At 40.2% G+C, this 115,343-nt stretch carries 83 protein-coding genes, 1 tRNA gene and 1 pseudogene; 41 read left to right on the top strand and 44 right to left on the bottom strand.

Features of this window, described 5'->3' with window-relative positions; all coding sequences use genetic code 11:
• Positions 1-144: 144 nt before the first annotated feature.
• On the bottom strand, positions 145-249 hold the full coding sequence (gene petM, locus CV014_RS04605) for a cytochrome b6-f complex subunit PetM (RefSeq protein WP_103136471.1): 105 nt from the start codon (positions 247-249) through the stop codon (positions 145-147).
• 318 nt (positions 250-567) lie between these two features.
• Between petM and pdxA the strand changes: the two genes are divergently transcribed.
• Positions 568-1,650: a 4-hydroxythreonine-4-phosphate dehydrogenase PdxA gene (pdxA, locus tag CV014_RS04600; RefSeq protein WP_236140937.1), complete on the top strand. Its 1,083-nt coding sequence runs from the start codon at positions 568-570 to the stop codon at positions 1,648-1,650.
• Between the two features lie 125 nt (positions 1,651-1,775).
• Here pdxA and CV014_RS04595 read toward each other — a convergent pair whose 3' ends face one another.
• The 4 genes from CV014_RS04595 to CV014_RS04580 all read right to left on the bottom strand — a co-directional run bounded on the left by CV014_RS04595 (position 1,776) and on the right by CV014_RS04580 (position 7,086).
• On the bottom strand, positions 1,776-3,470 hold the full coding sequence (locus CV014_RS04595) for a serine/threonine protein kinase (RefSeq protein WP_236140936.1): 1,695 nt from the start codon (positions 3,468-3,470) through the stop codon (positions 1,776-1,778).
• Between the two features lie 91 nt (positions 3,471-3,561).
• The gene (locus CV014_RS04590) at positions 3,562-4,398 is read right to left on the bottom strand and encodes an alpha/beta fold hydrolase (protein ID WP_236140945.1); all 837 of its coding nucleotides are present in this window, start codon (positions 4,396-4,398) and stop codon (positions 3,562-3,564) included.
• Between the two features lie 377 nt (positions 4,399-4,775).
• Positions 4,776-5,522, bottom strand: coding sequence for a M15 family metallopeptidase (locus CV014_RS04585; RefSeq protein WP_236140935.1), 747 nt, complete (start codon positions 5,520-5,522; stop codon positions 4,776-4,778).
• A gap of 139 nt (positions 5,523-5,661) precedes the next feature.
• A complete protein-coding gene (locus CV014_RS04580; protein ID WP_236140934.1) occupies positions 5,662-7,086 on the bottom strand; it encodes a serine/threonine protein kinase in 1,425 nt (474 codons plus the stop codon).
• A gap of 118 nt (positions 7,087-7,204) precedes the next feature.
• On the opposite strand from CV014_RS04580, the gene CV014_RS04575 reads away from it, so the two are divergent.
• Positions 7,205-9,025, top strand: a complete 1,821-nt coding sequence (locus tag CV014_RS04575; RefSeq protein WP_236140933.1) for an ABC transporter ATP-binding protein — start codon at positions 7,205-7,207, stop codon at positions 9,023-9,025.
• Positions 9,026-9,275: 250 nt separating this feature from the next.
• Here CV014_RS04575 and CV014_RS04570 read toward each other — a convergent pair whose 3' ends face one another.
• Together CV014_RS04570 and CV014_RS04565 are read right to left on the bottom strand one after the other, a co-directional pair.
• Positions 9,276-10,640, bottom strand: a complete 1,365-nt coding sequence (locus CV014_RS04570) for a protein kinase domain-containing protein (protein ID WP_236140932.1) — start codon at positions 10,638-10,640, stop codon at positions 9,276-9,278.
• A gap of 134 nt (positions 10,641-10,774) precedes the next feature.
• Positions 10,775-11,755 (bottom strand): DUF4351 domain-containing protein, encoded by a 981-nt coding sequence (locus CV014_RS04565; RefSeq protein ID WP_236140931.1) that lies wholly within the window; start codon positions 11,753-11,755, stop codon positions 10,775-10,777.
• Positions 11,756-11,906: 151 nt separating this feature from the next.
• Here CV014_RS04565 and CV014_RS04560 point away from each other — a divergent pair, with 151 nt between their 5' ends.
• The gene (locus tag CV014_RS04560) at positions 11,907-12,689 is read left to right on the top strand and encodes a transposase (protein ID WP_236140930.1); all 783 of its coding nucleotides are present in this window, start codon (positions 11,907-11,909) and stop codon (positions 12,687-12,689) included.
• A 232-nt stretch (positions 12,690-12,921) separates the two neighbouring features.
• Here CV014_RS04560 and CV014_RS04555 read toward each other — a convergent pair whose 3' ends face one another.
• Positions 12,922-14,154 (bottom strand): serine/threonine-protein kinase, encoded by a 1,233-nt coding sequence (locus tag CV014_RS04555; RefSeq protein ID WP_236140929.1) that lies wholly within the window; start codon positions 14,152-14,154, stop codon positions 12,922-12,924.
• An 844-nt stretch (positions 14,155-14,998) separates the two neighbouring features.
• Here CV014_RS04555 and CV014_RS04550 point away from each other — a divergent pair.
• The 3 genes from CV014_RS04550 (at position 14,999) to CV014_RS04540 (ending at position 20,325) form a co-directional block, all read left to right on the top strand.
• Positions 14,999-17,806 carry a hybrid sensor histidine kinase/response regulator gene (locus CV014_RS04550; RefSeq protein ID WP_236140928.1) on the top strand — a complete coding sequence of 936 codons (2,808 nt, stop codon included), beginning with the start codon at positions 14,999-15,001 and terminating at the stop codon, positions 17,804-17,806.
• A gap of 215 nt (positions 17,807-18,021) precedes the next feature.
• Complete coding sequence (locus tag CV014_RS04545) at positions 18,022-18,609, top strand: TetR/AcrR family transcriptional regulator (RefSeq protein WP_236140927.1); 588 nt, start codon at positions 18,022-18,024, stop codon at positions 18,607-18,609.
• 162 nt (positions 18,610-18,771) lie between these two features.
• Positions 18,772-20,325, top strand: a complete 1,554-nt coding sequence (locus tag CV014_RS04540) for an efflux RND transporter periplasmic adaptor subunit (RefSeq protein ID WP_236140926.1) — start codon at positions 18,772-18,774, stop codon at positions 20,323-20,325.
• Here the strand turns inward: CV014_RS04540 and CV014_RS04535 are convergent.
• On the bottom strand, positions 20,312-20,503 hold the full coding sequence (locus CV014_RS04535) for a hypothetical protein (RefSeq protein ID WP_236140925.1): 192 nt from the start codon (positions 20,501-20,503) through the stop codon (positions 20,312-20,314). The two genes, CV014_RS04540 and CV014_RS04535, sit on opposite strands and share 14 nt — an antisense overlap.
• A 9-nt stretch (positions 20,504-20,512) precedes the next feature.
• Here CV014_RS04535 and CV014_RS04530 point away from each other — a divergent pair, with 9 nt between their 5' ends.
• Positions 20,513-23,704, top strand: a complete 3,192-nt coding sequence (locus tag CV014_RS04530; protein ID WP_236140924.1) for an efflux RND transporter permease subunit — start codon at positions 20,513-20,515, stop codon at positions 23,702-23,704.
• Positions 23,705-23,950: 246 nt separating this feature from the next.
• Positions 23,951-24,769 (top strand): SirB1 family protein, encoded by an 819-nt coding sequence (locus CV014_RS04525; RefSeq protein ID WP_236140923.1) that lies wholly within the window; start codon positions 23,951-23,953, stop codon positions 24,767-24,769.
• Between the two features lie 18 nt (positions 24,770-24,787).
• Here CV014_RS04525 and CV014_RS04520 read toward each other — a convergent pair whose 3' ends face one another.
• On the bottom strand, positions 24,788-27,226 hold the full coding sequence (locus tag CV014_RS04520) for a TonB-dependent receptor domain-containing protein (RefSeq protein WP_442946882.1): 2,439 nt from the start codon (positions 27,224-27,226) through the stop codon (positions 24,788-24,790).
• Positions 27,227-28,181: 955 nt separating this feature from the next.
• On the opposite strand from CV014_RS04520, the gene CV014_RS04515 reads away from it, so the two are divergent.
• From CV014_RS04515 to CV014_RS04505, 3 genes are all read left to right on the top strand, one after another.
• Positions 28,182-29,714 carry a SagB/ThcOx family dehydrogenase gene (locus CV014_RS04515; RefSeq protein ID WP_236140921.1) on the top strand — a complete coding sequence of 511 codons (1,533 nt, stop codon included), beginning with the start codon at positions 28,182-28,184 and terminating at the stop codon, positions 29,712-29,714.
• 463 nt (positions 29,715-30,177) lie between these two features.
• The gene (locus CV014_RS04510) at positions 30,178-32,625 is read left to right on the top strand and encodes a GAF domain-containing protein (RefSeq protein ID WP_236140920.1); all 2,448 of its coding nucleotides are present in this window, start codon (positions 30,178-30,180) and stop codon (positions 32,623-32,625) included.
• 33 nt (positions 32,626-32,658) lie between these two features.
• On the top strand, positions 32,659-34,161 hold the full coding sequence (locus CV014_RS04505) for a hybrid sensor histidine kinase/response regulator (protein ID WP_236140919.1): 1,503 nt from the start codon (positions 32,659-32,661) through the stop codon (positions 34,159-34,161).
• 125 nt (positions 34,162-34,286) lie between these two features.
• On the opposite strand, the gene CV014_RS04500 is transcribed toward CV014_RS04505, so the two are convergent.
• The 6 genes from CV014_RS04500 to CV014_RS04475 all read right to left on the bottom strand — a co-directional run bounded on the left by CV014_RS04500 (position 34,287) and on the right by CV014_RS04475 (position 41,472).
• Positions 34,287-36,821 (bottom strand): DUF3769 domain-containing protein, encoded by a 2,535-nt coding sequence (locus CV014_RS04500; RefSeq protein WP_236140918.1) that lies wholly within the window; start codon positions 36,819-36,821, stop codon positions 34,287-34,289.
• 186 nt (positions 36,822-37,007) lie between these two features.
• Positions 37,008-37,124 (bottom strand): photosystem II reaction center protein I, encoded by a 117-nt coding sequence (locus CV014_RS04495; protein WP_015141200.1) that lies wholly within the window; start codon positions 37,122-37,124, stop codon positions 37,008-37,010.
• Between the two features lie 269 nt (positions 37,125-37,393).
• A complete protein-coding gene (locus CV014_RS04490) occupies positions 37,394-38,110 on the bottom strand; it encodes an acyltransferase (protein ID WP_236140917.1) in 717 nt (238 codons plus the stop codon).
• Between the two features lie 703 nt (positions 38,111-38,813).
• On the bottom strand, positions 38,814-39,011 hold the full coding sequence (locus CV014_RS04485; RefSeq protein ID WP_236140946.1) for a hypothetical protein: 198 nt from the start codon (positions 39,009-39,011) through the stop codon (positions 38,814-38,816).
• A 675-nt stretch (positions 39,012-39,686) separates the two neighbouring features.
• Positions 39,687-40,358, bottom strand: a complete 672-nt coding sequence (locus tag CV014_RS04480; RefSeq protein WP_236140916.1) for a response regulator transcription factor — start codon at positions 40,356-40,358, stop codon at positions 39,687-39,689.
• A 1-nt stretch (position 40,359) separates the two neighbouring features.
• Positions 40,360-41,472, bottom strand: a complete 1,113-nt coding sequence (locus CV014_RS04475) for a sensor histidine kinase (RefSeq protein ID WP_236140915.1) — start codon at positions 41,470-41,472, stop codon at positions 40,360-40,362.
• A 122-nt stretch (positions 41,473-41,594) separates the two neighbouring features.
• Between CV014_RS04475 and CV014_RS04470 the strand changes: the two genes are divergently transcribed.
• From CV014_RS04470 to CV014_RS04435, 8 genes are all read left to right on the top strand, one after another.
• Positions 41,595-43,676 (top strand): DUF1565 domain-containing protein, encoded by a 2,082-nt coding sequence (locus CV014_RS04470; RefSeq protein WP_236140914.1) that lies wholly within the window; start codon positions 41,595-41,597, stop codon positions 43,674-43,676.
• 131 nt (positions 43,677-43,807) lie between these two features.
• Positions 43,808-44,479, top strand: coding sequence for a hypothetical protein (locus CV014_RS04465; protein WP_236140913.1), 672 nt, complete (start codon positions 43,808-43,810; stop codon positions 44,477-44,479).
• Between the two features lie 298 nt (positions 44,480-44,777).
• Positions 44,778-45,524: a red chlorophyll catabolite reductase gene (locus CV014_RS04460; protein WP_236140912.1), complete on the top strand. Its 747-nt coding sequence runs from the start codon at positions 44,778-44,780 to the stop codon at positions 45,522-45,524.
• A 29-nt stretch (positions 45,525-45,553) separates the two neighbouring features.
• Positions 45,554-46,597, top strand: a complete 1,044-nt coding sequence (locus CV014_RS04455; protein ID WP_236140911.1) for a nitrilase-related carbon-nitrogen hydrolase — start codon at positions 45,554-45,556, stop codon at positions 46,595-46,597.
• Positions 46,598-46,739: 142 nt separating this feature from the next.
• Positions 46,740-48,176 (top strand): aldehyde dehydrogenase family protein, encoded by a 1,437-nt coding sequence (locus CV014_RS04450; RefSeq protein WP_236140910.1) that lies wholly within the window; start codon positions 46,740-46,742, stop codon positions 48,174-48,176.
• 199 nt (positions 48,177-48,375) lie between these two features.
• Positions 48,376-48,822, top strand: coding sequence for a DUF3598 family protein (locus tag CV014_RS04445; RefSeq protein WP_103137416.1), 447 nt, complete (start codon positions 48,376-48,378; stop codon positions 48,820-48,822).
• Positions 48,823-48,962: 140 nt separating this feature from the next.
• Positions 48,963-50,351, top strand: coding sequence for a histidine--tRNA ligase (gene hisS / locus CV014_RS04440; RefSeq protein ID WP_236140909.1), 1,389 nt, complete (start codon positions 48,963-48,965; stop codon positions 50,349-50,351).
• 81 nt (positions 50,352-50,432) lie between these two features.
• The gene (locus tag CV014_RS04435) at positions 50,433-50,888 is read left to right on the top strand and encodes a RidA family protein (RefSeq protein WP_236140908.1); all 456 of its coding nucleotides are present in this window, start codon (positions 50,433-50,435) and stop codon (positions 50,886-50,888) included.
• Between the two features lie 9 nt (positions 50,889-50,897).
• Here the strand turns inward: CV014_RS04435 and CV014_RS04430 are convergent, their stop codons facing one another.
• The 3 genes from CV014_RS04430 to CV014_RS04420 form a co-directional block, all read right to left on the bottom strand.
• On the bottom strand, positions 50,898-51,719 hold the full coding sequence (locus CV014_RS04430; RefSeq protein WP_236140907.1) for an alpha/beta fold hydrolase: 822 nt from the start codon (positions 51,717-51,719) through the stop codon (positions 50,898-50,900).
• Between the two features lie 194 nt (positions 51,720-51,913).
• Positions 51,914-52,840: a 3-keto-5-aminohexanoate cleavage protein gene (locus CV014_RS04425; protein WP_236140906.1), complete on the bottom strand. Its 927-nt coding sequence runs from the start codon at positions 52,838-52,840 to the stop codon at positions 51,914-51,916.
• Positions 52,841-52,938: 98 nt separating this feature from the next.
• A complete protein-coding gene (locus CV014_RS04420; RefSeq protein WP_236140905.1) occupies positions 52,939-54,408 on the bottom strand; it encodes an amidohydrolase family protein in 1,470 nt (489 codons plus the stop codon).
• Between the two features lie 226 nt (positions 54,409-54,634).
• Here CV014_RS04420 and CV014_RS04415 point away from each other — a divergent pair, with 226 nt between their 5' ends.
• From CV014_RS04415 to CV014_RS04405, 3 genes are all read left to right on the top strand, one after another.
• On the top strand, positions 54,635-55,429 hold the full coding sequence (locus CV014_RS04415; RefSeq protein WP_236140904.1) for an aspartyl/asparaginyl beta-hydroxylase domain-containing protein: 795 nt from the start codon (positions 54,635-54,637) through the stop codon (positions 55,427-55,429).
• Positions 55,430-55,718: 289 nt separating this feature from the next.
• Complete coding sequence (locus CV014_RS04410) at positions 55,719-56,720, top strand: zinc-binding dehydrogenase (protein WP_236140903.1); 1,002 nt, start codon at positions 55,719-55,721, stop codon at positions 56,718-56,720.
• Between the two features lie 14 nt (positions 56,721-56,734).
• Positions 56,735-57,148 carry a nuclear transport factor 2 family protein gene (locus CV014_RS04405; protein WP_236140902.1) on the top strand — a complete coding sequence of 138 codons (414 nt, stop codon included), beginning with the start codon at positions 56,735-56,737 and terminating at the stop codon, positions 57,146-57,148.
• A gap of 24 nt (positions 57,149-57,172) precedes the next feature.
• Here CV014_RS04405 and CV014_RS04400 read toward each other — a convergent pair whose 3' ends face one another.
• Positions 57,173-57,637 carry a hypothetical protein gene (locus CV014_RS04400; RefSeq protein WP_236140901.1) on the bottom strand — a complete coding sequence of 155 codons (465 nt, stop codon included), beginning with the start codon at positions 57,635-57,637 and terminating at the stop codon, positions 57,173-57,175.
• 1,080 nt (positions 57,638-58,717) lie between these two features.
• On the opposite strand from CV014_RS04400, the gene CV014_RS04395 reads away from it, so the two are divergent.
• Complete coding sequence (locus CV014_RS04395; protein ID WP_236140900.1) at positions 58,718-59,431, top strand: hypothetical protein; 714 nt, start codon at positions 58,718-58,720, stop codon at positions 59,429-59,431.
• A 124-nt stretch (positions 59,432-59,555) separates the two neighbouring features.
• Here CV014_RS04395 and CV014_RS30330 read toward each other — a convergent pair whose 3' ends face one another.
• Complete coding sequence (locus CV014_RS30330; RefSeq protein WP_329608329.1) at positions 59,556-63,161, bottom strand: trifunctional serine/threonine-protein kinase/ATP-binding protein/sensor histidine kinase; 3,606 nt, start codon at positions 63,159-63,161, stop codon at positions 59,556-59,558.
• Between the two features lie 101 nt (positions 63,162-63,262).
• Positions 63,263-65,194, bottom strand: a complete 1,932-nt coding sequence (locus CV014_RS30325; protein ID WP_329608328.1) for an AAA family ATPase — start codon at positions 65,192-65,194, stop codon at positions 63,263-63,265.
• 216 nt (positions 65,195-65,410) lie between these two features.
• Between CV014_RS30325 and CV014_RS04385 the strand changes: the two genes are divergently transcribed.
• The 4 genes from CV014_RS04385 to era all read left to right on the top strand — a co-directional run bounded on the left by CV014_RS04385 (position 65,411) and on the right by era (position 69,651).
• Entirely contained in the window at positions 65,411-66,526 is a 1,116-nt protein-coding gene (locus CV014_RS04385) for a phosphotransferase enzyme family protein (protein ID WP_236140899.1), read from the top strand.
• 139 nt (positions 66,527-66,665) lie between these two features.
• The gene (locus tag CV014_RS04380) at positions 66,666-67,205 is read left to right on the top strand and encodes a DOMON-like domain-containing protein (RefSeq protein ID WP_236140898.1); all 540 of its coding nucleotides are present in this window, start codon (positions 66,666-66,668) and stop codon (positions 67,203-67,205) included.
• Positions 67,206-67,244: 39 nt separating this feature from the next.
• Positions 67,245-68,363, top strand: coding sequence for a succinylglutamate desuccinylase/aspartoacylase family protein (locus CV014_RS04375; protein ID WP_236140897.1), 1,119 nt, complete (start codon positions 67,245-67,247; stop codon positions 68,361-68,363).
• Between the two features lie 331 nt (positions 68,364-68,694).
• The gene (gene era / locus CV014_RS04370) at positions 68,695-69,651 is read left to right on the top strand and encodes a GTPase Era (RefSeq protein WP_427159260.1); all 957 of its coding nucleotides are present in this window, start codon (positions 68,695-68,697) and stop codon (positions 69,649-69,651) included.
• Positions 69,652-69,668: 17 nt separating this feature from the next.
• Here era and CV014_RS04365 read toward each other — a convergent pair whose 3' ends face one another.
• A complete protein-coding gene (locus tag CV014_RS04365) occupies positions 69,669-69,824 on the bottom strand; it encodes a hypothetical protein (RefSeq protein WP_236140896.1) in 156 nt (51 codons plus the stop codon).
• Positions 69,825-69,839: 15 nt separating this feature from the next.
• Here CV014_RS04365 and CV014_RS04360 point away from each other — a divergent pair, with 15 nt between their 5' ends.
• Positions 69,840-70,517 carry a response regulator gene (locus tag CV014_RS04360; RefSeq protein ID WP_236140895.1) on the top strand — a complete coding sequence of 226 codons (678 nt, stop codon included), beginning with the start codon at positions 69,840-69,842 and terminating at the stop codon, positions 70,515-70,517.
• Positions 70,518-70,760: 243 nt separating this feature from the next.
• The gene (locus CV014_RS04355; RefSeq protein WP_329608326.1) at positions 70,761-71,663 is read left to right on the top strand and encodes a tetratricopeptide repeat protein; all 903 of its coding nucleotides are present in this window, start codon (positions 70,761-70,763) and stop codon (positions 71,661-71,663) included.
• A gap of 195 nt (positions 71,664-71,858) precedes the next feature.
• Here the strand turns inward: CV014_RS04355 and CV014_RS04350 are convergent, their stop codons facing one another.
• Positions 71,859-72,767: a DUF4349 domain-containing protein gene (locus CV014_RS04350; protein ID WP_236140893.1), complete on the bottom strand. Its 909-nt coding sequence runs from the start codon at positions 72,765-72,767 to the stop codon at positions 71,859-71,861.
• A 229-nt stretch (positions 72,768-72,996) separates the two neighbouring features.
• On the opposite strand from CV014_RS04350, the gene CV014_RS04345 reads away from it, so the two are divergent.
• The 3 genes from CV014_RS04345 to CV014_RS04335 all read left to right on the top strand — a co-directional run bounded on the left by CV014_RS04345 (position 72,997) and on the right by CV014_RS04335 (position 76,027).
• Positions 72,997-73,866 carry an aldo/keto reductase gene (locus CV014_RS04345; protein WP_236140892.1) on the top strand — a complete coding sequence of 290 codons (870 nt, stop codon included), beginning with the start codon at positions 72,997-72,999 and terminating at the stop codon, positions 73,864-73,866.
• 233 nt (positions 73,867-74,099) lie between these two features.
• Complete coding sequence (gene ilvC / locus CV014_RS04340; protein WP_236140891.1) at positions 74,100-75,095, top strand: ketol-acid reductoisomerase; 996 nt, start codon at positions 74,100-74,102, stop codon at positions 75,093-75,095.
• A 113-nt stretch (positions 75,096-75,208) separates the two neighbouring features.
• Positions 75,209-76,027 carry an EndoU domain-containing protein gene (locus CV014_RS04335; protein WP_236140890.1) on the top strand — a complete coding sequence of 273 codons (819 nt, stop codon included), beginning with the start codon at positions 75,209-75,211 and terminating at the stop codon, positions 76,025-76,027.
• A gap of 148 nt (positions 76,028-76,175) precedes the next feature.
• Here the strand turns inward: CV014_RS04335 and CV014_RS04330 are convergent, their stop codons facing one another.
• Positions 76,176-77,573, bottom strand: a complete 1,398-nt coding sequence (locus CV014_RS04330; protein ID WP_236140889.1) for an amidase — start codon at positions 77,571-77,573, stop codon at positions 76,176-76,178.
• 328 nt (positions 77,574-77,901) lie between these two features.
• Here CV014_RS04330 and CV014_RS04325 point away from each other — a divergent pair, with 328 nt between their 5' ends.
• Positions 77,902-79,389 carry a hypothetical protein gene (locus CV014_RS04325; protein WP_236140888.1) on the top strand — a complete coding sequence of 496 codons (1,488 nt, stop codon included), beginning with the start codon at positions 77,902-77,904 and terminating at the stop codon, positions 79,387-79,389.
• Here the strand turns inward: CV014_RS04325 and CV014_RS04320 are convergent.
• From CV014_RS04320 to CV014_RS04305, 4 genes are all read right to left on the bottom strand, one after another.
• On the bottom strand, positions 79,358-79,522 hold the full coding sequence (locus CV014_RS04320; RefSeq protein WP_236140887.1) for a hypothetical protein: 165 nt from the start codon (positions 79,520-79,522) through the stop codon (positions 79,358-79,360). The genes CV014_RS04325 and CV014_RS04320 overlap by 32 nt on opposite strands.
• A gap of 1 nt (position 79,523) precedes the next feature.
• Entirely contained in the window at positions 79,524-80,756 is a 1,233-nt protein-coding gene (locus CV014_RS04315; RefSeq protein ID WP_236140886.1) for a DUF445 domain-containing protein, read from the bottom strand.
• A gap of 127 nt (positions 80,757-80,883) precedes the next feature.
• Entirely contained in the window at positions 80,884-81,573 is a 690-nt protein-coding gene (gene ubiE, locus CV014_RS04310) for a bifunctional demethylmenaquinone methyltransferase/2-methoxy-6-polyprenyl-1,4-benzoquinol methylase UbiE (RefSeq protein ID WP_236140885.1), read from the bottom strand.
• Between the two features lie 261 nt (positions 81,574-81,834).
• The gene (locus CV014_RS04305) at positions 81,835-82,773 is read right to left on the bottom strand and encodes a response regulator (RefSeq protein ID WP_236140884.1); all 939 of its coding nucleotides are present in this window, start codon (positions 82,771-82,773) and stop codon (positions 81,835-81,837) included.
• A gap of 237 nt (positions 82,774-83,010) precedes the next feature.
• Between CV014_RS04305 and CV014_RS04300 the strand changes: the two are divergent.
• Both CV014_RS04300 and CV014_RS04295 read left to right on the top strand, forming a co-directional pair.
• A pseudogene (locus CV014_RS04300) lies at positions 83,011-84,092 on the top strand (RuBisCO accumulation factor 1).
• A gap of 200 nt (positions 84,093-84,292) precedes the next feature.
• Complete coding sequence (locus CV014_RS04295; RefSeq protein WP_236140883.1) at positions 84,293-84,802, top strand: NUDIX hydrolase; 510 nt, start codon at positions 84,293-84,295, stop codon at positions 84,800-84,802.
• 146 nt (positions 84,803-84,948) lie between these two features.
• Here CV014_RS04295 and CV014_RS04290 read toward each other — a convergent pair whose 3' ends face one another.
• Positions 84,949-87,717, bottom strand: coding sequence for a M16 family metallopeptidase (locus CV014_RS04290; RefSeq protein WP_236140943.1), 2,769 nt, complete (start codon positions 87,715-87,717; stop codon positions 84,949-84,951).
• 155 nt (positions 87,718-87,872) lie between these two features.
• Between CV014_RS04290 and CV014_RS04285 the strand changes: the two genes are divergently transcribed.
• Positions 87,873-88,493: a Uma2 family endonuclease gene (locus CV014_RS04285; protein WP_236140882.1), complete on the top strand. Its 621-nt coding sequence runs from the start codon at positions 87,873-87,875 to the stop codon at positions 88,491-88,493.
• A 28-nt stretch (positions 88,494-88,521) separates the two neighbouring features.
• On the opposite strand, the gene CV014_RS04280 is transcribed toward CV014_RS04285, so the two are convergent.
• Positions 88,522-90,570, bottom strand: coding sequence for a prolyl oligopeptidase family serine peptidase (locus CV014_RS04280; RefSeq protein ID WP_236140942.1), 2,049 nt, complete (start codon positions 90,568-90,570; stop codon positions 88,522-88,524).
• Positions 90,571-90,686: 116 nt separating this feature from the next.
• On the opposite strand from CV014_RS04280, the gene CV014_RS04275 reads away from it, so the two are divergent.
• Both CV014_RS04275 and CV014_RS04270 read left to right on the top strand, forming a co-directional pair.
• Entirely contained in the window at positions 90,687-91,121 is a 435-nt protein-coding gene (locus CV014_RS04275; protein WP_236140881.1) for a type II toxin-antitoxin system VapC family toxin, read from the top strand.
• Positions 91,118-91,669 (top strand): type II toxin-antitoxin system VapC family toxin, encoded by a 552-nt coding sequence (locus tag CV014_RS04270; protein ID WP_236140880.1) that lies wholly within the window; start codon positions 91,118-91,120, stop codon positions 91,667-91,669. Before CV014_RS04275 ends, CV014_RS04270 begins: the two co-directional genes overlap by 4 nt.
• A 50-nt stretch (positions 91,670-91,719) precedes the next feature.
• Here the strand turns inward: CV014_RS04270 and CV014_RS04265 are convergent, their stop codons facing one another.
• The 5 genes from CV014_RS04265 to CV014_RS04245 all read right to left on the bottom strand — a co-directional run bounded on the left by CV014_RS04265 (position 91,720) and on the right by CV014_RS04245 (position 103,549).
• A complete protein-coding gene (locus CV014_RS04265) occupies positions 91,720-98,250 on the bottom strand; it encodes a response regulator (protein ID WP_236140879.1) in 6,531 nt (2,176 codons plus the stop codon).
• Between the two features lie 148 nt (positions 98,251-98,398).
• Positions 98,399-101,269: a methyl-accepting chemotaxis protein gene (locus CV014_RS04260; protein WP_236140941.1), complete on the bottom strand. Its 2,871-nt coding sequence runs from the start codon at positions 101,267-101,269 to the stop codon at positions 98,399-98,401.
• Positions 101,270-101,285: 16 nt separating this feature from the next.
• Positions 101,286-101,816, bottom strand: a complete 531-nt coding sequence (locus CV014_RS04255; protein ID WP_103137595.1) for a chemotaxis protein CheW — start codon at positions 101,814-101,816, stop codon at positions 101,286-101,288.
• A gap of 13 nt (positions 101,817-101,829) precedes the next feature.
• A complete protein-coding gene (locus CV014_RS04250) occupies positions 101,830-102,195 on the bottom strand; it encodes a response regulator transcription factor (protein ID WP_103137596.1) in 366 nt (121 codons plus the stop codon).
• A gap of 214 nt (positions 102,196-102,409) precedes the next feature.
• A complete protein-coding gene (locus tag CV014_RS04245) occupies positions 102,410-103,549 on the bottom strand; it encodes a response regulator (protein ID WP_236140878.1) in 1,140 nt (379 codons plus the stop codon).
• Between the two features lie 451 nt (positions 103,550-104,000).
• On the opposite strand from CV014_RS04245, the gene hmpF reads away from it, so the two are divergent.
• A complete protein-coding gene (gene hmpF, locus CV014_RS04240) occupies positions 104,001-105,752 on the top strand; it encodes a pilus motility taxis protein HmpF (RefSeq protein WP_236140877.1) in 1,752 nt (583 codons plus the stop codon).
• Positions 105,753-105,796: 44 nt separating this feature from the next.
• Here the strand turns inward: hmpF and tilS are convergent, their stop codons facing one another.
• The 6 genes from tilS to CV014_RS04210 all read right to left on the bottom strand — a co-directional run bounded on the left by tilS (position 105,797) and on the right by CV014_RS04210 (position 112,195).
• Entirely contained in the window at positions 105,797-106,822 is a 1,026-nt protein-coding gene (gene tilS / locus CV014_RS04235; protein WP_236140876.1) for a tRNA lysidine(34) synthetase TilS, read from the bottom strand.
• A gap of 32 nt (positions 106,823-106,854) precedes the next feature.
• Positions 106,855-107,184 carry a KGK domain-containing protein gene (locus CV014_RS04230; RefSeq protein ID WP_236140875.1) on the bottom strand — a complete coding sequence of 110 codons (330 nt, stop codon included), beginning with the start codon at positions 107,182-107,184 and terminating at the stop codon, positions 106,855-106,857.
• A gap of 274 nt (positions 107,185-107,458) precedes the next feature.
• Positions 107,459-108,514: a c-type cytochrome biogenesis protein CcsB gene (gene ccsB / locus CV014_RS04225; RefSeq protein ID WP_236140874.1), complete on the bottom strand. Its 1,056-nt coding sequence runs from the start codon at positions 108,512-108,514 to the stop codon at positions 107,459-107,461.
• A 223-nt stretch (positions 108,515-108,737) separates the two neighbouring features.
• Positions 108,738-110,435, bottom strand: coding sequence for a DUF3352 domain-containing protein (locus CV014_RS04220; protein ID WP_236140873.1), 1,698 nt, complete (start codon positions 110,433-110,435; stop codon positions 108,738-108,740).
• Positions 110,436-111,111: 676 nt separating this feature from the next.
• Entirely contained in the window at positions 111,112-111,732 is a 621-nt protein-coding gene (locus tag CV014_RS04215; RefSeq protein WP_236140872.1) for a chorismate lyase, read from the bottom strand.
• Between the two features lie 382 nt (positions 111,733-112,114).
• Positions 112,115-112,195, bottom strand: a tRNA-Leu gene (locus CV014_RS04210).
• A gap of 422 nt (positions 112,196-112,617) precedes the next feature.
• Here CV014_RS04210 and accC point away from each other — a divergent pair.
• Positions 112,618-113,961, top strand: a complete 1,344-nt coding sequence (gene accC, locus CV014_RS04205; RefSeq protein WP_236140871.1) for an acetyl-CoA carboxylase biotin carboxylase subunit — start codon at positions 112,618-112,620, stop codon at positions 113,959-113,961.
• A gap of 211 nt (positions 113,962-114,172) precedes the next feature.
• On the opposite strand, the gene CV014_RS04200 is transcribed toward accC, so the two are convergent.
• Positions 114,173-114,322 (bottom strand): type II toxin-antitoxin system HicA family toxin, encoded by a 150-nt coding sequence (locus CV014_RS04200; RefSeq protein WP_236140870.1) that lies wholly within the window; start codon positions 114,320-114,322, stop codon positions 114,173-114,175.
• On the bottom strand, positions 114,319-114,522 hold the full coding sequence (locus tag CV014_RS04195; protein ID WP_236140869.1) for a type II toxin-antitoxin system HicB family antitoxin: 204 nt from the start codon (positions 114,520-114,522) through the stop codon (positions 114,319-114,321). Before CV014_RS04195 ends, CV014_RS04200 begins: the two co-directional genes overlap by 4 nt.
• Positions 114,523-114,698: 176 nt before the next feature.
• Here CV014_RS04195 and CV014_RS04190 point away from each other — a divergent pair.
• A partial coding sequence (locus CV014_RS04190; RefSeq protein WP_236140868.1) for a DUF1877 family protein occupies positions 114,699-115,343 on the top strand: 645 nt, incomplete at its 3' end.

The following is a 115,343-nucleotide window of genomic DNA, read 5'->3' as shown; positions in this document are numbered from 1 at the left end:
GTAAACAAAAGTTTACTTCTTTTTAAGGAAATCGTCATGAATACCGAGAGACTATTTAAAACAGCGTTGTCCGGTTGGCGGACAAGCTATTTTTCGTGTAGAGAGTAAAAGTTGTAGTCTCTCGTCAACGGTTCTCAGGTAAAATTATTCTCCTGCACCTTGGATCTTCAACAACAAAGCACCTAAAGCCCAGCCTACGAAGATCAGGCTAAAGGGTAGGATAGCTGCTGTTAACATTTCGCTGCTCATTGGTGTATTCTCCTTTGTAAATAGTGGATCTGTAAGGGCAGAAGACCAAACCACATGATGATTCTCATGCTTGGTGAGGCTACTGATTAGGATTAGACCTGTGTAAATAATTCTAAACCAGTTTGATGGTCAATCTCTAATATTGGTCAATAGTCAATAGTCATTAGTCAATAGTCATTAGTCAATAGTCATTAGAGAACAGGGAACAGGGAACAGTTTTTCTCATCTCCTACCTTGTCTACCTTGTCTACCTTGTCTACCTTCTCCCCAGTCCCCAGTCCCCAGTCCCCAGTCCCCAATCCCCAACCCCCAAGACTTATGTATCCAATTAATCAAGATTTGGCAGTAAGTTTACAACAGCGTCCACGTTTGGCGATTACTATGGGAGATCCGGCGGGAATTGGCCCGGAGGTGATTTTAAAGGCTTTGGCAAATCCTGAAATTGATCAAAACTGTGAGTTAACTGTCATCGGTAATCGGAATTTGCTGGTACGAATCTATGAAGAACTGATGACTGAGAATTTAACGCCTTTGGTGAATCCCTCTGAGTTAAATGTCCTGGATGTACCATTAAATACAGATATTCATGACGAAATTATTACAGGTGTGGGAAATGCAGCTAGTGGTGCGGCTAGTTTTGCTTATATGGAATATGCGATCGCACAAACTTTAGCTGGTGCATTTGATGGAATTGTTACATCACCAATTGCTAAATCTGCGTGGAAAGCCGCAGGTCATCACTATCCAGGACAAACGGAACTGTTAGCTGAAAAGGCTGGTGTGACAAGGTTTGGGATGTTATTTGTGGCGCGATCGCCTTATACTGGTTGGACACTCCGTACTTTATTAGCTACTACCCACATTCCCCTATCGCAAGTTGCAGATACTCTCACACCAGAGTTATTAAGCAAAAAATTAGATTTGTTGGTGGAGTGTTTAGAGCAAGATTTTGGCATTACTCATGGGAGAATTGCGATCGCCGGTTTAAATCCCCACAGTGGCGAACAAGGACAATTGGGGACTGAGGAACAAGATTGGTTGATTCCTTGGCTAAAGTCAGAACAGCAAAAACGCCCTAATTTTCAGCTAGAAGGACTAATTCCTCCTGATACAATGTGGGTTAAGCCTGGTCAAGCTTGGTATGGTATTTCTCAAGCCAAAAATCCCGCCGATGCTTATTTGGCACTTTATCACGACCAAGGTTTAATTCCCGTGAAGTTAATGGCTTTTGACCGTGCGGTAAATACTTCTATTGGTTTACCTTTTGTTCGCACTTCCCCTGATCACGGAACAGCATTTGACATTGCTGGTAAGGGAATCGCTGATGCTACTAGTATGAAAGCAGCTATAGAGTTAGCGGTTGCGATGGTTAATCAAAGGAAGTTAGTCAATAGTCAATAGTCATTAGTTATTAGTTATTAGTTATTAGTTATTAGTAGGAAAGGGGGAAATTTTAAAGCCTCTCTCCTCGTAGGGGAGAGGTTTGGAGAGGGGTTTTCCAGATCCCGTGAAAAGTCAACAGCTTATCAAGGTTTATTAGGGATGATTTTAAATTTATCTGGTGAACCTAACGAATAATGTTCTAATTTAAAATCAGCAAAAGGTTTATTTCTCAATCTGTCTCTTAAGGCTTCATTGACGATAATATCTTTGGTTGGATTTCTCATCCCCATAATAATTACACTATTTTGATATCTAGTTAATTCCTGGTTATTTTTACAACTTTCTTTTTGAAATCTTCCTAAATTTAATAAACTATAACTTTTGACATTAGCAGTTTTAAATATTTTTTTGGCTAAATTCTGGACATTTTGAGAGCGTTCTAAGGCTCGACTATGGGCAGTTGCCAGTTTTAAGTTACAATTTGCTGTTCCTACAGAAATTATCTCTGTGGGTTTTTCCATAATTTCTTGAATGTCCTCTTGCTCTAACATTAACTTTAAAACATCAAGACTAATGGTTTGATTGGTATTTGTGATCTGAAAGTTACTATCAGCTAACCATTTATAATCTACGGATAAAACAGCTATATTAAATTCTGCTTCTCTGCCTTGGTTATCTCTACCTACCTCATAAGGAAAATAATCAATTTTGCCTTTTCTGTGTGGTGATTGCGTAACTGTTGGGAGTAGTGTGACAAACTGCTGATTATAAGTTAAAAATGCAACTACGCTGAGTAATCCCAAGGAAACTAATAGTGCAGTCAGTAAAGCGGTGAGAGATATTTGTCGGATGTGCTTACTTGACGATGATAAGAGAGGCTCGATTTGTGGTTGTTTAAACTCTATATTTGGAGATTCTGCAATAATTTTATGATCTTCAGATTTAGGGTGATTTTTTGTGGTTGTAAGCTCTTCTAGACGTAACAAAATTGCTTGGGCATTGGTTGGACGATAATTTATTTCTGGTGTCATCAACCAATCAACTAAATTTAAAAACGAGGATGAATATTGATGAGCGTATCTACGCCAATGTAATAAATTATGGCGCGCATCATACATATCTAAGGGATGTTTCCTGGCTAACAAAAAAGTGAAAGTGCGTCCTAGTGCAAAGAAATCTGAGCGCAGTGTCATTTTCCCTTGCATTTGTTCTGGTGCGCTATAACCAGAGGACATTGTAGGAGTGTTACTGCGATTTTGGTAATTTTGAGTTAATTGTTTTGCTGTGCTGAAGTCAATTAAAACTAGTTGTCCATTAGGACGAATAAGAATATTGGAGGGTTTAATATTTAAATGCAGATAACCTTGATTGTGGACTATGTCTAAGATTTCTGCTGTTTGTTTTAACCAAGCGATCGCCTGTTTTTCGGAAATAATCTGCTGTTGTTTTTCTAACCACTCTTCTAAATTAATGCCCTCAATTTTTTCTAATACCAAACAGTATAAAATCACGTCATTTCTAGTATGGTGTTGGAAATAGGCATCTACTCTAGGAATACCAGGATGATTGAGTTTTCCCAGAAACACAGCTTCTTGATGAAACAATTCTACAGCTTTGTTATCAGTGGCTGAATTTGCTGATAATACCTTGATAATTTTAGCTGTACCTTGTTCCTCAGCCAGATAAACCTTGCCAAATCCAGTCGTGTCACTCAATAAATACTTGACTCGATAACGTCCGACTAATTCCAACTGAGAACCACAACTTTGACAAAAGCGGTTTTTTCCATTGAGGGGATGATTTGGTTTAGGGCAAACTGGATTTATGCAAAGGCTCATGATGTGAAGTCATTAGTCATTAGTCAACAGTCAATAGTCAATAGTCAATAGTTTTTTAAACTCCAATGCCCTATGCCCCATGCCCTATGCCCTATGCCCTTTCTTTGAGAAATGATGCAACTGTTTGATTAAATGCGGCTGGTGCAGTTAAGAAAGGCCAGTGATTACCAGGAACTTGGCAGATGCGGAGATTTTTTAAGTGGGTTTTATAGGGTTTGATTTGCCAGTCAAAACGGTTTAATCCTTGTTCTGGCTGGATGAATAGGGAGGGAGTGTCTATAGGGGCGATGAACCCAGGGACGCGCATCACGTCTTCAAAAATGCCGTCACGGGCGTTGATAGTGAACTTACTACCCCAACTGCCATCGGGTTTTTGTTCTAGTCCGGTTTGAAAAACTTGCTGTTGTAATGTACTCCAACCCTGATACTGATTTAACTGCTTGGCTTGGGTTTCGGCTGCTTCGTAGCTGGTAAATGGCCCCATCCCCTTCAGAAAAGATAGATAACGGTACAACAGGGGGAAAGTTAGCCGGAACAGGCTGGGCATTTGCCAAATGAAAATGGGATCAACTAGCACCATACTCCGTAGACGTTGGGGGCTAACTCTAGCCCAGATAGCAGCTAGTTTACCTGTCCAGGAATGAGTCACAATATCAGCAGATGACCACCCCAGATGATCCATGAGTAATTCTAGATCAGCGATCGCACTAGCAAAAGTATAGTCTGTTTCTGGCTTACTACTTTCACCATGACCCCGCATATCAGGCGCAACTATATGATACTCCGCCGCCAAATCATCTCCCAAGCTCGACCACACCAAAGCATGATCTGCTAACCCATGCAGCAGCAGCAAAGGCTTTTTACCTTGATTCCACTCCAGGTAAGACAATTTAATCTCAGATGTTACTAAAGTTTGGCGTACAGGCATTGTCTGGAAAAATTCAAAATTCAAAATTCAAAATTCAAAATACTCTACGAGTAGGCTTACGCCTACAAAATTCAAAATGAGGAAAGTCTGAGTTGGCATCCTGGTTGGTGGAATAGTGTAAATTCCAAGCACGTTGACTAATTACATCCATCCTGAGAGATATAATTGCGCGTTTATTATGGTACTGCGAAAGCCTGGACTTACCAAGGGTAGGTTAGATGTTCTCTTTGCAATAGGGACTGGGGACTGGGGGTTGGGGAGGCAGGGGGAGCAGGGGAAGCAGGGGAAGCAGGGGAAGCAGGGGAAGAAAAACTTCACTCATTACTTATTACTTATTACTTATTACTCATTACTCATTACTCAGCACTCAGCACTCATTACTCAGCACTCCTATGTATCTGACTAAACGGCACATCCATCACCGGAAAATTTTCCCATCCAGGCGCGTCAAAGTGCCACCATTCTGTTGATAAACCGGTAAATCCCTGTTTTTTCATCGCATCTTCTAGCAATTGGCGATTTTTGCGCGATTCTGTGCTACCACCGTTATAGTCTCTGTGGGATGCTGGGGTAAAAGTATCAAATGCACTGGGCATTTCTAGTTCTTGTCTGTTGCGGTTAACTAGCGTCAAATCAACGGCTGCACCTCGATTATGTCGAGAACCATAGGCTGGGTTAGCTACATATCTATTATCTGGTAGTGTCTGCCACATGAGTTTCTGCACAGATAATGGCCTGTAGCAATCATAAACTTTTAGCCCTAATTGGTTTTTCTCTAAATCTGCTTGGACTTTGGCTAGCTTCTGGGCGACTCCATACCGCAGTACACACCTAGCTTCGGGGTAGAGTTGCTTTTTGAGAAAGTTATTTTTTGTGGCGTAGCGAATATCAATGGCGATGTTTTGATTAATTGATTGAATATCTACTAACTGACTCTCGTCTGTAACAGGAATTTTCTGTTGTTGATTTAATGTGGGAGTAGGGTTAGCAGAGATAACTATATTATTGGGGGTTGATGTCTGGATAACAGATTGAGCATTAATCGATTCGCTATGACGACAACTAACGATTAATAATAATGTGGTGATGGTTAAAATTATAAATCTTAAAGATTGATAAAACATATAGGATTCCTATTTAATTTTTGAAAAAAATTAGTACATTTTGATTTTTTCTTTCCTGTTCCCTGTTCCCCGTTACCTGTTCCCTCCCTACGCAAATAATTTCAGGAATCAAAGCGGATTCCTATAGATTTTTCAGATATTAATTACAAATTCTACGGGTGCGATTAGCCGCTAACCATCCTTTTAGGGGTTGATCAATTAAATACCAGCCATTTTGTGTTTGCACAACAGATATGGGTGTGCCATTTTCTAATTGTCCGATAAGTGTATCGTCCACACTAGGGCCAGAACGCACATTTAAAGTGGGGTCGTCGGGATCAGCCACTTCTATAACGCAAGTGATGGGAGTTGGTGAAATTACAGATGTGGGTGTTGATGTGGGTTGATTGTTGGTAGGGTTATTAGTAGTAATAATAGTTGTTGGTGTAGGTGTTGGGTTGGTACTGTTGGGCGATATCATAATATTTTTGGAGATATTCACATCAACATTCACTGGTGATTTTGATGGGGTAAGATTTTGATAAGCATAATATGCGCCTATTCCTCCTAATAGCATGATACTAACGCCAGCTAGTAATTTAATTGGTGGTTTTGATGGTGGTGGTTGTGGTGTATTTGTTAAGTGAACTGTAACAGGAACTTGTGGTGATCGCGTGGATTTTGTGGGTTCTACAAAAGCTTGTTCAATAGTTTGCAAACGCTGTAAAATTTCTGTGGCATTTTGAGGTCTATTACCAGGAAATGGCTGCATCATCCCATCAATTAAATCTGCTAAACCAGGGGAAATCTGATGAGCCTGTTCACGCCATTTTAATTGACCTGTGTGGTACTCTTCATTAAATTCTGTGGGATTTTTTCCCGTTAGTAAATAAACAAATGTTCTTCCCAACGCGAAAAAATCTGATTGAGGTACGGCTTTACCATTCATTTGTTCGCTAGGAGTGTAACCTGCGGAAATAATTCCTGTGACTTGCTGTCCTTCTAGCTTGTGCATGAAGGTTTGGGTGACTTCTCTGGCTGTACCAAAATCAATTAATGCTAATTGTCCATTTGGTCTGAGGATAATATTGGGGGGTTTAATATCGCGGTGGAAATATTGTTTTTGGTGAACTACTTGCAAAATTTCTATGAGTTGTTTTAACCAGCGTATAGCTGCACGTTCAATAATTGGTTCATGATTACGCGCTTGCATCCAGGTTTCTAAGTTCATTCCCTCTATTTTTTCCATGATTAAACAGTGTAGAGGGGGACTATTTTTAGGATGAAAAATAAAATATCCGTCAGCTTCTACTCTGGGAATACCTGGATGATGCAACTGTTGTAATACAGCCGCTTCTTGTTGAAAAAGTTCTATGGCTTTGGGTTGAGTATTATGGAGAACCTTTAAAATCTTTTGTGTACCGTTGTCCTCAATTTCAAAGGTTTTACCAAAACCACCAATACCCAATGGTCTAATCACTCTGTAGCATCCTTGCAACAGCAAATCAGAACCACAGGCTACACAAAACATCGAGATATCCGTATTCTGAGGCTGGGGACAGTGAGGATTGATGCAATAACTCATAAGTAGTTGCAATAAGATTACATTTGTAGTATAGAAATTGGTAAATACAAATACAAACTTTGTGAACTAAATTCAGAATTTCCCACAGGGATGTTACTCTCACGCTATAAGAATAATAATGAAGAGTAAAAAGCAACGTCATCTCCTGCGTCAATCACTGGCCGTTTTTCGTTACAGTGGACGGGCGATAAATTTAGTGTGGACGACTAGCCGCACTTTGACCATTATTTTGGCTGGTTTCACTTTATTAGCTGGTTTATTGCCTGCGGCGATCGCTTACTTTGGTAAATTAATTGTGGATGCTGTAGTATTGGCATCCCAAGGAAACACCGAGGGGAATATTTACTTACCTTTATTGTATGTTGGCTTAGAAGCGATCGCTGTAGTTCTACTGGCAGGTTCTCAACGAGGATTAATCATCTGTCAATCTCTATTGCGCGTCCTCTTAGCCCAAAGAGTCAACGTTTTAATTTTAGAAAAAGCCCTGACTTTAGATTTACCCCACTTTGAAAACTCAGAATTCTATGACAAATTAACCAACGCCAGACGAGAAGCATCCACACGTCCCCTTTCATTAGTTAACCGCACCTTTGGCTTAGTTCAAAATGCCCTTTCCCTCATCACCTACGGCGTTTTATTATTCAACTTCTCCATTTGGGCAGTCATTGTTTTAATTATGGCAGCCATGCCAGCTTTTATTGCCGAAACTCGCTTTGCTGGCGAAGCCTTTCGTTTATTTAGTTGGCGCGCACCAGAAACCCGCAGACAGCAATATATAGAACATCTCTTAGCTAGAGAAGATTTTGCGACGGAAATTAAACTCTATCAACTAGGAGAAATGCTGTTAGGACGTTACCGCGACGTATTTCACCAACTCTATCACGAAGACCGTGATTTAACTATCCGCCGGGGAATGTGGGGATACTTATTAAGCTTAGTCAGTACAATCGCCTTTTACATCGCCTACGCTTGGATTGTCTTTGAAACCGTAGTCGGGAGAATTTCTTTAGGCGATATGACTATGTATCTCACAGTTTTTCGCCAAGGACAATCTACCTTTAGTAACGCCCTCACCTCCATTGGTGGGATGTATGAAGATAACCTCTATCTTTCCAACCTCTACGAATTCCTTGAAGAAAAAGTCACTCAACCTCTAGGTAGAATCACCAAAGGAGTTGACCCCCAAGACGGTATCCGCTTTGAAAACGTCTCATTTACCTATCCTGGAAACTCTAAACCGGCTTTAAAAAACATTTCCCTACATTTGAAACCAGGCGAAAAATTAGCCATTGTCGGTGAAAACGGTTCTGGGAAAACCACCTTAATTAAACTCCTGACTCGACTATATACCCCAGACTCCGGCAGAATTTTATTAGATGGCGTAGATTTACAATCATGGAATGTAGATAAACTCCGCCAACGCATTGGCGTAATTTTTCAAAACTTTGTCCGCTATCAATTCACCGTCGGGGAAAATATCGGTATAGGTGATGTAGATAGCCTCAATGATATAACCCGTTGGCAAACCGCCGCCCAAAAAGGCAAAGCCCACTACTTTATTGAACGCTTACCCCAACAGTTTCAAACTCAACTCGGCAAATGGTTTAAAAATGGACAAGAATTATCTGGTGGACAATGGCAAAAAATCGCCCTCGCCCGTGCCTTCATGCGGACTAAAGCCGATATTTTAGTTTTAGATGAACCCACATCAGCCATAGATGCTCAAGCTGAATATGAGATTTTCAATCATTTTCGCGCCCTTACCGAACATCAAATGGTATTTTTAATTTCTCACCGATTTTCAACAGTCAGAATGGCAGACAAAATCCTGGTAATTGATAATGGGGAAGTGGTAGAACAGGGAACTCATGAAGAATTGCTAGCGCATGAGGGACTATATGCCAGATTATTTTTATTACAGGCGGCGGGTTATCATTGAAACCCTATCAAAAGGCAGGATTAATCCCATAACGTGAAAAGTTAGATGCTAATTTGTTAGGTGCGTCAGTATGAAGATTCTCGTTGTGTAATTCGGTTTTTCCCGACTGACGCACCCTACATACTTGAAAAAACCAAACTATGTAAAGTAATGTAAAAAAAACCTGAATTTAGTTCGTAGTAAGGACTTTAGTCCTTAAGAGAGGACTAAAGTCCTCACTACAAACCTTTAATTATTTACACCGTTCTACTTAAATACTATTTAAAAGAGAATTTTTAAAATCTACCGCACTCTTGAAATAAATTTCCGGCTTTTCTATTAGTCCCAAATCAATTACTTCCGCTAACTTCTTGGGGATACTTGCATTGCGTTGCAGAATTGGTACAGGATCATTTTGCAACACAGCTAAAAACGGATCACCTGTAAAATTGCGCGGCAACTCTCCTGTTAACATATTATAGAGAGATGCAGCAGTTGCCCAAACATCAACTTCTGGTTGTACATATTTAAAATTAAGTAGCTGTTGACGAGGGATAAAAGCAGGTGTTCCAGCTTTAGAACCTGTGAGTGTTTGTCCGCTTAATCCTGCTAAATCAAAAGCTTTAGCTAAACCATAATCACCTATTTTGGCGGTAATCTTACCGTCAATGTAATTAAGTAAAATATTACCTGGTTTCAAATCACGGTGGACTAAACCCCTGCCTTTACCAAAACCACCATCGCTTAATTTCACATAAGGAATTTCTGCATTATGACTATATTCCAAACCGTTGAGAACTTGCAGAGTAATTGATAATGCAATATCAACAGGTAACTTGCCACCATATTGTTGCATTAAATCTGCAACAGTTCCTCCAGCACAATATTCCATCGTGAAGAAGAAAATACCCTCAAAAAAGCCATAATCAATGACTTGCACTACATGAGGATGCTTTAAATATTTAGTATTTTCTGTCTCTCGTAAAAACCTCTGCACAGCATTTTCATTTCCTGAAATTGCAGGTAGCATTACTTTTAAAGCGATCAATTTACCTGAATTGTTATGCTGTGCTAAATAAACTTCACCAAACCCGCCTCTACCCAACAATTTAATGATATTGTACCCTTGAATCGCCAGCAATTGATTATTTCCATTTGCTGCTAAACCCAACCAGCGTTTGATAATTTCTAAGAAGTTGGGCGGTTGTGTTGGTGGTTGATTATGATTAATAGTGACAGGATAAAAGTTAGGAATGTTTATTTCTGCTGGGTCAGATTCGATATGAACTGCAAACACAGTGTTGCCTAATTCAATCTCATCATCAAATTGTAAATCGTATTCAGGAAAATTTAGTTTTGCCCCTTCTTCTGGTGTTTGATGTGCTTCTCTTTGCCCAATTTTTTGACCGTTTACATAAGTACCATTTTTACTACCAAAGTCTCTAATTCTTATATTTGGTGGCATTATATCTAACAAACAGTGATAGCGCGAAATCGTTTTATGGTCTGCATCATCTGGTAGTTGAATATTTGCCTCTGGGCTTCTACCTATGATACAGGTAGTGCGGGAATCGAAGGTATATTGTCTTCCTAAGAGTTTACCTTTAACAATAGTAATGGTAATTTTTGCAGACATGGGATGTTTTTAAATTAGATTTATAGTTTAAATTGATAGGTAAGTATAACGGTGGAAATAATGAAATGTTCGTAGTAAGGACTTCAGTCCTGATTTGAGGACTAAAGTCCTTACTACGAACCTGAAAGAAATGATTAATTTGACTCTAACCAATTAACTAAATCTGTGATGTTACTAAAATCTAATAAAGCTTCGCTCAGATTTTCTAGTTGGTTTACAGAAAGGGATTGGATACGTTTTTGGATTTCTGGCGATAGTTCACCCAATCGTCTTTTGAGTAGTTTTAGAATAATTCCTAATTCACCTTCTTGTTTCCCTTCTTGTCTCCCTACTTCTTTGCCCTCTTCTCTTCCACGCTCATAACCAATGCGCTCGGCTGAGGTAATATATCTCATAGTCCTTTCCTGCTCTAATTGTTGAACTTCTGAACACAATTGATTTTCTAATGCTTTTGGTAAGATCATAACCCAATCGATAAATCGATAGAGGTTACGAATATCTTGTTCTTGTAAGCCTAAATCATACAATCTGCGAATCAAGCTGAATTTCCAGATTTTGCGTTCTTGGGGTGATGAGCGTGTTTGTTGGGTTTTTAAATGCGCCATCACGACTGTCGCAAAGGGATTAGTGTTAGTTTCTAACTCATCAAAGCGATTTTCGTAATCTAACAGTTTCACTATGCCGAATTCAAAATTTAGGCGAGTTTGGGGATAATTGTAACTGTAATTATTTGGTCGCCATTGGCGGTTGGTGTCGCATAATATTGCTAAACTAATGGCTGGTTTTTCAAATCTGTCGAAGATACGAAAGTTGTAGGTGAACATCCGTTTACTAAAGTCATCTTCTTTTTGGGCTTGAATTTCTACGTGGATTAATAACCAGAGTTCTTCCCCTTGGATTTGCCAAACTTTGACTAATTGATCAGCATAGCGTTTACCTTGTTCGGCTTCACGGGCGATTTGTTGAAATTCGGTGTTGAGAAATTCATAAGGGCGTTCCCAGTTAATTAATGCAGCAGTTTCGGGGAAAAAGAATTGCATGGCTTGGGGGAAATATGCTTCGAGTATTTCTTTCCACGGGCTGTCAAAATCTGCGCGTTCACTATTGTCTGTCATGAATTGATAGTAGATGACTTTATTCATATTGTAGGTTGGGTTGAGTGGAGCGAAACCCAACATTGATATCTAATTTTAAATAAATTCTTATTGCATTATGGACTTTGGTGTTGGGTTTCCTTACGTCAAACCAACCTACATTTAGTTTTATATGTCCAGACAAATAAGACAATTTCAGGCAGGATATTCTTACCACATCACTATTAGATGTAATAATCGTGAGTTCCGTTTAACCAGGTGGGAATGTCGTCAAGTTTTACTTTATGCCATCAAAAAGGCTATAGATAAATACCAGTTTAAATTGTATGGTTTGTGCATTATGAGTAATCACATTCATTATCTCATCGAACCGCGCGAACCTGAAGATGTACCCAAAATTATGCACTGGTTAAATTGGTATACTGCTATGTGTTTTAACCAAATGCTCAACCGTACAGGACATTTTTGGGAAAAGCGTTATCACAGTACAGGGTTTGAGAATACAGATAAAAAACGGGCTTTAAATACTTTGCGTTATATTCATGCTAACCCGAAGGCGGCGGGGATACAGCAAGGATTTTTTTATGACTTTAGTAATTATGGTGTTCATGATCGCTTAGGTGATGATGGTATCACAACTTGGCATCCGGCGTTTTTGTCTCTGGGGAAGACTTTAGATGAATGTGCGGCTAAATATCGAGGGTTTTGCAAAAAATACCGTCCCCAACCTAAACCGGAAAAACGACATCGTTGGGGAAGTCGGTTATTGGCAGGGATGAAACCTAAAGGTAAAGGTAAAAAGTGTTCACCGGGACAGTTGAAGTTACCTTGGGATGATTGGGAAATGAATAATGAGGAAATTGAACGGGTAGCGTCTAAGTTTGTTAAAGCGAATTGTTATAACCCTAACCCTATAGCTAAGGATAATGTACTACAAAAAGAAGGGCCAGAATGAAAAGAACGCAGTGCCAGGTATCGAAAACCCAGAACCCGCAAGACTTCGTGAGAAATCGCCTATTCATAAAAGTTAATAATTCTCTGTAAGTTAATAACAATATGTTACAGTCTACAAGTCTCGACGCGAGAGAAGAGACCCCCAAAAACCCCCAAACCCCAACCCCCACCCCCCCAACCACCAAAAACCACCACCAAAACCCCCATCCGCCCACCCAAACACCCAATCTCTATCACCCCCCAGGGAGGTGTGCTTCTGGTGCTGTTATATCAAACGTAATATCCCTGTAGTACAACCAGTCTCCTCCTTTCCGCCATCCTACCTTGTCGCCAAAGGCTTGCCAAATCTCCTTGTTGTACTCTCTCGTTCCCCCCAAACTTTGATAAATGCGCTTTTGAACAGAAAACCCAAACCGCCCATTGCTGTATTTTACCCATAACTGGTCAATGATGCGGAGGTCTTCACAGGGAAAATTATCAATGTCTTCTACTCGTAACCAACCTTCTTTTTCCCGTTGTGCCACCGCTAACATTACCCGTGCCGTTTCCTCATCTGCTTCATACCACTTCCCAGCAGCGAGTAAGTCACGCAGTTGGCGGTAGTCCATCCCCACAGATGACTTTAATTGTACTTCTGGATCGCCACTACTAACCAAACCTAAATTTTTCCGAAATTCTAAGACTGTGGGAGTACGTTCTTGCGGTTGTAATGCCATCCCTTGAAGAATCGCCCCATTCACCCTATCACTAATCTGGGAGTTAAATTGCTGTGGTGGCGGTAAAGGGATACCAGTCTTGCGAAAATTAGCTGGAAAAGGAACTTCTCCTGTTAACAAACTATACAGGGTGGCTGCTAAAGCGTAAACATCCGTGTAAGTACCAAAATTCCCCCGTCGTTCATACTGTTCAAGGGGTGCATAACCTTCTGTCTTAGCACTAGTCATGCTTCCTGTTCTACCCGTAGTAAATTCACGGGCTAAACCAAAGTCAATTAATACTGCTTCTTTGGTGGTGCGTCGCAGCAAAATATTATTGGGTTTAACATCTCGATGTAAAAAACCTCTCTGGTGGATATATTCTAAAGCGTTACCTACCTGCTCGACGTAGCATAACGCCTCATGCTCTGACAATTTACCCTGTTGATCAATATATTCTGCTAAATCCTGTCCATCAATGTATTCCATCACCATCACCCACAGTTGATTTTCTTGAAATACGTCATGAACTTCGACAATATGGGGATGATGACATTTAGCTAACCGAAAGGCTTCTTGGACAAATTTTTGTTGTTGTTCGGGAAAGTCTGGCTTCGTTTGTTGCAGATGATTCAGGGTTTTGAGGACAAATGTTTTACCTGTGCGTTGTTCTATTGCGCTGTAGGTGATACCGTAACCACCACTACCTATGACTTTTTGAATGGTGAAGCGTTGGTTTTGGATGTTTTGATTGGGTGTCCAAATTTGCATAGGTGATGGTTAGAGTTTTTTCTAGTATATTAAATCATCAGTTTAGGGGTCTATTTAGGAATTTTCAGCGTACCTGGAAAAACTCTCTCTAAATCAATACGGTTCAGTTAAGGGTATTGGTGTAGATGATTGATTGGTTGTTGAAGAGGCGATAAATCGCGCCTCTACATGAGGATTTTGGGCTGCTCTGAACTGTATTGCTCTCTAAATCTGTCTCCTATATGAAAGTTACCAAGGTGTTCTGTGTTGATAGGGTTGCTAAGGTGCGTCAGTATGAATATTTTCGTTGTGTAATTAGGTTTTTTCACACTGACGCACCCTACATTTATCTATAGGTATTTGTAGGGGTGTGATATTCTGTGTCTCTAGTCGTTTAGGGAACATGAGAAAAATTATCTTATATTCAGGGTTTGGTAAGGTGCGTCAGTATATGTATTAGCGTGGCGAGGCTAAATTTGTGCATTATAGTGAAATGCAATTAAACGCAGATAAACGCGGATAAACGCGGATGAATAGATATAGATATTGTCTGATTCCTTATACCAAGGGACTGCCCAGCCGATGTTGCTGAATCAGGCGAAAATGCTGATCAATTGACAAAAAGCCAGAAACAAAGATATCCTCAACTTTCATTGCATCAGCTATCGTTTGTAATCTGTATTAATTTATAAATAATTCATAATTGATAGAGAAAAGCTCTTACCTGTAAATGCGATCGCTATTAGAGTAGAAAATCCCTCAAAGAGAGTTTGCAGGAGTAAATTCAGGCAAATTGCAGGTAAATGAGGCAAAATGTTTCAAAAATAGTCATTGACCAGTAAACCTGTTCCTTGTTGCCTGCGCTATGAGTGTCAATAGTTACCAAGAGTCTGCCTTAGATATCACTACAGTAGTACAACTATCACAAGCAATTGCAGGTGAACTTGTGCTGTCTGATTTACTCCCAAACTTAATCTACATATTCATGGAGCATACTGAGGCGGACGTTGGCTTTTTAGTGATGGAGAAAGGTGGGGAATGGGTGATTGAAGCTGCTGGGCAGTTACAATTAGGAGAAATTAGCATTAATAGTTTATTGCAGTCTCTCCCAATTGCTAATTATTTATCTCAAAGTATCATCCATCAAGTAGCCGCAACACAGACAAGTATTGTTTTAAACAATGTAACTCCCATAGATACATTTACAACAATTGCTGATATTCAATATCATAAATCCCAATCTCTGCTATGTGTACCACTGGTCAATCAAGGGCAGCTCGAAGGCCTACTTTATCTAGAAAAACAGGAAGACACACCTTTTAGTGGATATCACTTGGCACTGATAGAAACTTTATCAGGACAAACAGCGATCGCTCTAGCTCATGCCCAACTGTACACCCAAATTAAAGAACGGGAAAATCAACTAGCACAAATATTAAACGCCCTTCCCATTGGTGTGGCTCTGCACGACACGACTGGCAAAATTGTCTACGCCAATTCCATTGCCGCGCAACTAGCTGGTGATGATGGAGCGCGAGCAGCCACAATTGCGGAAATTTCCCAAGCTTATCACCTGTATCGAGGCTCAACTGAACAGCTTTATCCTACAGATGAACTGCCAGTTGTCCGCGCTTTAGCGGGAGAAACATTAACAATCGATGATCTGGTTTTGGTGCAAGGTAATTGTGCGATCGCCCTCGAAGTAGTCAGTACACCAATTTATAACGAACAAGGGCAGACAGTCTATGCACTCTGCGCTATGCAAGATATTACTGAGCGCAAACAAGTGGAAATTGCCCTCAAAGAAAGTGAAGAACGCTTCCGTCAGCTAGCAGAAAATATTGATGCCATCTTCTGGATGAGAGCTAGTGATCAGTTTCAGATATTGTATATCAGTCAAGCTTATACTCGGATATTTGGAGGATCTGCCACTCAGATATTTGAGAATCCCCAGTCATTTTTTAATTTTGTCCATCCAGCAGATTTAGATAAAATCAAGACTGTCATCGTCAATTCCCAAGATAGCTTTGAGCTAGAGTATCGCATTATCCGCCCAGATGGTGAAATTCGCTGGATACGCGATCGCTGTTTTCCCATCCGCGACACCAAAGGGAAAATCTATCGCTATGCGGGGATTGCAGAAGATATCACCCAACGCAAGCAAGCAGACGCAAAAATTCACGAACAGGCTACCTTAATTGATATTTCCACTGACGCAATTTTCGTCCAGGATTTAGAAAATCGCATTTCATTTTGGAATGAAAGTGCTAAACATTTATACGGTTGGACAGCCGCAACTGTGATCGGCCAAAATGCCATCCAACTCTTATTTCACCCAGATGAAACCGCACTGCTAGCCAAAGAAATTCAACCCGCACTGACTCATCAAGGTGCTTGGCAAGGTGAACTGCTTCAAGTTACCCAAGACGGTAGAAAAATCACCGTTGCTAGCCGTTGGACTCTCGTCCGTGATGATCAAGGACAGCCAAAATCCATTTTAGTCACCAATACCGACATTACAGAGAAAAAACAAATCGAACAACAGTTTCTCCGCGCCCAAAGGCTAGAAAGCATCGGCACATTGGCTAGTGGTATTGCCCATGACTTAAATAATGTGCTGTCTCCCATATCCATGTCATTAGAATTATTGGAAAAAAAATTATCTGATCAACAAAGCCGACAATTACTCAAAATGCTCGATAGCAACGTTAAGCGAGGAGCCGCATTAATCAAACAAGTATTGTCGTTTTCCAGAGGTGTATCAGGAAAACGCATGATTATTCAGGTTAAGCACATAATTTCGGAAATCCAGCACATCATTCAACAGACTTTTCCTAAATCTATAGAATTTTCCACCCATATCGCTCCAGAACTGTGGACAATCAGTGGTGATGCCACGCAACTCAACCAAGTAATCATGAACTTGTGCATTAATGCTCGTGATGCTATGCCTAACGGTGGTTGTTTGCAAATCTTGGCGACAAATATTTTCATCGATGAATTATCTGTGCAGAAATATCCAGAAGCCGAAGTGGGTTGTTATGTGATGCTGGCTGTCACAGATACAGGTATGGGTATTTCTCCTGAGATATTGGAGAGAATGTTTGAGCCATTTTTTACTACCAAAGAAATCGGTAAGGGAACGGGATTAGGATTATCAACGGTAATTGGTATCATCAAAAGTCACGGCGGATTTATCAATGTCGAAACTACAGTAGGGAATGGGAGTCAATTTCAGGTATATCTACCAGCCGTTACAGGTCAACAATCGCAACCTCCAGCCGCTCAAGATATCCCCAAAGGTAATGGGGAATTAATTTTAGTGGTAGATGATGAACAATCGATTCGAGAAATGGCTAAAGCATTGCTGTTGAACCATAACTACAGGGTGTTAACAGCTAATAATGGTGTGGATGCGATCGCTGTATATATTCAGCACAAAACCGAGATTAATGTGGTACTGGTAGATATGGTCATGCCAGACATGGACGGCATTACAACTATCCACACACTACAAAAAATCAGCCCCACCGCTAAAATTATTGCTTCTAGTGGATTATTATCCAGCGATCAACTAGCTGAGGTGGCTAGTTCTGATGTGCAAGCGTTTTTACCCAAGCCCTACACTCTACCAGAATTATTACGGACGATATATTTGGTCAATAGTCAATAGTCAATAGTCATTAGTCATTAGTCATTAGTCATTCAATTTTAAATTCAATCCAAAATCCAAAATCCAAAATTCGCAGGGTGAATACGTATCAAAAATTTAGCTATTTTTATCTTTAATTTGCTTAATTGATACAAATCCTACAATCATGTGTATATAATGCAAGCAATTACTTGCAATTGTAAGCAAGTGCTTGCATAAATGTTATGAATCATTTAATGTCAAGAACAGCGCACACTCGGTCACGGTTAATCAATGCGGCAACTGAAGTATTTGCTGATGCAGGGTTAACGGGAGCTACTACCAGAGAAATTGCGCGGGTAGCAGGAGTCAATGAAGTTACTTTGTTTCGCCATTTTCAAACGAAGGAGCAACTTTTAGCGGCTGTGATTCAGCAAGCTATGGCTTTACAGGCACAAATGTTGGCTTATCAGGATGAATGGACTCAGGATTTACATATTGACTTGAGACATTATGCGCGGTTGTGTAATCGCATGATGGAAGAACACGAAGCCTTGATTCGGACATTTATTGGAGAAGCTAAACGCAATCCAGAAGTAGCTCGTCAAATTTTATACGATGCAGACCAAGCTCTGCGAGAACAGCTAGTCACCTATCTTACAAAAGCTCAGAAGAAGGGAAAAGTACGCACAGATGTAGATTTGCGGGCTGCTGTAGATAGTTTTACTGGAATGCTATTGTATGGAGTATTACGTCGGGGTCATGCTACTGGTACATTGGGTTATAGTCGTGCTTGTTACATTGAAACCTGTGTGCAGATATTGGTCAGTAGCTTAGAGATATAGGGAAAAATGACAAGTTTATTCTAGATTTGCCACTATGTATCAACGTAATATCACAGATTGCTACGACAGATATTAATCATCAATAGAGTTTTTAAAGATTCACCTTAACAGAAGAGATTTACGTAATTTTTCTAGCTGAGATTGAAGGACTAGTAACAATATATGTCTCATGAAGAACACTCTCATTCCTCTGTGCCAGTAGATACACAAGATACTCAAGGCACTGAAAAATCTGACAGTCCCTCATCAGAAAATCAATCGCTCTCCAATTCCCCTGGACAGAAGCCGCGTTGGCCTTTAATTGTGGGGGTGATTTTGCTGATTTTGGGTGGGGGTTTCGGCTGGAGATGGTGGCAAAGTAGCATGGCTGCCAATAGACAATCCGCAACAGCAGCTGGTAAACCGATGGGAATTCCGGTAAAAGTGGCGGAAGTAGAGTCAGGCAATTTACAGGAAAGCTCCGTATTTGTGGGGAGTTTAGAGGCACCGCGTTCAGTGGTAATTTCTCCAGAAGTGGAAGGTAGAGTTAGTCAGATTTTAGTCAGAGAAGGCGATCGCGTCCAGGAAGGACAAGCTATTGTTCGTTTGGACAGCGATAATGTTCAAGCGCAGTTATTACAAGCCAAAGCATCCCTAGAACAAAGCCGCGCCCGCCTCGCAGAACTGAAAGCTGGTACTCGCGTCGAAGAAATCGCCCAAGCCAGAGCGCAAGTAGCCCAAGCCCAAGCCAGATTAGCAGATGCCCAAGCCGGAGCGCGTCCAGAGGAAATTGCTCAAGCCGAGGCACAAATTGAATCAGCCAAATCGGAATTAGACTTAGCTAAATCCAGAGCCAAGCGATACGAACAACTGAGAAAAGAGGGTGCAGTTTCTCAAGACACCTTAGATTCATACTTGAAAGAACAACGCAGCGCAGAAGCTAGCTTACAAGAAGCCCAACGCAGATTAGAACAATTACGCAAAAGCCGCCGTTCTGACATTACCGAACTTACAGCAGCCCTAGAACAGCAAAGACAAAACCTCAGACAACTAGAAAACGGCGCGCGTCCCGAAGAAATTGCCCAAGCGCGATCGCAAGTTACCCAAGCCGCCGCCCAAGTCAAAGCTGCCGAAGTCCAAGTACGTTATACCAACGTTCTCGCACCGTTTACGGGAATTGTTGGTGATATTCCTGTGCGCGTGGGTAGCTTTGTCAGCAAAGGCGATCAACTCACCACACTTACCAGAAACAGTGCTTTAGAACTGAATATTTCCATTCCCCTCAACCAAGCCGCACAATTGCGGACAGGATTAACTGTACAGATGTTAAACGCCCAAGGCGAACCCACCGCCACAGGGAGAATTAGTTTCATTGAACCCAACGCCAACTCCAATTCCCAAACAGTCCTAGCCAAAGCCACCTTTAGCAACGGTACAGGACAACTACTCAATCGCCAACTAGTGCAAGCGAGAGTCATTTGGGGTGAACGTCCAGGGGTATTAATTCCCGTCACCGCCGTATCTCGCCTGGGTGGAGAAAGCTTCGTCTTTGTCGCCCAACCACCAGAAAAGCCCCAACCAGGAGGCACGTCTTTAGTAGCCAGCCAAAAGCCGGTGAAATTAGGAGCGATTGAAGGCAACAATTATCAAGTCCTAGAAGGGCTAAAACCCGGCGACAAAATCGTAGTTTCCGGCATACTCAACCTCAGTAACGGCGCACCCATTATTCCAGAGTAGAGGCTTTCAAGGGCAGGGGGGCAGGGGGCAGGGGAGAATTTACTTTCATTCCCAATCCCCAATACTTCGACAAGCTCAGTACAAGTCCCCAGTCCCCAGTCCCCAATACTTCGACAAGCTCAGTACAAGTCCCCAATCCCCAGTCCCCAGTCCCCAATCCCCAATCCCCAATCCCCAATCCCCATATATGTTCGTCGATTTCTTCATTAAGCGGCCAGTCTTTTCTACAGTCTGCGCGATTATTATTTTGCTGGTGGGACTCATCAGTATTCCCACCTTACCTATTGCCCGATTCCCAGATATTAGTCCGACACAAATCAACGTTGCTGCTAACTACACAGGCGCGAGTGCAGAAGTAGTAGAAAGTGGTGTGACAAATATCTTAGAACGGCAAATTAACGGCGTGGAAGGTGTTAAATATATTACTTCCAGCAGTAGTAATGATGGTTCTAGTAGTATCACCGTAACTTTCGATTCCTCACGGGATAAAGACATTGCTGCCGTCGATGTCCAAAATCGTGTTTCTGTGGCGGAAGCTCAATTACCGGATGTAGTGCAGCGTACAGGTGTGCGAGTCACTAAGCAATCTAATAATATTTTGTTGGCGATTGGTGTGTATACAGATAATCAGGAATATGACAACATATTTCTCAGTAATTACGCTGACCTGTACTTAACCGATGCCTTAAAACGAGTTAAAGGTGTGGGTGATGTGCGAATTTTTGGGGAACGTCGCTATGCTATGCGATTGTGGTTAGATCCTAATCGTTTAGCGAGTCGGGGTTTAACTACAGCAGATGTCACCAGTGCCTTGTCAGAACAAAACTTGCAAGTAGGTGCAGGGAGAATTGGCCAAGAACCTGCACCTAAAGGACAACAATATCAACTCGATGTCCGTGCAGCTAGCCGACTCACAGATGTCACAGAGTTTGAAGAACTGGTAATTAAAACTGAGAGTGATGGCACTTTAGTTAAACTCAAAGATGTTGGTAGAGCCGAATTAGGTGCGGAAAATTACAATACATTCTTGCGTTTCCGTGGCAAAGAGGCAGTAGGTTTAGGAGTTTATCAAGTCCCTGGTAGTAACGCCTTGGATGTAGCTAGGGGAGTGAAAGAGGAAATGGCTCGATTAGCTCCGAGTTTACCACCAGGAATGAAATATCAGGTAGCTTTTGACACTACTGGTTTCGTTGAAGAATCCCTGGCAGAAGTCGTAAAAACTTTGATAGAAGCTGTAGTTTTAGTAGTGCTAGTCATTTTTGTGTTCTTACAAGACTGGCGGACTACCTTAATTCCAGCTTTGACGATTCCTTTGGCTTTGGTGGGGACATTCGCCTTTGTCAAAGTCTTTAACTTTTCCATTAATAGTTTGACTTTGTTCGGTTTAACACTAGCATCGGGGATGGTGGTAGACGATGCGATTGTGGTAGTGGAGCAAATTAGCCGTTTTATTCAAGATAAAGGTATTCAACCCCGTCGCGCCGCTAGTGAATCGATGGCGGAACTGTTCGGTGCTGTGATTGCGACTTCCTTAGTATTGATGGCGGTGTTTGTTCCGGTGGCGTTCTTTCCGGGAACAACTGGCGCATTGTATCGACAATTTGCTTTAACCATCGCCTTTTCTATTGCCATTTCAACATTTTTAGCTTTGACTTTGACACCGTCATTGTGCGCGTTGTTACTACGCCAAGGACAAAAGCCGACAGGTTGGCTGGGGTGGATTTTTGATCGGTTTAATAATTTTCAGGATTGGGTGAGGGAGAGATACAAGCGATCGCTGACTTTCCTGACTCGGATTAAAAGCATTATCATTGGTCTATTCGTCGTTTCCTTGGGGATGACAGTTTGGCTATACACCACAGTTCCTACAGCCTTTTTACCCGATGAAGACCAAGGTTATTTCATCACGATTATTCAAGGGCCACAAGGGGTATCTTTGCAATACACCAGTGATGTGATGTCTAAGGTAGAAAAGGAAATTTTGCAACTACCAGAAGTAGTAGGAACTTTTGCAGTTGGTGGTTTTGGTTTTAGTGGGAGTACAGCCAATAGCGGGATTATCTTCACCACCTTAAAACCTTGGGATGAACGTCCCCGCCCCGACCAAACAGTACAATCTATCATTGGTAAATTGCAAGGTAAGTTTTTTGCTATTCCCGAAGCCAGAGTTTTTCCTGTCAACCCTCCTGGAATTCAAGGTTTGGGTAACTTTGGCGGTTTTACCTTCCAACTGCAAGACCGCAGAGGTAATAGCGGTTTAGAGAATTTGGTGCAGACTATGGGACAATTGCTAGGACGCGCCAACCAAACACCAGGATTACAAGCTGTATTTACTACCTTTGCTGCCAATACACCACAGTTATTAGTAGAAGTAGACCGCAACAAAGCCAAAGCCTTGCAAGTTTCTGTGAGTGATATTTTCAGTACCTTACAGACGGCTTTAGGTTCTCAGTACGTGAATGACTTTAACTTGCAACAGCGCAACTATCGAGTGTATGTGCAAGCAGACCAACAGTTTCGCGCTAACCCCAAAGATATCGAACAATTGTATGTGCGATCGCAAACTAATCAAATGATTCCTCTGGGTAATTTAGTCAAAGTTACCAATATTGTGGGGGCGCAAACAATTAATCACTACAATCTCTTTCGTTCCATTGAAATTAACGGTTCTGCTGCACCTGGTTTTAGTTCTGGGGATGCAATTAAAAAAATGGAAGAATCCGCCCAAGCAGTTTTACCTGCCGGTTATGGTTATGAATGGTCTGGTACTTCCTTAGAAGAACAAGAATCGGGTGGTTTAGCACCTGTAATTTTTGGTTTGGGACTAGTATTTGTCTTTTTGGTACTCGCCGCCCAATACGAAAACTATATAGACCCAATTATCATTCTCTTGTCAGTACCTCTGGCAATTTTTGGTGCCTTGGTAGCCCAATCAATGCGGGGTTTTGCTAATGATGTTTACTGTCAAATTGGTTTAGTGATGTTGATTGGGTTGGCTAGTAAAAACGCAATTTTGATTGTGGAATTCGCCAACCAATTACGCGAACAAGGACTAAGTATTACTAAAGCAGCAATTGAAGCATCTCAAGAACGTTTACGCCCAATTTTGATGACGGCTTTTTCTACACTCATCGGGATTTTTCCTTTAGCTGTTGCTACAGGTGCAGGTGCAGGAAGTCGCCAGTCCTTGGGAACCGCCGTGTTTGGTGGGATGTTAATCGCTACTTTCTTAAGTTTGTTTGTTGTTCCCATCTTGTATATTGTAATTAAGACAATGACTGAACGTTTTCTCAACTTCAATCAGAAACCAGCATTAGACACTGGTGCAACTTCATTAGATAGACAACCCGTGGCTTCAGGGACAAAAAACGATGATTAAGCCAGTAGAAAATCAGCTTTTAGATGGGTGAAAAATTATGTAAAAATCCTACATAATACCCATGTAAAGCCATCAAAATAATTCACTATCAGTATTTATTACCTATCCCCCAATCCCCAATCACCAATCCCCAATCCCAGAAAAAGTAAAAAGGCAAAATAATCCTTTCCTCTCTTTTTAATTTTGCCTTTTGCCTTTTGCATTTTACCTTTTACCTTTTGCCTTTTACCTAATCAGGTGTTGCTTATGAACTTCTCTTTACCTCGACAATATTTTTACCAAGAAATCCAGCATTCCGATGAGCATATTGACTTAGCCAAGGCAGCTTTATATATTGCTAAAGAAGAATATCCTTACATTGATATAGAAGAATACTTAAATGTTTTGGATACGATGGCAGAGGAAGTAAAAGAACGTTTGCCATCTTCCCGCTATCCATTGCGAGTTATTCAAACTATCAATCAATATCTGTATGATGATTTAGGATTCTTCGGGAATCAAAGTAATTATTATGACCCCTGTAATAGTTTTTTAAATGATGTAATTGACCGTCGCACAGGTATTCCGATTACAATGGCTCTGGTTTATTTAGAAATTGCCCGACGCATAGATTTTCCCATGTTAGGTGTAGGAATGCCAGGACATTTTCTGATTCGTCCGGCGATTCCAGAAATGGAGATTTTTGTTGATGCTTTCAATCGTGGCGAGGTGATGTTTGCCCAGGATTGTCAAGATAGAATCAATCAGATGTTTCAGCAAAATGTGCCTTTACGCCCAGAATTTTTAGCTACAGTCAGTAAGCGGCAGTTTTTAGCGAGAATGTTAGCTAATTTGAAATATATTTATTTGCGACAACAACAATTAGAAAAAAGCCTAGCTGTCGTAGAACGGATTTTGCTATTATTTCCCAATGCTGCTTCAGAAGTGCGCGATCGCGGTTTATTAAATTATCAACTAGGTAACTATTCTCAAGCAACAACAGACTTGCAAAACTATCTCACGAATACTCCCGAAACTGAAGATGCAGCTTTGATTCGCCGATTACTCAGTGATTTAGACAGTTAATTGATAACTTTCTATACCTTAAAAATTAGCCCGCATCTGCACACCATAGGTTACAGGATCACCAAATCCGGCGGTGACGTTTGGTGCTGGAAACAGAAACCCAGAGGTGATGTAACGTGTATCAAATAAGTTATTAGCATATAGATAAATACCGTATTTTTCGCCTTCATAACCAATGCGAGTATTCACCAAAGCATAGGGGTCTTGCTTAACTTGGTTGGCATCATCGAAATAAGTCACACCATAACCCCGTAGTTCTGCACGGGCAAAAATTCCGCTTTTACTGCGATACTGCACGGCTAAATTACAGGTAACTTCTGGTGCAAAGGGAACGCGATTATCGCTAAAGTCTCCACCTGTAAAGGGATTTCTGTAGTTTTTAAATCTGCTATCTACGTAGCCAATACCAGCGATTAAATTCAATCCTGGTACTGGCTTGGCTGTGAGTTCAAATTCTAAGCCTGTAACTTGCACATTGGCATTAGTGACGTTTCTAAAAAAGCCAAAGTCGTCGGTTAGCAGGACTTGATAATTATCCACGTCTGTTTGGAAAACCGAGAGATTAGCCGTCAAGCGGTCATCAAACCAAGAAGATTTTAAGCCTGCTTCGTAAGTCCAGGAAGTTTCCTCTTGAAATCGCCTTGTATCTTCTGTATCTGCACGATAGTTAAATCCACTTGGTCTGTAACCTTTGGCGATGGTGGCGTATGCCATGACATTCTGATTAAAGCGGTACTGTAAGCCAAACCTGGGGATCAACTCATCACTATTCAGGGTCGCACCACGCACTTCAGCCGTGGGGGGATTTACACTACCATCTGTATTTTCAAACACACGGCGACGGTCAAGTTCAGTATCAGCCGTTTCGTAGCGTAAACCAGCAAATAAAGTCAGGGGGGTAACTGGTTTGTAATCAATTTGTCCAAAGATGGCGTAAGTGTGGCGAGACTGTTCTGCGGATACGCGATCGCTTCCTGCTGCTGGTACGCCAAAGGCAATTGCACCAGCCTCCGTATATTTAAAGGTATCATCAATAACTTTAAAATCCCGTGATTCGTAATATCCACCCAACAGCCAGCGCAACTTTTCCGCATCTTCGGGAGATTGGAGGCGAAACTCCTGCGACCACACAGTAGAATTGATGCCAATAACCTGCTGTAACAAGTCACCAGGAAAGTTATCACCAACTAAGGTATTTTGATTGCTAAATCGCCGTGTGGTGATGGATGTCGCCCGAAAGCCATTACCGTTATAGCTGACTTTCAAGGCTTGGGTATTAGTGCTGAGACGATTAAAACCATCGACTTCTTGAGAAATGGTGAAGGGTTCGGCCGCATTTTGGCGTGAAAAGGTAGGATTGCCATTATCGTTATCACTGGCATAGGTGTTAAATGATATATTCCATTCTGGGGCAGGTGTCCAGAGAATTTGCGCGCGTCCTGTAACTTGCGATCGCTCTCCCACTGCCTGATCTAGAAAGATATTGTCAAATATGCCATCTCGTGCATTGTATGCCCCTGCCAAGCGAAACGAAAGTTGATTGGGGATAATGGCATCACTCAAAGAGAGTTGGAATTCTCGGCTGTTATAACTTCCATAACCTGCGGTAATACCGATTTCTGGCTGATTACTGGGGGGACGAGAAATCACATTCACTACCCCAGCCGGACTACTTCTACCGTAGAGGGTACTTTGGGGGCCGCGTAACACCTCTACCCGTTCTAAATCAATCAACGCAACGTCTAGAAAACCGCCGTAATCAAAGGGAACATCATCAACGTAAAAGCCTATAGTGTCTTGACTGGCTAAAAAGTTAAAGTTATTCAACCCCCGCAAACTGTAGTAACTAAAATCAGCACTCCCTGCTGTGGTGGGTAGAAAAGTAAAATTGGGTGTATTATTGGCGATCGCTTGCAAAGAATTGATTTGTCCGTCTGTGAGTTCTGGTTGGGAGATTACCGTCAGGCTCAAAGGTACATCCTGGGAGGCTTCTGGGCGTTTTTGGGCCGTAACTACCAATTCAATCGGTTCATTGGCCTCCGATGAGGGTTGTGTGGGTGGTGTTTCACTACTAGGTTGGGAGGTATCTGGTGGGGGTGTTGTCGGTGAGACGACAAAAATTAAACCTTCATCACTGTCATCTAACTCGACTTGGGGAATATCTACTTCACCTGTGATCATCACTCGGATACTATTGGCATCCTGATTTATGACTACTACTTCTGTAATACCTGCAAACGGTTTTTCTTGCCGAAATGAATTACCACTAGGTAAACGCAGTTGAGCATTGGGAATATCTGCGATAAATTTATTTCCCTCGCTGTTGTTAGCAATTTGTAATTGTTGAGAAGTAGAATTTTCTAAGAGGATTTCCAGCTTCTGATCAACTATTTGGACGCGAACTCCCACTACTTCCAAAACTTGATTTGGTTGTTGTGCTAATTTTGCTTCCCTCATGCTTGGGGCAAGCTGTAGTGAGTTGGCTATTTTGATTGTCGAATGTGCGGGAGCAACAGGTAACACAGATATGATAGTAGTTAAGCACAAATAAGCAGATAAATTACGTTTTTTCACTGGATTTCCTCACACCCATGAATTACCCAATAGCAATTAAATATAGGAATTCCACTTGATAAATGAACGTACACACGAAAATAGGGAACAGAAAAATGTACGTTTTTCTGTGGAAATATTCAAGATGAATCCTATAGGACTGCTATTTTTTGTTGTGGTAAATATTACTCATGATGTTGAGACAAAATTGCTATCTACGTCAAAAGACAGATTGTCAAACAAGCACTAATCGAGCGGGGTATGAGAGGCGAATCGTGAATTAACACAGCAATTAGATTTATATTCTGGCATCCTGAAATCAATTCTCTATGAAGTTGCACAAAAAAAATCATGTAGAGACGTTGCATACAACGTCTCTACATCACAGAATAAAGCGCATATTCATCACAAAATGGCATTAAACCCCTAAAATCTCGGATTTCTGAGGGCAGAAACCCAGAGAAGGAGACAATTTTACTGAGGTAGGGGTGACTTTTAACAATAACTGTTAACTATTGACTGTTGACTAATTACCAATCCCCTACACTAGAGTAGGGGTTTTTTCATGTCCCTTACTGTTGATTAGGGTGAAATAATGGGATTGTTGACATACTCCTTGACCTAAAGGTACAAGGATTCTCTAAGTCTCACGGCTTAGATTTCTGCTTCTCAGCAACTGCCTCCACCCCAAAGGTTTTTCGGTCTTATGTTTGCTCCACAGACTTTAATTCCCGGATGTCCCTCGGTATATACTTAAAATTTAACACAAAGCCGTCGTAGAACGACGGGGTTTCAAACCCATTTTTTCTGATGAATGCCAAGATCAAGATAAGGATGTCATAAGGGTACTGCCAGCACTATGCCAGAACTACACCAGTCAATTGCCCAACACTATCATGAACGTACTAAATATGAGCCGGAAACCCTTGCAGCCAAAAGTCAAAGGTTAGATTGGGCTAAACAACCAGTACCCTTTAAAGAGTACAGAATCGGTTCTGACATAGACTTGAAACCTTACATCCAAGAAATTCCAGAAACATTTGTCGATGATCCTCAAACTCAATGGTGGCAAAGAATCTCCCGCCTGTTGTTTCGCAGTTATGGCTTGACTGCAAGAATGCCTTCCCTGGGAAATACTGTATATTTGCGTTCTGCGCCTAGTGCTGGGGGGTTGTATCCGGCGGAAGTCTATTTAGTTTCCCGTGGCACACCGTTATTACCACCAGGGTTATATAACTATCAATGTCGCACTCATTCATTGAAGCTCTTTTGGGAAAATGATCCTTGGCCCGCATTACAGGCAGCTTGTTTTTGGCATCCGGCTTTAGAAAGTACCCAATTGGCAATCATTGTGACGGCAGTGTTCTATCGTTCGGCTTGGCGGTATGAAGATAGAGCCTATCGCCGAATTTGTCTAGATACAGGTCATTTGTTAGGCAATATAGAATTAGCTGGTTCAATTACTGACTATCGTCCACATTTGATTGGTGGTTTTGTGGATGAAGCGGTCAATGATTTACTGTATGTAGATCCATTACAAGAAGGTGCGATCGCTGTCTTACCTCTGGCAGATTTATTAGATATTCGGCAAAATTTACCATCAGGATGTACTGCTCTCCCATCCGCAACAGAAACCAATTATCCTTATATTCCCGATGGGGAATTACTGGCATATTTTCACAGTCACACTCAAATTCCCCCAGGTATTACAGGTAAACTCAATTTACCTACAGTTAAACAAGCCAAATCTTTAGAAGATAAATATAATTTCCCTTTTTGTCTCAAAGTCCCCACTGCTACCACTGCCATTGATTGGGGTGATAATTTAGCCAATTTAGAAATTACCATTCATAAACGCCGTTCTACTCGTGCTTACAACGGTGAAGAATTGACTCTAGATGAACTCAAAGCTTTATTAGATTTCACTTATCAACCCCGCAATTACATCAACCAAAATCTTGACCCTGCACCTGATTATTTCGACTTAAATTTAATTCAAACCTTTATTGCTGTTTGTGGTGTCAAAGGACTAGAAACTGGTTGCTATTATTACGCACCCAAAGCGCAAGAATTAAGACAGATTCGGTTTAAAAACTTCCGTAGGGAGTTACATTTTCTCTGTTTGGGACAAGAACTAGGGCGAGATGCCGCAGCTGTAGTTTTTCATACGGCTGACCTCAAATCAGCTATTGCCGAATATGGCGATCGCGTTTATCGTTACTTACATCTGGATGCTGGACACTTGGGACAACGTCTGAATTTAGCCGCAATTCGTCTGAATTTAGGTGTCAGTGGGATTGGTGGTTTTTTTGATGATCAGGTAAATGAAGTTTTAGGTATTCCCGATGATGAAGCTGTTTTATATATCACTACTTTAGGTCGTCCCCGTTAATATTGACTGTGTTTTATTGTCGCTTTTGAATTGGCAGTGTCAAACCAACAGTATAGCTTTGCTTAACGCGTAGCTGATTGTAGAGAAACACCGTCAAATTGCAAAAATTATCTCTATTCTGGCAATAATTGCGATTAAAAATATACTGGATTACTTGTTACCTATGAAGCATGGTGATGCTTTATAGGTAACACATCAGTATATTCACAATATAATCCAAGCACCACTTTATGTTCCAATAATATTTAGATAATTCATAGGTAGATTAATATAGGAATCTTATTTTATTTATGAAGAAGATAAGTATTCGTCTATACTTCTTTCTTCTTGTTCCCTGTGAAGATTGTTCTTTTCCCTAATGCTGTCAATAGTTTCAGTAACCGCATCGGATTTCTATATACACAATTGTTACTTTGGATTAAGTATATGACGGAATTCCCATAAAGCTATCAATCGAGAAATAATGTTATTACCAAATGATGAAAACCGACGGCTCACATCATTACATTCCTATGATATTTTAGACACACCACCAGCAGAAGTCTTTGATAATCTGGTGCAATTAGCAGCCGAGATTTTTGACATACCCATTGTTGTTATTGGTTTCATAGATGCTGAACGCGAATGGTTTAAAGCGAAACAGGGAATCAATGAATCGGAAATACCACGCAATATTAGTTTAGGCAGTCATGTAGTCGCCATCAAAAAATTATTAGTTATTCCAGATATTTTGCAAGATGAGCAATTCGGGAATAATTCCCTGATTTTGTCTAATTCCCATGTACGCTTCTATGCAGGTGTTCCTTTAATTAATGCTGATGGATTTGCTATTGGTTGTTTAGCAATCATGGATTTTGTTACCCGCCAATTTAACTATAAGATGCCAAGTATTTTAGAGAAATTGGCACATCAATTTATGCAGCAAATCGAGTTACACAAAGAAAGGATAACTGCTGTTAAAGACCGGATACATCTTAAGAAAGCACTAAAATTTACGGAAGTCAAGTTAAAAGGAATTATCGAAGCTATTCCTGTACCATTAATTATTTCACGAGTAGTAGACGGTCGAATTCTTTATACTAACTCAGAATTTATCTATAAGTTTCGATTGACCGCAGAAGCTCTAGTTAATCGCTGTATCTCGGAGTTATATCAAAACCCAGATGATCAGACAAAAATCTTAGCAGCATTGACACAAAACGGTTCTTTGATCAATTATGATATCCAATTTAAACGGTCGGATGGCACATTTTTTTGGGCTATTGCCTCATTACAATATTTAAAATTTAACAATGACTATGCAATATTAACTATACTTTATGACATTACAGAGCGTAAAAATGCAGAAGCAAAATTGCAAGAACAGAATTCATTTTTGCAAGGGATTTTTGCGCGGATGCCTTTAATGATTGCCATTGGGAACGAAGACGGGAGAATTGAGTGGGTAAATCAAGAACTAGAAAAGCTGCTAGGCTTCAAACTCCAGGATTTCCAAACACGTAATGTCATAGAGGAATTGTACCCTGACCCTGAATATTATCAGTCTGTAATTAATGTGATGCGTGCTGCTGACGGTTCTTGGAATGATTTTAAAACTACATTAGCAAATGGTCGAGTTCTAGATACTTCTTGGACAAACCTCAGACTAGCTAATGGTCAAATTATTGCCATTGGACAGGACATTACAAAACGCAAACAAACCGAACGCACATTGAAAGCTCAAGCTGAAAGAGAGCAACTCATGCGGACTGTTTCTCAAACAATACATAAATCCTTAAATCTGCCAGAAATTCTCAATGCTACAGTCCAAGAAGTCCGAGATTTACTAGGAGTTGATCGGGTTATAGTTTATCAGTTTGCGGCGGATATGAGTGGTCAGATTGTGGCGGAATCAGTCAAACCTGGTTGGAAAGTGTCTTTGGGTGTAGAGATTCAAGATACGTGTTTTCAGGAAGGTGCCGGAGCAGAATACCACCAAGGTCATAAACGAGCGATCGCAAATATTTATGAAGCAGGATTAACTGAGTGTCACATTCACTTACTAGAACAATTTCAAGTCCAAGCCAATTTAGTCGTACCTATCTTACTAGAAATTGGGGAAGAAAATCTGACTTCTCGTCTTTGGGGTTTATTAATAGCACATCAATGTTCTGCACCGCGCAACTGGGAAACACACGAACTAGATTTACTTGATCAACTTTCTGTTCCCATTGCGATCGCTATTCAACAATCTTGTATATTTCAGCAAGCACAAAACGAATTAATTGAAAGACAAAAAGCTGAAATTAATTTAAGAAATGCTTTAGCCGAAAAAGAAGTCTTGCTCAAAGAAGTGCATCACCGGGTAAAAAATAATTTACAAATTGTTTCTGGATTATTACAGTTGCAGTCACAAAACCTCAAAGAACCGGAATTAATTAAAACTCTCAGAGACAGCCAAAACCGGATTGAATCAATATCAATGGTTCATAAGAACCTATATACATCCACAAACATCGGTCAGATTAATATTGCTGCATATATCGAAAACCTAGTTACCAGTATTCTGATTTCCTACCATATAGCTCCAGGGAAAGTTATGGTAGAAACTGATATTAGTCCCATTGACATGAATATTGATCAGGCGATAGCCTGTGGTTTGATCATCAACGAACTTATGTCCAATTCGCTTAAATATGCCTTTAACGAACAAGAAATTGGCCAAATCACTATTAGTTTATGTATTATAGACAACAATATCGAGATGACTGTTCAAGATAATGGTATCGGTTTGCCAGAAGATTTAGATTGGCAAAATACCAATTCTTTAGGTCTTTCTTTAGTGCATGATTTAGCTACTGAACAATTAGAAGGTAATGTTACTGTACAATGTCTGAATGGCACATCTTTTAAAATCATATTTCCCCAATAATTCAGCATTGATTAATTAATTAAAAAGTGACCAATGACCACGACAAGAATTTTAGTAGTTGAAGATGAAGTAATTGTGGCTAGAACTATTACTAGTCAGCTTAGTCAACTAGGATACACAGTTATAGGTACAGCCTCTTCTGGGAAAGTAGCGATCGCCAAAGCCTTAGAAACTAGACCAGAGTTAGTTTTAATGGATATTATCCTCAAAGGAGAGATGGATGGTATCGATACTGCGAGTTACATTCGAGAATATCTAGATATACCAGTAATATTTTTAACCGCTTATGGCGATGACCATACATTACAGAGAGCTAAGATTACTCAACCATTTGGTTATATTGTTAAACCATTTACTTCTAAAGACTTACGTATCGCCATAGAAATTGGTATATTAAAACATCGCTTAGAACGAGATATTCGAGAAAATCGTGATAAATTAGCCACTTTATTAAATTCCATTAGTGATGCTGTCATTGCAACTGACGACCAAGGACTAATCACATTTATGAATCCTGCGGCTGAAGCCTTAACAGGGTGGAACCGACAAGATGCGATTGGGGAAGATGTAGCGAAAATTTTTAGCTTGATTGATGAAGTTACAGAAGCTAAAATTGAAAACCCCGTCAGAAAAGTTTTAAGAGAACAACAGGTAGTTTATTTAGATGAATTTACCTCTTTAATTACTAAAGAAGGTAAAAGAATACCCATAGGAGATAGTGCTTCTCCAATCATGAGACCACCTGATAAAATTAACGGTGTTGTCATAGTTTTTTGGGATATCAGTGAGCGCAGAAAGACAGAATTATTAGAACAAGCATTGCGGAAAGAAAGAGAAGTTAATTATCTTAAATCTTTATTTATATCTACCGTCTCCCACGAATTTCGTAACCCATTAAGTGTTATTCAAACCGCCGTCGAACTCATAGAATTGCAGGGAGAAAATTTAACAGAATCTAGGAAAGATATCTATTTAAAAAGAATTAAAACCGCAGTACAATCCATGAAAAATTTAATGGAAGATGTCCTATTTATGGGGAGAGCAGAAGCCAAAAGGCTAGTATGTAACCCTCAAAAATTGGATTTACGGAAATTTTGTCAAGAACTAGTTGAAGAATTTACATCTGTAATTACTAGTGGACATGAAGTTATTTTTACCTGTGCTAGTAAACTAACAGAAGCTTATGCAGATGAACAACTTTTAAATTATATGTTAGTCAACCTTCTATCCAACGCCGTCAAATATTCTCCCCATAATGAAGCAATTCGCCTTGATTTAATCTGTGACCAAGAAAAGAATATCGCCATTTTTGAAATTCAAGATGAAGGGATTGGTATTCCTGAAGCTGATCAAAAGCGTTTGTTTGAGTCATTTTACCGAGCTTCCAACACTCAATCAATCGAGGGTACTGGACTAGGCTTAGTTATAGTCAAAAGATGTGTAGAAGCTCATCAAGGAACAATTAGTTTTAGTAGCCAAGAAGGTCAAGGAACTACATTTACAATTACCTTACCTTTAGAGGGGAGTAATGAGTGATGAGTGCTGAGTGCTGAGTGCTGTTAGCGGTAGCGCGGCGTTTAGCCGGTGCTGAGTCATGAGTAATGAGTGCTGAGTAATGACTATTGACTATTGACTATTGACTATTGACTATTGACTAACAATCAATTTTCCTGTCTTACACCACCCACTACTGATCTGACTCCACCGTCGGAAAATGGATCTGTTCCACCTGTCCAATTGAAATCACTAATTCGGATCGTGAAACCACCTAATTCCAGCACAGGGTTATAGCGTAAGGTGATGCCATAGGTGCGCCGACTATACTCTACAATGTAATCGGTGGTGCTTTGTTCGCCTGTATCTAAGTTAATAGATGTTTGAAAGCCTAATTTCAAAGGCCCATAGATTTGTTGTGATATACCAGCACTCAACACCCGATTGTCTACGGAACGGTCAAATAAAAATGGTGATAAGCCACTGTTAATACCTTGGGAGTAAAAAATATTAAAGGCGGTATAGTCTAGAAATGGTCGAGAAAAGTTTCCAATTTGTCCGACTAAGCCGACTGTACCAGTGAGAGTGCTTTGATTATCGCCATTGGTGTAGTAACTGCTAGTACCAGTCACACCAGCAACGGCTTGCAAGTATGGGACTACAGGACGGGGTGTATATTTTAATCCTTCTGTGGCTGTGGCTGGTAGTGGTTTTCCCTGCCATAGCAAAAAGCCTCGGTTGAGAGCTACGCTAGTTTGAAACCGTCCCAAGGAAATGCGATTATTCTCGCGGATGGGATCTAACAAGTCTAGGCGGTCTGTATTGGCGTTAATGTACTGCGCGCCTGCTTGATAGCTGAGATTAATCCCACTGTTACCTAAAGGAATACTGGGGGAAGTAATGACACCACCTAAACTACTTTGAACGGTTTGGAAACCGAGGGTACCGTTATAGAGGCGATCGCGGTAACTATATTCCCAGTTTAAAGTATGGGGGTTAGTATCACCCAAGGTCTGACGTAAGCGCAAACTGGCTTTTAAATTCTCGTCTACTTCGTCTAAATTAAAACTAGTGAGTTCTCCAGAACCTTGAAGTACAGCTTTGGGACTCAAAACAGCGTTTAATCTCGCCTTGATCCCAAACAAAGAAGCGGTATCATCTCCGTCTTGGAAGGCTTTCTGGACGAAAAATTGGGGTGTGACGCTTAGAGTTGTTTTGTCTGTGTCGATGATGGTAAAACCCCGTTCCACAAACAAACCTCCCCGCTTATCTCCATCAAAGCCAGGGGAAACAATAAATGGTGTTGCGTCCCGTTCTCGTCGGTCGATGCGTCGCTGATTGAGGGGGATGGGTAAAGTCAAGCCTTGGTCAAATACTAGGCGTTGTCGCTCAGTATTAATGCGGTCAATGAGGGGAGCTTCCCTAGTTAATGTTACCTTATCGGCTCTTAATTCTAGTTCTGGGGGCGAAAATGGGTCATTAGTAATACGGACATTTCTCGCTTGCCAACCACGGGGATAAAATTCAATTTGTCTAGCTTCAAATCGCAGTCGTTTGACTTCACCGCCGGCTTTTGGTGGGGGAAGATTACTGGCGTTTGTACCCCCAACGGTAAATTCGATTCCCCCAGGACTGCTAACGCCTGTAGTGGGTTGATTAGCACGAATGCGATCGCTTGGGGGATTGGCTGGAACTCCTCCAGTGGTGATATCTGTAGGTAGGAAAGCAAAATCTGTTGATGCTGTGGGGAGATTAATTTCACCCCTACCGTTTTCTAGTTCCCCACTATCTTGTAAAAAATTATAGGTAAAACGCTGTCCCCGTAATACCTGATCCCCCCTGGTGAGTGCAACGTTACCTTCCCCGGCGGCGATTAAGTTGTCTAAATTCACCTGTACGCGGTCTGCATCTACCACCGCACCATCAAACCGTACTACCACATTCCCCTCAGCCGTGACAATTCGCCGTTGTTCGTCGTATTCTTGGCTGTCTGATGTAATCTCTACAATTCTCCGGCGGACTACTGGCGGATTGGTTGGAGATTGAGCCTGTGCTGTGGTAGGAGGAAAGGCGATCGCAGCTGGAATTGGCGATGGGGTTGTTTGATTGCGGGATTTAAACTCAATAATATTTTCAATGGCTTGATTTGCAGGCGCATTATCAGCCGCAGTCACTGAGAGATTGATACTATCTCCAGACTTCTGTAAGGAAATATTGTCTTTGTATTCTTGCTTAGTAAAATCTTCATCCTCAGTGATGGCTTGCGCCTGATTGCTGGTTTGGGGAGGTGCTTGTAGAGAATAATCTAATGGTTGTTGGATGGGATAACCAACTTCCAATGGTTCACCCAAATTCGCTGCACTTGGGATATTACGGGGGGAAAATTCAGGCGCAAAGGCTTCTGGCGCGCTGGTAACTACTGGTTGGGGAGTAACTAATAAATTCTCTGACTGATGATTGGTAGGCTCATTTTCCTTGACTTCCTCTGGCGGTTGAGCATCTGCATTGGGTGATTTTTCCCCCTGCTCCCTGGCTCCCTGCTCCCCTGCTTTTTCACTTACGGGAGGAGTTGGAGTTGCGGCTTGCTGCTCAACATTGGTAACTGAAGAAACTTGCTGATTACTTGCAGATACAGTGACGTTTGCAGGTTGTATGGGTTCAACAAGAGGTGGTGGTGCTGGGGGAAGGGGGGGATGAAGCATAGGGGAACACAATCAACCTAACAAATAGCCAGTTTATAGCCGGAAGGACTATTTTATCCTTTTGCCTTCCGACTGTCGCTTTCTGCTTGTGCATAGCAAGCTTGCAAGGCGAAAAACCTAGCAGCCAATGTCTATCACATTGGCAGTTGCTAACTTCCGGCTGTTACAGATATTTTGTCTAGTTAATTACTCTAGATCCCGACGGCCGGGGTTACGAGCTGGGTCATTAGACAAAAATCCGAACACGAAAATAGCTACGAAGAAAGCTACAACAATATAAACAGCGATTTTTAAAGTTACCATCGGTGATCTCTCCAAGAAGTTATGACAAAAGGCTCTTCCTTAGTGTCTGCCGTGCAGAAAAGATAGCTCCTTTATATTACCCACAGATCGCTCCCTTTGGAGAGGACTACGGTGAGAGTTCAGCACTAAATCCTCCGTAAAGAGCAAGTTGGGGTATTTGTCAAGGTGGGAATCAAAGGGTAGATGTCCTATATCATTGTGGATGCGATCGCATCATCGCTGTTTTTATCTGATTATGAGACGCTGGCTCAAGGCTAAGGTTTCCTAAATCAACACTCAACCATTCCCAATGGTTCATGACCATTCACTGATACTTGCGTGACTCTGCTTTTAATCACCCGCGCCGGTACACCTACAGCCACAGAGAAGGGGGGAATATCTTTATTCACTACCGCACCAGCACCAATGACGCTTCCCTTACCAATAGTCACACCATCTAATACCGTTACCCCATGTCCTAGCCAGCAGTCATCCTCAATCACAATCCCTTGACAAGTCACACCTTGGTATTTAATAGGCTGTGTTGGGTCAGTAAAATTATGATTGTTAGCATAGATTCCTGAATGTGCTGCAATCAGACAACGCTTACCAATTTTAATGTTTCCTGGCCCAGCAATACAAACATCTGGCCCAATAAACGTTTCACTATCAATATCGATACAGGTGTCTGCTAAACAACCAATATCAACATAACGCTCAATCGCTACTCCATCTCTGAGGAGAATTTTATTATTGATGTGTCCTCTAGCATCAAGACGTACACCTTTAAACAGGTGTACTCCATTGCCAACTTCAATACAAGAAGCGTTGATAAATTCCACTCCATCTTGAATGTAGACTGAACGCCCCATCTGAGCAAAAATCTTTCTATACAAGATATTTCTTAATTTTGCGCCTAGAGCTAATGTTGGTAAATCTCCTAGAACTGTGGTGAATAAAAGCTCTTGTAAACGCTGCCATTTTCCATTGAATCGTTGATTATTCATGACCTAATTATCAGATGAATGGTGTTAATAATGCCAAGGCTATAGCGTAAATTAATCGTTGTTTTGGGGAGTAACATTCCTGCTGAAACTTATAGATTGAATAAAAAGAATTATGTATAACTAAAAATCTCTTTCAGTTATCCAAATCTCATGATTCTGTAGATTGTATCTATTTTTCTCTATCAGCACTTGTCAGCATCAGCATCATGAAATATGCAAGATTACGCATATTCTCTGCACGAAATCAGCCTATTGATGAATGTCTGTTATTGCCCACGATTGCAAGATTATTCAGTTATACAATTGGGTACACGCTCAACTAATCACATAACATAAAAGGTTGATGTAGGTAAATATGGGTTTAACTACAAATATGGATATTTAAGAGTTAAACACCACATGATTTAGTGTAGAGATTCTTTTAGCATATTCAGGGATTTCAACTACCTAAAATGTCTGTATTGGCAGCATAAACTACAGATAAGCTCTGTGAATAATCCTCGAATATTTAACACTAAAATCCTTACAATAACCTTTATTTGTTAGTGGTTAAGCTATGTTGACAGCCCAATTTAACAAGATTTTTTCAACAGCAATATATTTTGTACAGCTTGAATTCATCACACGGAAACTCTTATCTGTACAAATAAATATAATTGACGTTGCATTTATCTTGGTTATTCCTGAAGTTTAAATAACCAAGTTAGGGTGGAGTATCTCCCACTTCAGCCATCACATTAAAATTGACCATCGGTGCAAACAAGTAAGCTTTTCCCCGATTGCTATGACGGCTTTCTTGCAACGAATTTCTAGAGTAAATTGCTCTAATCATGTTGCACACAGATGATTTACAAACAACCAACCAAATCATGTTTTGAATTACATGAATGGCTTTTGACAATAATTGTTTTCCAGCATAACACATTTTATTTTATAAATATCAACCCAAAGAAAGGAGTTTTATTTAATATTTCTGACATATGATTGTCTGGCACAATATAAAATTTTCTAATATAGAGTATTCATTAAATCATTGTTTTTCTGTAAACAAAAATACATTTGATTTTCTTGATAAATCTCTAGTTAATCAGTGGATGAATTTGCATAACTAGTAACGAATAAATATAGGAATCCGACTTGATTATTGAAATGATTTGCGTAGATAGGGAACAGGGAACAGGGAACAGGGAACAGGAAAAGAAGTAACAGAGGCATACCGAGTTTTTTCAGAAATCAAATATGATTCCTATACTTAGATTTAGATTTTCTCTCCAAATCAATCGGATTCCTATAGGTGTACTAATTTCTTGCATAAATCAAAGATGATTCGTCTATAAATTGGGGTTAATTTTTATAATCTCTTGAAGATTAGTATAATAATTAGCAAAATAGAATCATAACTAAAGTTAGGTAATCACTATATATATACAGGCTAAAAGCAGTGTTTTCTGGAAAAATTTCCAGACATCACCATTTCATTTAAATCATCGAGTTTTGATTACTGAAGAGTGAGTAATTTAGTAGACATGATGTGTTGCAGTATTTTGCAGTGATTATTTTAATCACTAGAGTTTAACTACTGACTTTTAATTAAATGTTTTTGTAAAGCAACCAGCACAGCTTGAGTGCGATCGCTTACCTCTAATTTTTGTAAAATTGCATGAATATGCACTCGCACTGTCCCCGTGGCAATACATAATGTATGGGCAATTTCTTGATTAGTTTTGCCTGCGGCTAATAGTGACAGAATTTCTTGCTCACGCCCAGTCAATGGATTAGCAAGCTTAGTGATATTGTCTGACTCTGGTTGAGATAGTTCGTAGCTTAAGGAAGAACGAATTTCTTGTGTTGCTGTCGCATCCCACCACGAAGCACCCGCAGCCACAGAACGCAATGCCAAAACTAACTTTTCCGCCGCAATGCCTTTGAGACAGTAGCCCTGTGCGCCGGCTTCAATCAAGCGTGTAATTAAAGGTTTTTGGGAATGGGAAGTGAACACTAAAATTGGCAGGAGGGGATTTTGCTGTTTAATTTGTCTGCAAGCTTCGATACCGCCAATTCCTGGCAACCCTATATCTAATAGCACCACATCTAAAAGATGTTGTTTGACTAATTCGATCGCGGTTTCACCATCCTCAGCCTCAGCGACAATCTCTAACCCTGGTTCTTGTTGCAATCGCACACGCAAACCTAAGCGGAAGAGTTCATCGTCCTCAACAAGTAGAATTTTAATGGGGATAGAGGACATTTCAGGCAGTTAGAGATTGAAAGGGATAAACGGGCAATTTGAACGCAAACATAGCACCAGTTGGGGTTCTGTTCTCTGCCCAAATTATACCCCCGTGGGCTTCAATAATTTGCCGAGATAGATAAAGTCCTAGTCCTGAACCTTTGGCTTGGCGTAAACCAAAAGTGTCACTATGTCCTTGATAAAATCGCTCGAATAAATGAGGTAACTGTTCTGGCTCAATACCTGCACCCGTATCTAGAATTTTTACTACCTGATAAGAATCTTGCGGTTCTAAAACTACTTCTACCCTAGCACCGCGCCGTGAGTGATTAATGGCATTCACCAACAGATTATTAAATACCCTTTGTAGTTGCAGGGTATCGCCTTGAACCCACAATGCCCGTCGCCAATCGGAATCACCATAACTCACCGAAAGATGAACACGACGATTGGCTGCTAATGCAATCAAACTACTAGCCACCTCTTCTGCTAAGTTGCTTAAATCTACTGGTGTTAAGTCCAGCTTTAAGCCTTCAGTGTCGTTACGATAGACATCTAGCAGAGTTTCTACGAGTTGTAGAGAAGTCTGGTGACTACGTGCCATTGTGTCTAATACTTGTTGTTGGGTGGGTGAGACAGGGCCAAATCTTTCTTGTTGAAAGGCAATGATTGTTTCAATTGCGCCCAGCAAAGGTGTTTTTAAATCATGGGTGAGTGTAGAGGCGAAATCTTCTCGGAGTTTGACTAGTTCCTCTTGAGATTCTAGCTTGGCGCGGGTAATGGCGATCGCTTCTTGGGAACGACGCAGGCGATCGCTTAACACACCAGTGACAATCAACGCCATAACAGCGATCGCTCGACTAGCAACTGTGGATACCTTAATTACTTCACTTCCTGGTAAAAAAAGATTCAACATCGTTAAGCATACCGCTACAGTGGTGGCTTGAAAGTTTGCCATCCTGCCAAACCACGAGTTTGTCAACAATATTGGGCCTGTGTAAAGATATCCAAACACATACTCAGTGGGTGTTTTAAACTCCATCACCATCACAGTCACAAACAACCCCAATATGACTGCCAATCTGCTCGATGGTGATTTTTTAGTCAGTAATTTACTCAGAAATAAAAACATTTAAGATATATTTTGAGATTAACTGTGACAACGGCGTTGCGTAAGTCCTTAACTAATGTCCCTATTTGCCGTTAGCGTTGTTTTATGATGGTGTCATTTAAACAATCACTGCTTTATTCCCAATGGTGAACACTAATCCCATTGCCACATTCTACGTCAACCCAGCTACGGGTAAAGATACTAACTCCGGTTCGCGGCAAAGTCCGTTTAAAACCCTGACTCGTGCTTTAAAAGTGACTTCCCCGGCAATTATTCAATTAGCTACGGGGACTTACAGCAGTGCGAATCAGGAAGTTTTTCCCCTGATGATCCCAGAAGGGGTGACGGTGATTGGTAATGAAGCAAATAAGGGTGCAGGTATTGTCATTTCTGGTAGTGGAGAATATCCCAGCCCTAGTTTTGGGGTGCAGAATGTCACTTTAGTGTTATTAAATCAAACTAGTCTTAGGGGTGTGACTGTTACTAATCCCGTTGCTAAGGGAACAGGGGTTTGGATTGAATCAGCCGCCACCCAGGTAGCTAACAATACCTTTACTAACTGCGGTCGAGAAGGGGTATTTACTAGCGGTAGTGCCAAACCTGCCATTCTCGACAATGTATTTTTGCAGAATGCCGCCAGTGGTTTATTTATGGCGCGCAACAGTAAAGGGGAAATTTTACGGAATGTTTTACAAAAAAATCCTTTAGGTATAGCTATTAGTGATTTTGCTGCCCCTGTCATTACCCATAATAAACTTTCAGATAATCGGACAGCGATCGCTCTATCTCGTAATGCCCGGCCGGTGTTGCGTCACAACATCATTCTCAAAAATGCCCAAGGTGGGTTACTCGTTAATGAAAACGCTGTCCCCGATTTGGGTAATACTCAAGATGTCGCCGGTAATGTGTTTAGTGACAATGGCGGCTTTGATATTCAAAATAACTCGACACAGCCTTTGACTTCTGTGGGTAATCAGTTAAATCCTACCCAAGTCAAAGGACAGGTGAATTTTCTGGCGGCTGTGATTGATCAGCCAATTCAGTCAACTAATACGAATTTAGTTGATATTGCGGGACATTGGGCGGCGGCTTTTGTGGAGGCGTTAGTCAATAAGGGTTTAATTAGTGGCTTTCCTGATGGTACTTTTGCCCCTAATGCACCCATCACCCGCGCCCAATATGCGGCGATAATTGCCAAAACTTTTAATTTACCCACGAAAAATCAACCTAGCCCGTTCAAGGATGTCAAATCTGATTTTTGGGCAGCCGCAGCCATTACTAAAGCCGCCCAAATGGGGTTTATTAGCGGCTTTCCCGATGGGACGTTTCGCCCAGGACAGAATTTAACTAAGGTGCAGGCAATAGTCTCTGTAGTTAATGGTTTACAACTTAGTGGTGGTAGTCCGAATGTCTTGAGTGTATACCGCGATCGCGCCCAAATTCCCAGTTATGCCACCAACCCCATCGCCACCGCCACAGAAAAACAATTAGTGGTGAATTATCCTGCAACAGATCAACTCGAACCCCTGCGAGATATTACCCGTGGCGAAATCGCTAGCTTAATTTATCAAGCTTTGGTCACAAGCGGCCAAGAAAAGGCGATCGCTTCACCTTATATTGTCAAAGTGGATGTCGCCTTACCCACCTTCACCGACCTCAGTGGACATTGGGCGGAAGCATTTATTCAGGGTTTGGCGAGTATGGGGATGACGCATGGCTTTGCTGATGGCAGTTACCAACCCAATAAACCCATGACTCGCGCCCAATATGCGGCTTTAGTGGCGGGTGCATTCAATCCTGCACCTAAAAGACCAGCGACAGAGTTTATTGATGTACCCAAGGAATTTTGGGCTTATCAGGCATTACAGATTGCGGCTAGTGGCGGGTTTGTCAGTGGTTTTAGCGATCGCACTTTTCGCCCTGATCAAAATGTCCAAAGGCTACAAGTCATCGTTTCCCTAGTGAATGGCTTGGCATTGTCAGCAAATAATAGCAGTGATGTCACTTATACTGATAGTAGCACCATCCCTGAATATGCCCGTAAAGCTGTAATTACGGCCACCCAAAACAAAATCGTCGTTAACCATCCAGACCCCAAACTCCTCGCGCCCACCAGGGAAGCGACTAGGGCGGAAGTAGCGGCAATGGTCTATCAGGCTTTAGTAGCAATTCAACGTGCGCCAAGTATTAATTCACCCTATATAATTTCGACAGTTAGCAGCTAAACCAGTAAAATGAGAGACATTGTTTTACCGATGCAATATTATTGGTAACAAATTCTACATTTTATTCCCAGGTTAGCTGCCTATAACGACGGCTAGATGATCTGTATATACCGCCAACGGCCAAAAGTCCCATGTCACAATCAATACCTCCTACTTGTGCCAATTTGGCCATCGCCCTATTAACTCACTATAGTTTTGACCTCAGTGGCCACAATGCTGGTGAGTTAGTTCATCGTTGGCAAAAACAGTATCCGCCAGATTGGTTACATTTAGCGGTAATTGAAGCCCTTTATCAAGGACGCTATAAGGGAATTTCTGTACAGCAAATTTTGGCATTTTGGCTGCGTCGGGGTCAGGCTATTTATCACTTCAATATGGAATTTGAACGCCTAATTTGTAGTCAATTTCCCCTGAGTCTGACAGCGACGACTACCAACACCTTAACTTTTCACCAGCCACCAACATCATCTAATCATTTTCTGCCACCTGCGGTCACTTCACCCCCACCAGAAGAAAATAACAACGGTATTCACTTAATGAATGGGAAAGCCGCAGAAACAGTAAAAGCAGCAGAGATTTCAGCAGCACCCAAACAATTAACAGCATCTAGTTTAGGTGTAATGACAGAGGGTATTGAACAGAAGTCAAATCTGGTAGATATTAAAAGTCAACAAAGTAAAAATCCCACCATCGCTTTGAATCATCCTCCCATTGGACAGTTTACTCCCATCAAAAGCGATCGCTCTGAATCATTTACCTCTAAACTCAAAGCTATCTCCGGCGAACAATTATCTAGTGCTTAGTCAATCAGGAATTTGACTTGATGGTAGGGACTGGGGATTGGGGACACTTCGACAAGCTCAGTGCATCGCTGGGGACTGGGAGTAGAGGTTTATTGTTTTCAGAAATCAAATATATGTAAATTTTTTGCGGCTTTGCGCCTTTGCGCGAAACATAAATCATCCCATTAATCAGCAACGCCGTAATTTTTAATAGTTCTCTCTCCTTTTTCAAGGATATTAATTTCTAACGTAGGTGAGATGTTCACTTTAGACCCCACAATTAACTTAGTGAACATCGTGAGCAAATTGCAGATCAGACATGAGAGAACAACTGAATATCAATGGTGTCAGTGTATTTAATCACTTATCGTCTTTGATGAGTGAACTTTATCAACAGCTAGAAACGCGGTTTATCTTACATCCAGACTCTAGCACCAAAGATTTACAAACATACAGCAGTCTAGATGGCAATATCACTGGTTCACTGCAAGCTTATACTGGTGATGGTATTGATTGGCTGACTCATTCTTGGCTAGGAAATGCACAAAAATCATTTGCAGTTATGCGTTTAACTGTGTGGTTGAATGCCTCTAGTCTAGTTCCCCATTTAACTTTTGAGTTTGGGTTAATTCCGCAAATTTTTCTTTATATAGATTATATTCCTCGGATTGAATTATTAACAAATTTAGACTACTTGCAAAAATATTATCAACCAGTTAATTCCACATTTTTACAATTGCAAGATGACTCTCGCTTGACTCGGTTTATTAGTAAAAGTGTTTATATGCGCGCATTTCAATCTCCTGTGAGTTTGTGTTATACCAGCACATCGCCGGAAGTTGTAGAAGTGATTTGCACAGTGGCTAAAAATACTTTAAATCGTTGGTTAACTTGGGTAGATACAGCCGAACAAACGCCAGAAAATGCAAAATTAGCCTTAGCTGAACGGGATTTATTTATTCGTCGTAGTTGTATAGAAAATGACCCTGACAACGAGATGGCGGTGAAGATGTTTGGTAAAGAATTAACAGAGAAACTGGTGCGATCGCTCTCTGGTAGCAAATAATAAACTCACAATGGAAAATTCCTACTTTTATGACAGATTATACTCAACCATTAGAAACATTTCGGGCTTTAGCACTGCAAATTACCTGTCACGCAGTCAATCAAGCACGCGATCGCCAAGAAGCTAGTATACTAATGCAGCAAGCGATCGCCCGTTTAACTCAACAAATCGCTGCTAGTGTTGCCTTTATTGGTGGTGATTGTCGGTTAATTGTCTTACCAGAATATTTCCTCACAGGGTTTCCAATGGGGGAATCTATGGAAGTTTGGGCAAATAAAGCTTGTTTAGAAATTAACGGTGCTGAGTATGAAGCCCTCAGTAATATTGCTCAAAAATATAGTATATTTTTAGCTGGTAACGCCTACGAACTTGACCCCAACTTTCCCACGTTATATTTTCAAACCAGCTTTGTGATTGATCCTAGTGGGACAGTTGTGTTACGTTATCGGCGGTTAAACTCCATGTTTGCCCCTACACCCCATGATGTGTGGGATAAATACCTCGATTGTTATGGTTTAGATGGGGTTTTCCCCGTAGCGAAAACTGCCATTGGTAACTTAGCGGCTTTAGCTTCAGAAGAAATTTTATATCCAGAAGTCGCACGGTGTTTAGCCATGCGGGGCGCAGAAATTTTTCTACACTCCACCTCAGAAATTTATAATAAACATCTCACTCCCAAAGACGCAGCCAAAATCACCCGTGCCGTAGAGAATATGGCTTACGTCATTTCCGCCAACACAGCCGGATTAGCCAATAGCCCCATTCCCATTGGTTCAGTAGACGGAGGCTCAAAAATTATCGATCATCGGGGCTTAGTTTTAGCAGAGACAGGTGCAGGCGAAAGCATGGCCGCATTTGCAGAGATAGATTTAACAGCATTAAGACGCGATCGCCGTCGTCCGGGGTTAAATAATTTACTAGCGCGTCAGCGATTTGAACTATACGCCCAAAGTTATAGTCAATCAAACTTTTACCCAGCCAACACCATGCTAAATCAATCAATAGACCGCAAACATTTTATCCAAACCCAACAACAAACCATCGAACGCCTCAGCGATTTAGGGATAGTTTAGGGGTGAGTGCTGAGTGCTGAGTAATAAGTAATAAGTAATAAGTAATGAGTAATGAGTAATAAGTAATGAGTTTTGACTGTTGACTGTTGACTAATGACTAATGACTAATGACTATTGACTATTGACTATTGACTATTGACTAATGACTAACACCATAGAAGTACGTAACCCCCGCACAGGAAAATTTGACTATGTGATTATTCCGCCGCCGCCTCGGTTGTTAGCACAGCAGTGTAATCGGGCGCGACGGGCGCAAACTCAATGGTATCAGTTGGGTTTAGAAGGAAGAATCGCTGCTTTACGGGAATGGAAAGAAGCAATATTAGCTACACGCCAATCATTAACAGATGCTTTAGTAAATGATACCGGCAGATTATCTATATCTATATTAGAAATTGATTCCTTTTTCAGCAGCATTGACCGGTGGTGTGATTTAGCCCCAGATTTACTGCAAGAATCAGCTAAAAATACCAGTATTCCTTTCATCGCTTTGCAACAAACCTCTGTACCTTACCCCCTTGTGGGAGTAATTAGTCCGTGGAATTTTCCCTTGTTGCTGTCGATGATTGACGCAATTCCGGCGTTGTTGGCGGGTTGTGCGGTAGTTATAAAACCGAGTGAAATTGCACCGCGTTTTGTCGCGCCTTTATTGACATCTTTAAATAATGTCGCCAATTTACGGGATGTTTTAATTTTTATTGAAGGTGCAGGCGAAACAGGAGCTGCTTTAATTGATTATGTAGATTTAATTTGTTTTACAGGTAGTGTCAACACAGGGCGCAGAGTTGCAGAAGCCGCAGCTAGACGTTTTATCCCTGCTTTTTTAGAATTGGGTGGCAAAGATCCGGCGATCGTTTTAGCATCAGCAAATATAGATTTAGCTACCTCTGCGATTTTGTGGGGTGCAGTGGTAAATACTGGCCAGTCTTGTTTATCTATTGAACGCGTTTATGTTGCTGAATCAATCTTTGAAGAGTTTTATCATCAGCTAGTCGCCAAAGCTTATAGTCTGCAATTAGCCTATCCCGATATTGAAAATGGGCAAATTGGCCCGATTATTGCGGAAAAACAAGCTGCAATCATTAGTGATCATTTAGCTGATGCAGTAGAAAAAGGTGCAATTATTCATTGCGGCGGTAAAGTCGAAGAATTAGGGGGTGGTTGGTGGTGTCGTCCTACGGTATTAACTCAAGTCAATCATGAAATGAAAGTGATGACTGAAGAAACTTTCGGCCCCATTATGCCCGTAATGCCGTTTTCTAATGTGGAAGAAGCTGTATTTTTAGCCAACGATTCTATTTATGGATTAAGTGCAGCTGTGTTTGCTGGTTCAGAAGCAGAAGCTTTAGCCGTGGGGCGGCAAATTAATGCTGGTGCTATTAGTATTAATGATGCGGCTTTAACTGCCATCATGCACGAAGGAGAGAAAAACGCTTTTAAACTTTCCAGTTTGGGTGGTTCACGCATGGGTGGAGCAGCGTTAACACGATTTATGCGAAAACAGGCGTTTTTAATTAAAACTAACTCTGCCCATGACCCTTGGTGGTTAATCAGGAATAATGGGCTACTGATGTATTAACAATGCAATGAGGGAATTCCTATTGCAAACTAATGTTTTCAAAATCTAGGCGATCGCCAACAAATGCTGCATACTGACCATAAAATAAGCTAAAACGCTAATTTTACTTTCTTAGTCTTTATTCCCCAGTCCCCAGCGATGCACTGAGCTTGTCGAAGTGTCCCCAATCCCCAATCCCCAATTTATCAGGAGTCGCATTATGTCTAACATTAGAGAAGAAATGCCTGTACTAGTCCGTCATGAAGGTGATTGGGTTGGTACGTATACTGTAGTTGATAACTCTGGAAACATTATTGACCATCATGAATCACATTTAACTTGTCAATTTCCAGATAATAGTCCTCATCCTTATTATCAAATCAATCGTTACACATGGGCTAGCGGAAAACACGAAGAACATCAATTTCCTGGCGCATATCATGACAAAGCCCTCTGGTTTGATACAGAAAGAGTAGAAGGTAAAGCTTGGGAAATAGACGACTCAACTATAATTTTGCAATTTTCTTACAAAACTGTTCCAGATATATCTTTATCAGAAATGATTTATATTAGTCCAGATAACAATCACCGCGCCCGCACTTGGCATTGGTTTAAAAATCATCAAATATATCAACGTACTCTCATTAAAGAACAAAGACTAAAGTAAGAATATATAATTTGAAAAAAGTTTGTAGTAAAGACTTTAGTCTTTAAATAAGGACTAAAGTCTTTACTACAAACTTTTTTTATTAACTAAAAATAAAAATTGTTGTATAATTGCAAATTGCGAATTAATAAGGTAGACGCATGGCAAAAGGTGACAAAATAAACTTTTCTACTCCTAGTGGCTTTCCTGAGTTTCTGCCCAGCGAAAAACGCTTAGAATTATATTTACTAGATACGATCCGTAAAGTTTACGAAAGCTACGGATTTACGCCTATTGAAACTCCTGCTGTAGAAAGATTAGAAGTATTACAAGCCAAAGGCAACCAAGGCGATAATATTATTTATGGTATAGAACCAATATTACCACCCAATCGTCAAGCTGAAAAAGATAAATCAGGGGAAACAGGCTCAGAAGCTAGAGCATTAAAATTTGATCAAACTGTACCTTTAGCCGCTTATATTGCGCGTCACTTAAATGAATTGACTTTTCCCTTTGCACGTTATCAAATGGATGTAGTTTTCCGAGGAGAAAGGGCAAAGGATGGAAGATTTCGTCAATTTCGTCAGTGTGATATTGATGTAGTCGGGCGGAGTAGTTTAAGTTTATTATATGATGCTCAAATGCCTGCTATTATCACCGAAATATTTGAAGCCATTAACATTGGTGATTTTGTCATCCGCATCAATAACCGCAAAGTTTTAACAGGTTTTTTTCAATCTTTAGGTATTTCAGAAACCCAAATTAAATCTTGTATCAGCATTATTGATAATCTAGAAAAAATTGGCGAAGCTAAAGTTAAACAAGAGTTAGAGAAAGAAGGCGTTAACTCTGAACAAACGCAAAAAATTATTGATTTTATTAAAATCGACGGTAATAGTGATGAAATTTTAAGTAAGCTCAAACATCTCTCAGAAAATTTACCGGAATCAGCACAACTTAATTTAGGTGTCAACGAATTAGAAACAGTAATTGCAGGGGTGCGGAATTTAGGCGTTCCTGACAAGAGATTTTGCATTGATTTGTCTATCGCCCGTGGATTAAATTACTATACTGGCACAGTTTACGAAACTACTTTAATTGGACATGAGGCTTTAGGTAGTATTTGTTCTGGCGGTAGATATGAAGAATTAGTGGGAATGTTTTTAGGCGAAAAAATGCCTGGTGTGGGAATTTCCATTGGCTTGACACGTTTAATTAGTCGTTTACTCAAAGCGGGAATTCTGAACACCTTACCAGCAACGCCAGCGCAAGTAGTGGTAGTCAATATGCAAGAAGATTTAATGCCAACTTACTTGCAAGTTTCCCAACAGTTACGCCAAGCTGGAATTAATGTAGTGACTAATTTTGATAAGCGTCCTTTAGGTAAACAATTTCAAACCGCAGATAAACAAGGAATTCGCTTTTGTGTAATTATTGGTGCTGATGAAGCCACAGCCCAAAAGTCATCACTTAAAGATTTACAAACAGGTGAGCAAATAGAAGTTGCTTTAGCTGATTTAGCGGCAGAAGTAAAACGCAGACTGCAATAATTGCATTAATTTTGGTAACAGGGGATATTTTTCCCCGACATTTAACAATTAAAATTCTTTTAATCTTAACTATCTAAGTTTATGAGTAAAAATCGCCAAGTTATTATCCCTCAAGGCATGGAAATTTTATATGAAAAATTTCACTATTGTCCTGGGATTAAAGTAGGCAATACATTATATATTTCTGGTCAAGTGGGACGCGATGAAAATTTACAGGTAGTCGAGGAAGTAGAAGCGCAATTTGTCCAAACTTTTGAAAATGTGAAAAAGGTACTAACAGCCGCAGGTGCCACCTTTGACGATGTGGTAGAAATGATTACCTATCATGTGACAGGGTCAAATCTTAGTGATTCCCAATTTACACCTGCTGATGCAGCACAACAGCAGTTTACTATCCCCCATCTGCCGTTATTTATGAAAGTAAAAGACCGTTATTTTACTAATAATTTTCCAACCTGGACGGGGTTTGGTATTACTGCTTTATCTACGCCAGGACTAATTGTAGAAATTAAATGTACAGCAGTCCTAGATAATTGAAAACTTTAACTATTCTGTACTATTTAAAAAATCCATGACTACCTGAGATACTGCTTCAGGTATTTGGTTCATCATGCAAATTGTGCCTTGTTCAAATTCTACAACTTTGCCATGAGGAATTGCTTGAGATAGAAAATAGCGGTCATTGAATTTTGCTAAACTCAATCTTTCAAATTCTTTCATGTCATCCAGTCCCCAAATGATGAGAGTGGGACATTTAATAGCACGAAATCTTTCTGGTGCTTCTAGACAGTAATTACCTACAGCCCAAACCGCATATAAAGGATGACCAAAACATTTTAAATCATCTAAAACCCAACGATGATTTAATTCTGCCGAGCCTACATATCGGGAACGGGCTAACCATCTTTCCATGAGATGAGAACCATCTTCTTTGATTTTAAAACCATCCTCAAATCTTTTAAATAATTCTGCTTGTCCTCCCTCCCCAAAACCGGCTACGTTTCCTAATATGAGTTTATCAACGCGATCGCTATATGCTGCGGCTATTTCTCCCGCCACAAAAGCACCTGTATGATTCCCTAAAATACTTGTTTTTTTTATGCCTAATTCATCTAAAAGTGCGATCGCGGTTTTTGCATAGTCGCCGATAGTATACATTCTCGGCGGTTTATCGGAATCACCAAACCCCATCAAATCCATTGCAATGACTCGTCTATGTGCTGCCAAAATTGGCATAAGTTCGCGGAATTCGTCACTACTGCGGGGGTTCATGTGCAGCAACAGCAACGCCTCACCCTCGCCACCAATGCGGTAGAGAATTTGTCCATCTTCTGTGTCTAAAAAAGCGCGTTTAATTGTCTTTGTCATAATTTTTTAGCGATCGCAATTATATTTTGTTTGTCATTCAAAGCAACAAGAAACAGAAAACAGAGAAAACCCCTCTCCATAGCTTGCTTCCCGAAGGGTACCTCTCCCCTAAAAGGAGAGAGGCTTTCATATTCCCCCTTCCCTAGTAGGGAAGGGGGTTAGGGGGTTAGGTTTCCCCCATGCACTCTACATTTCTAGTTAGCAACTACCTGTAGTTTTTCTTTAACAACAGTTCGCGGCTGCATTTTCAAAATTTCCCGTGCTTGCGCTGGTGTGGCAACTTCCCGGCCTAATGTATGCGCCATGTTAGCAACTTTGTCTACCAAATCGCCATTGTGAGGTTTACCAAAACGCAAATAAGGATAGTCTCCCAAACCAATACCAACATGACCACCCATTGTAATTGCCCAAGCTGCCAAAGGCATGACATCCCCATTCCAGCACATTACTAACCATTGATCATCTTTGGGGATAGAATCTACCACTGCTTGTAAATTTGGTAATGTGGGCAGAATGCCACTAGGGGTAATTTCTCCAGTAAACACAAACTCCCAAAAAGTATTTTTAGGAAGCAGTCCCATTTCTTGGAAACATTTTGCTGTCCGAATTTGTCCTGTGTTCCAACAAATAGTAACGACAAAAATGTTATTTACTTGCAGTATTTCTAATACTTCTTTGATATATGCGCGAGAACTAGTATGTACTTGATCGTAGCTGTCAAATTGTTTAGTTTGTGGATTCCAAAAATCTAAATTAAACGAGCCAAACTCTAAAGGAATCATATCAACTCCTAGTGCTGGATCGTTGTTAGCGGCTAAGATATGTTGAATGCGATCGCTCACATTACTTTCTTTAGTCACATAATTTAAAGTAGGATTAATAATTAAATCCGTCTGCTCTCGAATTCCTTGAATAACTTCTAAATAAACGTTTACATCATTAATCCATTTGCCATCAATTGGATCTCGTCCATGCCAATGAAAAATTGCTGCTCCCGCTTCCCAAGCCCGAACCGCTTCTTGAATAATTTCCTTGGGAGTATATGGACAGTGAGGATTTTCTTGACGATAATCGGAATCGTTACTACGACATTCAATAATTAATGGTAGTTGACTATTCATAGTTATCCTTTAATTTTGGTAGATGTAGGTATTTTTATGTTTAGCCTAAAATAAAAAATTTTTTTCTACTCCTTTTGAGATATTTGCCCAAAAATCACCTAACTTCTTTTTAAATAACGTCCGCTAGGTAAACCTAAAACTTGCCCATTGTGATAAATTAAATTACCTCGCAAAAATGTACTTTTCACCTTTCCTGTTAACTCCATTCCCGCAAAAGGTGTGTAACCTTGTTGTGATTCTGATTCAGCCGCATTCACCACAAAACTTTCATTAGGGTCTAACAAAACTAAATCAGCATCAAAACCAACAGCAATATCCCCTTTTTGAGATAAACTAAACCTGCGTGATGGATTCCACGAGAGCAATTTAGCCATGTGATTGTAAGACATTCCCCGTTTACTACCTTCACTAAATACACCAGATAGTAAATATTCTGTACCACCAAAACCAGATTTTGCTAACCAAATATTATGCGGATCTTTGGCATTAACTTTTTGTTCCGCCGCACAACAAGCATGATCACTAACTATCCAATCTACTTGATTGTTGAGAACAGCTTGCCATAAATATTCCACATCAGCACGGGGACGAATGGGGGGGTTAACTTTTGCTAAAGTTCCGTTTGGCGTATCGACATCTAATAATAAATGTCCAACGGTAACTTCTCGCCGGAAATTAATATGAGGAAAAGCAGTTTGCATGGTCAAAGCTGCTTCCATTGCTTTACGAGAACTCAAATGTAATAAATTGATATTTGCACAGTTAGTTTCATGTGCCAAATAAGATGCAATACAAATTGCTAACCCTTCTGAATGGGGAGGACGCGCCGCACTGTAGGCGTGCAGTCCAGTTAAACTTAAATCATTTTCAACTATTTTGGTATAAGCATTGAGAATTTCTGCCACTTCGCAATGCAAACTTAAACTAATTGTTGCTTGTGCTTCTGGATGACTTGCGCTTAACTTTGTCAACTCCCGCATGATAAATTCAAAGTGAGCAAAATCGTATCTTTCTGTTTTATTAATCATCAAAAATAAATTTTGTTGGTCGGAAAGACCGTGTAAACCATAGCCACCATAAAACATAAAAATTTTAAAGGAACTAATGCCATATTCCTCAAACAGCATTGGTATCTCATCAATATGCTGATTGCTAAGAGGGGCAATATGGTAGCTATAATCAACAAAGAAATTTCCTTGAGATAATGCTAATACTTCAGGAAAAAAATCTTGGTAGGAACCACCTTTATTGAGATAATACTTCCCTGTACGGATGTAATTGAGGCTAGTTGTTACACCTCCCATCGCGGCGGCTTTACTTTCTGTCACTGCATCTTGGTCAAGGGGTTGGTAAATACCGATGTGCATATGAGCATCTACAACCCCAGGAAAACCGAGGAGATTTTTGCCATCAAATACCTCTTTGCCCTGGTCTGCGCTAATATGAGGAGCAATCTGGGCAAATTTTCCATCCTTAATCCCTATATCTAAGAGTGCGATCGCATTTTCATGGGGACGCACAACCCGCACATTCTTGACAATTTTATCTAATATAGGAGGTTCAGACATAGTAGACCTCACATTAACATGATGACAGCAAGCAAGTCGCTTTCACATCCTACAGGAACAATCGCTAAAATAGACAACTATGTAACAGTTGTTTATTGAACCGTTTTGATGATCCAGAAATAAAACGTACAAACTTTTATATGTAGAAGTGCTAAGACTCCCCATTAAACTTATTCCTGGTAATTTAAATTTGGAATTTTTAATTGAAATTTAGGAGCAGAAAAAGGTGTCCAATTTTAACGAGTATCATCTCAATCCTGAAACTTTCCCCTTTCTCCAAAATTTGCAAGAAAATTGGCAGGTGATTCGAGAGGAATTTACTAGTTTTATCAAGCAGGCATCGCCAGAGGAATTAAAATTTACTTACGATGTTCTAGGCCCAAAAAGTAAAACCATTAAAACTAAAGGAGACTCTAAATATAGTGCCTTTGGAATTTTATTCCAAGGTTTATTAATTGAAAAATATATTCAATTTCATCAAATCCAATATCCCGAATATGAGACAGATGTAGCAGCAAAGAAGGCATTAGAACTCAGAGAAAAATATTTTCCAAATTTGGCTCAGATGATCACAGCAGTTAACGTAGAAAATGATGACGTAATCAGAAATGCCTATTTCGGTACATTTCACCCTGGTTTAGATATTAAGCTTCATGTTAACTATAACCCCCACATGAACAGGGGTTATTTAGGCTTAATTGTGCCGCAAGGAGATGTGGCAATGAAAATATGTCATGAGCAACTTTATTGGCATGAAGGGGAATTTATGGTGTTAGATCATAGCTATCCCCATTGTCCACATAATTATACTGAATACGATAGAACTGTATTGGTTGTTGACTTTTTTAAAACAGATCAACCAAGAGAAGAAGTAATGAGATTTGAGCAAGAACAAGTTACCGAAAGAATGCAAGATAATCCTTATAGTTTGGGTGTATTTGGTAAAAGCGATAAAGCCAACATCGAAGATTTTATCAAGTATGGTTTAGCGCATCAACTGGAATGGGATAAGGCTTTATAGGGACTGGGGCATTGGGAATAGGGAATGGGGCATTGGGCATTGGAGACAAGGTGGACAAGGTAGCAAAAACTAATAACTAATGACTAATCTGACTTTTCACATTATGTGGAAAAGTTAACGTAAAACCTAACCCCCTAACCCCCTTCCCTCGGAGGGAAGGGGGAAAATTAAAGCCTCTCTCCTTGTAGGGGAGAGGTTTGGAGAGGGGTTTTCCAGATACCGTGAAAAGTCAGATAACTAATAACTAATAACTAATAACTAATAACTAATGACTATTGACTAATAACTAATGACTAACTACAAAAAATTAATAGCTAAACAACTCCATCAAGATTTTAAATCTGCTGTAGAAATTGTAGAAGTACCTCTGACTGCACCGGCAAATCATGAAATTTTAATTCGGAATAAATTTGCAGGAATTAATGCAGGGTTTGATACTTTACTTTGTCGGGGTGAAGTGAGTTATATAAAATTAACTCCACCTTTTGATTTGGGTGTGGAAGCGGTGGGGGAAGTGGTAGCTGTGGGTGCAGATGTTTCTGGTTTTCGGGTGGGTGATGCTGTTATCACGACTTGGCGCGGTGGTGGTTATCGAGAATATCAGGTGATAGATGCTAGCTTGGCGGTGAAAGTGCGGGAAGCAACGCCGGAAATTCTCAACCTTGTACCGACGGGTGTTTCAGCTTTGGTGGCTTTGGAACAAGCGGGGGAAATGCAAAGTGATGAGGTGGTTTTAGTAACGGCTGCGGCTGGTGGTACTGGCCATATTGCGGTACAGTTGGCGAAGTTGGCGGGAAATCATGTCATTGGTACTTGCAGTTCTGAGGCGAAGGAAAAGTTATTACAGGAGTTAGGCTGCGATCGCATCATTAATTATCATAGAGAAAATCTCCAGGAAGTCCTCAAGCAAGAGTACCCCAAAGGCATTAACTTAATTTTTGAGTGTGTGGGTAAACAGGTGTTTGATACCTGCGTTGACAACTTAGCCATTCGGGGACGTTTGGTGAGTATTGGCTATATTTCGGAATATGGGAAAAGTATCGAAGAAGTAACGCAAGCGCGTATTTATCATCAACTTTTTTGGAAAGCGTCTTCGGTGCGGGGTTTTCTCATGCCCCATTATCAAGAATATATCCCAGAAGCGCGCGATCGCCTCTTAAATTTGTTCTATGCAGGTAAATTGCAAGTATCTGTTGACTCTACCCCATTTCTTGGTTTAGAGTCTATTCCCACGGCAGTAGCATACCTGCTCAGTGGTCAAAATTGTGGCAAAGTAGTTGTCAGGTTTTAGAATCTAGGAAAAACATGGTGCAGAATCCAGAAAATACTTTAAAAGTTGCTCACCAAGCATTTGAACATTTTACCCAGGGTTTAGCAACGGGTGAATGGCAAGCATTTCTAGAAATGCTAACAGAGGATTTTACCTTTTGGTTTCCTATCGGTAAATTCCAAGGTTTAAATCAAGGAAAAGCAAAAGCCAAGGAATTTCTTGATTATGTTTCAACCTCCTTTCCGTCTGGCATCAAATTAGTGTCTTTAGATTGCATTACTAGCAATGAGACAACGGTAGTCTTTGAATTTCGTGATGAAGGAACTTTATTTGGACAGCCTTACAAAAATCGGGTAGCAGTATCCTTTGATGTGCGAGGAGATAAAATTTGCAGTTACCGAGAACACTTTGGTAGTGATGGCAAATCCTCATTAGTAAATACCAACTAAAGAACCAATGTTTTCTGCACTAACTTAATTATTTTGAGCTTTTAATCCTTGAATTTCTTTACATTTAGCTTCCGCCGCTTGATAAGCAGCTAGATATTCTTTACCTCCCAACATCACATCACCATAATATTCATATGGTGCATCACCATAAATAGGTAATGGGTCATCTTCTGGATAATCTTCTTTTGATTCTTCTATAATTTCCTTGAGTTGCTTCACACTGAGAGTATGAGCAGCAAAATACCACATTTCTTGTACATGATTATGCAAATGCGGTAAGTTAGGGTCAACAATTGTCTCCTCTGTTTCAATCCAACCATGTTCTAGAGGTTTAGTTGGCTTCCCTTGACAGACTAAAAATCCTTGAACATATTTAGCACCCTGTGTAGCCAACGCAGCTTTATACGCATTATCAAAGGGTTTTCTAGCCTTACTTTTGATGATTTCAGCAGTTTTTTTTGATAGTTCTACATCCAATATTTTGTTCATTTATAGATGGGAGAGAAATCAGTTACCCCCATATAATATCATTTTTACATGAGGTGAGATTAAATGTAGCCAACTCTCAATCTCTCTTTTACAGCAATTTTGAAAGTAATTGAGGTACATCATGAGTAATAAGTAATGAGTAATAAGTAATGAGTAATAAGTAATGAGTAATAAGTAATAAGTAATAAGTAATGAGTAATAAGTAATGAGTAATAAGTAATGAGTAATAAGTAATAAGTAATAAGTAATAAGTAATAAGTAATAAGTAATAAGTAATAAGTAATGAGTAATGAGTAATAAGTAATGAGTAATGACTATTGACTATTGACTATTGACTAATAACCTATCTAGATTCCCTATTGAATTTCTACACTAAACACCCAGAAATGTTAAGCGCATTGCAAATCAACCCATATACTGGAATCTTCTGGCTTTGACACGCCACTACTTCACAGGTGAAAAATTCAGTCAAACTCTACATTTGTTATTGATTTTTATAAAAAAATCCCAAAATCTGATATTTAAATATTAGTCAAGTGTTTTGCGTGCTACTGGGGAATCAGCGCAAGTATAAATCTTTTTTAAGCATTAAAGACAAAATTCCAATTAAAGCTGATTGTCAAAACAAGCTAATAATTGGCTAATTAAGCATTAATAACTGTAATTTGTCAAGTCACTTAAGTAACAATTTAAAATAGCACTATTGGACTAGTCTATTTCTGCCTAATGACAGATTTTTATACTCAAAATCTCTTTATAATGTCACAGTATTTTTCCAGATTAATAACCTTAATAATACTTAACATATATGTATTGTTTTTTATATTTAGAGGTAAACGTCTCTCTTAGTTATGACGAGGAAAAATAAAAAAATCTCTTAAAGTTGTTCAGTAATATTACTGCGTCATAGGTCATATCCTTTTAAAATCAAGATATTCATAATAGAAGCAGATGTGTATTTATTTACAAGAAACACTTAAAAATCGATTTTATAAAATTACTAAAAATTACTGTTATTTTTTAATTTAAAAACCACAACAATGTGAACAAGTCAAATAAATTAAATCACAAAGTAAGACTATGAAAGCAGTTCTCGCATTAATCGAACAAAAGAAACAAGAATTCTCAAAATTACCAATATGCGAATTCTTAAAAGACAAAAGTATTCCTCCAAGACAAAGATTAGCTTTTGCACCTTGTATTACTCCTTTTGTGATGAATATTTGGGAAGTCAATAAATATTTCTTCCGGGAAGAACCAACAGATGATCCAATTCAAAAATTAATTAATGTTCATTCCTATGAAGATGACCATCATTTTCTTTGGTACTACGAAGATATGGAAAAATTGGGTTTTAATAAACCAATGACATATCTAGAAGCTTTGAAATTTATCTGGGGGGCAGAAAATGACAAAGCCAGACGAGTTTGCTATAAACTCTCAGCCTATGCTTATCAAGTAGACCCAGTTTTAAAATTAGCAATTATTGAATGTAATGAAGCTACAGGAAATGTTGTATTGTCGTTGACAGCAGAGGTTGCACGGGAATTGCAACAAATCACAGGAGAAAATTACCGCTATTTTGGTGAATATCATTTAGCAGTAGAAACCGGTCATGCTATGGGTACACCTGATGTAGAAAATCTCATTGAAAATATAGAAATATCCCCAGAGATGGAAGCAAAAGCCTGTCATTTAGTGGAACAAGTTTTTGCAGATTTTACAGAAATGCTGAATGAATGGATGGCTTACGTTAAAGCTCACAAGTTAGACCAAGTACCTGTGGGAGTGTAAGTAAAGATAATTCTCTAATAAACAAGTCATGAAGAAGTAAAATTTGACTTGTTTCTAACATATTCTGTTTAAGAATAGATACCCGACTTCTTTATGAATTCGGGTATTTTATTAATAAAAAATCTCAAGATTGTTGTAGAGGTATATCTATAATAAATTCTGTTCCCTTTCCAGGTTGAGAATTACAGATTAGTTTACCTTTATGTTTTTCTACAACTATTTGATAGCTCACAGATAGACCTAAACCAGTACCGCTACCGATTGGTTTAGTTGTAAAAAAGGGATCAAATATTTTTGGTTGTATTGTCTCTGGAATTCCACAACCATTATCACTAATGCTAATTTTGACTACCTGAGATTTTGTTAACTCAGTTCTAATGCAAATTTGAGGATTAACTAATAATTCTGCATTTTGAGATTTTGCGTTTTCTATCGCATCAATGGAGTTAGTCAAAATATTTAAAAATACTTGATTGAGTTGACTAGCATAACAAGTAACCAGAGGTAATGTGCCGTACTCTTTAATAATTAAAATTTCCGGTTTTGTTTGTTCATGATGTTTTTGGCTATCATTGCTATTCTTCTGGATTCTATGTTGTAGTATTAACAATGTATTATCAATACCTTCATGAATATCAACTGGTTTCATGTCTGCTTCGTCTAAGCGAGAGAAGTTACGTAAACTTAACACAATGTCTCGGATTCGCAGACTTCCCACCTTCATCGAATTGAGGATTCTGGGTAAATCTTCACCTATAAAATCTAAATCAATTTCTTCACACTTGTCTAAAATAGTAGTTGAGTCTTCAGGATACTCTTGTTTATATATATTAATTAAGTCTAGTAAGTTTTCAATGTATTCTGTTGTATGTAGAAGGTTAGCGTGAATGAAATTGATAGGATTATTAATTTCGTGGGCAATTCCAGCTACCATTTGCCCTAATGAGGACATTTTTTCACTTTGAATTAATTGAGATTGGGTCAATTTTAATTGTTGTAGAGCTTCTTGTAAACTCTGATTTTTATTGTGCAGTTCTGTGGTTCTAGCTGCGACTTTTGCTTCTAAGTTGTGATTGTATTCCTCTAAACTTTCTTTAGCTTCTGCTAGATTTTTATATAGCATTGCATTCTCTAAGGAAATTCCTGCTTGAGTGATAAGTAGTTTGATTACTTCCAGGCGATCGCGTGTAAATGCAGCTGTAATTAGATTATTCTCTAAATATACGATTCCCAGCAATTTACTTTGATTCACCATTGGGATACAGAGAATGCTTTTAGGTTTCTTATTGGTGATATAAATATCTGTGGTCAAAGGAGCGTGATTAGCAGTATCATCAATAACTAATATTTCTTGAGTGCGTTTGACATAATTAATCATAGTGAGAGGTATATCTTCACTAGATTCTACGGGTATGGAGAGAAATTCTGTGTGAGTAGCGGCAAATGTCGAATTCAGACTAACTGCTGTTACATTCAATGATGAAGTTTTCTCTTCATGTAAAATCAAGACACACTTGGATGCTCCTGCATTTTCCATCACTAACTCAATTAGTTTAGAAAGCAGTTCTTGTAGTTCGATTTCTCCAGAAATGGTCTGATAAGCTTTAATCACCGCCGCTAAATCCAGCATATCAGAAATGCTAGTGCTGTGGGAACTAATGACAGTATCGTTACTTGTCAAAGTTGAAGCTTCAGCAGACTTATCTAAATTGATGTCTGAATAAAATTGGCTTTTTGGTATTAGTTTATCTTGTTGAATAAAACTAGCTAAAATTTCGGGGTAGCGTGCTTGTAAATGCCGCAGTTTCGTTGCAGCACCCCAACGCGAATAACTATAGTAAGCATCAATCAGATAAGATTGGGCAAACTTTTGCTTACCCCACTGTAAATAAAATTTAGCCGCTAGTTCATTAGCTAATGCTGACTCATGAATATATTCATGTTCCTGTGCTAAGGCTATGGCACGATCATAGAGTTCTATTGCATCTAAATGCTGTCCATTAATTCGCTGTAACTCTGCTTCTACTAGATAATATTTATGTAGAAAATTCATAGGAGCATTTTCTGCCCACTGTTGCATTTTTTGTTGATTCGCTGCTACTAGTTTTAAAATTTCTCTCTGTTCTTCTGGATTTTTATCAGGATATATTGCTAAAGCTGATAAAGAGCTATAGAAGTAGAAAATAGTCACGACAAATTTAGCCGGGACAGTATCTAAATATTGTTCGGCGCAGATAGCATTTGCCCAAGCCTGTGTATAATCTTCAAATAGGTAACATAAGAATAATTTTTCTACATGGAAATATAAAATAGCCAGTTGATTACCAGCTTGTTTGATCACAGGTAACATAATTTCTTCATCATAAGCTTCACCCTTGAGATCACAGGGATACTCAGAACACAATAGATTTAATCCTGTCTGCCAATTAGTTGCGTGTAATTGTAGAGGAATTTCTTGATTTAACTGTGTAATTTTTAGATAATAGCTCCGCATTTGTTTTTCTAGTTCTACAAGATTTTTACCTAGAAATAAAGAATGCTCAGAGTGCATATATAGAGCGTAGGCGGCTTGCTCTAAATCGCCTGTTTCTAAACCTATTGAATAGGCATTGATGAAAGAATTTAAGGTTTCTTGGAGATGCTCTTGCCAATGTATTGTGAAGTTATTGACGACAAAAATCCCCATACACATCAATTCTCTGGGGTTAAATTTAGCCAATAAATTTAGTCCTAGCTGACCTAGTTGATAACAGGAGTTAAAGTCACCTAATAAATTCCAACGAATGACTGCATAAACTACATAAGCTATAGATGATATACCACAATTACCATAGCTAAAAGATAAATTTACTTGTTTGAGAGCTATCAGAGAAAACATCAGAGGATTGCTAGCATAAGCAATTGGTAAAAGCCTGCCGAATATTCTCATGATTGCTAGTTTATCTGCTTCTATTAATTGGGGTAGCGCAATCAAATCCTCAATTTTTCTATTTCCGAAAGCTAACTGTAATTTTTGTAGTTCTAAGGCAATATCTTGCTGTTGTGGCTGTTCTGGGAAAGGTATTCCTAATAAATTTAAGACTTTAATGCCTGTGTTAATAGCGTCAAAACTACGGCCTTGGGCTTTATAAGCTTCTATTTTAATTTCATACACTTTGAGTTGATCGACTAGAGTTTTAGCTTTCACTAAAACTGTTTCTATGAGCTTTTCCATTTGCTCAAAATTGCCACTTAAATATTTAGCTTCTGCGGTGGTTTCATGTAAGGCTAAAGCAAGTTCATATTGAGTATCCCAGCAGTCCGACTGTAAAAGTTCCAGACCTGTGCTGAGATATTTCAGTGCGGCTGAGTAGGCTGTTGATGCTAAAGCTTTACGTCCAGCCGTTAAATTCATAGTGGCTAATTTATGACGATGTTCTAAATTAGTAATTAACTCTACTGCTATATTAAATTGGTTAACCAATGGAAAAATATTTTCTTCTGTCGCTGACATTGAACTATTCCTGAGTAGGATTAGACCAATTTCTAAATGTATATTTTTGCGTTCGACTTCCGAAATGAGAGAGTAAGTAGCTTGCTGTATGCGGTCGTGGACGAATTTATATTGAGTTGGCTGATAGTTATGATGTGCTTGGTCGCTGGGTGTAACTTCAGCAATATCTAGATTATGAAGATTTTCATTCAGCAGGAAATTATAGCAACTGCCTTGAGCTATAATTAACCCTTCCATTAATGCTTCCCACAAATTAGATGCTGTTTCTGATGTAGATTTATTGTAGGCGATCGCTAAAGTTGGTAAATCAAATTCATTGCCAATACAAGCAGCAATTTTTAAGACTTCTTGAGTTGCTTCTGGTAATTTTGAATTTGCTCCGCCATGAACTCTACAACATCATCAGTAAGAGTCAATTCTTGAATTTTACTAATTTCATATTCCCAGCAACCTGCACTAGTATTTAAAGTGATTAAACCTTGGTCATAAAGAGATTTCAAAAATTTATTAATGAAAAATGGATTACCTTTGGTCTTAGTAAATAAGACTTGAGTTAAAGGTGTAGCTGCTTCTTTACTGCAATGTAGAGTTTCTACAACTAATTGACTTAAATCATCTGGCGTTAAAGGCAGCAAATTGACATTATTGATATTGACATTAGCTTGATTAATTTTTTGGATGGTTAAATATAGAGGATGAGTTGTTGATATTTCATTTTCTCTGTACGCCCCAATGAGTAATAAACCATGTTCAGGTTGATTATCTTGTGCTGTCATGACTTTTAAATCATCAGCAGTTTCCTGACTCATTAAGACTTGAATAAAGTTTAAAGATGCTATATCTGCCCATTGCAAATCATCGAGGAAAATTACTAGGGGATGTTCTTTATTACTAAAAACATGAATAAAATTTTGTAATAATATGTTAAAGCGTTTTTGATCAGCAGTACCAGGGAGTTTAGCTACAGGAGGTTGTTTGCCAATGATTTTCTCTAATTCAGGAATCACCTCAGTGATGATATAACCTTGGGTGTCTAACGCGCTTAATATTTTATGTTTCCATGCTTGAATTTGTTCATCGGTTTCTGAGAGGATTTGATTAATTAAATGTCTAAATGCCTGCACTAATGCTGATAAAGGTGTATCACGTTGAAATTGTTCAAATTTACCCTTGATAAAATAACTACGTCTCTCTACTATCGGCTTATGTACTTCATTGACGATGGCAGTTTTACCAATACCAGAAAACCCAGATATCAAAAGTATTTCATGTTTACCACTTGTTACTTGTTCAAAAGTATTGAGTAAAGTTTCTATTTCTTTTTGGCGGCCATAAAGTTTTTCGGGAATAATAAATTGTGTAGAAATATCTCGGCTACCTAGTGTAAATGGAGTGATGTATTGATGTGTTTGCCATTGACTGTGACAGATTTCTAAATCATGCTTTAATCCTTGGCAACTTTGGTAACGGTCTTCAGGATTTTTCGCTACTAGCTTGTTGACAATATCAGATAAAATTACAGGTATGCAGGAGTTAATCTGGTTAACTCTAGGTGCTTCTTTCGCAATGTGACAATAAACTAATTCCATTGGTTCGTTACTATTAAAAGGTAACAAACCTGTCAATAATTCAAAGAAAGTGATTCCTAAAGAATAAAAGTCAGAACGATAATCAACACCTCGATTCATCCGGCCTGTTTGTTCTGGGGAAATATAAGCTAAAGTCCCTTCTAAAACATTAGGATTGATCAGACTTTGAATTTCTCTCGGTAAAATGCTAGCTAAACTAAAATCGATCAGTTTAACTTCATTGGTTGTAGGATTTATGAGGATATTAGCAGGTTTAATATCTTTGTGAATAATGCGCTCATGATGTAGTCCATCAAGAATAGTTGCAATGGCGATCGCAATATGAAAAAATTCATCCAGAGAAATTGGATTTTTTTGCGATTTTTGCTGGCTTTTTTGCCATTCTTTTAATGATATACCCTGGAAATCTTCCATCACTAAGACATAGCTATTGTGATAGTTTTCCAGAGATAGGGGTTTGACAATTCCAGGAAGCTGAAGATTTTTGGTTAAGGTATATTGATTGCGAAATTGAGCAATTTCATTAAAGGTAGGATATTCAGAGCGCATCAACTTCAGGATGACTGATTTTTTGTCTTGTTCTCTAATGGCGCGATAAACTAGACTTTTACTGCTGACGTAAATTTGCTCAGTGATGCGATAGCCAGCAATTGGATATTCTGTACCAGTTAATATAGACATTAGAGTTAATTTTATGAATTGATTGCTAACATCTATATTTCCCAATTGATACGCCTCATTATCATAGCGAGAAGATTTACGCGATCGCCTCTACTCATGGAAAACCCATTACCCATCTTTGCAACACTTATATACAGACCTGGAGTGAAACTTAAGTTACTATAGTTTCCTATTGCCGTAGTGCAATTTTGTGTGTGGGGAGTAGTAAAAACGCATATGACAACGGTTATCAGGTCGCAAACCTTAGAAAATCTGGTTACAATTGCTGAACAATTCGCGCCTCAAGGTACAGTTACCAACATTCAAGCATTTGGCAGTGGTAATATTAATGACACATTTCTAGTTACTGTTGATGCTCAAGAACCGCATTTTATTCTGCAACGCATTAATACACAGGTGTTTCGTCAACCCCAACTGATTATGCAGAATATGCGTACCTTCACTGAGCATATTTACCAAAGTTTACAGCGTCAGCCTTTAAACCGCCGTTGGGAAATACCGCGCGTATTATCAACTCAGGAAGCTCAAGACTATTGTATTGATACGACGGGTAATTTTTGGCGTGCAATTAGCTTTATCGGCAATTCCCAATCTTTTGACACGATGCAGAGTCTAGAACAGGCGCAGGAAATTGGCTACGCCTTGGGGATGTTCCATAACCTAATTAGCGACTTAGCACCGGAAAAATTAGCGGATACCCTTGTAGGATTTCATATTACACCGCTTTATTTGCAACATTATCAAGAAGTTTTAGCGGGAATCACGCCAAAATCATCTCCTGAAGTTAATTATTGCTTGCAATTTGTGAGCGATCGCACTACCTTTGCTCATATCCTAGAAAATGCCAAAGCTGAAGGTAAGTTACCTTTACGCTTAATGCACGGCGATCCCAAAATTAATAATGTCATGTTTGATACTGCGACTCAAAAAGCAGTGAGTGTCATAGATTTAGACACGGTGAAGCCAGGCTTAGTGCATTACGACATTGGAGATTGTTTGCGTTCTGGGTGTAATCCAGTGGGAGAGGAAACAGCCGACTGGGACACTGTCTATTTTGATACAGATTTGTGTCAGGGAATATTACAGGGTTATCTCGCAGTCGCCAAAGCCTTTTTAACTGAGAACGATTACACCTATATGTACGATGGAATTCGCCTCATCGCCTTTGAGTTGGGACTGCGGTTTTTTGCTGACTATTTAGCAGGGAATGTCTACTTTAAAGTCAAGCATCCAGAGCATAACTTAGCAAGAGCGATCGTGCAGTTTAAGTTGACTGAAAGTATAGAATCTCAAGAACATCAGATTCGCCAAATCATTCAAGATATGAAATGAAATGTAGGTTTAGGGGAGTAATGAGTAATGAGTAATGAGTAATGAGTAATGAGTAATGAGTAATGAGTAATGAGTAATGACTAATGACTATTGACTATTGACTATTGACTATTGACTATTGACTATTGACTAATAACTAATGACTAAACAAACATTTTCTTTACAACCGTTCCCATCGGCTGAACTTTCACCTGATTTAAAAATCACAGGTAATATTAGCCGTGAAAATAATCAACTGGCGATTACATACCAACTAACGGGTGATTTAAAACAAGTCGTTATTCCTCCACTCGTAGACATACCAAATCGCAAAAATGAACTATGGGAAAATACTTGTTTTGAGTTTTTCTTAGGTATGCAGAATTATTCCCGTTATTGGGAATTTAATCTTTCTCCGGCTGGAGATTGGAACATATATAGATTTGATGATTATCGTCGAGGAATGCAAGAGGAAATAGCCTTTAATCAACTTCCTTTTATTGTGCAATCTCAGCCAGATAGTTTGATGCTTTCATTGAATTTTGATTTAAATCAAATTATCCCGTCTGCACAATCTTTAGAAGTTGCAATTACTACTGTTGTGAAACAAATAGATAATCATGTAACATACTGGGCGTTAGTTCATAAAGGTGCTGAGGCTGATTTTCATCTGAGAGATAGTTTCATAATTATTTTATGAGTAAATCTTTAAATCCTATTCCCTACTCCCTAATTTTATATGCGTCCTCAAATTGAAACTAGATTTTTACGCCAAATGGCTTCAGGCGATCGCATATTTTTACAAATATATAAATTCATCGGTGCAAAAACGGGAAAAAAGGTTTATATCCAATCTAACCTCCACGGTGCGGAAATCTCTGGGAATGCAGTTATACACCAATTAATTGAATTTCTCTTATCAGTAAACGAACATGATTTAATCGGCGAAATTTGGCTAGTTCCTGTTTGTAACCCGATGGGAACTAACGAACGCGCACAACATTTTTCACCAGGCCGTCATTGTGCTTATGAATATAAAGATTGGAATCGCATATTTTGGGATTACGAAAAACACAATAATGATTTACTCACCTTTGCTAAGTCGCAAATTCATGAAGATTTAAGAACGATTCGGCAAAATTATTTAAATATCATCAAGAAATACTTCGCCCAAAATTTAGAGGCGATCAATTCTCCTCATAGTGTCCCCTACACCGAACTATTTCGTTATCAACTCCAGTCTCTAAGTCTAGATGCTGACTACTTAATTGATTTACATAGTTCTACAAATCAAGGCTTAGACTATGTTTATTATTTCCGCGATCGCGAGTCAAGTGCTAAATATTTTTTACTAGGTTTGGGAATTCTGTTAGATAAATATGATGGTGATGCTTTTGATGAAGCTTTTATCAAACCTTGGTTAGCTTTAGAAGATTGTTTGCGACAATTGGGTAGAGAAATTAAATTTGATGTCGAAGCATGGACTTTAGAATTAGGTGCAGGTATGCAGATTAATCCTGATTCTGTGACAAAAGGTGTGGAGGGTATTAAGAATTACTTAATTCAAAAAAATATATTGCAAAACTTATCATGTACTTCATCTCAAGAAATGTATTTTGCTAAAAGTAGCTATCGTCAAAAATATCATGCGATCGCAGGTGGAATGATTCAAGCTAGAGTCCCTTTAGGTACAAAAATCAAAGCAGGAGAAAGGCTATATCAAATCCTCAGCTTTAACAAGGAAAGTCAACTACCATCAGTGATTGATGTTTGTGCGGCTGAAGATGGATTAGTTTATGATATTTCCACCAATCAAGCCGTAAATCAGGGTGAATTTGTCATGGGAATAATTAATTAGTTGATATTTGTTAATAATCATTAGAGTCGAAATTATAAATATTTTAAAGATAAACACAGATTTAAGATAATTTGTAAAGCTCTGTAATTTTTATAAAAAAATCACAATATTTTCTGAAAATCAATCTCCTGATAGAAAGATAATTTTCCTTGATTGTCTGTTCATATCTGATTTTCAAGAAATCAAAGCAAAATATATTTAGTAGTAGATTAAACTAAGATTAAAGACTAGTTCCCCGCACTTCTTAGGGTGAATTGATGTTTTTCGAGTGTGTTCGTCAAAACTTATACCTATTAAATCTCAACCATAAAATATAACGGTGGAACTGACAGTGACTAGTATTGATAATCACATCCTATCTTTATCAGAAGCAGTATCGATTCCTCAAGCTCCTCCTGAGTTTAAATCAGGTTTTATCGGCATTATCGGCCGTCCTAACGTCGGTAAATCTACGCTGCTGAATCAATTAGTGGGACAAAAAATTGCTATTACTTCACCCGTAGCACAAACAACACGCAACCGTTTGAGGGGAATTGTCACCACCTCAGATGCACAGATGATTTTTGTAGATACACCAGGAATTCACAAGCCACATCATCAATTAGGTGAGGTACTGGTGCAAAATGCTAAAATAGCGATAGATTCAGTAGATTTAGTCCTATTTGTGGTGGATGGAACAGTAGCTTGTGGTGCAGGCGATCGCTTCATTGCTGACTTACTAGTTAACAGTCCCACACCTGTAATTTTAGGTGTCAATAAAATTGACGAACAGCCAGAAAATCCCCAAAGCCTTGATGAAAGTTATCAACAGTTAGCAGCTACCCATCAATGGCCGATAGTCAAATTTTCCGCCATCACTGGTGCAGAATTACCCCAGCTGCAAACAACATTAATTGAACATTTAGATTATGGCCCCTTATATTATCCACCCGACCTAGTAACCGACCAACCAGAAAGATTTATTATGGGCGAATTAATTCGCGAACAGATTTTGCTGTTGACACGGGAAGAAGTTCCTCACTCCGTAGCGATCGCCATTGATAAAGTAGAAGAAACACCAAACATTACCCGTGTAATGGCTACCATCCACGTTGAACGCGACTCTCAAAAAGGGATTCTCATCGGCAAAGGCGGATCAATGTTAAAAGCCATAGGTAGTTCAGCAAGAGAACAAATTCAAAAATTGATTTCTGGTAAAGTCTATCTAGAGTTATTCGTCAAAGTCCAACCCAAATGGCGACATTCACGCGTCAGGTTAGCCGAGTTAGGTTATAGGGTTGAAGAGTAGTCAATAGTCATTAGTCATTAGGGAACAGGGAACAGGGAACAGGGAACAGGGAACGGGGAACGGGTTTTCTCATCTCCTACCTTGTCTACCTTGTCTACCTTGTCTCCAATGCCCCAATCCCCAATCCCCAGTCCCCGATCCCCAATCCCCAATCCCCAATCCCCATTCCCCATTCCCCATTCCCAACTATGTCTTTGAACACTGGCTATACCTTAAATTTACCCAGAGATGCTTCACCTTTGCGGGTGTTGATTGTAGAAGATGATCCGATGATGCAATTGGGGTTGGAACAATCATTAATGGTGCATCCTCAGTTGGAAATTGTGGGACAAGCAGAGGATGGTTATTTGGGTGTACAAGCAGCACTGAAACTGAAGCCAGATTTAGTGGTGATGGATATTGGTTTACCGCGATTAGATGGAATTGCAGCTACACAACAAATTAAAGCTGCACTCCCCCAAACTCATGTAGTGATGTTGACATCCCACCAAACGGAAACAGAGATTATTGCCGCACTATCTAGCGGTGCAGACGCTTATTGTATCAAAGGTGCGACCGTAGAGCGATTATTAAATGCGATCGCGGCGGCTGTTGATGGTGCGACTTACTTAGATCCGCAAATTGCACGGCGAGTAGTCGATCATCTCAAACCACCCACACCCACAGGTAACACTGCTAATTTATCAGGACGGGAATTAGAAGTGTTAAAACTGATGGTAGAAGGTTTAAGTAACCCAGAGATAGCCGAAAAACTCTATCTCAGTCCCAACACCGTCAAAACCCACGTCCGAGGGATTATGAATAAACTAGCAGTAGATGACCGTGTGCAAGCTGCCGTTGTCGCCTTGCGTTCTGGTTTAGTGTGATGAAGCTAATCGTCATTTAAATTGCATCATTTTCGTGCTGACAAAAGCTGTAAACCCTCTCCCTTGCCCCCTGCCCCCTGCCCCTCTGCGGCCTCAATGTGCCTTCTTATATGCTTAACAGCTTAATTAACAGGAGTGTATCAATTACAGGTTTTGTTCTCCTCACACAATTTCCCATATCTTATGAATCGCTGTTATCTATTCATCTGCAATTTTGGCATTGCGGTTACATTTGTTTGTCTATTGTGGATTTTACCTGCACACTCATTATCTATAGTTCCAGAACCGAACACCGCAGATGTATTTCTCAAGTCAGCGATAGATAAACTACAACATGAGAATTACCAAGAAGCTATTCCCGATTTGACGGCGGCTATACGGTTAAAAAAGAATTTTGCGCCAGCTTATAGCGATCGCTGTCTAGCCTATCTACAATTAGCAGATTATCAAAATGCGATCGCTGATTGCAATCAAGCTCTACATCTCATCCCTCAAAACGTAGAAGCATATCTCAATCGGGGATTAGCATACTACAGACTAGGAAAATATCAGCAGGCGATCAGAGACTATCATCACGCCATACTTCTTAAACCCCATGACTTTAGAGCCTATTACAATCGTGGTCTAGCTTACGCCATATTAGGAAATCATCAACAAGCTATCTCAGATTATGATACGGCACTGAAGAATATTTACCCTACAGCTAATTTCCATCGAGCCGATATCTATAATGACCGAGGATTGGCTTGGTTTGAGTTATCAGATTTATCCGCAGCCATTGACGATTTTTCCCAAGCCATTGTTTTCAACCCCAATGATCATAGAACTTACTACAATCGCGGTTGTGTTTGTGGTAAAGGCGGTGATTTTTCCGGTGCTATCAGAGATTTTACCGCCGCCATCCAGCTCAATCCTCAAAATGCCCAAGCCTACCTCAATCGGGGTGTAGCTTACCATCAAATAGGTCATGAACAAGCAGCGATCGCAGATTTACGACAAGCAGTCAAATATTTTAACCAACAAGGAGAAACCACAAACCTACAAAACACCATCGGGTTACTAAAAAATTTACAGCAACAAATCTCATTGCGCTCAGAAATTGCCATGAACGTAACTCTCATACCAAATTTAAATATAACAAGGTAAACAATTAAAGGTTTGTAGTGAAAACTTTAGTTTTCTCTACGAGACGCTACGCGAACGGAAAAGGACTAAAGTCCTTACTACGAACTGAATCCTAGTGTTTTTACAAAGTTTGCACATACAAAAGTCAAAATTAAAAATTCTGTTTCCTAATGACTAATAACTAATGACTAATGACTAATGACTAATGACTATTGACTATTGACGATTTAATCGTGATAGATGATTAAGTCGCCAACGGCGTAAACCATAAAAACCAGCCGCCACAAGCAATATATAAGGACTGTAAACTATTAACCAAATGCCCAATTTTAATAAACCAACCGTAAAATTGCTTAAAGATTGAGTAGAATTATTCCAAGTTTCATACACTTGTGAACCTACCGCGCGTTGTGGGCTACTGCTAGAAATAGTAGCTTCTAAGTTTAAAGTGATAGTAGAATAGGCGACTTGATTTTGTAAGCTTTTTAACTGAGCATCAATTTGTTCAATAGTTTGTCGGACATTACTGAGTTCTTTTGAAACAGCAAGTATATCCCTCACAGAACCAGCCCGATCCATAATTTTTTGCAAATTGGCTTCTGTTCTACGAAGATTACCTAATCTTGCTTGAAAATCAACTAACTGACTACCTACATCTTCTGCTGTAATGTTACGGTTTTCAACTGTGCCTAATTTTCCTAACTCTTCTATAGTTGGTTCTAAAAGATTTTGGGGAATTCGTAGTTGTATAGATGCAGTATGACGAGAATTACTGCTTGTCGGTTGATCTTCGTTTAAACTAATCAGATCACCTTGTTGTTTACTAATAATTTTTGTCACAGCATCAATACTTTTATCTACGGAATCCACCACTAAAGTCATAGCCGCTTTTTTGATCAATTGAGGACGGTTACGGTTTACTGATGGGGCTTCTGGATTTGCAGAAACATTCGCAGCTGCATCAGCCGAGATTGCAGCTTGATTTTCTGACGCACTTGGCGGTAAGGATTTATTAGCAAAATTGTCAGGCGCAGCTGCACAACTAGAAACAATCATCCCTCCTAATAGCACACTCATCAATAAAGCTGATTGGCGCGGTAATTTCTGGGTGATAGATATACTCATTATTTACCCTCAGATAGATGTAATTAATTTCAGTATCACTGAGGGAAAATTAAAAGCTGGGATTGTTGCAATTTATGTAACCGAAATTTCTATAGAGATAAACTTACTGAAATCAAGACCATATATTTTGCTACATCTTTCCTCCACCCTATTTCTCTAGATGAATGTCAAAATAAATGAAACTCGCTAATAAATAGTTTTAGCAACGCCATCAACTCAAGCGATAAGCATGGAAAACCAACAACTAGGGAAAACGGGTATCTTCGTCAGTGCGATTGGTTTGGGTGCTATGCCCATGTCAATATACGATCGCCCCCCAGAATCGCAATCTATACAGCTAATTCATCGAGCCTTAGATTTGGGGATAACATTTATTGATACTGCCGATTCCTACTGTCAAGATGAATCAGACAAACACCACAATGAACGACTCATCCACAAAGCACTCAGCAGTTACCAAGGGGATGTTAGCCAAGTAGTTGTCGCAACTAAAGGCGGTTTAATGCGTCCGAATCAAAGTTGGGTACGCAATGGTAGCCCCGAACACTTGCGTCAAACTATCCGCGTTAGTTTTGAGGCGTTAGGTGGTGAAAAACCGCTTGATTTGTGGCAATATCACTCACCAGACCCAGAATACACAATTGCCGAATCCCTCGCCCCAGTTAAAGAAGCCGTCGCCGAAGGCTTGATTCGGTTTGTAGGAGTTTCTAACTTTTCCGTCGCACAAATTAAACAAGCACAAGACGTAGTAGAGATTGTTTCAGTACAGAATCAATATAGTCCGTGGGAACGCCAGCCAGAAACAGACGGAGTGTTAGAGTATTGCGAACAAGCAGGATTAACCTTTTTACCTTGGAGTCCCTTCGGTGGTCGTCGTCGCCATCAAAACTTAGAAGAGATTCCCGCGATCGCCCACCTAGCTCAAGCCAAAGGAGTATCTGTATACTGTATCGTATTAGCCTGGTTACGTTCTAAATCTCCTTGTATCTTACCCATCCCCGGCGCAAGCAAACTTTCTAGCATCGAAGATTCAATAAACGCCGTCAACGTAAAACTATCGGAAGCAGAAGTCCAAAAAATAGATCAGCAGACAAAATAGTCATTAGTCATTAGTCATTAGTTAATAGTCATTGGTCATTAGTCATTGATCATTAGTCCGCACTCATTACTCAGCACTCATTACTCATTACTCCTACCTTGTCTACCTTGTCTACCTTGTCTCCCCAGTCCCCAATCCCCAGTCTCCAGAATTTCATCCGTGGTGACACAATTTAAGGTACAATCAAAAACCTGCCAATCAATGACAAAGCTTGCTGACAGGAGATATTTTGTATGGCCCGGATGTACTATGACGCAGATGCCAATTTAGACCTTTTGGCTGGAAAAACTATCGCTATTATCGGTTATGGTTCTCAAGGTCATGCCCACGCCCTCAATTTAAAAGATAGTGGCTTAAATGTAATTGTGGGACTATATCCAGGTAGTAAGTCAGCCGAAAAAGCCCAAGCTGCTGGTTTAACGGTCAAAAGTGTGGCAGATGCGGCTAGTGCTGCCGACTTTATTATGATTTTGCTACCTGATGAGGTACAAAAAACAGTTTACAAAAACGAAATTGAACCAAATCTCAAAGAAGGTGATGTATTAGCCTTCGCCCACGGGTTTAATATTCACTTTGCACAAGTCGTACCCCCTGCGTATGTAGACGTTGTGATGGTTGCACCTAAAGGCCCTGGTCATTTAGTCAGACGCACTTACGAACAAGGACAAGGTGTACCCGCATTATTTGCCGTGTATCAAGATGCTACAGGTAAGGCACGCGATCGCGCAATGGCATACGCTAAAGGTATCGGTGGAACTCGCGCCGGTATTCTCGAAACTACTTTCCGTGAAGAAACTGAAACTGATTTGTTCGGCGAACAAGCAGTATTATGCGGTGGTTTAAGTGCATTAATCAAAGCAGGTTTTGAAACTTTAGTAGAAGCAGGTTATCAACCAGAATTAGCCTATTTTGAATGTCTGCACGAAGTTAAGCTAATTGTAGACTTAGTAGTTGAAGGTGGTTTAGCCACCATGCGCGATAGTATCTCTAACACTGCTGAATACGGTGACTACACCCGTGGGCCTCGCGTTGTCAACGCCCAAACCAAAGCAGAAATGAAGAAGATTCTCAGCGAAATTCAATCTGGTCAGTTTGCACGAGAATTTGTATTAGAAAACCAAGCTGGTAAACCTGGATTTACCGCTATGCGCCGTCAAGAAGCTGAACATCCCATTGAAGAAGTCGGTAAAGATTTACGCGCCATGTTTAGCTGGTTGAAGAAAGTTTAAAAAATTCTTTGAAATCTAGCAATAAGACGCAAAGGTATTCCAAAATGCTTTGCGTCTTTATTTTTTGGTGTTAAATTGTCAACAAAACCCGACATTTAACGACAATTAAATTTATGTTTAACCCCAAACTATCCACAACTTTGCGAATATTTACTATCTTATTGCTGATTAGTCCCCTATATATCCAAAATCAAGTTAAGGCTCAAGCACAGCAGGCATTATTACCTTTTTTCGATAATGTAGATAATCCTGTTCCTGTAGGTTTTCCCAGAGGACAACGAGTAGATATTACACCACCTGCACCAAAGTTAAATGCTTTCGACCAAGCTGTACTTAATACCTGTGGTACTGTTGGTACAAAAGTAAATCGCAATCAGTTTAAACAGTTATTATCTGAGCATCCAGATGTACTGCAAGAACTACAAAAAGTGACAGGTGGTGAACTATTTCCAGGACGTAAAACCAAGACACAATTTATTGAAGACCTAACTAATATTTGGTTTAAACGACGCGGTTTTGAACATATATTCTGTGGTGAAATATATAACGCTAATGATATTGGTGGTTTACATTTTTACGGCAGATATTTACAACTACAAAATCAAGGCATTGCTGGCAGACTTCCAAATAATCAGCAACGAGAACAAGTTATCCCAGGTGTAATTTATACGATGGGTGTAGTAATTAAACAAGGCAATCAAATTATCAGAGATGTCATCAAAGGTTATAGCTATATCAGCAATGCCGAAGAAATGCTGATAGATACTACACTCGCATTTAAAAAGCAAAAGAATAAAGAGGGAGCTTGCATTTACAATGTACGTGATCAAGAAACAGGCAAAACTTTTCCTAACGTTTTTGTCAGAAAGGATCAGGCAATTATTACTTTCTACCCTGATGCTACTCCCCAAGGCGCAAAATGCAGACATTAACGGGGAATAGGGAATAAGAACTGTCAGTGGTGGGGGATTTAAGTATATGTAGTGTATGTAATATTGTAGGGTGTGTTAGGCGTAAGCCGTAACGCACCAAAGCCTCTAGAGGGGGTGCGTTACTCGCTATTGGCTTTCTTAATTGGTATCACGTTGCCAAATTTGGACGGTGTTGAATCCAAGGATTAGCGGCTTCTAGTTGTGCTGCAAGACTAATGAGTGTAGCTTCCGCCGCAGGTTTGCCGAGAAGTTGCACACTCATAGGTAAACCATGACTATCAAAACCTACAGGAATAGCGATCGCAGGTTGTCCAGTTGCATTAGCTGGTGGACAAGGTGCTATCCAATTCACAATTTGTTGAAATGTATCTTCAGGACTTAAAGCCGCCCACTCTCCTACACGGATGGGAGAATGTAAATAAACAGGCAATACCAACACATCTATATTGTTAAACAGTGCCACAATTTGGCGTGCTACTATCTGCATCGCATAAATAGCTTGAATATATTCGCTAACCGAACCAGTCTGCGCTAATAGCCAACGGTTGAGAGGCTGCAAGATTTCTGCTGGTAATCCAGAAGCTGTAATTCCCGATTGCCAAACAATTTGAAATGGTTCAACTAAAGCACTCAAATCCAAAGACATTTCTGCAACTTGATGGCCGAGTTGTTCTAACAATTTGACTGTCTGTAATACAGCCTGTTTACAGGTAGCATCAGCCTCACCCAAGGGAGCAATACCAGTAGTAAAAGCAACACGTAAATTTTTTGGTTGAGTTGTAGCCGCAGTCAAAAAAGATGGTTCTGGATCTGGTAGCCAGTAGGGATCACCTGTAACGTAACCAGAAATAGTATCTAACATTGCTGCCGCATCTGCTACAGTTCGAGCGATAGGGCCATTAACAGCAATTCCCGCTAGACGTTCACCTACGGGTGCTTTACTGACTCTACCCCGTGACGGTTTAATTCCCACTAAACCACAACAAGCCGCAGGCCCCCGAATAGAACCGCCACCATCTGAACCTTGAGCGATCGCACACAACCCTGCGGCCACTGCTGCTGCTGCACCACCACTAGAACCACCAGGAGTGTATTCTAAATTCCAGGGATTTCTAGCTGGGGGAAAACCCGTAGGTTCAGTGTAAGGAAATGAACCTAATTCTGATGTAGCCGTTTTGCCCAGAATAATAAATCCAGCTTGTTTAATACGACTTACAACCCCATCATCAAATTCGGGAATGTTATTTAATAAGGCTGGACTACCGTAGGTACAAGGTACACCAGCCACCGGATTGAGGTCTTTAATCGAAATCGGTACACCAAAAAACGGCGGAAGTTCCGAAGTTTGTGTAATTAGTTCCGTCTTCGCAGTAGCATCAGCGATCGCTAAATCCGCCGTCACCGTAAAATAACTACCCAATTTCGGATTCAACTGCTGAATGCGATTTAAATAGATTTCCACCAACTCCAACGGCGATAACTCCCGCCGCCGGATTAGTTTTGCTAACTCTAGTGCTGGAGTAAAAGCTAAATCAGTTTCATTCATAGGATTGGGGATTGGGGACTGGTGATTGGGGACTGGTGATTGGGGATTGGGGATTGGGGATTGGGGACTAGGGAGACAAGGAAGACAAAACTCATGACTAATGACTAATGACTAATGACTATTGACCATTGACTAATGACTATTGACTATTGACTATTGACCATTGACTAAACAGCGTTGTTACTTTAGCAAAATTTCCGGGAACTATAAATCTATCGTTTTTGCGATTTAACAATTCATCGCTTTTACCTACTGATCACAACAGCAGGTAAAGTTACTCATTCAACAGAAAGTCTAGGGATTATCAGTGTGAGTTGGAAATTGCTTCTTGTTAAGAAATTTTGCAAATCCTCAACGGATGTTTATGACTGATATAGAAGTGCTAATTAATGAACTGCCAAAAATTATTTATAAACTTAGGCTAACTATTGGTAGTTCCCAGGATATTATGCAACAGGTGATCCTGATTAATAATGCCCAAGAAGAACTCCGCAGCATGAGACAGGCGATCGCCCAAGAATTACGTCGTGCAAATAATCAGATAAGTAATATCAGTACCCTACCCCGTACTGCTAAATCTTTGACGATTCCCACTATTTTACAAGTTAATCCTGCCATCACAGGCAACATAGAATCCATTACAGAAAAGTTTGGCAATCCTCATACAGAGATATCTGTAACTACTCTACAATCAAAAATTAATTGCTGGTTAGAATGGGGTGATTTATTGCAGGCGATCGCATCTGATATCTTAAGTGATGCCAACCTCGTCAATCAAACTAACCTCCATCTGAATTATGCTAGTTTGTCAACTCAAATTCTAGAATTAGAAAATAACTTGCATAATGACTTATCTGTCAAACAAACACTAAAATTTGAAGCAGAATTATCACAACTACAAACCAGACTATCATTAGTAAAAAATACTATTCAAAATAGTCAAGGACTCTTAACTATAATGATTGCTTTGTCATCATTCTGTGGTAAAAATGGCTTTGCTATAGAATGGTTAGATGATGCTCACGGATTAATCATATCTACTAATAATAATTTCCGAGAATTAACTGAAATTCTTAATGAATGTGATATTTACGCCCATAAAATCGATGATTTCAAAAATACGATTTCTAAAATAAAACATCAGCATAACCAGCCAAGAAACCATAAAATATCTATCAACAAAAAGGAATTTAACTCCTCATATCAGGCTCTACGAAAACTGTCATTTATTCTTTCAGGGCTAATCGTCTTAGGGATAGGTGGCTGGTTTGCTAAAACTCAGATTATACAAATTCAGCGTATGGCTGTGAATTTGTATCAAGAAAATACTGCTGAAAATACTTTTAAGTCAGCTTTAAAACTAGGGACAGAAGCTTCCTTCATTGCTCAAAATCCCCCCCATACACTTCCAGTGTGGCAAAAAGCAGCATCCAAATGGCAAAAAGCAATTGAACTTTTACAAAGCATTCCCGAAGAAACATCAATATCTGTAAAAGCGCAAGAAAGAATCATTCGTTACCGACGTAATTACATCGCCATCACCAAAAGAGCTAACACAGAAAAGAACGCTGTAGCCAAATTAGCAGCCGCCGAAAAACTTGCCACAGAAGCAAAATTTTTCATGGAAAATGCACCTAACTCACTAATAGCGTGGCAACAAGCAAAAGATAAATGGCAGCAAGCAATTAAATTATTACAATCTATTCCTAAAAGTAGTTCTGTCTACGAACAAGCCCAAGCCAAACTGCCAAATTATCAAACTAATTACGCAGCAATTAATGCCATCATGGAAAATCACCATCAATCTGTAAATTAAGGTAATAGGGCATTGGGCATTGGGCATTAAAAATAATATTCTCCCTTGTCTCCCTTGTCTCCCTTGTCTCCTGATTTTCCAATACTTCGGCAAGCTCAGTACAAGTCCCCAGTCCCCAGTCCCCAATCCCCAAACTATCGAGTAAAAAATAAAAATCCGGTTTGTAATAAACCAACAATAAATCCTAAAATTCCCCCTAAAGTGACAATAGCTTGTAATTCATTTTTGACAATGCCTTCAATTGCATTTTCTAAATCAGCAGGGGATGTAGATTTTACTCGGTCAACAATTACTTGATCTATCGATAAAATCGGAATTATCTGAGTTACTATTTGCTCTAAATCCTTTTCTAAATATCTTTCTAAAATCAGTGCTAACTCTTGAGAGACAACTTCTAAAGAAGTCATAACTACAGGTGAGTTACTCAGGCGATTTAAGAGTAATTTGGCAATATTTTCCCAATTTACAGATTCAGTCAGTCCTTGTAGTAAATCGCTCCCACTAGTTTGGATATACTGACGGACGGTTTCTCGTGTAGTTTTGCGGAGTTGACGAACTGTCCCGATTGGTAGATTTTGCAGCGATAAATTTTGGAGAATTTTTTTGAAGCGATCGCGCATCTGCAAATCTTTAATTAAATCCTGCAACCTCTCATTAGTCGCTTCTTTTTCATCTAAGCAAAAAGTTCTCAAGCGAGTGAGTGTGTTTCGTAAACCAAACAAATTCGCTACTACCCAATAAGTACCACTAGTTTTTTCGCGGAAACTTTCATCGATAGTTTGAATTGTGCGATCGGTTAGAAAATCTATGATTGCTTGTCTTAATACATCTGGTGGTAAAACTACTTCTAAAAACCAGTCAGCCAAACGTGTTGCTTGCTCATCACTCAGTTGCAACTCTAATAATATTTGGTCAAAAATCTGATTGATTTGTGGTTCTAAAAAGTCTTCTTGTCTAGCTAGTACCCTCAATAGACGCGGTAATGACTCTCCTAACAAATCGCGTAGGATACTGGCAACAACCTTACTAGTTTTTTGGTTTTTATCAGTTTTAATTTGGTCTATTGCCAGTTGTAACAACCAGAGAATAGCCCCTTGTACTCGCTCAGTTTCTAATAATCGCCGCGCGAGTTTTTGTAATTCATCGGGTGTTAACAACGACCCCATGATCGTATCAGAAATATTTTTAGCCAAACGCTCCTGATTTGCCGGAATTAAGCCAGGAGTGAAGGGAACTCTCTTACCAGCAAGATAAATTGCGCGGTAAGGACGAAATAGCATCTTGATGGCTATATCATTTGTGAAATAGCCAATAATTCCACCCAATACAGGGGGCGATACATACAGTAAAACAGAAGACCAATCCACAGTTTTTTGGATTTATAATTAGGGACTGGGGATTAGGGATTAGGGACTGGGAGTAGGGGAAGTAGGAAAAAAAACCATGCCCTGTTTGCCCAATTCGCAATGTCCAATACCCCGTTTGTCCCATGACCTATTTAACAACTACCAATACTCCCATCATACCGTTCGCAATGGGGTAGTGTGTGGCTGAGGTAAACCCAACTTCGTAGGCTAACTCTACTTGCTCTTTCCCTTGGGGAAAGCGATCTAAGCTGGGGCTGATGTAAGCGTATTCTTCCTTCATCCCCATACGCTCGGCCATAGGCACAACTATATGATCTAAATACCATTGTTGAAAGGCGCGAAATTGCTGATTATTGGGGCGATGAAAGTCTAAGATGGCTGCTCGTTTTTCTGGTTTAAGGACGCGGTGTAGTTCTTGGAGGCTACGGCGAATATCTTTGACATTTCTTAAACCATAGCCCATCGTAGCAGCGTCAAATTGATTATCTTCAAAGGGTAAATTCAGGACATCCGCCTCTACCCAGGAAATGGCAAATTGGGGGTAATGAGTTTGAGAGCGTTCTTTAGCGGTTGCAAGCAAGTTGGCGGAAAAGTCCACTCCATAGACTTTACCGGTTGTCCCTGCGCGTCTAGCCAAGCTCAAGGCTAAATCACCACTACCACAACATAAATCAAGACAGGTATCCCCACTCTGAACCGAACTCCATTTAATGGCCATTTCCTTCCAGATGCGATGTTGTCCCAAGCTTAACCAATCATTGAATTGGTCATAGACAGGCGCGATACGGTCAAAAATGGCGTGAATATCGTTAGTCATTAGTCATTAGTCAATGGTCATTAGTTATTTAACTATGGACTATGGACTATTGACTATGGACTCTTAATTTAAATTTTTGCTCAACACCGGCTGAGGGACTTCCTATTGAAAAAATATGCTATCACGTTGATGGCAAGGGGGCAGGGGGCAGGGAGCAGGGGGAAAAACAGTTGTTTTAAGGAAAATAAATTTGGATAGTTTATTTTCTAGAAGTCCCTAAACGCTGTGCTACCGCTAAAAAAACTCAGCACTCAGCACTCATCACTTAGCACTCTTCATCGCGATCGCCACTAGTTCAGCTGAGAGATGAATCAGATTGAGTTCATCTTCTCTTAGAGAACTTGGTTGATGCCATTGGAGGGATAATACACCTAAAATTTCACTGCGGTAAGCAATCGGGATGACTAAATGAGCTTGGACACCCGTTTCTTGGTAATGGGTTGCACCTGCTAGTGTGGCTTCTTTGGCAACATTGAGTGCAACTTGCACTTGACCAGTGGCGATCGCTTCACTTGTGAGAGGATCTTGGTCTAGCCAGTTCTTGACTGTGCCTTCTGGAGAATAAAACCCTTGGGTGGCTGTAAGTGTTTTGTTGTTCACTAGCTGCAAAATACAGCTATCACAGGCAAAGCTATCACAAAATGCTGTGGCAACAGGTGTGAGGATGGCTTCTAAATTTTCGGTGGCTTGAGTCACCTGTACTAACACTGTTAACAAGGACATTTGAGCGTTAGCGCGGCGCAGTTCTTCTGTCCTCTGTTTGAGTAGGTCATAGGTTTCGGCGGCGCGTTGTACAACCGCTTTGAGTTCCCCAGGGTCCCAAGGCTTGGTGATATATTTATACACCTGTCCGGCGTTAATTGCTTCCACCAAATCTTCTATATCAGTGAATCCTGTGAGAATTATCCTCACCGTATCTGGAAATTGTGGTACAGTCTTACTCAAAAACTCTGTACCTTTCATTTCTGGCATCCGTTGGTCAGAGATGATGACAGCTACTTCTCCCTCTACCGCTAAGATTTCCAGCGCATTGATACCACTTTCAGCTTTTAGGACTTGAAAATCTCGGCGAAAGGTGCGATATAGCAAATCTAAATTATCTGGTTCGTCATCAACTACTAAGATTTTGAGTTTTTTCGGTCTTTCTAAAGTTGCCATTGTACGATGATTTCTCTGGATTTCGGAAATAGTATCAGCCATAGGACATTACCTGTAAAAATATTTATAGCCGTATATGCTTACCCAGCTTAGTAGATTATTTCTTTTCAGCCTTGCGGAAATCTACCAAGATAGTTCTTGCTAGCTGTGATGTGTTATTTGTAACGCAAAATTTTAACTAACGGTAGGGTGTATATATAGTAGGCGGATAAAGATTACAATAAGATTTACCAACGCGGTGTTAATAAGCCTCTGTGGTAGTAACTGCAATTTGAGATTATGACTGACTTATCACCCAACACTCCCAATCCTGAAAATACTGCTGATTCAGCAGCAGAATTGTTACGCAAATTGAGACAAAAACAAGGTAATTGGGTGGAATGGGGATTAGCGATCGCGACTCTGCAAAAATCCGGTTACAATCCCCAAGAGATTTTTGAAGCCACAGGATTTGAGCCAATTCAACAAAATCAGGTAGTTGTAGGCGCGCAAGTCTATAATTCTTTAGAAAAAGCTGGTGCATCGGAAGCGGCGCGATCGCATTATGCAACTCGCGGTAGTGATGTTTTATATGAACTGCGCCTACTCACCCAAGAACAACGCGCGGCGGCGGCGGAACTGACTTTTGAGCATAAACTCAATTTAGAAGAAGCCAGAGAAATCGCCAAAGCCATTAAAGATTTTTCGTGGTTTCGCACCTTACCAGAAGGGTTTTCTGACCATCCTGGGGATGCTGTCGCCTATCAAGCTTGGAAGTTAGCACGACAAAATACAGATTTGCAAGAGCGATCGCGCTTAATTGCTAAGGGTTTACGTTTTGCTCACACGCCAACAGCCAGAAAGCAAATTGAACAGTTATTAGTTGATTTTACCGTTGTTTCTCAACGTCCTGCCCCCTTCCGCCCTTTTATCGCTTTGATTCCGAAGAGGAATTACCCCGCATTGTCCCTGTAGTGGGTAAATTACCTTTAACACCGCAAGACTTCAAAGCAGTCCCCCTAGTAGAAGAAATTGAACCATTTCGCATCGTCAAATTTGCTGGTGAACAAGCTTGGGTAGCTTTACCTGGTTGGCAAGTGTTGTTAGGTGCAGAAGACCCAGTGGTAATTTTAGCAACAAGCGATCGCTTCCCTAGCCAAACTCACACCCAACCCGGCCCTGTGTTAGTGGTCATAGACCGCAGTCAACGGGAATGGAATGATTTTAGTTATTTTGTGGTCGATAAAGGCGGTGAGTTAGATTTTCAATGGTTTGAAACAGAACCAGAAATTCCCATCCTGGGTAAAATCATCATCATTGTTCGTCCACGGAAAATTCTAGATGAAGAAGTAACTAAAGATTCCTGGCAAATTGATGAATAATCAAAGTTAGAGGAATCTGATTTGATTCTTGAAATTATCTGCGTAGTTAGGGAACTCTTAACAGGGAACACGGAACAGGAAAAAAGTCATAGAGGTTTACCTAGCTTCGCAGAAATCAAATATGATTCCTATATGACTTCATAACCCTTGACTTGCTACTTGATAAATTTAATAAAAATAGTCTAGTGCGTTGACAAAGTATGGTACACAATGATGAAATGCTTGACATTGTAGATAACAATGATTGCATCATTGGGAAAAAGAAACGCTCGGAAATCTATAGTCAAAGCCTGTGTAATTTTAGAGTTGTGAATGCTTTTGTGATTAATTCACAAGGACAACTTTGGATACCTCGACGTTCTGCACAGAAAAGAATTTTTCCCCTTTGTCTTGATGTTAGCATGGGTGGTCATGTGGAAAGCGGAGAAACTTACGAAGATGCTCTAAATCGTGAACTCAAAGAAGAATTGAGGATAGATTTAAGCATGGTTAATATTAAGCTTTTGGGGTATTTAACACCACATGATAATCATGTATCTGCTTTTATGAAAGTTTATGAAATTAAATTAGATAGCGACCCAGATTATAATCAGAATGATTTTATTGCCAGTTTTTGGTTATACCCTTCTGATTTAATGGAATGGTTGAATAAAGGTGAACCTGCAAAAAGTGATTTGGCTAAACTTGTGCAGCTTTTTTATACAAAATAAGGTCGAAAATCCTATCTGCTCCGATGATATTGGCGATAATTTTTTACATTTTATTGTGAGATAATTAGTTACCTTTGGATGTAGGATTAAGCATCCGAATTTTAGATTTTGGATTTTAGATTCAATCCAAAATCTAAAATCTAAAATTATTTGACAGTTCCAGCAGTCACAATAATGAGATTTTTGGGATTAATCAAATCTTGAATGGCTTTTTGAACATCAGCCATAGTTACAGATTGAATACGTTGCGGAAATTCTCGAATTTCTGCTGGTGATAGTCCCAAAATCGCATTATCTAAAATGATGCTAGACACATTACTAGGATTAGCTAAATCTACAGGATAACTGTTAGTAATTGAACGTTTCGCCGTGTTTAATTCGGCTTCAGTAATACCCTGTTCACGTAACTGTTTGAGTAATCCTAAAGTGCTAGCGATCGCCCGATTTGCATCTTGGGGTGCAGTCTGCATTTGAATTAAGAAGGGGCCAGGATTCACACCAGCTGCAAAGCCGCTATAAATACCATAGGTCAAACCCAGGCGATCGCGTACTTCTGTACCCAAGCGACTAGATAAGGTATCCCCACCCAAAATCTGATTCAGCACCAATGCAGCGTAGTAACGGGGGTCTTTGCGAGAAATGGCATTGTAACCAAGATAGGTGATAGCCTCAGCTTTACCAGGAATCGCCTTGTTAATGCGGGTGATATTTGGCGGTAATGACACCGTTGGTAATTTGAGGAGAGGCGGTTGACCAATGGCTTGCCACTTACCCAAAGATTGACTGAGTAAATCTTTCACCTCTGCTGGTTCAAAATCACCCACTAAAGCCAGCGTCGTCGTATCTGGTCGGTAATGGTTGCGGTAAAAACGCAGCACATCATCACGAGTAATATTTTTTAAACTTTCCTCCGTGGGGAAACTGTGAAAGGGGTGATTTTCTGGGTAAATTGCTTGCTGAAATACTCTTCTACCTAATCCGCTAGGATCATCTAATTGGACTTTTAAGCTAGTTAAGGCTCTTTGACGGCTGAGTTCTAGCTGTTTATTGGGAAATGTGGCATTTTGCAGGACATCAGCCAGAGTTTGGATTAATAATGGCAAATTCGCTGCTAATCCTTCCCCACTGATACTAACTCCTTCCCGTGTAGCACCAAAATTTAAACCAGCACCTCTATCTTCTAGAGTTTGCGCCAAGGTCAAAGCATCTCTAGTCTTTGTGCCATTCATTAAATTACTAGCTGTGATACTGGCTAATCCGGCGTTGGAGTTACCATCAAACTCACTACCTGCGTCAATTTGTCCACTTAGATTAATTGTGGGGAGGTTGTGGTCAGGTAATAACAGCACCCGCAACCCATTGGTGAGGGAAAACTGCTGTGGTAGAGATTGTTTACTAATATCTGGAGATGTAGTGATAGCAGGCAGATATTTTGCCAATTCCGCCGGATCTACTGGTTTACCAGGGTTGAAGTTCTCGGCGGTGCGACCAGAACCAAGATTGGGAGTTCCGCTTTCACCTGCAATTTGAGTGGGTTCAAAATAGCCGATGGTTTTTTTGTTGGGACTGAGATAGGTTTTAGCGACTCTTTGAACATCAGCCTGGGTGACATTGGCGATCGCCGCTAAATACTTTTCGATATAGTGATAATCTCCAGCGATCATTTGACTGTATGCCAATTGGCTAGCTTGGCTAGTGATGTCTTGATTACCCAGCACAAAGGAAGCTTGTAGTTGTGTTTTAGCACGATTCAATTCTGTTAAGGAAACAGGTTGCTTTTGCAATTGTGTTAAAGATGTTTGCAATACCTCTGTAATTTTGGTTAACTTTTGTCCTGGCGCGGCTGTCGCACTAATTTCATACCATCCTGGTTCAATCGGTTCTACTGCACTAGCACCAACAGAACTCGCCAACCCAGATTCCACCAAAGCTTGATAGAGTCGAGAACTACGTCCCCCCGTCAAAATTGCATCCATCACATCAATTGCGGGAACATCAGGATGTTGGACATCGGGTAAGGGATACACAGCTTGTAATAAAGCCGCACTTCCTGATTCTTGCAAAATTATGGGCGATTTACTCGCAGTATTGATGAGCTTGTCTGGCTGCGGAAGGGGTGTAGAGGAAACTAGTTTCCCCCCTGTTTCTCTCTTGGGTAGCTTGCCAAAGGTATCTCTGATGGTATTCAGAGCATTTTCTGTGACAAAATCGCCGATAATCACCACAGTCGCATTATCTGGACTGTAGTATTTTTGATAGTAATTTCTCACCTGCTCGACTGTAAATTGTTCAACATCAGCTTTTGTACCACCTACAGGTAAACCATAGGCGCGATTGGGAAAAGCTGCTCGCATCACTGCCCGATTTAAACGATACTCAGGAGAGTTTTCATACCCCTGTAACTCAGAAATTACTACCCGTTTTTCACTAGTTAATTGCTCTGCATCAATCAAAGCATTTTTCATCCGGTCTGCTTCTAAAGTCAGTAGTGCATCTAGTCGGTTGCGTTCCACTGTCCCGAAGTAAGCCGTTTCATCGTAACTGGTGAAAGCATTGAATTGACTACCCAAAGCATTAAACAATCGACCAAACTGCACAGGACGTTCTTTCGTTCCCTTAAACATCAAATGCTCAAGCTGGTGGGAAATACCGTTTTCTCCCTTAGTTTCATTGCGTGAGCCGACTTTGTACCATACCTGTACACTCACTACAGGTGCAGTATGCACTTCTTTGGTGAGGACGGTTAAACCATTATCTAAGACTGTTTTCTGCACTCCTTGGGTGAAGGAGACAGCAGCTTGGGGTGAAACAACATCTGTGGGTGTGGCAGCAATCGTAAAATTGTCTGCTACAGGCAAAATACTTAAAATTAGGCTGAGAAGGAAGCCTATGAGCATATATATGCGGGTTTTCATCAGCATTTTACAATTCTTAAGTTATCAAACCGAGAGGTGAAAATGAGGCTTGATAGTGATCAAGTGTAACTAGCGATCGCCTGGATTGTGTTTGCTGATTTATATTGCAGATTGATTAGAGATAATATTGCTATCATTAGCAATTCCCAAAAGCCATGACTCAAGCAGTACCCAAACTTGTCACCTTCCAGGAATTTGTTGATTGGCTACCTGACAATTCGGGCAGACGTTACGAACTACATCACGGCAATATTATTGAAATGGCGCAACCAGTAGGGGAACATGAAGAAATTAAAGGATTTTTAACAATCAAGCTAAGTGCGACGATTGACCGTTTAGAATTTCCCTATTTAATTCCTAACCAAGCCATAGTTAGACCGGATGGTAAAGATTCTGGTTATTTCCCCGATGTTTTGGTACTCAATCGGGCAAATTTAGTTAATGAACAATTATGGAAAAAAGAATCCATTCTTAGTTTAGGCATATCAATACCTTTGGTGATTGAAATTGTCTCAACTAACTGGCGTGATGATTACCATCTCAAATATGCAGATTATGAGCAAATGGGTATTTCCGAATATTGGATTGTAGACTATGGAGCATTAGGTGGACGTAATTTTATTGGTAATCCTAAACAACCTACAATTTCTGTGTGTAACTTGTTTGATGGAGAATATCAAATCAATAAGTTTCGAGATGAGGAACGCATTATTTCCCAAATCTTTCCTGACTTAAATCTCACCGCCCAACAAATTTTTCAAGCCGATATGGTGTAGCTTGAATGTAACTAGATTTGTTATCTAGCTAGTAATCATTTATATCCAGAACTTTAACTAAAAACGCCCACTTATCTGCGGCTTCCTCAATGATTTTGGTTGTGGGTTTACCTGCACCGTGTCCGGCTTTAGTCTCAATTCTAATCAGTGTTGGTGCGTCACCAGCTTGAACCGCTTGCAAAGCTGCGGCAAATTTGAAACTATGGGCAGGAACCACGCGATCGTCATGATCTGCTGTGGTAATTAAGGTTGCTGGGTAGCTTGTACCTGATTTGAGGTTATGTAGGGGTGAATAGGCGTAAAGTGTGGGGAAATCTTCGGGATGATCTGGCGAACCATATTCACTCGTCCAAGCCCAGCCGATGGTAAATTTGTGAAAGCGCAACATATCCATGACACCTACGGCTGGTAAAGCTGCACCAAATAAATCTGGACGTTGAGTCATGCAAGCACCGACCAGTAAACCGCCATTGCTACCACCTGCGATCGCTAACTTCTCAGGTTTTGTATAGTTATGATCAATCAGCCATTCAGCCGCAGCGATAAAATCATCAAAAACATTCTGCTTTTTCTCCTTCATCCCGGCTTGATGCCATTCCTCACCATACTCTCCGCCACCACGCAAATTTGGCATAGCATAAACACCACCCATATCCATCCACACCAACATACTCACGTTAAAGTTGGGAGTCAGTGAAATCCGAAAACCACCATAGGCGTAAAGATATGTGGGATTATTCCCATCTAAAGCAATACCTTTTTTGTGAGTAATAAACATCGGTATGTTTGTACCGTCTTTACTCTCGTAAAAAACTTGTTTAGTTTCATAATCTTCAGGGTGAAAATCTACGCTTGGCTGCTTAAAGATTTCACCTTTTCCCGTCACCATATCGTAGTGATAAATAGTTCCTGGTGTAGTGAAACTCGTGAAACTATAAAAAGTTTCTGTAGCATCCCGCTTACCTCCAAATCCACCCACTGCACCTAGTCCCGGTAGTTCTACCTCTTGGATCAATGTGCCGTTAGTAGCAAATATTTTGATTTGCGAATGAGCATCTTGCAAATAATCAGCTACGAACTGATTATTTAATATCCTGACTTGCTTTAAAGTTGCTGTCGCTTCAGGAATAATTTCTTGCCATAATTCCTGCTCAGGTAGATTAATATCAATAGCAATTAATCTACCTCGTGACGCATCCAAATTAGTGCGAAAATAGAAAATGTTTTCATCATTATTAATAAAACTATAATTTGCTTCCAACTGATGAATTAACTCTATTACCTCCCCATTTTCATCAGTTAAGTCCTTATAGAAAACTAAATTTCTTGAATCTGTTCCTAACCAAACAGAAATGATTAAATACTGACCATCTTCTGTAACTTCACTATAAAATCCCCACTCTTGTTGATCAGGACGATGATAAATTAATATATCTTCTGATTGTGGTGTTCCTAAACGATGATAGTAAAGCTTATGAAAATAGTTAATATCAGCTAATTTTTGGTCTTGAGGTTCATCATAACGACTATAAAAAAATCCCTGATGATCCTTTGTCCAAGACACGCCAGAAAATTTAATCCACTTAATCTGGTCTGGTAAATCTTCGCCTGTTTCTACATCTCTTACTTGCCATTGTTGCCAATCAGAACCAGAGGTAGATATCCCATAAGCCAATAATTTACCATTATCACTAACATCCCAACCAGAAAGAGCTACTGTACCATCTTCAGATAATTTATTAGGGTCTAGTAAAACTTTGGGTTCATCATTGAGGGACTTTAAAGTATAAAGTACACTTTGATTTTGCAGTCCATCATTTTTGAAATAAAAATAGTTGTCTCCCTCTTTAAAAGGAATACCATATTTTTCATAGTCCCAAAGTTTGGTGAGACGCTGTTTAATTTTATCTCTGGCAGGAATTTTTTCTAGATAAGTGAAAGTAATTTGATTTTGTGCCTCAACCCAACGCTGAGTAGCTTCTGAATTTGGGTCTTCTAACCAACGGTAGGGATCTGCTACTGAAGTACCGTGATAATCATCAATTTGATCAATTTTTTGAGTGTCAGGGTAGATCATATAATTCTGTGTCGGTAATGAGCCTAATGGAGATGAAATAGCGATCGCACTTGCGCTATCCCATGCCAATTTTGCATACACTTAGAATATATGTCATTTTGACGAGAGAGACTGAAGTGCAAAATTCTAATAGTCGCCCTCTTATTTTTTTAGATACGAATGTAGTGGCTGCCTATTTGCGTGGTGAGTCGCCCAGTTCTAATTTATTTTCTCAGGAGATACTTAAAAAAGTCCGTCTTGCTATTAATCCAATAGTGCTTCAAGAACTTTTTTCCTTGACAGACACTCGTAAACACCCAGAAGCCTTGGAGGAACTGCAACAAGAAGTTAGCGTACTCCCTCTAAATCTGGAAAAAGCTGAAGAATACCTCAAAAACGCTTCTAGTCTTCGTAATCATCTAGCTCACTCAAATGATGTTTTAATACTTAGTAGTGCAGCAGACTGTGACTACTTGGTTACTTATGATCAAGCTTTTAGGTTTTTATCAAACATAAAACCTCAAGTAGTTACGCCTGAACAATTGCTATCTCAACTGGAAGCTCAAGTGTGAAAGTTTACATTGATACAGGTGTTTTTATTGACTACCTCAGCCCACAAGCCATAGCTGGTGAAACATTACGATCTACAAGTCGTCGTGGTCGTACACCTCAGAAGTTATTTGAGGATGCAGAAAAGGTTCTCCAAAACATAGCTTCTAGTCATATGGGCGCAACATCTAGTCTTACCTACTACGAAGTTGAGGAAGCTTTGTTTAAGCAACTCACATCAGCAGCCACAGGAATGGCGAATGCAAGCAAACTTAGAGTCCTTGCAGCCCGTTCTATTGTTCCTCAAACTTTAACTGCGGTAAGATTTTTTGGAATCACCGCACTTGATCTTACTGCTGCAACTGTGGAAGCACAGTTAAGCAATGTAGACCTTTACTTTAGAGGTGTAAGGGCAGCTGATGCGCTTCATGTTGCCAGTGCGATTCACTTTGAGGCAGAAGTTTTTATCACCGTAGATGAGGATGTCCTGAAACTAGACGGTATCATTCAAAATACAACTGGTGTTTTTATAAAGTTTTGTGACACAGATGTAGCACTGACAATCCTCTAGCATATCTTCTCAAAAAATATGTTTGTAACCCTCGCTGATATATCTGCCAATTAACCATTACCGGCATTGCTGACCAATTTTTCACCTTTCAACATCCGCACAGCAGCTTCTAGTAAGGCTTCTTCTAGGTAGGGTTTTGTAAAGTAGCCACTAGCCCCTAACTGAATCGCCATCTGGCGGTGTTTATCCGCACCCCGTGAGGTGAGCATAGCAATGGGTAAGTGGTTGAGATTTGGGTCTTTTTGAATGCGTGAGAGCAACTCCAGACCATCGCAACGGGGCATTTCAATATCACAGAAGACGATATCACAAGGCAACCCAGACCGGAGTTTATCCCAAGCCTCTTGACCGTCCCGCGCCTGTTCCACACGATACCCAGCTTTGTTAAAGGTGAGTGAGAGCAATTCCCGGACTGTAATTGAGTCATCAACGATAAGTACAGTGGGGTCAATTTTCTCAGTCTGAACTTCTGGCACAATGGGACTAGATGCTTGTTGCCAGGGCGCACCTCCACTATGTTTAGACATCCGTCCTTGGAAGATGTCGATCAGTTCCAGTACGTCAGCAATCGGCATAATGCGACCATCACCCAAAACCGTCGCACCCGCCACCCCAATGGGTTTAGGTGCAGGCCCTTCAAATTGCTTAATTACAATTTCCTGTTCGCTTAAAACTTGGTCTATTTGAAGAGCCAACAAAGTATTTGCCGATCGCACCACCACCACAGACACCATATCATCATCTCGATTACCACCGTAAACATTACCGCGACTGAGTTGGCGATTAAAGGTTAACAATTCTTTCAAAGGACGGAATGGCAGAACGGTATCGCGCCAGGAAATATAGGATTGTCCCTCGGCGTTTTTCTGGATATTTTTGATGGGGATATCCAGAGTATCTTCCACACCATCCATCGGGAAAGCTACCCTCGCTTTATCGGAAACACAACATAAAGCTTTACAAATACTTAAGGTGAGTGGCAAACGAATTGTAAAGGTTGTTCCCTTACCTAGAGTAGAGTCAGTATTGACTATGCCGCGAATTTCACTAATTTCGGAACGCACCACATCCATCCCGACACCACGACCAGAAATTTCATCGGCTTCATCTTTGGTGCTAAATCCAGCTTGGAATAATAGATCATAGATTTCCAAGCGGGACATTGCTTTTGCTTGAGATTGTGTAATGAGGCCTCGTTTCAAGGCTAGAGCTTTAATCTTGTCTGTATCAATACCTGCTCCATCATCACCCACAGAAATTACTGTTTGATTACCTTGATGAAATGCACGGATAGTAATAGTACCTCCAGGTACTTTACCAGATGCTTGTCTGATATCAGGTGTTTCAATTCCGTGGGCGATCGCATTGTTGAGCATATGGGTCAACGGGTCGGTGAGATGATCTAAAATCATCTTGTCAATTAAGGTGTCGCCACCCTCAATCATTAATTCCACCTGTTTACCATACTTGATGGCATTGTCTCGCACGCCACGCCGCAGACGATCAATTGTCTGGGAAAAAGGAACCATGCGCGCGCGTGTGAGTCCTTCTTGCAGTTGACTTGTTACCTGACGGAACTGTCGCGCCACTCGCTCAGTTTCTTCTGTCACGAAGTCAATGTCACTAGCTGACTCACGGACTCTCACAATCAACTCGATCATTTCCTGAGACAGTGTGTGGAAGGGAGTAAAGCGATCCATTTCCAGTTCACTAAAACCCCTATCGGAATCAGAGTCTTCACTGTGGAAGAAAGTTGAAGTTTCCCTGGCTTTACGACTACGTAACAAAGAGGATTCTAAAAGCGATCGCTCATACAATTCCTGCATTCTTGCTCCCACATCTGAGAGCTGTTGCACTTGCACTAACAAATTATCTAAAGACTGTCGCAACCTTTCATGATCCTGTTCTAAAGTGTTGCGATTAACTACCAATTCACCCACTAAGTTACTCATGTCATCCAGTTGCTTGACTGGAACTTTCATAGTTTCTTCAAATTTCGCCTGACGACGATTAGAAGAACGCTGTAATTTAGCAGGTGGTTGTTTTACTGGTGTTGACTGAGATATAGTTTGATCTGCTTGTGCTAGCAATTGTTCTAAATCTCTAAAATCATCTTGCACTAATGGCAATACAGTGGGATTGCTAGGAGTAGCCGGAGTAAATTTTGGCGCATTTGTTGAAATTACTTCAGGTTTTACTACATTTTCTTTTGGTGGAATATCTTCTTCCCCTAACAATGCTTCTAATGCTGCAAAATCATCGTCTTGAATGGCATTAATATCATTACTGGGAGATGATTCCATCTCTAGCAAGGCTTCTAAATCAGCAAATTCTTCTTCGTTTCTAGCGTCTACTTGTGTTACTAAATCAGTTTCATGTGTTGAATTAATACCCCCTAGTTCATCATCAAATATCCCTGTGTTATCTAGTTTGTCCGCAGCGCTATTATCTAGATTTTCATTTATTAAATCATTACTATTAGTTGTTAATTCAATAGTGGTATCAGATAAATCGCCAAAATCTAAATCTGATGTTGTCTCATCCAGGTTTGTTAATAATTCATCGTCTAGATTGAGATTGTCTGGAATGTCTTGAATTGTTGTTTGTGTTAATTCAAGGCTGGGAGTCGATAAATCACCAAAATCTAAATCTGATGTTGTTGCATCTAGGGTACTTAACAACTCATCACCCATATCTAGATTGATATTTTCTAATGGATTTTGAGTTGTTGTCTGTGTTAGTTCACTAGTGGTATCAGATAAATCGTCAAAATCTAAATCTGATGTTGTTGCATCTAGGGTACTTAACAACTCATCACCCATATCTAGATTGATATTTTCTGATGGATTTTGAGTTGTTGTTTGTGTTAGTTCACTAGTGGTATCAGATAAATCGCCAAAATCTAAATCTGATGTTGTCTCATCCAGAGTTGTTAATAATTCATCGTCTAGATTGAGATTGTCTGGAATGTCTTGAATTGTTGTTTGTGTTGATTCACTACTAGGAATGGATAAATCACCAAAATCTAAATCTGATGTTGTTGCATCTAGGGTGTTTAACAACTCATCACCCATATCTAGATTGATATTTTCTGATGTTTCTTGAGTTGTTTGTGTTGATTCACTACTAGGAATGGATAAACCGCCAAAATCTAAATCTGATGTTATCTCATCCAGGTTTGTTAATAACTCATCATCTAAATTGAAATTTTCTGGAATGTATTGAATTGTTGTTTGTGTTGATTCACTACTAGGAATTGATAAATCACCAAAATCTAAATTTGATGTTGTCTCATCCAAGTTTGTTAACAATTCATTATCTAGATTGAGATTATCTGGTATGTCTTGAATTGTTGTTTGTGTTATTTCACTACTAGGAATGGATAAATCACCAAAATCTAAATCTGATGTTGTCTCATCCAGGTTTGTTAATAATTCATTATCTAGATTGAGATTATCTGGTATGTCTTGAGTTGTTGTTTGTGTTGATTCACTACTAGGAATGGATAAATCACCAAAATCTAAATCTGATGTTGTCTCATCCAGGTTTGTTAATAATTCATTATCTAGATTGAGATTATCTGGTATGTCTTGAATTGTTGTTTGTGTTAATTCAAGGCTGGGAGTCGATAAATCACCAAAATCTAAATCTGATGTTGTTGCATCTAGGGTGGTTAATAATTCATTATCTAGATTGAGATTATCTGGTATGTCTTGAATTGTTGTTTGTGTTATTTCACTACTAGAAATGGATAAATCGCCAAAATCTAAATCTGATGTTGTTGCATCTAGGGTGGTTAATAATTCATTATCTAGATTGAGATTATCTGGTATGTCTTGAATTGTTGTTTGTGTTATTTCAATGCTGGGAGTTGATAAATATAAATCACCAAAATCTAAGCTAGGAGTTTCTGCAAAGGGTGTATCGAATATTTTGTCAATAGTTCCTTGATTAACATCATCATTAATGTCATCAATCACAATATCTGTTAACTGACTAATCGGAATAGCCCATGCCTCTAGATCAGTTGTTGGTAATTCATTTTGGATTGCTAGTAAATTCGCAGCTAAGTCAGATGCACCACTCTCATCAATATCAGAAAACTCAATATTTGTATCTAGATCAATAGCAATATTTGCTACAGTTTGTGCATCTTGCTCCTGGTGTAGATTGAGATTATTCGCTGAGTGAAATAAATCATCATCTGCTTGTTCTAGATTTCCCAGGATAAAATCAGCACCATCATTACCTGTCAATACATCAACATCTAATTCAGCAAATGATATTGCACTTTCTATTGCAGATGTTTCCGATAGCTGATCATCCAAATCAGACATGAACTCTAAAACTTCTGCGTTCTGGGATAATTCTGGTGTTTCTACTTGAGAATTATCACTATTAACATGAGTATCTATAAGGGAGGTGCTGTTTAAATCTGCTGTTAGTATTATTTTTACATCTTCTTCAGATTGGAAGAAAGTTGTGTCTAAATCAACTAATCCGAAAGCTTCTACACCTAAATTGTTAGAATCTTCATCAACAGGGAAAATTTCACCAGCCGCAGCAAATAAACTCTCTTCTAACTCTTTTCCTATCTCATGTTCGCCTACAGATGATAATAACTGCTCTGTTTCTCCTGAATTTTCTTGAGTATAAACATCATCTAAATTTTGGTCAGGTGCGGTAAACTCTATTACCGTAATGGGCTGTTCATCAAATAAATTGTTAACTGTTTCTAATGTATTGGCAGATAGTTGAGTATCAGTTTCTAAATTGCCAAATAAATTTTCTAATTCTAGATTTTCTGACGCTGTTTTTACTTGTTCTTCTTGTGGAAGAGTAAGATTAGCTTGCTCAAACGTGCCAGTATTTATTTCTGATTCTATAAATAGATTATCGAAATCATCTGATAGGTTATTTAGTTCCGGTAAATCAGGAATGGTTTGATGTTCTGGAATGTTATTTTGAGCCTGATTTAAGGTGCGATCAGCTACGCTGGGCGGAACGCCATCGCCTGCTGTAATTGTCAGAAAGTCGTTGATATCATCTTCTGATGTGACTTCTGGCAATATTTGCTCATTTGTAGCTGCTGCTGGCGATTTTTCTGGCTCTGATAGATGTTCTCCAAATAATAACCCGAAGTCTTCATTTTTAGTTGTGCTAGTTGCAGACTCCTGATCATCTCCTTCTAATGAGAGAAAATCGGCTATATCATTATCAAATACTTGAATGACGGTTTGACTAATCTCTGCCCCTAATTCACTAGAGTCTGCAATCTCTACAACGTCATCTTGTTGCCAACTTTCATCTAGTTCTGGTGTTTCACCTTCAAATAAATCAGCTAAGGTATTTAACTCAGCTAATCCCACTTCTGGGCCATTCGTCTCTATTGTGGCACTATGAGCAAATGGTGTAGTTTCATTTTCCCAGAACGGATTGCCAGTAGTCTCGTTTTCAGACACAGGGTGTTCTATAGAGGTTGGTACCTCTGCTGCAACATTTAGCTGTTCGGAGACTTCAGTTAGACTAGTGACTCTATCTGCTGATATATCGAGGGTATGATCCCTGGCGAAATCCTCAGTTGAGTCTGAAGAGATTTCATGAGGTATAGATGCTAATGATGGTGTGATGGTGGATGGTACGTCACCTAACAACTCTTGAGCCACTTCGATTAAAGCAGTGTTCGGAGAATCCCAAAGTGCTTCTAGTTGTTGGCTAATAGTAATATCAGTTTCTCTACCTTGCAGCACTAACTCTTGTGCTTGTTTAATCTCTGTAATGACAATCTTTGCTAGGATGATATAACTATTTTCGGTATTCCCAATAGCCGTGGTTGCGGCTTTACATAAATTGCACCAATTAGATAAATTCCAAGTTTGACCTAGTCTAACTAACTGCTGACAGCATTGCTGGAGATTTTGACGAGATTCTGATGTTGCAGGTTGTTTAAATAATTGCAACATTTCCCGCAGTGTTTGTAGAACCTGGGCTTGAAATTCACTCCAACGATCATTCCCTGTAGCTGTCACTGTTTGGGGTGCAGGAGTGTTGTCTGCGGGAGTAGGTACATCTTGGCGTGAAAAGAAGTCTGTGAGTGTACCTACGCTATCTGCGGCAGTTGGTTGATTGACATTTGATGTATCTACTCCAGCATCGGCTTGCTGCACTAATAGTTCTAGATGCTGATTCAGCCATTGAAATACAGGTTCTGTCTCTGACATCAAGGTATTAGCCGTTTCTTCTGACAGTCCGAAGGGGCCGCTTAACTGTTCGAGTAGGGCTTTGAGAGTGTCAGATACACCAAGAAATAATGATTCTAGTTTTTGATCAACCTGAATCGGATTTTCTTTGAGAACTTTAAAACAATCTTCTAGACGGTGGGCGGTGTGCTGAATGCTAGTTAAGCCCAGCATGGCTGCACCACCTTTAATAGAGTGTGCGGCGCGGAAAACTTCGTTAATCAGTTCTGGGTCATTTAAGGTACTTTGAAGATTGAGCAACCCCTGTTCAATGGTGTTGAGGTGGTCTCTGGCTTCTTCAATAAAGTAGCCTAAAATTCGCTGTTGTTGTTCAGGCAGCATAGTTTTTTAGTCAATAGTCAATAGTCGTTAGTCATCTGTCAATAGTCATTAGTAGTTAGTCACCGCTTATTTGAGTTGTTAGTCATCAGTCAATAGCCAATTATGTAAACTTTGAACTTTTGACTTTGGACTTTGAACTATTGACTAATTACTTTGTTTGCATGGTGTCTACGCGGAAACGTTCTACAGAAGCAATCAAGTCACGGGATACACCAACTAAGTTTTGTAGTGCGCCGGAAACTCGTTGTGCTTCTTGGGATGTTTCTTGGGCTGTGAGTTCTACTGATTGCATTACCTGGGCAACAGCACGGGAGGTTTCCGTCTGTTCTACGGTGTCGCTGGTAATTGAGCGCACTAAGCCATCAATGCGATTTGCCACCTGAATGATATTTTCAAGCGATCGCTTGGCTTCTTCAGCTAGTTTTGTGCCTTTAATTACCTGTTGTGTACCTTCTTCCATTGCGGTCATTACTGAGCCTGTTTCGCTTTGGATTTGCATCACGATTTGCTCAATTTCTTTTAAGGATTTAGCTGATTTATCCGCTAACTGACGGACTTCATCTGCCACAATCGCAAACCCCCGTCCCGCTTCGCCGGCTCTGGCTGCCTCAATACTGGCGTTGAGTGCCAGTAAGTTGGTGCGGGAGGCAATTTGAGAAATTAAGGCCACAATCTTAGAAATTTCTTGGGAAGATTCCGCTAATCGTTTCACCTTACGGGTAGTTTCAGCTACAGTTTCCCGAATTTCTAAAATCCCCGCCACGGTGTTTTCTACAGCTTCACCGCCTTTGAGCGCGATCGTACTGGCATCACGGGCTACAGCTTCGGCTTCCCTTGCCGCTTCTGCCACCCGTTGAATTGAGTCAGTCATCACCTGTACAGAATTTAAGGTGACTGCTAATTCTTCGGCTTGTCTTAAAGCATCACTAGATAGGGCAGTAGCAAAGGTTTCCGAGTTGGTTGCACCTTTGGTTACTTCTTTGGCGGCGACTGTTACCTGCTGCACAATGTCCCGCAAGTTCTGAATTGTCAGGTTAAAGGCATCGGCTACCGCGCCTAATACGTCGGCTGTTACTTCCGCTTGGACTGTTAAATCCCCTCTAGCTGCGCCTTCTACGTCGTCTAAGAGGCGAATTACTTGGCGTTGGAGGTTTTCTTTCGCTTCTTCTTGTTCATCGGCTTTGCGTTGCGCTTCAAAGGTGGTAGTTAAAATTACCCGCGCCATCTCATTAAAGCCAGCCGCTAATTGCCCTAGTTCATCTTCGGAATACACCGTGGCTTGTACATTCAAATTACCTTGGCGCACAGCATCAAATTGGGCTTGCAAATCCTTGGTAGTGCGGCGCATTTGTTTCAGGGTGAGATTACCCATAAAAGCAGCCGTAGCAAAACCTGTGATCCCTGCGGCTAGAGACATTGCCCAACCAGTATTGCGTACTGTTTCCCGTTGTTGAGGAGGGGAAAAACTGGTGGATGCAAAGCTGACTGTCGCTACTACCAAAGCGGAGAACACGCCCACCGCCCCCCCAACTAACCAAGGTTTCGCATCGAGGCTAGCGTTTTCTAAGCCGGCTAACCAGCCTTGTTCAACGCTGACTTGGGGTTCGACTTTGGCGACATCCGCTTGGGTAAATACGGGTACTGATTCTTGCGAACCGGTGATGCTAAAGAGTTCTTCATCGCGATCGCTCGCTGAATTAGTGATAGGTTCTACTTTAGGCTGGGCAATGCTGCCCAGTTCCGCAGAATTGGAAAGCATCACATCACTAAAGCTAGAATCGGCATCAGCCAGATCAAACCCTGGAATACTACCTAAATCATCAAATTCATCAAAGTCGTCTAAAAATTCGATATTACTTTTGGCATTGTCTTTATTGAGGATGCTACTAGGATCTTCATCCTCTGCTATGCTTTCTGAACCAAAAGCTGACTCAAACGCTTCAAAATCAAAACTTTCATCAATATCGAAAGTTTGCATTTCTGGCTTAATGTCCTCTGAATATGACTGTTCTACGGGAGAGAACTTACCATTCATCTGTGAGGGAGTCTGGAAGGATTCTTCTTGATCAGCGATTTTTTCTAACCAAGCTGCACTAGAGTCAGGAATCGAGATATCGTTATCCTCTGTTGATGTCAGACTTTCTGGAATCTCCTCCTGCTCTAAGGACAAATTCTCTCTTAGTTGTTCCTCTGACTCCGTTGATATTTCTTCCTCGGAGGAAGTGAAGAATTCCGCCGCTTTGTATTGTCCATTCAGATTGGCGGGTGTCTCAAATTCTCCAAAGGGTGAATCGATAATATTGTGGTCTTCAGGTGAGGACTCTAAGCTACTATCTAAAAAATTAGCATCCGCCTGTAACTCTTCAAAGCTGTCTGTTGATGGTTCTTCTTGCCAAAAAACAGGTAATTCTAATTCTCCTAACCCTTCTGAGGCTGAGAAATCTAAATTCTGCTCATTTGCTGGTTCATCCACCGCAAAAGGATCATGATTCGCCGCCAGTGTAGATACTGGCACGGATGGTGTTCCCAGGGTATCTGTAGGAATTTCAAAGGGGTTATCTAGGGCAATTTCTGCGGCATTGACAGCTTGATTAGTTTCCAAACCGTTTAAATCAAAGCCACTGAGGTCAAAGCTATCGATAGCTCCTAAATCTTCTAATTCTGATGATGCCAAGTCTAGAGAATCGGGTGTACTGGCGATATCGACTGATTCTTCAGAATCAAGTGGCTCTACGATTAGTTGTTGGTATTGGCTAATATTCTCTAAACTCTTTTGTGCTACCCCAATCAATTCAAAATCATCAGTTAATTCCAAAACTTTTTGATATTCTACTTCTGCTATATCGTATTGCTGCAAAACATAGTAGATGTGACCCCGCAATAAATGGGAGTTCGGGTCATCTGGGACATTCTGCACCACCTGATCGATTAAAGTAGCGGCAACTTCATAGTTTTGTTCCGCGTAGGCTGTGTAAGCCTGTTGATATGTTTCGACGTAATCTTCTATACTCGCTGCCATTTCCTCCCTCCCAATATCATCCTGCCCACCGCGCACTCCGCAAAATTGCCATCGGATCTAGTAGTCTTAGACACTGATTGTTCTTCGGGTCTAATAACCACTCTCCACGCAAAAAGGGAGTCATGGTATCCGGTATGTTGGTAGGTGGCATCAGATTTTGAACATCCAGCCAATCCATACCACCAATTGCATCTACTGCTAAACCGACAATAGTGTCTTGTTCTTGCACTGCAATTACCGAAATCTCTGCTTTGTCTGTGTTTAAAGGAGTTGCTTCCCCTAAAAATTGACCCAAATCGGCTACCCAAATTACTCGACCTCGTAGATTTAGAGTACCCAAAAGTAAAGGAGAAGCATTAGGAATCGGGGTAATTCTATCAGGACTTAATTCCATTACTTCTCGGATACCAGTTGCGGGTAGTGCAAACTCCTGATGCGAGGGAATGTAAAACCGCAAATGTAACTCACCTTCAGGACTTTCTACTTGAAATTCAGGACGAAAGTGATCTTGACCACTGCCATTTAAAAAGTCCGGTTTGCTAACCATATTGTGTTCGTCCTTACCCTCGCAGCAGTTGTTTGACTGTTCCCACCAACTCGGTTGGTTGAAACGGTTTAGCTATATAAGCATCCGCCCCTTGTTTCATCCCCCAGTAGCGGTCAAATTCTTCTCCTTTGGAAGAACACATGACGACAGGAACGTTTTGAGTTTTGGGGTCTGACTTTAATCGCCGACAAACTTCGTAGCCATTCATGCGGGGCATGACAATATCTAAAACCACCAAATCAGGAGGTTCAGTTTGAATTGACTCCAATGCTTCTAGTCCGTCAGTGGCATGGGTGACTTTTAAACCACTGGCTTTCAGGAGGTCTGTAATCATCTCCCTTTGGGCAAGACTGTCTTCCACAATTAAAACTGTACTCATAAATGGCTATCTACCTCCTGGTGTAGACGTTCCTGTTTGGAACATTCCCTGCTCTCCCTGCAAATAGTTACTGTATAAATTCAATCTAATATTTCACTAAGTTGAGTGGATAATAACTGTACTCTGAAAGTTGATTGATTCTGTGATAACATTTTTTACCCCATCTTTTATGGGATCAACAAGTGTTGTATTGAGTTTATTTCGTCACACCAGATTAAATATTGAGATATTTGTTGAGCAAAATTAGTAATTCCTTATTCTCAAAGGGTTTTGTTAATAGGTCTGTGAAACCGGCCATCTTCGCCTTAACTCGATCTATAAATTTATCTTTACTAGTGAGCATAATCATCGGTATATACCGAAATGCTTGAGATTGTCGCAGCATGGCACACATCTCATAAATACTTAGTTCCGGTATGGTAGCGTCACATAAAATCAGCTGGGGCTGGAGTTGAAAAGTTAAACTCAGTGCTTCTAAGGGATGGCTGAGGGTGATAACTTCGTAACCTTGTAGACGCAAAATAGACTCTACCCTCTCTCCACTAGTTTGGCTTTGGTCAATACATAGTATTTTCATTTTTGGCCTCTCTGGGGCTGGTAATTGGGAATCAGTGGTTTGTGGGTATGTGAGTTTGAGCCAGCCTTGTTGGATATATGGATATATTGTCTTGGCCACTGTCAAAATATCGCGATCAAGATATCGACTCAGTTGACGTAGGGAAGTTTGACCATCTGCCCATTGCTTGAGTTTATTGACTGTGTTGATGGGTAATGAGGAATAAAGATGCACAGTTTCGGCTAGGATTGGCAGTTGTTCTGGCGATTCAATGTATGGGTACAATAGTTTCCATTCTTGTAATTGTTGGATAATTTTGGCGATTAAGGGTGCAATTTCCCAACTTGTTAATTGTGGAGTTAGGGGTATATCGGTATGAAAAATAAAATTACCCCGATATAAACTCAACAAATCAAACAGGCTCTCACACAGTAAACGATAAAGAATGACCTGTGCTTGTTGGGGATTGATGATATTTTTCTCTATCAGCATCCAAACATATTCATATTCTGAAGTATCTTCTATGTTCAAATCGTCTATGTGTTCATAAGCAGATAATTCCCCACGATACGGACGTAAGTAATCATTAATTTGTGACAAATTATTATGCCCTGCTTGGGAATAAATAATTTGACCATTCTGGAAAAATATCAACCAATTTTTCGGTTCACTTGGTGGAGATACTTGACCATATTGGTGAGAGTCGTGGCTTTCTATGAACAGTTGTCCAGTTCGCTGTCCTAGTTCAATTAATTGCAGGATGCTGCGAATGTCAAGTTCTTGTAAATTTCCCTGCATTGAATCTCAGTAGCTCCTTTGAATGAAATTGCTCGTCGGTGCTGTCGGAAGTAGTTTCAAGTTGCAGGAAAAAAAATCTTTCTTCTCCTACACCCTTACACTCTTTCTTTAAACCCTTGATTTTTAACAACCATACGTCACTTATAAGATGATTTCTTTTGCTTTGTTGTACTAGTTTTGATCAGGGAATGATTTCAGCTATAAACCGTAAATTTTCTTAATAGTTTTAGATAAAGTTAGTGATAACACGGAAGTCATCATAACTGTCATCAGTACAAAATATAAAGGCACGATCAGATCGCTGCTATGGATATGCAGACGTGAGATGAAGCGTCTATAAATAGGTTTGTTTGTTTTGTTTGACTCAAGTTGGGTAAATAAGACAAGTTAGCAGAATTATCTAAAAGTATATTTTCAAACAAAAATATCACGTACCAAGAGGAATATCGGTGTGCTGTATTTAGCGGAAGTACAAAAGCAGAAAGGCGGCTTACTGGGTGGTAATTCCAAAACTGAATTGAAACTGCTAGCTTGTCAAAGAACCGACCAGAATTGGAGTCCTGTGTCGGAAGAAATTATCGCTGCTGAAGAAGCCAGCAAATTAAATGATGGCGCACTGGTTTTGGTGGAAGTCAATCCCAATCGCCAAGTCCAGAGACTGCAAGAAGCTGGTAGGCCATTGGTGAATATTTTGCAAAATTTTTCCCGTCAGTTGGAAAAATACAAGCTCAAGGAAGACGAAATTGATCAATGGAAGGAATCATTGACATTTCAGGCACAAGAGTTAAATCGCCGTGAAATGGATATGGAAGTGCGCTTAGAGCAGTTGCACAATATGGAGGAGGAGTTTCAACGTTTAGAAACACAACAACAAGAAGTTGAAACCTCTCGTGAGAAAATTGAACAGTTACAAGCAGAAATTGACCGTAATCGTCAGGAATTAGAAGGTGCTTGGGAGCATCTGCGGGGTGAGCAGCGACGTTTGGAGGAGCGTCTGCAAGAGGGTGGAGTGTTAGACGCAACGCAAAGTCAGAAGATGAGCGAGTTACTAGAACGCTTATCTAGCCGTGTTGCTCCTATAGAAATCTTGCGGGAACATCTCCATGCGGCGCAAGAAATTGTCGAAAAACAGCAGGCTACACTCAATCCCCATTGGGAAAAATTTCAACAAGAAAAAACAACCGCTCAAGAAAAGCAACAAGAAGTTGAAAAACTAGAAAAAACAGTCAGCGATCGCCAAAATGAATGGCAACAAGCACAACACATTTTAGAGCAACAAACAGCCCAATGGAAAGTCAATACGGCTGCGATCGCCAGTAAGCAAGAACTGATGCAAATCCTCAAACAACAGTTGCAATCTCAAGATGAGTTATACCAACAAATTTTTGCTGTAGCTGCAACTTCTGGTGGTGGTTTACCAGGACAACAAATTGATGTGCAGGCTCTAGAAAATATGCCTCTAGCTGAACTGCAAAAGACTATACAAGATTTATCAGAAAAGTTAGAAATAGACTCTAGTTTTGTTCATGATCAAGAACAAGAACTGACATATAAACAAGAAACAATAGAACAATTAAAGCAAAAAATTAGTCAAGCATCCGGTCAAGATGTCAGTAATTTACAAGAAGAATTAGCCGATGAACAAGACCTTTATCAGATGCTCAATGAGACTTTAGTCGGACAAAGACGCAATTTATTAATGCGGCAAAAGTTGATTAAGCAACACCAAAACATTCTTCTCAAGCGACAAGGTCAGGCAGTTGCTAACAATGATCAAGAAAATAACATTGACTTTAGCCCCATTCTTTCACAACTAGAAAATCAACGACAACAACAATCCCAAGAACTACAAAAATTGGAACGGGAAGTTGAGCAAATGCACGCTGCACTGGAATTAGACCACGGCATGATTGATAATCAAACCCACAATATCCAAGAACAGCAGCAAGAATTGAAAACAATGGAAGAAAATCTTCGTTCCTTACAAAAGGCTAGTGCCGAGTGTTGGGGACGAGTCAACCTTTATCAAGAAACACTGCAACCCATTCAAGACCGTCTAGACGAAATCAAACAAAAACTACAAAACATCGGTGAATCTTTGGGACAAATTCAAGAAACTAGTGATCATCAACTGCAAACAATCACAGAAATTCGTCACACCATCGGCGGTTTACTCTCTCAGCCAGAGTTGTTGGCTTCTTAATGGGGCATTGGGCATTGGGCATTGGGCATGGGGCATTGGTTTTTTCATCTGCTACCTTGTCCCCAGTCCCCAGTCCCCAATATTATCCATTCACCTTGGACTTGAGCGATCGCACCACCAGGAAAGGGATCGGTTTGTGAACGGTTGGGTGCGGTGATTAGGGCTGTTAATTTCTCGATATGCTCAAAATTGGGAGCATCGGGAAGGATTTTTTGTAATATCTGACGCATCACCCGCCGTTGTAGTGCTAATGGTGCTGTTTGCAATACCCGACGGTTTAAACGCAACGGTAAGGAATTTTTTTCATCTTCTTTCCCCAGTCCCCAATCCCCCATCGCTTCTTCCCGCAGCTGCTTGGCTGCTTGTTCTAAATATTCCACATCTGCTTGTAGGAGTTCGGCGGTTTGGGCGATGGCTAATTCGGCTTGGGGGTTAAAGTTTTGTTGTAGATATGGAATTAACTCTTGGCGGATGCGGTTACGGGCGTATTTTAAATCTTGGTTGGTGGAATCTTCCCAAATTGGTAAGTTAAACTCTTGACAAAATTGCTCTGTTTGCTTGCGGGTAACTTCCAATAGGGGACGCACTAGCAACATTTGCTCAGTTAGGGGACGTTGCCAAGTAAGTGCTTGTAAACCATCTGCACCAGTTCCCCGAATTAAGTTGTACAGGAGAGTTTCGGCGCGATCGCTGGCGGTGTGACCTGTGAGAATATATTGGTAGTTGTGAGCTTGGGCGATCGCTAAAAAAGTTTGATAACGCCAATCACGGGCTGCTGCTTCTGTGTTTACTGGTTGAGCAGCTGTTGCTAAATAAAAAGACACACCCCAATTTTTCGCCAGATTTTCTACGTGATAGGCATTGGCTTGGGAATCTTCACGCCAACGATGATCACAATGAATAATACCTAAATCCCACTGCCATTTAGGTTGTAAATCTAACAGGAGTTTCATTAAACACAGGGAATCTTGTCCACCGGAAACTGCTACTAACAGACGTTTTTGGCGATCTAATAAGTGGCGCGATCGCAAAGTACGATGTATTTTGGCGTGTAGTGCAGTCCATCCCATTCCCTAAACCCTATTCCCCAATCCCTGATTTTTTACCATAATGTTTCCTGATCAATTTGCTTTAGCTGTTGATGAATTTGATAGATTTCGTCTAATGGTGAATCAGGGTCATCAGGACAAAATTCTAATGCTAGTCTGACTTTTCCTTTCACCCATCCTTGTGCGCTAAATCTCAAAACCTCACAACTTAAGCCATGAGTATATAAATCTACTTCAACTGTTTCATCTGCACCAATATATTCTTTAATTGCTGTAATTAAATCACGGACTTTAAAAGTTTTTGCAATTTCGAGTTTCTGGAAAGTGTCTGGTTCTATACTGACCACTTCATCATGATTTAGTCGCTCAAATCCGTCTGTCATAAGAATATCCCGCAACTAAATTTATATTTTCTGCTGCTGGGAGAGATTATCCGTAATAAAATTATGGATTAATTGCAATCATTTTTAGTGTAAACAGACCAGCAGGATTGCAAATGTTGTTTTGAGTAATAAATAAACGCAGATGAACACAGATAAACGCGGATGAATTTGTACTTCGGTTAACTAGGAAATACTATGTTTGATGAGGTGATTTAGCTTATCTACTGTAATTACTACAAATCCCCTCTTTGCCAATGAAGAGGGGATAAAACTGTTAAAAAAACCAACCGTAAGAATGTAAACCTTTGCCTAAAAGATTCACACCAAGGTAACAAATCCAAACGACAACAAAGCCACTGGCGGCTAAAATTGCTGGGCGGCGACCTTGCCAACCACGGGTAATTCTAGCGTGGAGATAGGCGGCAAATACTAGCCAAGTAATTAATGCCCAAGTTTCTTTCGGGTCCCAACTCCAGTAAGAACCCCAAGCTTCATTCGCCCAAACTGCACCAGCAATAATTCCGATGGTGAGTAGAGGGAATCCCAAACCGATGACGCGATAACTAATATTATCGAGGGTTTCTGCGATGCTGAGACGTTGGGGTGAAAGGGTTGGTGCTGATGTGAGGGTTGAGGCTGGAGTGGATGTGACTAAGTTTAAAACGGCGGTGTTACCGTTACCGTTGTTATTGCTTTCTAGCCGTGCATAGCCATTGTTTTCTGCTGGTGGTGTTGGGGTTTGTGTAACTAGTTCACCAGCTTTTTGCAGACGGTAGCCGTTGGTACGATAGCCACCGTTACCGAATGAACTACCTTGTAATTGAATATTTTGACCGCGTGTGACAATCAAAAATGCGATCGCTAGTAATGAACCCACCATCAAGGCTGAGTAACTCAACATCATAACGCTAACGTGCATCATCAGCCAATTAGACTTGAGTGCTGGTACTAATGGTTCGGCTACTTGCATTTCTGATGGTAATGTCAATGTAGCAAAAGCAGAAATCCCCATAGCCACAGGGCTGGTGAAAACACCTACTAAGCGGCTACGGCTGGAATTTTCCGCAATTAGATGAATTGTAGTGATTCCCCATGTCAAGAAAAATAGGGATTCATACAAATTACTTAATGGAAAATAGCCAGCCTCTAGCCAACGCGCACCCAAAAGCGTAGCGATGCACAAATTAGCGATCGCCATCCCAGCTGTTCCCAGCGCATTAGTTATGCTGAGATTGGGAAAGGCTGCTCCCACCCAATAAACCAACATGGTGATAAATAAGACAGCAAACGAGGCATTATCTAACCAATTCTGGAGTAAAACCAGACTCATAAAGTGTTCTCCGCAGGGGACTCTTGAAAATTTTAATTCTGACTGTTCTGATCCTATCTGTTTCAGCAAGTCAAAATTCAAAATTTCTGATATTGGGGATTGGGGATTGGGGACTGGGGACTTGTACTGAGCTTGTCGAAGTATTGGGGACTGGGGATTGGGCAAGAAATTCTACCTTGTCTACCTTGTCTACCTTGTCTCCCCTGCCCCCTGCCCCCCTGCCTCACCTATCACCTTTCTTCAGTGTGAAAAAAATATCATAGCGGGTGCTGCGGTTGTCGCTAACGGCTGATGTCATACCGATGGAACGGGTAGCAGCTAGCAAGTTTTGTTGTTGGGGGAGTAGTCTGGGTAGGGGAAAATTTTTCGCTGTCTGTTCTACGTCTATGTAAAATTGACCGTTTGTCGGATTGGGTTCTGTAGGAACTGTTTGCTGAAATGTCGAATTTTTAGCAAGGGTAGTGCTGGGTTGAGGCAGAATCTTATCAGTGACGGGCGCACCTATAGATAAGAACGCCACATTTCCATCTAACCAACCGTGGGTAGCTGTGAGTGTCCCAAATGGACTAATCCAATTCACTACGGCTTTATCGGCTACTTTTGTTGATTGAATTTGGAACTGATATTGATTTTTCATCACATCATCTAGCTGTTTGATTGATGTTTCAGCTAATTGGCGTTCCTTGGCTTGCACCATAAATACTAAAGCCGCACGAAAATCTTGCGAAGTTCCAGGTTTGGGCGTTCCAGGAATGATGGATACCGCAAATTCGCCTTTCATCCAACTGAGTAAATCTCTTTCTAAATCCAGAGTAGTCAGGGATTTTACCCCTGTCCGCAGTTGTTCTGGTGTAACGGGGGAGAGAGGATTACCTTGAGAGGTTAAAACATATTCGCTCCACAAACGCTGTAAGTTTCCACCAGACAACATCATTAAGGTTTCTGCTGGTACACGATTTTGCATTGTACCTGCTTCATTTTCCACCGCCAAAACTCTTTGACTACCAGGATTGAGCCAAGACACGCCTTTAATGCGTAATCCTTCTGTTTCTAGTGTCACAGTTCCGGCTAAACCTTGGTTATTTTGTAGTTGGGCTAAAACTTGTGCAGGTAAACGACGGTTGGGGGCTGTAGCGGCTATTTTCGCAGCGTTAGGTATGTTGATGTAAAACTGTGCTAAAGGTTGATAACCAGATATTTTAGGAAAGTTATCGGCAAAACCGCCGATTGTGGCTAAAGATGTTTTATTTTTGTAAGCGTCTATCGCTCTTTCTACGGTTTGGGGGTTATCTGTAATTACCAAAAATTTCCCATCTAAAAAGGCCGCCGCTAGGTTTTCTCCTGGCTGTCCTTCAATTTGTTTGATGTTAATCCCTTGGTAGGTGCGGTTAATCCATTTACCTTGGGTTAGGGTTTTTGGTTGAGCAAAGACAGTTTGAGCTTTTTGGGGGTTTTTGACTGGTAAAACCATCACCATTGATTGCGAACTATCACCAGGGTTGTCAATGGTGGAAACTGGCTTAGAAACTGGTTTATTGATTTGGGGGGCTAAAATTGCCAAGGTAACTTCATCGCCTACCCAGGGTTGAATATCCTGCTCGAAGTTGTAACCGTAATTGGTCAGAAAGCGATCGCGTAACTGAACTAAGCTTTGATTAACTTGTGCTTGTGTTTCTTTCGTTCCAAATTCCTGTAATTTCTGCCATTGTTTGGTGTCTGTAGTCAAAGAAACCGCAAACAAAGCATCACTAGGAATAATATTCGCACCTGTCAGTAAGTCTCTATAAAATAACTGACCTTGACTCAAAAACAAGTAAGCCGTACTACCTATACCAATTAATAATCCTGCGCCTGAAAGTGTCAGTCTCAAAGAAGATTTCTTTTGTGTCTTCTTGGGAGTAGACAATCTAGGTGATGTCATGAAATCTACACCTCACATTTGCAAATTTTTGATTAGCTTGACTCATTCACTTAAATCAAAAATGTCTATATTTATATAGCAAATAATTTGCTCAGTTTTCCTTCCCTCAAATCTCATACCACCAGGAAATAGGTAAATGGTAACAGGAAGGAATCTAGAGTTGCATAATCACTGGATGAAATGATACCAGCAAAGGAAGCATGATAATTTTACATTACTCAACATAATTATGTAGCTATTCTCAATTATGTATGAACAGCCATTGATTCAAAAATTTTGATTTGCTAAATAACGCTGATATTTACCGTTGTATTAATTAATTTAAATTAATTACATCTTGATTCATTGCAACAAAATCATCCTAACTTTTGCCGTTTTGATGAGAGCCTATTTATCAAATAAGTAGAACGGTGTAGATAATTCAAGGTTTGTAGTGTTCGCGCAAGCGTTTCGTAGAGAGGACTTTAGTCCTCTAATAAGGACTGTTCGCGGAGCGTTCCCGTTCGCGTTAGCGTCTCCGTTCACGTAGCGTCCCGCAGGGAAGGAGAAGGGTAGTCCTTACTACAAACTGGATACCAATCTTTTTACAATGATGCAGGAGTGAACAAAGATGAGCCAATTCTTTCTCGCTCTACTCTCCTGCTTCCCCTGCTCACCAAGACGATAGGATATTTTTTTAGTTAACAGTTTCTAGCTGTGTTGCACCCAAGTATTTTGTTAAATAAGGCGAAAAAACTTCGTAAATCAAAGTCAATGGTTGACCATGATGCCAAAACAAGTAATGGCGACCCCAAAAAGGCCCTTCTACATTAAATCCGACTTCTAGGGCTGGGGAATAACCGTAATAAATACCACGTACATCTCGATATAATTCGGTACGCAGACGCGCCAGACTCGCCCAAATCGGTAATGAACGGTTTTGTAAATATTCATCTACATGGCTAGCTTCCCACCATGAAGTAGCATAGGCTAATCTCTGCCCACCAGGGGTGCGTAGCCACACTTGTCGCCGTAGTCTTGGCCCTGGTACTTTGTGAATCAATTCCGGCGCATCATCCAAATCCATGCCAATAAATGACATATCAATGACATCAACTTCTGTCGGCTCACCTGTCAGTAATTCTAGGTGTCTTGTGGGTGAGCCGTCACCAAGCAGCAGCATTTGCCACGCCGGAGCAAGCTGAGTGTGGGGCAAACTTTTTTTAATTACTTCCTCCCCACCTTGCCAAATTGGGGTTAGGCGATGCCACGCGGCTGGTAGTGTTGAGTTGTTACTTGAAGTAAATATTGCAGTCAATGTTCTTTACAAAAGTTCACCTACTTCTATGAAAGCACAAAAGACTGGAATCTGGTCAATAGTCAATAGTCAATAGTCAATAGTCATTAGTCATTAGTCATTAGTCATTAGTCAATAGTCAATAGTCAATAGTCATTAGTCATTAGTCATTAGTCATTAGTCATTAGTCAGCTACGGGTATGTATGATCGATGCTTCCGTAAAATACCAAGGGAAGACTTTTCCTCTAACTTTCAACATGGCGGTTTTCTCAAGTTGGGAAACCCCGAATAACGAGCTATCGTACTATGCGGCTAAACTAAATGATTCCTAAAGTTAAAAGTCATCAGCCTACAATCTCTCACTTTTGACTGTTGACTAATGACTTTTGACTAAACAATAAATGCGGATGGCGAGACTCGAACTCGCAAGGCAAAGCCACACGCCCCTCAAACGTGCGCGTATACCAATTCCGCCACATCCGCATGAGTTTCACGATTATCAATCGTAGCACAACCTACAGGAATAGGTAAAGATAATTAGGAATTTAGCTAACTTTACCAAAAATTTAATTTTGGGGTATCACAAATTTCCCGAAGGAGGATACCAGACTGACAGAAATGTAGTAGCTCCACAAGTGATACTAAATGGGGAGTAGTGACTAGAAAGTGAATAACCTCACTCATTACTCAGCGTTTATGAAATAAATACTGATAATGAGTCCTGAGTATTGGGTATACAGGAAATCAACCTACTCAGAACTCAGCACTCATAACTCACATTGTGCATTCTACGTTTAGATGAGGCTGGTAAATCTCCTGTCATAATTTGAGATAAAGCCACTGTGCTGTTGCAACTTGGATGGGAGACAATTTCTATCTACTGGTACTGATATCGAAGCTCGAAAATGAAGTTTGACAAAATCTTAATTGCCAATCGAGGAGAAATCGCCCTCCGCATTCTCCGCGCCTGTGAAGAAATGGGGATTGCGACGATCGCGGTTCACTCGACTGTTGACCGGAATGCTCTGCACGTCCAACTAGCTGATGAAGCGGTTTGCATTGGCGAACCTGCTAGCGGTAAAAGTTATTTGAATATTCCCAATATCATTGCGGCGGCTTTAACGCGCAATGCTAGTGCTATTCATCCTGGTTACGGTTTCCTGTCGGAAAACGCCAAATTTGCCGAAATTTGCGCTGACCATCACATTGCTTTTATTGGCCCTACCCCAGAAGCAATCAGGTTGATGGGGGATAAATCCACGGCTAAAGAAACCATGCAAAAAGCCGGAGTTCCCACTGTACCAGGAAGCGATGGCTTGGTAGAAACCGAGGAAGAAGGATTAGCGATCGCGAACAAAATGGGCTACCCAGTGATGATTAAAGCCACGGCTGGTGGTGGTGGTAGGGGGATGCGCTTAGTGCGATCGGAAGATGAATTTGTCAAACTCTTTTTAGCCGCCCAAGGTGAAGCAGGTGCAGCCTTTGGTAATGCTGGCGTTTACATCGAAAAATTTATCGAGCGTCCCCGCCACATTGAGTTTCAAGTTTTGGCGGATAATTACGGCAATGTCATTCACTTAGGTGAACGAGATTGTTCCATTCAACGCCGCAACCAAAAGTTACTAGAAGAAGCCCCCAGTCCTGCACTTGATCCAGAACTGCGGGAAAAGATGGGACAAGCCGCCGTCAAAGCAGCCCAGTTTATTAATTACACCGGTGCGGGTACTATCGAGTTCCTTCTAGATAAATCCGGTAAGTTTTACTTCATGGAAATGAACACTCGGATTCAGGTGGAACACCCCGTGACCGAGATGATTACTGGGGTAGACCTGCTAGTTGAACAAATTAGAATCGCCCAAGGTGAAAGACTCAGGCTGACTCAAGACCAAGTAGTGTTGCAAGGTCATGCAATTGAATGTCGCATCAACGCTGAAGACCCCGATCATGATTTTCGCCCAGCACCCGGACGCATTAGCGGTTATCTTCCCCCTGGTGGCCCTGGTGTGCGGATTGATTCCCACGTTTACACTGATTACCAAATTCCCCCTTACTATGATTCTCTCATTGGTAAATTAATTGTTTGGGGACCAGATCGTGCTACAGCAATTAACCGGATGAAACGCGCTCTCAGAGAGTGTGCAATTACTGGATTGCCTACCACAATTCCCTTTCATCAGAAAATCATGGAAAACGCCCAGTTTTTAGAAGGTCATGTTTACACCAATTTCATTCAGGAAATGAAACTTTAGGCGATCGCGAACTGGTTTTCCATAAAAAAATATCCAGAAAATTTCCGCCTAATGTTCTAAATTTGGAGATTAGGCTGGAATTTCTAGGATATTAACTAAGAATACACATAATCAAAGCCTGATTCTTCTTTGGTTACAGAAGCTCAAGAAATCGATCTACATCTATACGAGCTTGTTTCAAAATACGAGCCAGGGTTGAACGTTTGACTGGTCAATGCGCTGGAACTGTCAACTTGACAACTTCATCAGGTAATTCCTTCTCTAATCGAATGTGACTACCACGCTGACGAACTACCACCCATCCATCTCGCTCTAGAGCAGCAATAATTTGTTTATACGGAAGGCTAGGAACTTTAGTCATAGAACTAGCTCTCGAACAATGATGCCTTCTTTGGCCAAGACCTCATGTTCTAAAGGATCAAGGTAAAGTTCTATAGCTTCCTGAATATTTACCATTGCTTCGTCGATATCTTCACCCTCACTTATACAACCAGGTAGCGAAGGTACATAGACAGTGTAGCCACCTTCATCGCTGGGTTCTAGGATTACTCTTAGCTTCATAGTGTTCACGGTTAGTTCAACCAAATGGAGGTTATCGTAAATTTTAGCAATCTTAAGATTTCTGTATGCTTCAGCTAGCAGGGGCGATCGCGATGGTCTAACAATTAAGATACAAAGAAGTGCATTAACTTAATCTGTGGGATATGTAGCTCAATACACTTGAATGTTCGGCAAGTATGGGAATTGAAGGTAATCTTAGACAAATATCACCGTCCTTACTTGAGATCGCACGACGTGATCTTTACGTGCTAAATCTATATCTTCATGCTAAGAAAACCATAGAAACGGAGGAAATAAAGTGTCTTCCCACTTATCTACATAATAAGAATTTTCATTGTGATTTGGATGGTGTTCTTGCTGACGACCAATGGAGAATCGGTAGGTTAGACATTGACTCAGATTGGCACGCAATACATTACCTACTCACAGAAAATTCATCCTCATGGGAAAAATGCAAATTACCGTTTGTTGTTACTAGACATGAAATTAAAACTCGTCTATTAATCAACGCGGTTATGGGAGGAACTTCCATTGAAGAGACTAGGGGTGGTTTTATGGATTTTGCACCTGTTAGATACTTAACACAAATGGAAACTCAGACTATTTCTGAGGCATTGCTTCAAGTTTCGGAAGAAGATTTTGAGCTTAGGTATAACGAAGCTTGTGAATGCAACCCAAACATCTACAGGACACTATGGGACGAAGAATTTGAAAGATACTGGTATAGGTTTAGATGTCTTTGTGAATACTACAAAATAGCCACAGAGAAAGGAAGAGGTATGCTACTTTATCTTGGTTGTTTTTATGGTGTTGATTTTGAA

The sequence above is a fragment of the Nostoc sp. CMAA1605 genome (assembly GCF_021596505.1).
Taxonomy (GTDB): domain Bacteria; phylum Cyanobacteriota; class Cyanobacteriia; order Cyanobacteriales; family Nostocaceae; genus Trichormus.
Note: the sequence above shows the minus strand (reverse complement) of the source record. Positions and strands in the feature narration are given on the sequence as shown.

Bases quoted from the DNA above. Each gene is read 5' to 3' on its own strand.
- petM (WP_103136471.1), bottom strand. From the start codon at position 249: ATGAGCAGCGAAATGTTAACAGCAGCTATCCTACCCTTTAGCCTGATC.
- pdxA (WP_236140937.1), top strand. From the start codon at position 568: ATGTATCCAATTAATCAAGATTTGGCAGTAAGTTTACAACAGCGTCCA.
- CV014_RS04595 (WP_236140936.1), bottom strand. From the start codon at position 3,470: ATGAGCCTTTGCATAAATCCAGTTTGCCCTAAACCAAATCATCCCCTC.
- CV014_RS04590 (WP_236140945.1), bottom strand. From the start codon at position 4,398: ATGCCTGTACGCCAAACTTTAGTAACATCTGAGATTAAATTGTCTTAC.
- CV014_RS04585 (WP_236140935.1), bottom strand. From the start codon at position 5,522: ATGTTTTATCAATCTTTAAGATTTATAATTTTAACCATCACCACATTA.
- CV014_RS04580 (WP_236140934.1), bottom strand. From the start codon at position 7,086: ATGAGTTATTGCATCAATCCTCACTGTCCCCAGCCTCAGAATACGGAT.
- CV014_RS04575 (WP_236140933.1), top strand. From the start codon at position 7,205: ATGAAGAGTAAAAAGCAACGTCATCTCCTGCGTCAATCACTGGCCGTT.
- CV014_RS04570 (WP_236140932.1), bottom strand. From the start codon at position 10,640: ATGTCTGCAAAAATTACCATTACTATTGTTAAAGGTAAACTCTTAGGA.
- CV014_RS04565 (WP_236140931.1), bottom strand. From the start codon at position 11,755: ATGACAGACAATAGTGAACGCGCAGATTTTGACAGCCCGTGGAAAGAA.
- CV014_RS04560 (WP_236140930.1), top strand. From the start codon at position 11,907: ATGTCCAGACAAATAAGACAATTTCAGGCAGGATATTCTTACCACATC.
- CV014_RS04555 (WP_236140929.1), bottom strand. From the start codon at position 14,154: ATGCAAATTTGGACACCCAATCAAAACATCCAAAACCAACGCTTCACC.
- CV014_RS04550 (WP_236140928.1), top strand. From the start codon at position 14,999: ATGAGTGTCAATAGTTACCAAGAGTCTGCCTTAGATATCACTACAGTA.
- CV014_RS04545 (WP_236140927.1), top strand. From the start codon at position 18,022: ATGTCAAGAACAGCGCACACTCGGTCACGGTTAATCAATGCGGCAACT.
- CV014_RS04540 (WP_236140926.1), top strand. From the start codon at position 18,772: ATGTCTCATGAAGAACACTCTCATTCCTCTGTGCCAGTAGATACACAA.
- CV014_RS04530 (WP_236140924.1), top strand. From the start codon at position 20,513: ATGTTCGTCGATTTCTTCATTAAGCGGCCAGTCTTTTCTACAGTCTGC.
- CV014_RS04525 (WP_236140923.1), top strand. From the start codon at position 23,951: ATGAACTTCTCTTTACCTCGACAATATTTTTACCAAGAAATCCAGCAT.
- CV014_RS04520 (WP_442946882.1), bottom strand. From the start codon at position 27,226: ATGAGGGAAGCAAAATTAGCACAACAACCAAATCAAGTTTTGGAAGTA.
- CV014_RS04515 (WP_236140921.1), top strand. From the start codon at position 28,182: ATGCCAGAACTACACCAGTCAATTGCCCAACACTATCATGAACGTACT.
- CV014_RS04510 (WP_236140920.1), top strand. From the start codon at position 30,178: ATGTTATTACCAAATGATGAAAACCGACGGCTCACATCATTACATTCC.
- CV014_RS04505 (WP_236140919.1), top strand. From the start codon at position 32,659: ATGACCACGACAAGAATTTTAGTAGTTGAAGATGAAGTAATTGTGGCT.
- CV014_RS04500 (WP_236140918.1), bottom strand. From the start codon at position 36,821: ATGCTTCATCCCCCCCTTCCCCCAGCACCACCACCTCTTGTTGAACCC.
- CV014_RS04495 (WP_015141200.1), bottom strand. From the start codon at position 37,124: ATGGTAACTTTAAAAATCGCTGTTTATATTGTTGTAGCTTTCTTCGTA.
- CV014_RS04490 (WP_236140917.1), bottom strand. From the start codon at position 38,110: ATGAATAATCAACGATTCAATGGAAAATGGCAGCGTTTACAAGAGCTT.
- CV014_RS04480 (WP_236140916.1), bottom strand. From the start codon at position 40,358: ATGTCCTCTATCCCCATTAAAATTCTACTTGTTGAGGACGATGAACTC.
- CV014_RS04475 (WP_236140915.1), bottom strand. From the start codon at position 41,472: ATGTTTTTATTTCTGAGTAAATTACTGACTAAAAAATCACCATCGAGC.
- CV014_RS04470 (WP_236140914.1), top strand. From the start codon at position 41,595: ATGGTGAACACTAATCCCATTGCCACATTCTACGTCAACCCAGCTACG.
- CV014_RS04465 (WP_236140913.1), top strand. From the start codon at position 43,808: ATGTCACAATCAATACCTCCTACTTGTGCCAATTTGGCCATCGCCCTA.
- CV014_RS04460 (WP_236140912.1), top strand. From the start codon at position 44,778: ATGAGAGAACAACTGAATATCAATGGTGTCAGTGTATTTAATCACTTA.
- CV014_RS04455 (WP_236140911.1), top strand. From the start codon at position 45,554: ATGACAGATTATACTCAACCATTAGAAACATTTCGGGCTTTAGCACTG.
- CV014_RS04450 (WP_236140910.1), top strand. From the start codon at position 46,740: ATGACTAACACCATAGAAGTACGTAACCCCCGCACAGGAAAATTTGAC.
- CV014_RS04445 (WP_103137416.1), top strand. From the start codon at position 48,376: ATGTCTAACATTAGAGAAGAAATGCCTGTACTAGTCCGTCATGAAGGT.
- hisS (WP_236140909.1), top strand. From the start codon at position 48,963: ATGGCAAAAGGTGACAAAATAAACTTTTCTACTCCTAGTGGCTTTCCT.
- CV014_RS04435 (WP_236140908.1), top strand. From the start codon at position 50,433: ATGAGTAAAAATCGCCAAGTTATTATCCCTCAAGGCATGGAAATTTTA.
- CV014_RS04430 (WP_236140907.1), bottom strand. From the start codon at position 51,719: ATGACAAAGACAATTAAACGCGCTTTTTTAGACACAGAAGATGGACAA.
- CV014_RS04425 (WP_236140906.1), bottom strand. From the start codon at position 52,840: ATGAATAGTCAACTACCATTAATTATTGAATGTCGTAGTAACGATTCC.
- CV014_RS04420 (WP_236140905.1), bottom strand. From the start codon at position 54,408: ATGTCTGAACCTCCTATATTAGATAAAATTGTCAAGAATGTGCGGGTT.
- CV014_RS04410 (WP_236140903.1), top strand. From the start codon at position 55,719: ATGACTAACTACAAAAAATTAATAGCTAAACAACTCCATCAAGATTTT.
- CV014_RS04405 (WP_236140902.1), top strand. From the start codon at position 56,735: ATGGTGCAGAATCCAGAAAATACTTTAAAAGTTGCTCACCAAGCATTT.
- CV014_RS04400 (WP_236140901.1), bottom strand. From the start codon at position 57,637: ATGAACAAAATATTGGATGTAGAACTATCAAAAAAAACTGCTGAAATC.
- CV014_RS04395 (WP_236140900.1), top strand. From the start codon at position 58,718: ATGAAAGCAGTTCTCGCATTAATCGAACAAAAGAAACAAGAATTCTCA.
- CV014_RS30330 (WP_329608329.1), bottom strand. From the start codon at position 63,161: ATGGAAGGGTTAATTATAGCTCAAGGCAGTTGCTATAATTTCCTGCTG.
- CV014_RS30325 (WP_329608328.1), bottom strand. From the start codon at position 65,194: ATGTCTATATTAACTGGTACAGAATATCCAATTGCTGGCTATCGCATC.
- CV014_RS04385 (WP_236140899.1), top strand. From the start codon at position 65,411: ATGACAACGGTTATCAGGTCGCAAACCTTAGAAAATCTGGTTACAATT.
- CV014_RS04380 (WP_236140898.1), top strand. From the start codon at position 66,666: ATGACTAAACAAACATTTTCTTTACAACCGTTCCCATCGGCTGAACTT.
- CV014_RS04375 (WP_236140897.1), top strand. From the start codon at position 67,245: ATGCGTCCTCAAATTGAAACTAGATTTTTACGCCAAATGGCTTCAGGC.
- CV014_RS04365 (WP_236140896.1), bottom strand. From the start codon at position 69,824: ATGGGGAATGGGGATTGGGGATTGGGGATTGGGGATCGGGGACTGGGG.
- CV014_RS04360 (WP_236140895.1), top strand. From the start codon at position 69,840: ATGTCTTTGAACACTGGCTATACCTTAAATTTACCCAGAGATGCTTCA.
- CV014_RS04350 (WP_236140893.1), bottom strand. From the start codon at position 72,767: ATGAGTATATCTATCACCCAGAAATTACCGCGCCAATCAGCTTTATTG.
- CV014_RS04345 (WP_236140892.1), top strand. From the start codon at position 72,997: ATGGAAAACCAACAACTAGGGAAAACGGGTATCTTCGTCAGTGCGATT.
- ilvC (WP_236140891.1), top strand. From the start codon at position 74,100: ATGGCCCGGATGTACTATGACGCAGATGCCAATTTAGACCTTTTGGCT.
- CV014_RS04335 (WP_236140890.1), top strand. From the start codon at position 75,209: ATGTTTAACCCCAAACTATCCACAACTTTGCGAATATTTACTATCTTA.
- CV014_RS04330 (WP_236140889.1), bottom strand. From the start codon at position 77,573: ATGAATGAAACTGATTTAGCTTTTACTCCAGCACTAGAGTTAGCAAAA.
- ubiE (WP_236140885.1), bottom strand. From the start codon at position 81,573: ATGACTAACGATATTCACGCCATTTTTGACCGTATCGCGCCTGTCTAT.
- CV014_RS04305 (WP_236140884.1), bottom strand. From the start codon at position 82,773: ATGGCTGATACTATTTCCGAAATCCAGAGAAATCATCGTACAATGGCA.
- CV014_RS04295 (WP_236140883.1), top strand. From the start codon at position 84,293: ATGGTACACAATGATGAAATGCTTGACATTGTAGATAACAATGATTGC.
- CV014_RS04290 (WP_236140943.1), bottom strand. From the start codon at position 87,717: ATGAAAACCCGCATATATATGCTCATAGGCTTCCTTCTCAGCCTAATT.
- CV014_RS04285 (WP_236140882.1), top strand. From the start codon at position 87,873: ATGACTCAAGCAGTACCCAAACTTGTCACCTTCCAGGAATTTGTTGAT.
- CV014_RS04280 (WP_236140942.1), bottom strand. From the start codon at position 90,570: ATGATCTACCCTGACACTCAAAAAATTGATCAAATTGATGATTATCAC.
- CV014_RS04265 (WP_236140879.1), bottom strand. From the start codon at position 98,250: ATGCTGCCTGAACAACAACAGCGAATTTTAGGCTACTTTATTGAAGAA.
- CV014_RS04260 (WP_236140941.1), bottom strand. From the start codon at position 101,269: ATGGCAGCGAGTATAGAAGATTACGTCGAAACATATCAACAGGCTTAC.
- CV014_RS04255 (WP_103137595.1), bottom strand. From the start codon at position 101,816: ATGGTTAGCAAACCGGACTTTTTAAATGGCAGTGGTCAAGATCACTTT.
- CV014_RS04250 (WP_103137596.1), bottom strand. From the start codon at position 102,195: ATGAGTACAGTTTTAATTGTGGAAGACAGTCTTGCCCAAAGGGAGATG.
- CV014_RS04245 (WP_236140878.1), bottom strand. From the start codon at position 103,549: ATGCAGGGAAATTTACAAGAACTTGACATTCGCAGCATCCTGCAATTA.
- tilS (WP_236140876.1), bottom strand. From the start codon at position 106,822: ATGGGATGGACTGCACTACACGCCAAAATACATCGTACTTTGCGATCG.
- CV014_RS04230 (WP_236140875.1), bottom strand. From the start codon at position 107,184: ATGACAGACGGATTTGAGCGACTAAATCATGATGAAGTGGTCAGTATA.
- ccsB (WP_236140874.1), bottom strand. From the start codon at position 108,514: ATGAGTCTGGTTTTACTCCAGAATTGGTTAGATAATGCCTCGTTTGCT.
- CV014_RS04220 (WP_236140873.1), bottom strand. From the start codon at position 110,435: ATGACATCACCTAGATTGTCTACTCCCAAGAAGACACAAAAGAAATCT.
- accC (WP_236140871.1), top strand. From the start codon at position 112,618: ATGAAGTTTGACAAAATCTTAATTGCCAATCGAGGAGAAATCGCCCTC.
- CV014_RS04200 (WP_236140870.1), bottom strand. From the start codon at position 114,322: ATGACTAAAGTTCCTAGCCTTCCGTATAAACAAATTATTGCTGCTCTA.
- CV014_RS04195 (WP_236140869.1), bottom strand. From the start codon at position 114,522: ATGAAGCTAAGAGTAATCCTAGAACCCAGCGATGAAGGTGGCTACACT.